111 protein-coding genes, 1 tRNA gene and 7 pseudogenes (1 of these 119 running past the window's edge) are annotated in these 112205 nt (G+C 58.5%); 55 read left to right on the forward strand and 64 right to left on the reverse strand.

Going from position 1 to position 112205, the window contains the following annotated elements; genetic code table 11:
* Positions 1 to 100: 100 nt before the first annotated feature.
* A complete protein-coding gene (gene queD / locus CFII64_RS29255; RefSeq protein ID WP_080290856.1) occupies positions 101 to 457 on the reverse strand; it encodes a 6-carboxytetrahydropterin synthase QueD in 357 nt (118 codons plus the stop codon).
* A 249-nt stretch (positions 458 to 706) separates the two neighbouring features.
* Here queD and CFII64_RS07510 point away from each other — a divergent pair, with 249 nt between their 5' ends.
* The 7 genes and pseudogenes from CFII64_RS07510 (at position 707) to CFII64_RS07535 (ending at position 6359) form a co-directional block, all read left to right on the forward strand.
* Positions 707 to 1015: a PepSY domain-containing protein gene (locus CFII64_RS07510; RefSeq protein ID WP_020290187.1), complete on the forward strand. Its 309-nt coding sequence runs from the start codon at positions 707 to 709 to the stop codon at positions 1013 to 1015.
* Complete coding sequence (locus tag CFII64_RS07515; protein ID WP_020290188.1) at positions 1016 to 1324, forward strand: PepSY domain-containing protein; 309 nt, start codon at positions 1016 to 1018, stop codon at positions 1322 to 1324. It abuts the gene before it with no gap.
* Positions 1324 to 1992 (forward strand): response regulator transcription factor, encoded by a 669-nt coding sequence (locus tag CFII64_RS07520; protein ID WP_020290189.1) that lies wholly within the window; start codon positions 1324 to 1326, stop codon positions 1990 to 1992. The genes CFII64_RS07515 and CFII64_RS07520 overlap by 1 nt, the downstream gene beginning before the upstream one ends.
* Positions 1989 to 3314 (forward strand): sensor histidine kinase, encoded by a 1326-nt coding sequence (locus CFII64_RS07525; RefSeq protein WP_020290190.1) that lies wholly within the window; start codon positions 1989 to 1991, stop codon positions 3312 to 3314. The genes CFII64_RS07520 and CFII64_RS07525 overlap by 4 nt, the downstream gene beginning before the upstream one ends.
* A 227-nt stretch (positions 3315 to 3541) precedes the next feature.
* Positions 3542 to 4273, forward strand: a pseudogene (locus tag CFII64_RS30475) (cache domain-containing protein); the annotation flags it as partial.
* A gap of 102 nt (positions 4274 to 4375) precedes the next feature.
* Entirely contained in the window at positions 4376 to 5131 is a 756-nt protein-coding gene (locus CFII64_RS30480) for a methyl-accepting chemotaxis protein (protein ID WP_371106425.1), read from the forward strand.
* A gap of 163 nt (positions 5132 to 5294) precedes the next feature.
* Positions 5295 to 6359 carry an AI-2E family transporter gene (locus CFII64_RS07535; protein WP_020290192.1) on the forward strand — a complete coding sequence of 355 codons (1065 nt, stop codon included), beginning with the start codon at positions 5295 to 5297 and terminating at the stop codon, positions 6357 to 6359.
* 58 nt (positions 6360 to 6417) lie between these two features.
* Here CFII64_RS07535 and nuoN read toward each other — a convergent pair whose 3' ends face one another.
* The 22 genes from nuoN to CFII64_RS07645 all read right to left on the reverse strand — a co-directional run bounded on the left by nuoN (position 6418) and on the right by CFII64_RS07645 (position 32590).
* On the reverse strand, positions 6418 to 7887 hold the full coding sequence (gene nuoN, locus CFII64_RS07540) for an NADH-quinone oxidoreductase subunit NuoN (RefSeq protein WP_020290193.1): 1470 nt from the start codon (positions 7885 to 7887) through the stop codon (positions 6418 to 6420).
* 7 nt (positions 7888 to 7894) lie between these two features.
* A complete protein-coding gene (gene nuoM, locus CFII64_RS07545) occupies positions 7895 to 9427 on the reverse strand; it encodes an NADH-quinone oxidoreductase subunit M (protein WP_020290194.1) in 1533 nt (510 codons plus the stop codon).
* 39 nt (positions 9428 to 9466) lie between these two features.
* Entirely contained in the window at positions 9467 to 11320 is a 1854-nt protein-coding gene (gene nuoL / locus CFII64_RS07550) for an NADH-quinone oxidoreductase subunit L (protein WP_020290195.1), read from the reverse strand.
* Positions 11317 to 11625, reverse strand: a complete 309-nt coding sequence (nuoK, locus tag CFII64_RS07555; RefSeq protein ID WP_020290196.1) for an NADH-quinone oxidoreductase subunit NuoK — start codon at positions 11623 to 11625, stop codon at positions 11317 to 11319. The genes nuoL and nuoK overlap by 4 nt, the downstream gene beginning before the upstream one ends.
* Entirely contained in the window at positions 11622 to 12131 is a 510-nt protein-coding gene (gene nuoJ, locus CFII64_RS07560) for an NADH-quinone oxidoreductase subunit J (protein ID WP_020290197.1), read from the reverse strand. The genes nuoK and nuoJ overlap by 4 nt, the downstream gene beginning before the upstream one ends.
* Before the next feature lie 9 nt (positions 12132 to 12140).
* Positions 12141 to 12689 carry an NADH-quinone oxidoreductase subunit NuoI gene (nuoI, locus tag CFII64_RS07565; protein ID WP_020290198.1) on the reverse strand — a complete coding sequence of 183 codons (549 nt, stop codon included), beginning with the start codon at positions 12687 to 12689 and terminating at the stop codon, positions 12141 to 12143.
* 11 nt (positions 12690 to 12700) lie between these two features.
* Positions 12701 to 13708 (reverse strand): NADH-quinone oxidoreductase subunit NuoH, encoded by a 1008-nt coding sequence (gene nuoH / locus CFII64_RS07570; RefSeq protein WP_020290199.1) that lies wholly within the window; start codon positions 13706 to 13708, stop codon positions 12701 to 12703.
* Complete coding sequence (gene nuoG / locus CFII64_RS07575) at positions 13705 to 16422, reverse strand: NADH-quinone oxidoreductase subunit NuoG (RefSeq protein ID WP_020290200.1); 2718 nt, start codon at positions 16420 to 16422, stop codon at positions 13705 to 13707. The genes nuoH and nuoG overlap by 4 nt, the downstream gene beginning before the upstream one ends.
* Before the next feature lie 135 nt (positions 16423 to 16557).
* Positions 16558 to 17916 (reverse strand): NADH-quinone oxidoreductase subunit NuoF, encoded by a 1359-nt coding sequence (nuoF, locus tag CFII64_RS07580; protein WP_020290201.1) that lies wholly within the window; start codon positions 17914 to 17916, stop codon positions 16558 to 16560.
* Positions 17913 to 18410 (reverse strand): NADH-quinone oxidoreductase subunit NuoE, encoded by a 498-nt coding sequence (gene nuoE, locus CFII64_RS07585; protein WP_020290202.1) that lies wholly within the window; start codon positions 18408 to 18410, stop codon positions 17913 to 17915. The genes nuoF and nuoE overlap by 4 nt, the downstream gene beginning before the upstream one ends.
* Before the next feature lie 2 nt (positions 18411 to 18412).
* Positions 18413 to 20194 carry an NADH-quinone oxidoreductase subunit C/D gene (nuoC, locus tag CFII64_RS07590; RefSeq protein ID WP_020290203.1) on the reverse strand — a complete coding sequence of 594 codons (1782 nt, stop codon included), beginning with the start codon at positions 20192 to 20194 and terminating at the stop codon, positions 18413 to 18415.
* Positions 20195 to 20268: 74 nt separating this feature from the next.
* Complete coding sequence (locus CFII64_RS07595) at positions 20269 to 20943, reverse strand: NADH-quinone oxidoreductase subunit B family protein (RefSeq protein ID WP_020290204.1); 675 nt, start codon at positions 20941 to 20943, stop codon at positions 20269 to 20271.
* A gap of 10 nt (positions 20944 to 20953) precedes the next feature.
* Positions 20954 to 21367 carry an NADH-quinone oxidoreductase subunit A gene (locus CFII64_RS07600; RefSeq protein WP_020290205.1) on the reverse strand — a complete coding sequence of 138 codons (414 nt, stop codon included), beginning with the start codon at positions 21365 to 21367 and terminating at the stop codon, positions 20954 to 20956.
* Positions 21368 to 22022: 655 nt separating this feature from the next.
* Positions 22023 to 23348 carry an isocitrate lyase gene (aceA, locus tag CFII64_RS07605; RefSeq protein ID WP_020290206.1) on the reverse strand — a complete coding sequence of 442 codons (1326 nt, stop codon included), beginning with the start codon at positions 23346 to 23348 and terminating at the stop codon, positions 22023 to 22025.
* A 553-nt stretch (positions 23349 to 23901) separates the two neighbouring features.
* The gene (locus CFII64_RS07610) at positions 23902 to 24642 is read right to left on the reverse strand and encodes a secretin N-terminal domain-containing protein (RefSeq protein WP_020290207.1); all 741 of its coding nucleotides are present in this window, start codon (positions 24640 to 24642) and stop codon (positions 23902 to 23904) included.
* A 161-nt stretch (positions 24643 to 24803) separates the two neighbouring features.
* Positions 24804 to 25229 carry a GNAT family N-acetyltransferase gene (locus tag CFII64_RS07615; protein WP_020290208.1) on the reverse strand — a complete coding sequence of 142 codons (426 nt, stop codon included), beginning with the start codon at positions 25227 to 25229 and terminating at the stop codon, positions 24804 to 24806.
* Positions 25222 to 26388, reverse strand: coding sequence for a cupin domain-containing protein (locus CFII64_RS07620; protein ID WP_020290209.1), 1167 nt, complete (start codon positions 26386 to 26388; stop codon positions 25222 to 25224). Before CFII64_RS07620 ends, CFII64_RS07615 begins: the two co-directional genes overlap by 8 nt.
* 84 nt (positions 26389 to 26472) lie before the next feature.
* A complete protein-coding gene (gene purB / locus CFII64_RS07625; protein ID WP_020290210.1) occupies positions 26473 to 27843 on the reverse strand; it encodes an adenylosuccinate lyase in 1371 nt (456 codons plus the stop codon).
* A 130-nt stretch (positions 27844 to 27973) separates the two neighbouring features.
* On the reverse strand, positions 27974 to 28594 hold the full coding sequence (hflD, locus tag CFII64_RS07630) for a high frequency lysogenization protein HflD (RefSeq protein WP_020290211.1): 621 nt from the start codon (positions 28592 to 28594) through the stop codon (positions 27974 to 27976).
* Positions 28594 to 29724 (reverse strand): tRNA 2-thiouridine(34) synthase MnmA, encoded by a 1131-nt coding sequence (gene mnmA, locus CFII64_RS07635; protein ID WP_020290212.1) that lies wholly within the window; start codon positions 29722 to 29724, stop codon positions 28594 to 28596. Before mnmA ends, hflD begins: the two co-directional genes overlap by 1 nt.
* 60 nt (positions 29725 to 29784) lie before the next feature.
* Complete coding sequence (locus CFII64_RS07640) at positions 29785 to 30231, reverse strand: NUDIX hydrolase (RefSeq protein WP_020290213.1); 447 nt, start codon at positions 30229 to 30231, stop codon at positions 29785 to 29787.
* 130 nt (positions 30232 to 30361) lie between these two features.
* Positions 30362 to 32590, reverse strand: coding sequence for an NADP-dependent isocitrate dehydrogenase (locus tag CFII64_RS07645; RefSeq protein ID WP_020290214.1), 2229 nt, complete (start codon positions 32588 to 32590; stop codon positions 30362 to 30364).
* Between the two features lie 486 nt (positions 32591 to 33076).
* Here CFII64_RS07645 and icd point away from each other — a divergent pair, with 486 nt between their 5' ends.
* Positions 33077 to 34333 carry an NADP-dependent isocitrate dehydrogenase gene (icd, locus tag CFII64_RS07650; protein ID WP_020290215.1) on the forward strand — a complete coding sequence of 419 codons (1257 nt, stop codon included), beginning with the start codon at positions 33077 to 33079 and terminating at the stop codon, positions 34331 to 34333.
* A gap of 95 nt (positions 34334 to 34428) precedes the next feature.
* Here icd and cspD read toward each other — a convergent pair whose 3' ends face one another.
* Positions 34429 to 34704: a cold shock domain-containing protein CspD gene (gene cspD, locus CFII64_RS07655; RefSeq protein ID WP_020290216.1), complete on the reverse strand. Its 276-nt coding sequence runs from the start codon at positions 34702 to 34704 to the stop codon at positions 34429 to 34431.
* A 222-nt stretch (positions 34705 to 34926) separates the two neighbouring features.
* On the opposite strand from cspD, the gene clpS reads away from it, so the two are divergent.
* Together clpS and clpA are read left to right on the forward strand one after the other, a co-directional pair.
* A complete protein-coding gene (gene clpS, locus CFII64_RS07660; RefSeq protein ID WP_020290217.1) occupies positions 34927 to 35289 on the forward strand; it encodes an ATP-dependent Clp protease adapter ClpS in 363 nt (120 codons plus the stop codon).
* Positions 35290 to 35319: 30 nt separating this feature from the next.
* Positions 35320 to 37590, forward strand: a complete 2271-nt coding sequence (gene clpA / locus CFII64_RS07665; protein WP_020290218.1) for an ATP-dependent Clp protease ATP-binding subunit ClpA — start codon at positions 35320 to 35322, stop codon at positions 37588 to 37590.
* 148 nt (positions 37591 to 37738) lie between these two features.
* Here clpA and infA read toward each other — a convergent pair whose 3' ends face one another.
* The 3 genes from infA to aat form a co-directional block, all read right to left on the reverse strand.
* Positions 37739 to 37957 carry a translation initiation factor IF-1 gene (gene infA, locus CFII64_RS07670; protein WP_002553999.1) on the reverse strand — a complete coding sequence of 73 codons (219 nt, stop codon included), beginning with the start codon at positions 37955 to 37957 and terminating at the stop codon, positions 37739 to 37741.
* 100 nt (positions 37958 to 38057) lie between these two features.
* Positions 38058 to 38765: an arginyltransferase gene (locus tag CFII64_RS07675; RefSeq protein ID WP_020290219.1), complete on the reverse strand. Its 708-nt coding sequence runs from the start codon at positions 38763 to 38765 to the stop codon at positions 38058 to 38060.
* A gap of 23 nt (positions 38766 to 38788) precedes the next feature.
* Entirely contained in the window at positions 38789 to 39502 is a 714-nt protein-coding gene (gene aat, locus CFII64_RS07680; protein ID WP_020290220.1) for a leucyl/phenylalanyl-tRNA--protein transferase, read from the reverse strand.
* A gap of 429 nt (positions 39503 to 39931) precedes the next feature.
* Here aat and CFII64_RS07685 point away from each other — a divergent pair, with 429 nt between their 5' ends.
* From CFII64_RS07685 to cysG, 6 genes are all read left to right on the forward strand, one after another.
* Positions 39932 to 42373 (forward strand): DNA translocase FtsK, encoded by a 2442-nt coding sequence (locus CFII64_RS07685; protein WP_177325405.1) that lies wholly within the window; start codon positions 39932 to 39934, stop codon positions 42371 to 42373.
* Between the two features lie 78 nt (positions 42374 to 42451).
* A complete protein-coding gene (lolA, locus tag CFII64_RS07690) occupies positions 42452 to 43075 on the forward strand; it encodes an outer membrane lipoprotein chaperone LolA (RefSeq protein ID WP_020290222.1) in 624 nt (207 codons plus the stop codon).
* A gap of 19 nt (positions 43076 to 43094) precedes the next feature.
* Complete coding sequence (locus tag CFII64_RS07695) at positions 43095 to 44417, forward strand: replication-associated recombination protein A (RefSeq protein WP_020290223.1); 1323 nt, start codon at positions 43095 to 43097, stop codon at positions 44415 to 44417.
* Positions 44418 to 44419: 2 nt separating this feature from the next.
* Complete coding sequence (gene crcB, locus CFII64_RS07700; RefSeq protein WP_020290224.1) at positions 44420 to 44794, forward strand: fluoride efflux transporter CrcB; 375 nt, start codon at positions 44420 to 44422, stop codon at positions 44792 to 44794.
* A gap of 16 nt (positions 44795 to 44810) precedes the next feature.
* Positions 44811 to 46091 (forward strand): serine--tRNA ligase, encoded by a 1281-nt coding sequence (gene serS / locus CFII64_RS07705; RefSeq protein ID WP_020290225.1) that lies wholly within the window; start codon positions 44811 to 44813, stop codon positions 46089 to 46091.
* Entirely contained in the window at positions 46092 to 47486 is a 1395-nt protein-coding gene (gene cysG / locus CFII64_RS07710) for a siroheme synthase CysG (protein WP_020290226.1), read from the forward strand. It abuts the gene before it with no gap.
* Between the two features lie 78 nt (positions 47487 to 47564).
* Here the strand turns inward: cysG and CFII64_RS07715 are convergent, their stop codons facing one another.
* From CFII64_RS07715 to CFII64_RS07745, 7 genes are all read right to left on the reverse strand, one after another.
* Positions 47565 to 48572: a glutathione S-transferase family protein gene (locus CFII64_RS07715; RefSeq protein ID WP_020290227.1), complete on the reverse strand. Its 1008-nt coding sequence runs from the start codon at positions 48570 to 48572 to the stop codon at positions 47565 to 47567.
* A 94-nt stretch (positions 48573 to 48666) separates the two neighbouring features.
* The gene (locus CFII64_RS07720; RefSeq protein ID WP_020290228.1) at positions 48667 to 49668 is read right to left on the reverse strand and encodes a glycosyl transferase family protein; all 1002 of its coding nucleotides are present in this window, start codon (positions 49666 to 49668) and stop codon (positions 48667 to 48669) included.
* A complete protein-coding gene (locus CFII64_RS07725; protein WP_020290229.1) occupies positions 49665 to 50000 on the reverse strand; it encodes a TusE/DsrC/DsvC family sulfur relay protein in 336 nt (111 codons plus the stop codon). Before CFII64_RS07725 ends, CFII64_RS07720 begins: the two co-directional genes overlap by 4 nt.
* Positions 49997 to 50296 (reverse strand): sulfurtransferase complex subunit TusB, encoded by a 300-nt coding sequence (tusB, locus tag CFII64_RS07730; RefSeq protein ID WP_020290230.1) that lies wholly within the window; start codon positions 50294 to 50296, stop codon positions 49997 to 49999. The genes CFII64_RS07725 and tusB overlap by 4 nt, the downstream gene beginning before the upstream one ends.
* A complete protein-coding gene (gene tusC, locus CFII64_RS07735; RefSeq protein ID WP_020290231.1) occupies positions 50296 to 50658 on the reverse strand; it encodes a sulfurtransferase complex subunit TusC in 363 nt (120 codons plus the stop codon). The genes tusB and tusC overlap by 1 nt, the downstream gene beginning before the upstream one ends.
* Position 50659: 1 nt before the next feature.
* Positions 50660 to 51052 carry a sulfurtransferase complex subunit TusD gene (gene tusD, locus CFII64_RS07740; RefSeq protein ID WP_020290232.1) on the reverse strand — a complete coding sequence of 131 codons (393 nt, stop codon included), beginning with the start codon at positions 51050 to 51052 and terminating at the stop codon, positions 50660 to 50662.
* A 102-nt stretch (positions 51053 to 51154) separates the two neighbouring features.
* Positions 51155 to 51826: a Bax inhibitor-1/YccA family protein gene (locus CFII64_RS07745; protein WP_020290233.1), complete on the reverse strand. Its 672-nt coding sequence runs from the start codon at positions 51824 to 51826 to the stop codon at positions 51155 to 51157.
* 122 nt (positions 51827 to 51948) lie between these two features.
* On the opposite strand from CFII64_RS07745, the gene CFII64_RS07750 reads away from it, so the two are divergent.
* Positions 51949 to 52036, forward strand: a tRNA-Ser gene (locus CFII64_RS07750).
* 129 nt (positions 52037 to 52165) lie between these two features.
* Here the strand turns inward: CFII64_RS07750 and CFII64_RS30215 are convergent.
* Positions 52166 to 52309, reverse strand: a pseudogene (locus CFII64_RS30215) (integrase); the annotation flags it as partial.
* Between the two features lie 76 nt (positions 52310 to 52385).
* Here CFII64_RS30215 and CFII64_RS07755 point away from each other — a divergent pair.
* From CFII64_RS07755 to CFII64_RS07765, 3 genes are read left to right on the forward strand one after another with little or no spacing between them, the layout of a single operon-like run.
* Positions 52386 to 52685, forward strand: coding sequence for a metal-sensing transcriptional repressor (locus CFII64_RS07755; RefSeq protein ID WP_020290234.1), 300 nt, complete (start codon positions 52386 to 52388; stop codon positions 52683 to 52685).
* A gap of 7 nt (positions 52686 to 52692) precedes the next feature.
* A complete protein-coding gene (locus CFII64_RS07760; protein ID WP_020290235.1) occupies positions 52693 to 53826 on the forward strand; it encodes a nickel/cobalt efflux protein RcnA in 1134 nt (377 codons plus the stop codon).
* Between the two features lie 12 nt (positions 53827 to 53838).
* Complete coding sequence (locus CFII64_RS07765; protein ID WP_020290236.1) at positions 53839 to 54276, forward strand: YqaA family protein; 438 nt, start codon at positions 53839 to 53841, stop codon at positions 54274 to 54276.
* Between the two features lie 138 nt (positions 54277 to 54414).
* Here CFII64_RS07765 and CFII64_RS07770 read toward each other — a convergent pair whose 3' ends face one another.
* From CFII64_RS07770 to CFII64_RS07795, 7 genes and pseudogenes are all read right to left on the reverse strand, one after another.
* Positions 54415 to 55491 carry an ArsO family NAD(P)H-dependent flavin-containing monooxygenase gene (locus CFII64_RS07770; protein WP_371106424.1) on the reverse strand — a complete coding sequence of 359 codons (1077 nt, stop codon included), beginning with the start codon at positions 55489 to 55491 and terminating at the stop codon, positions 54415 to 54417.
* Between the two features lie 33 nt (positions 55492 to 55524).
* Positions 55525 to 55644, reverse strand: a pseudogene (locus tag CFII64_RS30220) (arsenate reductase); the annotation flags it as partial.
* A 30-nt stretch (positions 55645 to 55674) separates the two neighbouring features.
* On the reverse strand, positions 55675 to 56388 hold the full coding sequence (gene arsH, locus CFII64_RS07775; protein WP_020290239.1) for an arsenical resistance protein ArsH: 714 nt from the start codon (positions 56386 to 56388) through the stop codon (positions 55675 to 55677).
* Between the two features lie 46 nt (positions 56389 to 56434).
* A complete protein-coding gene (locus CFII64_RS07780; protein WP_020290240.1) occupies positions 56435 to 56905 on the reverse strand; it encodes an arsenate reductase ArsC in 471 nt (156 codons plus the stop codon).
* Positions 56906 to 56923: 18 nt separating this feature from the next.
* Entirely contained in the window at positions 56924 to 58207 is a 1284-nt protein-coding gene (locus CFII64_RS07785; RefSeq protein ID WP_020290241.1) for an arsenic transporter, read from the reverse strand.
* A gap of 26 nt (positions 58208 to 58233) precedes the next feature.
* The gene (locus CFII64_RS07790) at positions 58234 to 58590 is read right to left on the reverse strand and encodes a metalloregulator ArsR/SmtB family transcription factor (protein WP_020290242.1); all 357 of its coding nucleotides are present in this window, start codon (positions 58588 to 58590) and stop codon (positions 58234 to 58236) included.
* The gene (locus tag CFII64_RS07795; RefSeq protein ID WP_020290243.1) at positions 58587 to 59009 is read right to left on the reverse strand and encodes an arsenate reductase ArsC; all 423 of its coding nucleotides are present in this window, start codon (positions 59007 to 59009) and stop codon (positions 58587 to 58589) included. The genes CFII64_RS07790 and CFII64_RS07795 overlap by 4 nt, the downstream gene beginning before the upstream one ends.
* A 324-nt stretch (positions 59010 to 59333) precedes the next feature.
* Here CFII64_RS07795 and CFII64_RS07800 point away from each other — a divergent pair, with 324 nt between their 5' ends.
* Both CFII64_RS07800 and CFII64_RS07805 read left to right on the forward strand, forming a co-directional pair.
* On the forward strand, positions 59334 to 59837 hold the full coding sequence (locus CFII64_RS07800) for a MarR family winged helix-turn-helix transcriptional regulator (RefSeq protein WP_020290244.1): 504 nt from the start codon (positions 59334 to 59336) through the stop codon (positions 59835 to 59837).
* A gap of 48 nt (positions 59838 to 59885) precedes the next feature.
* Positions 59886 to 60443, forward strand: coding sequence for an arsinothricin resistance N-acetyltransferase ArsN1 family A (locus CFII64_RS07805; RefSeq protein WP_020290245.1), 558 nt, complete (start codon positions 59886 to 59888; stop codon positions 60441 to 60443).
* Positions 60444 to 60535: 92 nt separating this feature from the next.
* Here CFII64_RS07805 and CFII64_RS29270 read toward each other — a convergent pair.
* From CFII64_RS29270 to CFII64_RS07850, 10 genes and pseudogenes are all read right to left on the reverse strand, one after another.
* Positions 60536 to 60685 (reverse strand): annotated as a pseudogene (locus tag CFII64_RS29270) (chromate resistance protein ChrB domain-containing protein); the annotation flags it as partial.
* 37 nt (positions 60686 to 60722) lie between these two features.
* Positions 60723 to 61661 carry a copper homeostasis membrane protein CopD gene (gene copD, locus CFII64_RS07810; protein ID WP_020290246.1) on the reverse strand — a complete coding sequence of 313 codons (939 nt, stop codon included), beginning with the start codon at positions 61659 to 61661 and terminating at the stop codon, positions 60723 to 60725.
* Positions 61662 to 61664: 3 nt separating this feature from the next.
* Positions 61665 to 62051: a copper homeostasis periplasmic binding protein CopC gene (gene copC / locus CFII64_RS07815; protein WP_020290247.1), complete on the reverse strand. Its 387-nt coding sequence runs from the start codon at positions 62049 to 62051 to the stop codon at positions 61665 to 61667.
* Positions 62052 to 62124: 73 nt separating this feature from the next.
* Complete coding sequence (locus CFII64_RS07820; protein WP_020290248.1) at positions 62125 to 63015, reverse strand: copper resistance protein B; 891 nt, start codon at positions 63013 to 63015, stop codon at positions 62125 to 62127.
* Between the two features lie 9 nt (positions 63016 to 63024).
* Positions 63025 to 64890, reverse strand: coding sequence for a copper resistance system multicopper oxidase (locus tag CFII64_RS07825; RefSeq protein WP_044901241.1), 1866 nt, complete (start codon positions 64888 to 64890; stop codon positions 63025 to 63027).
* Between the two features lie 233 nt (positions 64891 to 65123).
* The gene (locus CFII64_RS07830) at positions 65124 to 65564 is read right to left on the reverse strand and encodes a DUF411 domain-containing protein (protein WP_020290250.1); all 441 of its coding nucleotides are present in this window, start codon (positions 65562 to 65564) and stop codon (positions 65124 to 65126) included.
* A 25-nt stretch (positions 65565 to 65589) separates the two neighbouring features.
* On the reverse strand, positions 65590 to 65859 hold the full coding sequence (locus CFII64_RS07835) for a heavy-metal-associated domain-containing protein (RefSeq protein WP_020290251.1): 270 nt from the start codon (positions 65857 to 65859) through the stop codon (positions 65590 to 65592).
* Between the two features lie 278 nt (positions 65860 to 66137).
* Positions 66138 to 67136: an NADP-dependent oxidoreductase gene (locus tag CFII64_RS07840; RefSeq protein ID WP_020290252.1), complete on the reverse strand. Its 999-nt coding sequence runs from the start codon at positions 67134 to 67136 to the stop codon at positions 66138 to 66140.
* Between the two features lie 133 nt (positions 67137 to 67269).
* Positions 67270 to 68058, reverse strand: a complete 789-nt coding sequence (locus CFII64_RS07845; protein ID WP_020290253.1) for an SDR family oxidoreductase — start codon at positions 68056 to 68058, stop codon at positions 67270 to 67272.
* A 74-nt stretch (positions 68059 to 68132) separates the two neighbouring features.
* A complete protein-coding gene (locus CFII64_RS07850) occupies positions 68133 to 69233 on the reverse strand; it encodes an alkene reductase (protein ID WP_020290254.1) in 1101 nt (366 codons plus the stop codon).
* A gap of 166 nt (positions 69234 to 69399) precedes the next feature.
* Here CFII64_RS07850 and CFII64_RS07855 point away from each other — a divergent pair, with 166 nt between their 5' ends.
* On the forward strand, positions 69400 to 70008 hold the full coding sequence (locus CFII64_RS07855; protein WP_044901242.1) for a TetR/AcrR family transcriptional regulator: 609 nt from the start codon (positions 69400 to 69402) through the stop codon (positions 70006 to 70008).
* Positions 70009 to 70034: 26 nt separating this feature from the next.
* Here CFII64_RS07855 and CFII64_RS07860 read toward each other — a convergent pair whose 3' ends face one another.
* Complete coding sequence (locus tag CFII64_RS07860) at positions 70035 to 70643, reverse strand: LysE family translocator (protein ID WP_020290256.1); 609 nt, start codon at positions 70641 to 70643, stop codon at positions 70035 to 70037.
* 111 nt (positions 70644 to 70754) lie between these two features.
* On the opposite strand from CFII64_RS07860, the gene CFII64_RS07865 reads away from it, so the two are divergent.
* Positions 70755 to 71612, forward strand: coding sequence for a LysR family transcriptional regulator (locus CFII64_RS07865; RefSeq protein WP_020290257.1), 858 nt, complete (start codon positions 70755 to 70757; stop codon positions 71610 to 71612).
* Between the two features lie 114 nt (positions 71613 to 71726).
* On the opposite strand, the gene CFII64_RS30225 is transcribed toward CFII64_RS07865, so the two are convergent.
* The gene (locus tag CFII64_RS30225; protein ID WP_020290258.1) at positions 71727 to 71867 is read right to left on the reverse strand and encodes a hypothetical protein; all 141 of its coding nucleotides are present in this window, start codon (positions 71865 to 71867) and stop codon (positions 71727 to 71729) included.
* Here CFII64_RS30225 and CFII64_RS07870 point away from each other — a divergent pair.
* The 4 genes from CFII64_RS07870 to CFII64_RS07885 all read left to right on the forward strand — a co-directional run bounded on the left by CFII64_RS07870 (position 71866) and on the right by CFII64_RS07885 (position 76610).
* On the forward strand, positions 71866 to 72810 hold the full coding sequence (locus tag CFII64_RS07870) for a LacI family DNA-binding transcriptional regulator (protein WP_020290259.1): 945 nt from the start codon (positions 71866 to 71868) through the stop codon (positions 72808 to 72810). The two genes, CFII64_RS30225 and CFII64_RS07870, sit on opposite strands and share 2 nt — an antisense overlap.
* A 174-nt stretch (positions 72811 to 72984) precedes the next feature.
* A complete protein-coding gene (locus CFII64_RS07875) occupies positions 72985 to 74382 on the forward strand; it encodes an MFS transporter (RefSeq protein WP_052026594.1) in 1398 nt (465 codons plus the stop codon).
* Positions 74383 to 74419: 37 nt separating this feature from the next.
* The gene (locus CFII64_RS07880) at positions 74420 to 75580 is read left to right on the forward strand and encodes a mandelate racemase/muconate lactonizing enzyme family protein (protein WP_020290261.1); all 1161 of its coding nucleotides are present in this window, start codon (positions 74420 to 74422) and stop codon (positions 75578 to 75580) included.
* A gap of 76 nt (positions 75581 to 75656) precedes the next feature.
* Positions 75657 to 76610, forward strand: coding sequence for a 2-hydroxyacid dehydrogenase (locus CFII64_RS07885; protein ID WP_020290262.1), 954 nt, complete (start codon positions 75657 to 75659; stop codon positions 76608 to 76610).
* 452 nt (positions 76611 to 77062) lie between these two features.
* Here CFII64_RS07885 and yghU read toward each other — a convergent pair whose 3' ends face one another.
* The gene (gene yghU, locus CFII64_RS07890) at positions 77063 to 77902 is read right to left on the reverse strand and encodes a glutathione-dependent disulfide-bond oxidoreductase (RefSeq protein WP_020290263.1); all 840 of its coding nucleotides are present in this window, start codon (positions 77900 to 77902) and stop codon (positions 77063 to 77065) included.
* Positions 77903 to 77968: 66 nt separating this feature from the next.
* A pseudogene (locus CFII64_RS29275) lies at positions 77969 to 78100 on the reverse strand (SDR family oxidoreductase); the annotation flags it as partial.
* Between the two features lie 146 nt (positions 78101 to 78246).
* Between CFII64_RS29275 and CFII64_RS07895 the strand changes: the two are divergent.
* Positions 78247 to 78927, forward strand: a complete 681-nt coding sequence (locus tag CFII64_RS07895; protein ID WP_020290264.1) for a GntR family transcriptional regulator — start codon at positions 78247 to 78249, stop codon at positions 78925 to 78927.
* 51 nt (positions 78928 to 78978) lie between these two features.
* On the opposite strand, the gene CFII64_RS07900 is transcribed toward CFII64_RS07895, so the two are convergent.
* On the reverse strand, positions 78979 to 79305 hold the full coding sequence (locus CFII64_RS07900) for an NIPSNAP family protein (protein ID WP_020290265.1): 327 nt from the start codon (positions 79303 to 79305) through the stop codon (positions 78979 to 78981).
* Between the two features lie 176 nt (positions 79306 to 79481).
* On the opposite strand from CFII64_RS07900, the gene CFII64_RS07905 reads away from it, so the two are divergent.
* From CFII64_RS07905 to CFII64_RS07955, 12 genes and pseudogenes are all read left to right on the forward strand, one after another.
* Positions 79482 to 80372 carry an NAD(P)-dependent oxidoreductase gene (locus CFII64_RS07905; protein ID WP_020290266.1) on the forward strand — a complete coding sequence of 297 codons (891 nt, stop codon included), beginning with the start codon at positions 79482 to 79484 and terminating at the stop codon, positions 80370 to 80372.
* A 38-nt stretch (positions 80373 to 80410) separates the two neighbouring features.
* Positions 80411 to 81838: an aldehyde dehydrogenase family protein gene (locus CFII64_RS07910; protein WP_020290267.1), complete on the forward strand. Its 1428-nt coding sequence runs from the start codon at positions 80411 to 80413 to the stop codon at positions 81836 to 81838.
* Between the two features lie 89 nt (positions 81839 to 81927).
* Entirely contained in the window at positions 81928 to 82323 is a 396-nt protein-coding gene (locus CFII64_RS07915) for a carboxymuconolactone decarboxylase family protein (protein WP_020290268.1), read from the forward strand.
* Positions 82324 to 82373: 50 nt separating this feature from the next.
* Entirely contained in the window at positions 82374 to 83726 is a 1353-nt protein-coding gene (locus tag CFII64_RS07920) for an MFS transporter (protein WP_020290269.1), read from the forward strand.
* Between the two features lie 40 nt (positions 83727 to 83766).
* Positions 83767 to 84240: pseudogene (locus tag CFII64_RS30440) on the forward strand (NAD(P)-dependent oxidoreductase); the annotation flags it as partial.
* A 6-nt stretch (positions 84241 to 84246) separates the two neighbouring features.
* On the forward strand, positions 84247 to 84681 hold the full coding sequence (locus CFII64_RS30445; RefSeq protein ID WP_305366896.1) for an NAD-binding protein: 435 nt from the start codon (positions 84247 to 84249) through the stop codon (positions 84679 to 84681).
* The gene (locus tag CFII64_RS07930; RefSeq protein WP_020290271.1) at positions 84678 to 85067 is read left to right on the forward strand and encodes a cupin domain-containing protein; all 390 of its coding nucleotides are present in this window, start codon (positions 84678 to 84680) and stop codon (positions 85065 to 85067) included. Before CFII64_RS30445 ends, CFII64_RS07930 begins: the two co-directional genes overlap by 4 nt.
* 24 nt (positions 85068 to 85091) lie before the next feature.
* Positions 85092 to 85874, forward strand: coding sequence for a carboxymuconolactone decarboxylase family protein (locus tag CFII64_RS07935; RefSeq protein ID WP_020290272.1), 783 nt, complete (start codon positions 85092 to 85094; stop codon positions 85872 to 85874).
* Positions 85875 to 85895: 21 nt separating this feature from the next.
* Positions 85896 to 86744, forward strand: coding sequence for an N-acyl homoserine lactonase family protein (locus CFII64_RS07940; RefSeq protein ID WP_020290273.1), 849 nt, complete (start codon positions 85896 to 85898; stop codon positions 86742 to 86744).
* Positions 86741 to 87508: an SDR family NAD(P)-dependent oxidoreductase gene (locus CFII64_RS07945; RefSeq protein ID WP_020290274.1), complete on the forward strand. Its 768-nt coding sequence runs from the start codon at positions 86741 to 86743 to the stop codon at positions 87506 to 87508. The genes CFII64_RS07940 and CFII64_RS07945 overlap by 4 nt, the downstream gene beginning before the upstream one ends.
* A 47-nt stretch (positions 87509 to 87555) precedes the next feature.
* Entirely contained in the window at positions 87556 to 88917 is a 1362-nt protein-coding gene (locus tag CFII64_RS07950; protein WP_020290275.1) for an MmgE/PrpD family protein, read from the forward strand.
* 1 nt (position 88918) lies between these two features.
* Positions 88919 to 89800 (forward strand): NAD(P)-dependent oxidoreductase, encoded by an 882-nt coding sequence (locus CFII64_RS07955; RefSeq protein WP_020290276.1) that lies wholly within the window; start codon positions 88919 to 88921, stop codon positions 89798 to 89800.
* A gap of 13 nt (positions 89801 to 89813) precedes the next feature.
* On the opposite strand, the gene CFII64_RS07960 is transcribed toward CFII64_RS07955, so the two are convergent.
* A complete protein-coding gene (locus tag CFII64_RS07960) occupies positions 89814 to 90680 on the reverse strand; it encodes a LysR family transcriptional regulator (RefSeq protein WP_020290277.1) in 867 nt (288 codons plus the stop codon).
* Positions 90681 to 90782: 102 nt separating this feature from the next.
* Here CFII64_RS07960 and CFII64_RS07965 point away from each other — a divergent pair, with 102 nt between their 5' ends.
* The 9 genes from CFII64_RS07965 (at position 90783) to CFII64_RS08005 (ending at position 100732) form a co-directional block, all read left to right on the forward strand.
* Entirely contained in the window at positions 90783 to 91904 is a 1122-nt protein-coding gene (locus tag CFII64_RS07965) for a muconate cycloisomerase family protein (RefSeq protein WP_020290278.1), read from the forward strand.
* 65 nt (positions 91905 to 91969) lie between these two features.
* Positions 91970 to 92260 carry a muconolactone Delta-isomerase gene (gene catC / locus CFII64_RS07970; RefSeq protein WP_020290279.1) on the forward strand — a complete coding sequence of 97 codons (291 nt, stop codon included), beginning with the start codon at positions 91970 to 91972 and terminating at the stop codon, positions 92258 to 92260.
* 51 nt (positions 92261 to 92311) lie between these two features.
* Positions 92312 to 93217, forward strand: coding sequence for a catechol 1,2-dioxygenase (catA, locus tag CFII64_RS07975; protein WP_020290280.1), 906 nt, complete (start codon positions 92312 to 92314; stop codon positions 93215 to 93217).
* 94 nt (positions 93218 to 93311) lie between these two features.
* Positions 93312 to 94259, forward strand: a complete 948-nt coding sequence (locus tag CFII64_RS07980) for an AraC family transcriptional regulator (protein WP_020290281.1) — start codon at positions 93312 to 93314, stop codon at positions 94257 to 94259.
* 106 nt (positions 94260 to 94365) lie between these two features.
* The gene (locus CFII64_RS07985) at positions 94366 to 95742 is read left to right on the forward strand and encodes a Rieske 2Fe-2S domain-containing protein (protein ID WP_020290282.1); all 1377 of its coding nucleotides are present in this window, start codon (positions 94366 to 94368) and stop codon (positions 95740 to 95742) included.
* Positions 95739 to 96227 carry a benzoate 1,2-dioxygenase small subunit gene (gene benB, locus CFII64_RS07990; protein WP_020290283.1) on the forward strand — a complete coding sequence of 163 codons (489 nt, stop codon included), beginning with the start codon at positions 95739 to 95741 and terminating at the stop codon, positions 96225 to 96227. Before CFII64_RS07985 ends, benB begins: the two co-directional genes overlap by 4 nt.
* 10 nt (positions 96228 to 96237) lie before the next feature.
* Positions 96238 to 97260, forward strand: coding sequence for a benzoate 1,2-dioxygenase electron transfer component BenC (gene benC / locus CFII64_RS07995; RefSeq protein WP_020290284.1), 1023 nt, complete (start codon positions 96238 to 96240; stop codon positions 97258 to 97260).
* Positions 97261 to 97270: 10 nt separating this feature from the next.
* A complete protein-coding gene (locus tag CFII64_RS08000; RefSeq protein WP_020290285.1) occupies positions 97271 to 98032 on the forward strand; it encodes a 1,6-dihydroxycyclohexa-2,4-diene-1-carboxylate dehydrogenase in 762 nt (253 codons plus the stop codon).
* A gap of 123 nt (positions 98033 to 98155) precedes the next feature.
* Positions 98156 to 100732 carry an EAL domain-containing protein gene (locus CFII64_RS08005; protein WP_020290286.1) on the forward strand — a complete coding sequence of 859 codons (2577 nt, stop codon included), beginning with the start codon at positions 98156 to 98158 and terminating at the stop codon, positions 100730 to 100732.
* Positions 100733 to 100740: 8 nt separating this feature from the next.
* Here the strand turns inward: CFII64_RS08005 and pcaD are convergent, their stop codons facing one another.
* The gene (gene pcaD / locus CFII64_RS08010) at positions 100741 to 101529 is read right to left on the reverse strand and encodes a 3-oxoadipate enol-lactonase (protein ID WP_020290287.1); all 789 of its coding nucleotides are present in this window, start codon (positions 101527 to 101529) and stop codon (positions 100741 to 100743) included.
* A 390-nt stretch (positions 101530 to 101919) separates the two neighbouring features.
* On the opposite strand from pcaD, the gene CFII64_RS08015 reads away from it, so the two are divergent.
* Positions 101920 to 102354, forward strand: coding sequence for a GNAT family N-acetyltransferase (locus CFII64_RS08015; RefSeq protein ID WP_020290288.1), 435 nt, complete (start codon positions 101920 to 101922; stop codon positions 102352 to 102354).
* 336 nt (positions 102355 to 102690) lie between these two features.
* On the forward strand, positions 102691 to 104955 hold the full coding sequence (gene katG, locus CFII64_RS08020; RefSeq protein WP_020290289.1) for a catalase/peroxidase HPI: 2265 nt from the start codon (positions 102691 to 102693) through the stop codon (positions 104953 to 104955).
* A 116-nt stretch (positions 104956 to 105071) separates the two neighbouring features.
* Here katG and CFII64_RS08025 read toward each other — a convergent pair whose 3' ends face one another.
* The gene (locus CFII64_RS08025) at positions 105072 to 105338 is read right to left on the reverse strand and encodes a DUF2790 domain-containing protein (RefSeq protein ID WP_020290290.1); all 267 of its coding nucleotides are present in this window, start codon (positions 105336 to 105338) and stop codon (positions 105072 to 105074) included.
* A 187-nt stretch (positions 105339 to 105525) separates the two neighbouring features.
* Here CFII64_RS08025 and CFII64_RS08030 point away from each other — a divergent pair, with 187 nt between their 5' ends.
* Entirely contained in the window at positions 105526 to 106008 is a 483-nt protein-coding gene (locus CFII64_RS08030; RefSeq protein WP_020290291.1) for an OsmC family protein, read from the forward strand.
* A gap of 135 nt (positions 106009 to 106143) precedes the next feature.
* On the opposite strand, the gene CFII64_RS08035 is transcribed toward CFII64_RS08030, so the two are convergent.
* Complete coding sequence (locus CFII64_RS08035; protein ID WP_020290292.1) at positions 106144 to 107163, reverse strand: fatty acid desaturase; 1020 nt, start codon at positions 107161 to 107163, stop codon at positions 106144 to 106146.
* A gap of 397 nt (positions 107164 to 107560) precedes the next feature.
* Between CFII64_RS08035 and CFII64_RS30485 the strand changes: the two are divergent.
* Positions 107561 to 107684, forward strand: a pseudogene (locus CFII64_RS30485) (DUF2934 domain-containing protein); the annotation flags it as partial.
* 128 nt (positions 107685 to 107812) lie between these two features.
* Here CFII64_RS30485 and CFII64_RS08045 read toward each other — a convergent pair.
* Together CFII64_RS08045 and CFII64_RS08050 are read right to left on the reverse strand one after the other, a co-directional pair.
* Positions 107813 to 108100 carry a hypothetical protein gene (locus CFII64_RS08045; RefSeq protein WP_020290294.1) on the reverse strand — a complete coding sequence of 96 codons (288 nt, stop codon included), beginning with the start codon at positions 108098 to 108100 and terminating at the stop codon, positions 107813 to 107815.
* 211 nt (positions 108101 to 108311) lie between these two features.
* Positions 108312 to 110435, reverse strand: a complete 2124-nt coding sequence (locus CFII64_RS08050) for a TonB-dependent siderophore receptor (RefSeq protein ID WP_154232422.1) — start codon at positions 110433 to 110435, stop codon at positions 108312 to 108314.
* 205 nt (positions 110436 to 110640) lie between these two features.
* Between CFII64_RS08050 and CFII64_RS08055 the strand changes: the two genes are divergently transcribed.
* A complete protein-coding gene (locus tag CFII64_RS08055; protein ID WP_020290296.1) occupies positions 110641 to 111525 on the forward strand; it encodes a LysR family transcriptional regulator in 885 nt (294 codons plus the stop codon).
* Between the two features lie 139 nt (positions 111526 to 111664).
* Here the strand turns inward: CFII64_RS08055 and CFII64_RS08060 are convergent, their stop codons facing one another.
* Positions 111665 to 112205, reverse strand: the 3' portion of a protein-coding gene (locus CFII64_RS08060; RefSeq protein WP_020290297.1) for a glucose 1-dehydrogenase. Its footprint extends 317 nt past the window's final position; 541 of the gene's 858 nt are visible here — the last part of the coding sequence; its start codon lies off the right edge, out of view; its stop codon occupies positions 111665 to 111667.

The raw sequence follows: 112205 nt of genomic DNA on the forward strand, positions 1-112205 counted from the left end.
TACGCGTTCAGGGGTTTTGTTTGTCTGCTCGATTTGTGAATCATTAAATCGCAGACATAAAAAAAGCCACCTCATTGGGTGGCTTCTCACTAGCGCAGGATTAGTCTCCGCGATACTCACACCCGCTCGTGCATGTCTCGTGGATGCGAATGGCGGAGAGTTCCGGCAGCAGTGGCTTCAGCTCGTTCCAGATCCATTTCGCCAGGTTTTCGCTGGTTGGATTGTCGAGGCCTGGAATATCGTTCAGATAGTTGTGATCGAGGCGCTCGTAAAGAGGCTTGAAGATTGCTTTTATCTCGGAAAAGTCACGTATCCACCCGGTGTGTGGATCGACATCGCCAGCTAGATAGATTGCTACCCGGAACGAATGCCCGTGCAGGCGGCCGCACTTGTGGCCCTCGGGAACGTGGGGGAGACGATGGGCAGACTCGAAGGTAAACTCTTTGAAAATTTCCACAATCAATCAACTCTTAAAATGGTGATCGCCGTAGCGATACTTGCAGGCGACGAGTTTATCAGCAATGGCTTGACGGATGCGTTTAAAACCGCATCCAGTCTCCGGTTCGAGATACCAATGAGCCCGCGTTCTGCATCAATGGTGGTCTGAAATTTGTGCTGATGGCCTCTGGCCAGACAGATTCAGGTTCAATTAAGTTGACGGGGGTATCCTCTGAGTCTGGAAAATATGTCTCAGTGGAGATCAATAATGAAGACATCGTTAACCCTTTTCACTGCCGCTTTGTTCATCTGTTCTGCCGGTTTGGCCTCCGCCCGGGATATTGGTCAGGAGGAGGCGGCAAAGCTGCGCACCGCCGGCATTATTCAATCAACGGAACAGTTGGAGGCCGCAGCGCTGGCTACGCACCCCGGCGCCACCATTACTGATAGTGAGTTGGACGAGGAGTACGGTAAACACGTTTATCAGGTCGACTTGCGTGATGCGCAAGGTATTGAGTGGGACGTGGAGCTAGATGCCACCAATGGCACCATACTCAAGGACCATCAGGACAAGTAGATGACAGTTGAAAAGCGTCTCGTAGTCGTCTGTGGCCTGATGCTGGTGTACGCCGCTGCCCAAGCTAGAGATCTTGATCAGGACGAAGCACTGACCTTGCGCCAGGCAGGTGTCATTCTGCCCCTCGAACAATTCGTCGATTTAGCCTTGGGGCGTTACCCCGGCGCCAGGCTGCTCGAAGCCGAGCTTGAAGAGAAACATGGCGTCTATGTGTATGAGTTTGAGGTGTTGACCAGGGAAGGCGTTGTCCGTGAACTGAAGTTCGACGCGCGTGACAGCCGACTGTTGAAAGACGAGGAAGATGACTGATGCGCTTGTTACTGGTGGAAGACCACGTCCCATTGGCTGATGAGCTACTTGCCGGCCTGGGCAAGCAAGGGTACGCCGTGGACTGGCTGGCTGATGGACGCGATGCAGTGCATCAGGGTCTGAGTGAGCCGTACGATTTGATCGTGCTGGATCTGGGGCTTCCCGGCCTTCCGGGTTTGCAGGTGCTTGAGCAGTGGCGCGCTTCAGGCCTCGTCATTCCGGTGTTGATTCTGACCGCCAGGGGATCATGGTCTGAGCGTATCGAAGGACTGAAGGCCGGGGCAGACGATTATCTGACCAAGCCATTTCATCCCGAAGAGTTGCAGCTGCGCATCCAGGCGCTGTTGCGGCGCTCCCATGGCCTTGCCAATCAACCTCGTCTGGAATCGGCGGGTCTTCATCTTGATGAGGGACGGCAAAGCGTCAGCACTGATGGCGTAGATATCCAGCTGACTTCCGCAGAGTTCCGACTGCTGCGCTACTTCATGCTTCACCCCGAACAGATCCTGTCCAAAAGCCATTTGGCTGAACATTTGTATGACGGCGAAAACGAGCGTGATTCCAATGTCATCGAAGTGCATGTCAATCACCTGCGTCGCAAGCTTGGCAAGGCTGTCATAGAAACCCGCCGGGGCCAGGGTTATCTATTCGGTGGAGCGCCTGTTTGAAGTCTATTCAAGGGCGTCTCAGTCTTGGCCTGATCAGCGTCATGGTGGTCGTATGCTCGATCCTGGCGCAAACCAGCCTGTGGCTGTTTGAAGTCGGTTTGCAGCGTTATCTGGAAGCCGGGTTGCGCAATGAGAGCGAAAACCTGCTGGTTGCGCTGGTGCGTGGACCCACCGGCTTGCAACTTGATGAACATCGCTTGTCCCCGGCGTATCAGCGACCTTACTCGGGTCATTACTTTCGCCTGGACTTCGAACAAGGGCACTGGCGGTCCAGGTCGCTGTGGGATCTTGAATTGCCCAAGCTCGACGGCGTCGGGCTGCATGCCAATCTGGAGTTGGGCGCGACCGGCCAATCCCTGCTGTTGCTCAACACCGAATATCGCAAGTTCGGGCAGTCTATTTCGATCACCGTCGCACAGGATTACACCCCCGTCAGAGCAAGTTTTCAGCGTGTACAGCAATTTGGCCTAGGGCTCGGCCTTGCAGCGCTGCTGGTCATTCTAGTGCTACAGCGTATTACCGTGCGTCGCGCATTAAGGCCATTGGAGAACGTTCGAAAGCAGATATTCCAGTTGCAGCAGGGCAAGCGATCGCAGCTTGATAGCGAGGTGCCGCTTGAGCTGGAGCCGCTGGTTGCGCAGATCAATCATTTGCTCGCTCACACCGAGGACAGTCTCAAGCGCTCCCGTAATGCCTTGGGTAACCTCGGGCATGCGCTTAAGACTCCGCTGGCTGTGCTTGTCAGTCTGGCATCGAATTCCCAGCTTGATGCTTACCCCGCGTTGCGCAATACCTTGCGCGAACAGCTGGAGCACATTGAGCAGCGGTTGGTTCGCGAGCTCAATCGGGCACGCTTGTCCGGAGATGCGCTGCCCGGCGCGCGTTTCGACTGCGATGCAGAGCTGGGCGGGCTATTGGCGACATTGCGCATGATTCACGGCGATCATCTGGAGCTGTCGACCCAAGTGGCCGATGGCCTATTTCTGCCTTGGGATCGTGAAGACATTCTGGAACTGCTCGGTAACCTGATGGATAACGCTTGCAAGTGGGCTGACAGCGAGGTGCTGCTGACCATTGCCGAGCAAGAGCAGGGTTTTTGTTTGTTGGTTGAAGATGATGGTCCAGGGATTCCTGAATCCAGACGCGAGGAAGTGTTCAGCCGCGGCGCCCGGCTGGATGAGCAAATCACCGGGCATGGATTGGGCCTGGGCATTGTGCGAGACATTATCCACGCCTGGGGTGGCGAGCTCCGGTTGCTGGAAAGTCCGCTTGGCGGATTACAGGTGCGTATCGATCTGCCGCCGGGCCCAGCCTTGCTCTGAGGCTATACGAAACTCCTGCGTCGATAACCGTTTGGTCCTACAAACAATTCGGAGGATTCTCAACTTTTCGGGCGAATGGCCGTTAAACAGGTTAACTGCAGCTTACCCAATAAAAACAAACTGATTTCTGGAGCTCTATGCGTATTAGCCTGAAAGCCAAAGTACTTTCGCTGGCGGTGCTGCCGGTGCTGATATTTGCGCTGGTGATCAGCGTCGCGACCGTCGTCATGCTCCGCGAACAGGCTAAGCGCGAGGTCAGTGAGACGCGGGAGCGCTTGCTTGCCGAAGCCAAGTCGACCCTGCAAAGTTATGTCGCGGTCGCCATGACCACTATCAAGCCGATCTACGATGCTGCTGCGCCGGGTGACGATGCTGCGCGCGCGCAGGTCATCAAGTTGCTCTCCAATATCACCTATGGCAAAGACGGCTACTTCTTCGGTTACGATTCGCAATCGGTGCGCCTGTTCAAGGCCAGTAGTCCGGACGGCATTGGCAAGAGCTTCAAGGACGCCCGCGATCCCAACGGCGTTTTTGTCAACAACGAACTGGTTGCCGTCGCCAAAGCCGGTACGCATTACCTCCTTTATTCATCACCGCTGCCGGGCAAGACCGAGTTGTTGCCGAAGCTGGGTTATACCGAATATCTACCGAAATGGGACATGGCGGTCGGGTCATCGGTAAATCTGGATGGCATCGACGCTCAAGTCGCGGTGGTCGAGAAAAGTGTCGAAGCACGTCTGCAGGAGATGTTGCTGAGCATTATTGGCATCGCAATGTTGGTTCTGGTCATCATCACCGCGGTAGGGACCGTTCTGGCCGGTACGTTATTGCGCCCGCTTCGCTTGATGAAAGCCAATCTTGATGACATCGCAGCGGGGGAGGGTGACCTGACTCGCCGCCTGACGATTACCAGCCAGGATGAGCTCGGCGACCTTGCCGGGTCTTTTAACCGCTTCGTCGACAAGATCCATGGTCTGGTGCAGCAGATCGCGGGTATGACGACACAATTGAACGGGCTTGTCAGTCAGGTTTCCAGCCAGGCGCAGCGGTCCGAACAGGCAATGGAACGCCAGCGACACGAAACGGATCAGGTCGCCACTGCGATCAATGAAATGTCTGCCGCAGCCCAGGAAGTGGCCAAGAGTGCGCAGGGCGCATCGGTCGCCGCGCAGCAGACCGATGAGCAAGGTCAATCTGCCAAGCGAGTGGTGGACGGCAGCATCAAGCAGATTCATGCGTTGGTGGAAGATATCCGAAATAGCGGTACGTCTCTGGACAGCCTGCAGCAGGATGTTTCGTCAATTGTCAGCGTACTCGGCGTGATTCGCTCTATCGCTGAACAGACCAACCTGCTGGCTCTCAACGCCGCTATTGAAGCCGCGCGGGCCGGGGAAGCAGGACGTGGGTTTGCGGTGGTGGCTGATGAGGTGCGCGCCCTGGCCAGTCGCACTCAGCAAAGCACCCAGGAAATTCAGGGGATGATTGATCGACTGCAAAAGGGCACTCAGACCGCAGTCGATGCCATGCGCCGCTCTAGTGAGGCTGGCGATGGCACTTCCGTGCAGGCGAATCAGGCTGGCGCCTCTCTGGATACGATCGGCCAGTTGATCGGCACCATCAATTCGATGAACGCGCAAATTGCCAGTGCAGCCGAAGAGCAGACCGCCGTGGCCGAAGAGATCAATCGCAGCGTGCACCAGATCGCTTCGGCAGTGGACGTCGTGGCCGATGAGACCCGCCAGAGCGCTGAAACCTCTCGCAATCTGGATGACCTTGGCCGTCGCCTGGGCGCGCTGGTAAACCAGTTCCGCGTCTGATCCCGCCGGGACGCGTCCTGTCCTGATTCGCTCCTCTCCAGGCTTGGTTTCCACCGTCCTCCGGCAATCAGTTCGCTGATTGCCAGGATGATGGCACTTGCCCGTGGATTGGCGGACTAAGCACTAGGCCCGTCGATTCGCGGGCCTCTGACATGGACAGGACATGAACGAAACCACGTTGCAATACAAAACCTTATTGATGCTGCTGGTGCTGGTCACCATCGCCTTCGTGTGGATCCTGCTGCCGTTTTACGGAGCGGTATTCTGGGCTGTGATCCTCGGCATCATCTTTGCTCCCCTGCAACGTCGGTTGCTGCTGCGATTGAACTGGCAGCGCAACCTGACGTCCTTGTGCACGCTGTTGATTTGCCTGGTGATAGCCATTCTGCCAGTCATTGTCATCAGTGCGTTGCTGGTGCAAGAGGGCGCCACGTTGTACAAAAACGTGGAAAGCGGGGAGCTGGATATCGCCAGCTATCTGGCTGAATTCAAGGAACTGCTGCCGCCGTACTTGCAGCACTGGCTTGATCGCCTCGGCATGGGCGATCTTAATGGTCTGCGTGACAAGATTGCCAAAGGCGCTATGCAAGGCAGCCAGTACCTTGCCACTCAGGCCTTCAGCTTCGGGCAGGGCACGTTTGATTTCGTGGTGAGCTTTTTCATCATGCTGTATCTGCTGTTCTTCTTTCTGCGCGACGGCCAGGATCTGGTCCGCAAGATTCGCATCGCCGTGCCACTGGCAGAGCCACAGAAGCGCCGCTTGCAACTGAAGTTCACTCGGGTGGTTCGCGCCACGGTCAAAGGCAACGTCGTGGTGGCGATCACTCAGGGCGCTTTGGGCGGGTTTATCTTCTGGAGTCTCGATATCCCCAGCGCATTGCTGTGGGCGGTCATCATGGCGTTCCTGTCGCTGTTGCCAGCGGTCGGGGCGGGAATCGTCTGGGCGCCAGTTGCGGCGTATTTCCTGCTCAGCGGCATGATCTGGCAGGGCGTGGTGCTCTCGCTATTCGGGGTCTTCGTGATTGGTCTGGTCGATAACGTCCTGCGCCCGATTCTGGTGGGCAAGGACACTAAAATGCCGGACTACCTGATCCTGATCTCGACCCTGGGTGGCATGGCCGTATTCGGCCTGAACGGCTTCGTTATCGGTCCGATGGTCGCTGCGCTATTCATGTCGACCTGGGGGCTGTTCGTCGGGGCCAAGAAAACCGTACGCTTGCCGGGCTAGCTTTGCGTTGACCAAAAAAAACCTGCTCACGGGAGCAGGTTTTTTTATGCCTGGTGGATCAGCTCGGGACTTGCAGGCCCGAGTGCAATACCAGGTCAAGCAGGGGTTGTGGGTAAACCCCGAGCGCGAACGCCAGGATAGCGATGGCCAGCAGCATTACGCCGCCAGTGCGTTGTGCCCAGTTGAACTGCGCATCGTGCCGCGGCAGTTTGGAGTCAACCAGATACAGGGTCACCATCACGCGCAGGTAGTAGAACACGCCAATGGCGCTACCAATGATCAACGAGCCGGTCAGCCACCACAGGTGCGCTTCAACACCGGTGGCAATGATGTAGAACTTGCCGATGAAGCCCGCCGTCAGCGGAATGCCCGCCAGGGACAGCATCATCAAGGTCATCACGGCAGTCAGGTACGGACGGCGCCAGAACAGGCCGCGGTACTCGAACATCGCGTCGGCATCACGACCGCTGTAAGGCGAGGACATCATGGTGATGACGCCGAAGCTGCCCAGAGTAGTGATGACGTAGGTCACCAGGTAAACACCAATCGCTTCAACCGCCATGCCTTTGCTGGCAACCAGTGCGATCATCAGATAGCCAAAGTGCGCGATGGACGAATAACCCAGCAGACGCTTGAGGTTGGTCTGAGTCAGTGCCAGCAGGTTGCCCACGAGGATCGACGCAACGGCGATTACCGCCAGTACGTCATGCAGCACACCGCTGCTGGCCGCCGGGGAAATCTGGAATAAACGCACCAGTACCGCAAACACTGCGACTTTACTGGCAGTTGCCAGGAAGGCCGCTACCGGGGCAGGGGCGCCCTCGTAGACATCCGGCGTCCACAGGTGGAAAGGCACCAGCGACAGTTTGAACGCCAGACCGACCAGCATCATGCCCAGGCCCAGGCTTGCGAGCGGGCTCGGCAGGCCTGTGGCTTCCAGCGCCTTGCCAATCCCGTCGAAGCTCAGGGTGCCGGCTTCGGCGTACAGCAGCGCCATGCCGAACAGCAGGAACGCTGAGCCTGCGGCTGACAGGACCATGTACTTGATGCCGCCTTCCAGCGAGCGCTTGTTGAAGAAGGCATAGGCCACCAGCCCGTACACCGGCACCGACAGCAATTCCAGACCGATGAACAAGCCAGCCAGATGCTGCGCGCTGACCAGAACCATGCCACCGGCAGCGGCCATCAGGATGAGCAGGTAAAGCTCTTCGCGATTGCCGGGGTAGCCGACCTTTCCATCGCCGAGGTAGGCGTGGGCCATGGTCACGCAGGCCAGGGTCGACGCCAGGATCAGCGCCATGTACAGGCAGGCGAAACTGTCGATGTGCAGCAGCGGCGTGACGACCAGCGGGGCAACTTTCAGTGCCGGGTAGATCGATAGCAGTGCCAGGTTCAGGCCTGCAACGGACAGCAGGAATGTTTGCGAGTGATTGCGACGCCACGCGATTGCCAGCATCACCACGACAATCGTGGCGCTGGTAATCAGCAGCGGCGCAAGCGCAATAAAGTGTTGAATCGTCAGGTCCATAGCGCTCTTACCGGGCCGAAGCGAGTTGAGTGAAGGCGGTGCCGAGCCATTGCTGCACGCCATGCATGGTCGCTGCCGAAGTATCGAGGAACGGCTGCGGGTAAACCCCGAGCACCACCAGCAATACGGCAAGTCCCAGCACCATGATCAGTTCCCGTGCGTCCATCCCTTTGAGAACCTCGTCCGATTTCGACGGGCCAAAGTAGGCGCGGTGGATCATGATCAGCGAGTAGACGGAGCCAAACACCAGACCGGAAGTGGCGATTGCCGTGATCCATGGTGAGGCGACAAAGTTGCCCAGCAGGATCAGGAATTCACCGACGAAGTTACCGGTTCCCGGCAGACCCAGAGAGGCAGCCGCGAAGAACAGGCTGATCGCCGGCAGATAAGCGATGCGCGACCACAAACCGCCCATTTCACGCATATCCCGGGTGTGCATACGCTCGTACAACTGACCGCTGAGGATAAACAGCGCCGCTGCCGACAAGCCGTGGGCAATCATCTGTATCAGGACACCTTGCAGTGCCTGCTGGCTGCCGGAGTAGATACCGATCAGGACGAAGCCCATGTGCGACACGCTGGAAAACGCGATCAGACGCTTGATGTCGGTCTGGGCGAAGGCCAGGAAGGCACCGTAGAAAATGCCGATCAGACCCAGCACCATCGCGATGGGCGCGAACTCGGCCGATGCGTTGGGGAACAACGGCAGGGCGAAGCGCAACAGACCGTAAGCGGCGGTTTTCAGCAGGATACCGGCCAGATCGACCGAACCCGCTGTGGGTGCCTGGGCGTGAGCGTCCGGCAGCCAGGAGTGGAAAGGCACGACCGGCAGCTTCACCGCGAAGGCGATAAAGAAGCCCAGCATCAGGATGTATTCGGTGCCCGGTGCCAGTTGGGTCTTCAGCAGCGTGGCGTAATCGAAGGTGATCACACCGGTCTGGTTGAAGTTGACCAGCACCAGACCGAGGATCGCCACCAACATGATCAGGCCGCTGGCCTGAGTGAAGATGAAGAACTTGGTCGCAGCGTAGATTCTGGTCTTCTTGCCGTCCGATGAGCTATGACCCCAGAGCGCGATGAGGAAATACATCGGCACCAGCATCATTTCCCAGAAGAAGAAGAACATGAACAGGTCGATGGCGAGGAACACACCAATGACGCCGCCCAGGATCCACATCAGGTTCAGGTGGAAGAACCCGACCTTGCGCTGGATCTCGTTCCACGAGCACAGCACCGACAGAATGCCGAGCAGGCCGGTGAGCAGGATCATCAGCAGCGACAGGCCGTCCAGCGCCAGGTGCACGCTGATACCGAAGCGCGAGATCCACAGGTGCTTGAATTCAAGCGCCCAGGTTGGGTCGACGCCGGGAGCCGGTGCGTAACTGAAGTTGCCAGTACTCCACAACCAGAGGCCCAGGGCCAGTTCGAGGGACATGGTCAGCAGCGCAATCCAGCGCGGCAGGGTGGAGCTGTATTGCTCACCCAGCCAGCACAGCAGGCCGCCGATAAAGGGGATCAGGATTAGCCAAGGCAGAATCATGACGGGCTCAATTCCTTTCGCAAATTCGCAAGGTTCATGTCAGACCGCAACCACAACGACGGCGCCGAGTACCAATACGGCACCTACGGCGATCGAAGCAGCGTACCAACGCAGTTGGCCGGTTTCGGTGCGGCTCATGACGTCATGACCCCCCTTGACCAGACGTGGGATCAAACCAATGGTGCGATCCAGCGGATCGCCACGCAGCACATGGCTGATAGCCAGATAAGGTTTGACGAACAACTTGTCGTAAACCCAATCAAAGCCCCATGCCGCGAACCACCAGGCCGAGAGGAAACGACCCGGACCGCTGTTGGCGATGGCAGTAACCAGACGGCGCTTGCCGAGGAACAGCAAGGCAGCCAGCAGGATACCGGCCAGGGCGATGGCACCCGAAGCGATTTCCAGACTGTGCTTGGCGTCGCCGCCGGCATGGCCGACGCTTTGCGGCAATACATCAGCCAGTGGCGGAGTGATCATGGCACCGATGAAGGTCGACAGAATGATCAGCACCGACAATGGCAGCCAGTGAGCGATACCGTGACCTGCGTGGGCTTCGGTCTTGGCTTCACCATGGAAGGCGATGAAGATCAGGCGGAAGGTGTACAGCGAAGTCATGAACGCGCCGACCAGACCTGCATACAGCAGCGCATGGTTACCGCTGGCGAAGGCTTCCCAGAGAATTTCGTCCTTGGAGTAGAAGCCGGCGGTCAACAGTGGCAGGGCGGACAGCGCCGCGCCACCGACGATGAAGCTGGTGTAGGCCAGTGGCAGTTTCTTCCACAGGCCGCCCATCTTGAAGATGTTCTGCTCGTGGTGGCAGGCAACGATGACCGCACCGGACGCAAGGAACAGCAGCGCCTTGAAGAAAGCGTGCGTCATCAGGTGGAAGATCGCGCCTTCCCAGGCACCAACGCCCAGCGCCAGGAACATATAGCCGATCTGGCTCATGGTCGAATAGGCGAGGATACGTTTGATGTCGGTCTGCACCAGTGCCGCAAAACCCGCCAGTACCAGGGTTACGCCGCCGACAATGCCGACCAGATGCAGGATGTCCGGGGCCAGCGCGAACAGGCCGTGGGTACGGGCAATCAGGTAGACGCCTGCGGTGACCATGGTTGCGGCGTGGATCAGTGCCGAAACCGGAGTAGGACCGGCCATCGCATCCGCCAGCCAGGTTTGCAGCGGCAGTTGTGCGGATTTACCGACTGCACCGCCGAGCAACATCAGCGTCGCCAGGACAATCCAGAAGTCGCCGACCTTGAAGTGCTCCGGCGCCCGCACCAGCAACTCTTGCACGTTGAGGGTGCCCAGTTGCTGGAACAGGATGAACAGGCCGATGGCCATGAACACATCGCCGATCCGGGTCACGATAAAGGCTTTGAGTGCGGCGTTACCGTTGTTGCGGTTGCTGTAGTAGAAACCGATCAACAGATAACTGCACAGGCCCACGCCTTCCCAGCCGAAGTACAGGAACAACAGGTTATCGCCCAGAATCAGGAACAGCATGCTGGCGATGAACAGGTTGGTGTACGCGAAGAAGCGTGAGTAGCCCGCTTCACCACGCATGTACCACGATGCAAACAGGTGGATCAGGAAGCCGACACCGACCACGACGCCCAGCATCGTGACGGAAAGACCGTCCAGATACAGCGCGAAGTTCGGTTCGAAGCCATCCACAGCCATCCAGCGCCACAGCACCTGGGTGTAGTGACCACCATCAGGCGGCGCAACATTGAACTGGAAGATGACCCAGGCCGAAACAATGGCCGACAGCCCGATGGAGCCGACGCCGATCAGCGCCGCGAGATTTTCCGAGATGCGTCCGCGAGAGAACGACAGCAGCAGAAAACCGATCAGGGGGAATACGAAAGTCAGAAAGAGAAGGTTCATCCGCGCATCTCGCTGGCAGCGTCGATATCGAGAGTGTGGAAGCGGCGATACAGCTGCATCAGGATCGCCAGGCCAATACTGGCCTCGGCGGCGGCCAGGCTGATCACCAGGATGAACATGATCTGTCCATCCGGCTGCGCCCAGCGGCTACCGGCAACGACGAACGCCAGAGCGGCCGCGTTCATCATGATCTCCAGGCTCATCAGCACGAAGAGTATGTTGCGGCGCACCATCAGGCCGACCAGACCGAGGCAGAACAGGATACCGGCGACAGCCAGGCCGTGTTCCAGAGGGATTGCATTCATTGGCTTGGCTCCTTCGCCTCGTTACGGCCCAGATGGAACGCCGTGACCGCTGCAGCGAGCAGCAGCATCGAGGCAAGTTCCACCACCAGCAGATACGGTCCAAACAGACTGATACCGACCGCTTTGGCGTCGACAGTGGTGTGGCCGATGCTGGCGCCGGTTGAATTGCTGAACAGCACGTACAGCAGTTCAGCCAGCAACAGCGCGCCGAGGATGACCGGGCCGATCCAGATGCCGGGCTTGAGCCAGGTGCGTTCCTGCTGAACAGAAGCCGGACCCAGGTTGAGCATCATCACCACGAAGACGAAGAGCACCATGATCGCGCCTGCATAAGCGATGACTTCCAGTACGCCGGCAAAAGGTGCGCCGAGGCTGAAAAATGTCATCGCCACGGCGATCAGCGAAATGATGAGGTAGAGCAGGGCGTGCACCGGGTTGGTGTTAGTGATCACTCTTAAAGTGGCCACCACAGCGACACCCGATGCGAAATAGAAAGCGAATTCCATCTTTCTTCCTTAAGGCAGCAAGCTCTTGACGTTGATCGGTTCGGCTTCATTCTGCGCAGAGCCTTTAGGCTTGCCAGCGATGGCCATGCCGGCGACGCGATAGAAGTTGTAGTCGGGGTTCTTGCCGGGGCCGGAGATCAGCAGATCTTCCTTTTCGTAGACCAGATCCTGACGCTTGAACTCGGCCATTTCGAAATCCGGTGTCAGCTGGATTGCGGTGGTCGGGCAGGCTTCTTCGCACAGGCCGCAGAAAATGCAACGCGAGAAGTTGATGCGGAAGAACTCCGGATACCAGCGGCCGTCATCCGTCTCGGCTTTCTGCAGCGAGATACAGCCGACCGGGCAGGCGACCGCGCACAGGTTGCACGCTACGCAACGCTCTTCGCCGTCGGGATCACGGGTCAGGACGATGCGACCACGGTAACGCGGCGGCAGGTATACCTGCTCTTCCGGGTACTGCAACGTGTCACGCTTGCGGAATGCATGTGAGAACACCATCACCAGGCTGCGAAGCTGGGTGTAGGTGCCATGCACGATATTGAACAAATACTTGAGCATGGTTTATATCCTCACTGAGCCACGCCAGCGGGCGTGTTCAGCAACACGACCGCGGCGGTCACCAGCAGATTGATCAGGGTCAGCGGCAGGCAGAATTTCCAGCTGAAATCCATCACCTGGTCATAACGCGGGCGCGGAATCGAGGCGCGCAGCAGGATGAACAGCATGATGAAGAACGCGGTCTTCAGGGCGAACCAGACAAACGACAGCGACGGCAGAATGTCGAACGGACCATGCCACCCGCCGAAGAACAGGGTCACCAGCAACGCCGAGATCAGCACGATCCCGATGTATTCGCCAACGAAGAACATCCCCCACTTCATACCGGCATATTCGATGTGATAACCATCGGCCAGTTCCTGCTCGGCTTCCGGTTGGTCGAATGGGTGACGGTGAGTCACTGCCACGCCTGCGATGAAGAACGTACAGAAGCCAAAGAACTGCGGAATGATGAACCACAGGTTCTGCGCCTGATATTCAACAATATCGCGCATGTTGAACGAGCCGACCTGAACCACGATGCCCATCAATGCCAGGCCCATGAACACTTCATAGGACACGGTTTGTGCCGAGGCACGCAGCGCACCGAGCAGGGCGAACTTGTTGTTGCTCGACCAGCCGGCGAACAGCACCGCATACACTGACAGACCGGCCATGGCGAAGAAGAACAGCAAACCGATGTTCAGGTCCGCTACGCCCCAGGTCGGCGTGATCGGGATGATGGCAAAGGCGATCAGCAAAGCGCTCATGGCCACCACCGGCGCCAGGGTGAAGATCACCTTGTCGGCGAACGGCGGCGTCCAGTCTTCCTTGAAGAACATCTTGATCATGTCGGCGGCAATCTGGAAGGCGCCGAACGGGCCAACCCGGTTCGGGCCGTAACGATCCTGCCAGAGGGCGAGCAAACGACGCTCGACCCAGCTGAGCAATGCGCCGCAGACCACCACGGCCAGCAGGATGACAATCGCCTTGACTACCGAGATGATCGCGTCGACCACTTCAGGTGTGAACCAGGTCATAGCGCTGCCTCCTGCAGACCATCAACGGTTTTGCCGAACACGGCAGGCGGAATGCCGGCCAGACCGGCTGGCAATGCGACAAGCCCGGCACCCAGCTCTTCGTTGATGCGCAGCGGCAGACGCAAGGTCTGGCCAGCGACGGTCAAGCTCAGCAAGGCGCCGTCATTGACGCCCAGGCGATCAGCTTCGGATTTGGCGAGCGCCACGTAAGCCTGCGGAATGCGTTCCTGCACTGGCGCGGCCAGGGACGAAGTTTCGTCGCTGCCGAACAGGTGATAGAACGGCACCACTTGCCAGGTGCCACGCGCCGGGGAAAATGCGCCCGGTACGCTGGCGAACCAGGTCAGAGCGTCGCCGGTGCTTTCGATCAAGCGAGTGCCTGGATCGCCTGCACGCAAATGCCCACCGACTTCGTCCTGGAACTTGTTCCAGGCTTGCGGCGAGTTCCAGCCCGGAGACCATGCGAATGGCACTTGCTGACGAGGCTCGACCGAACCCGAGTAGCCTTCCATGGAGAACGCGAACGCCGTGTCCTTGTCCTGGGAAGTACGCGGCTCATGCACGCTGATGTCGGCGCGCATTGCAGTCCGGCCGCTGTAGCGCAGCGGTTCGCGCGCCAGTTTCAGGCCTTTGATGCGGAACGAAGCGGACGGCGCAGCGTTGACGATCCCGGCCAGTTGCGGCGTGCTTGCAGCACAGGCAGCGGTGACGTGATCGAGTTGAGTCCAGTCCACCGGCTTGTTCAGCAGGGTCGAGCGCAGCGCATGCAGCCAGCGCCAGCCTTCGTGAACCAGAATGCTGGCATCCAGATAAGTCGGATCAAAGACCTGGAAGAAGCGCTGGGCGCGGCCTTCCTGGCTGATCAGCGTGCCGTCGCCTTCCGCAAAGCTCGCGGCTGGCAGGATCAGGTGAGCACGTTCGCTGGTCGCGGTTTTCTGGTGGTCCGCAACGATCACCACTTTGGCGGCATTCAATGCGGCATCGACCGTAGCCGCATCAACGCGACGGTACAGGTCGTTTTCCAGAACCACGATGGCGTCGGCTTTGCCGGAAATTACGGCTTGCAGCGCGGCGTCGACGGAATCACCGCCGAACATCGCCAGACCCATGCTGTTGGCTTCCGGCACGATCAGGCTGATGGAGCCTTGCTTGTCGCGCAGTTTCAGTGCCTTGGCGATGTTGGCTGCGGCTTCGATCAATGCGGTCGAACCCAGCGAACTGCCGGAAATGATCAGTGGACGCTTGGCGGCCAGCAGTGCATCGGCAATACGCTGCGCCAATGCCAGTGCTTCGCTGTCCAGGCCTTCAACGGCCGGGGCGCTGGCATCCAGTGCGTGGGCGACGGCGAAACCGATGCGGGCCAGATCGTCCGGGGCTGCATGAACGCATTCTTCAGCGATGTCATCCAGCTTGGTTTCAGCCAGGCTGGCGATGAACAACGGGTTCAGCTCGTGCTGGCCGATGTTTTTCACGGCGGCGTCGAGCCACGGCTGGACTTTCATCGCCGCAGCCATGTCTTCAGCCTTGCCTTTCACAGCCTGACGCAAGCCCAGAGCCATGCGCGCAGCGGTTTGGGTCAGGTCTTCGCCGAGCACGAAAATCGCGTCGTGGTCTTCGATATCCCGCATCGTTGGAACGGGCAGCGGGCTGTCGTTGAGCACCTTGAGGATCAGGCGCAGACGCTCCAGTTCACCGGCTTCGATACCGGAATAGAAATGCTCGGCGCCGACCAGTTCACGCAGGGCGAAGTTGCTTTCCAGGCTGGCACGCGGTGAGCCGATGCCGACAATGTTGCGACCGCGCAGCAGATCGGCGGCCTTGTCCAGGGCGCCATCCAGGCTCAGCTTGACCTGGCCGTCAGCCAGCAGCGGCTGGCGAGGGCGGTCTTCGCGGTTCACGTAGCCGTAGCCGAAACGACCACGGTCACACAGGAAATACTGGTTTACCGAGCCATTGAAGCGGTTTTCGATGCGGCGGATCTCGCCGTAACGCTCACCCGGGCTGATGTTGCAGCCACTTGAGCAGCCGTGGCAGATGCTCGGCGAAAACTGCATGTCCCACTTGCGGTTGTAGCGCTCGGAGTGAGTTTTGTCGGTAAATACACCGGTCGGGCAGACCTCGGTGAGGTTGCCGGAAAACTCGCTTTCCAGGGTGCCGTCTTCAACGCGACCGAAGTACACGTTGTCGTGGGCGCCGAATACGCCGAGGTCAGTGCCGCCCGCGTAGTCTTTATAGAAGCGCACGCAGCGGTAGCAGGCAATGCAACGGTTCATCTCGTGAGCAACGAACGGGCCCAGGTCCTGATTCTGGTGAGTGCGTTTGCTGAAGCGATAACGGCGCTCGTTGTGGCCGGTCATCACGGTCATGTCTTGCAAATGACAGTGACCACCTTCTTCGCAGACCGGGCAGTCGTGCGGGTGGTTGGTCATCAGCCATTCGACGACACTGGCGCGGAAGGCCTTGGATTCATCGTCTTCGATGGAAATCCAGGTGTTGTCGGTGGCGGGTGTCATGCAGGACATGACGATGCGACCACGGGTGTCGTTCTCGTCGGTGTACTGCTTGACCGCACACTGGCGACAAGCGCCAACGCTGCCAAGGGCGGGATGCCAGCAGAAATAAGGGATGTCGAGGCCCAGGGACAGACAAGCCTGTAACAGGTTGTCTGCACCGTCGACTTCGAGCGCTTTGCCGTCTACGTGGATAGTGGCCATGGTTCAAAGTTCTTCGTTGGCCCGCTGTCAACGGGCGTGGCTAATGGAATCTCGGTGCTATCCAACTCAAACAGCCAGTCATGGCGCAGTCGGATAAGGACGGCAGCCTTGTGGGCCGCCGACCGGTCTGTCTTGTTATGCGCCAACCAGAGTCGGGCTGATGACCTGGGTCAGGCTGCCCGACTCTGCTGGCGCTATACCTGCCTCGAATTCAGGCCTGAAGTATTTGATCGCGCTGCCCAGAGGTTCCACCGCGCCCGGTGCGTGGGCGCAGAAGGTCTTGCCAGGGCCGAGGAAGTTCACCAGGCCCAGCAGGGTTTCGATATCCCCCGGCTGACCGTGACCTTTCTCGATGGCGCGCAGAATCTTCACGCTCCACGGCAAGCCATCGCGGCAAGGTGTGCAGAAACCGCACGACTCCTGGGCGAAGAACTCTTCCATGTTGCGCAGCAGCGAAACCATGTTGACCTTGTCGTCGACCGCCATGGCCAGGCCGGTGCCCATCCGGGTGCCGACCTTGGCGATGCCGCCGGCGTACATTTGCGCGTCCAGGTGTTCGGGCAGCAGGAAGCCGGTGCCGGCGCCGCCTGGCTGCCAGCACTTGAGCTTGAAGCCGTCACGCATGCCGCCCGCGTAGTCTTCGAACAGCTCGCGTGCCTGCACGCCGAAAGGCAGTTCCCACAAGCCGGGGTTTTTCACCTTGCCGGAGAAACCCATCAGTTTGGTGCCGTGGTCTTCACTGCCTTCGCGGGCCAGGGATTTGTACCAGTCGTTGCCGTTGCCAACGATGGCCGGCACGTTGCACAGGGTTTCGACGTTGTTCACACAGGTCGGCTTGCCCCACACGCCAACAGCGGCGGGGAAGGGCGGCTTGGAGCGCGGGTTGGCGCGACGGCCTTCCAGGGAGTTGATCAGCGCGGTTTCTTCACCGCAGATGTAACGCCCGGCGCCGGTGTGGACGAACAGTTCGAAGTCAAAGCCGGTGCCGAGAATGTTCTTGCCCAGCAGGCCTGCGGCCTTGGCTTCGGCCACGGCGCGATTCAAATGCTTGGCGGCGGTGACGTATTCGCCACGCAGGAAGATGTAGCCGCGATAGGCTTTCAAGGCCCGCGCACTGATCAGCATGCCTTCCACCAACAGGTGCGGCAGCTGTTCCATCAACATCCGGTCTTTCCAGGTGTTGGGTTCCATTTCATCCGCGTTGCACAACAGGTAGCGGATGTTCATGGATTCGTCTTTGGGCATCAGGCCCCACTTCACCCCCGTGGGGAAGCCTGCGCCGCCGCGACCCTTGAGGCCGGAGTCCTTCACGGACTGCACGATTTCATCAGGCGACTGCTCGGCAAATGCCTTGCGGGCCGCTGCATAACCGTCTTTGGCCTGATATTCGTCGAGCCAGACCGGCTCGCCGTCATCGCGCAGGCGCCAGGTCAGTGGATGGGTTTCTGCCGTGCGCGCAATCAGATTGGCGGGGCCGAAGGAAGTGATGGTCATGGGTAACCCTCCAACATCTTGGCAACGCCCGAAGGCTGCACGTCACCGAACGTGTCATCGTCGACCATCACGGCCGGAGCCTTGTCGCAGTTGCCCAGGCAGCAGACCGGCAACAGGGTGAAGCGCCCGTCGGCAGTGGTCTGGCCCGGCGCAATGCCCAGGGAGTTCTGGATTTCTTCGACCACTGATTCGTGACCGGCAATGAAGCAGACCATGCTGTTGCAGACGCGGATGATGTGGCGGCCAACCGGCTGGCGGAAGATCTGGCTATAAAACGTCGCCACGCCTTCGACGTCACTGGCGGGAATGCCCAGCAGGTCGCCGATGGCATAAATCGCACCGTCAGGCACCCAGCCGCGTTCCTTCTGCACGATTTTCAAGGCTTCGATAGACGCCGCACGCGGGTCTTCGTAGTGATGCAGCTCATGCTCGATGGCCGAGCGCTCGGTTTCGCTGAGGGCGAAACGGTCTGTCTGGATAAGCGGGCTATTCATGCTTAGCGGTCCACGTCGGCCATAACGAAATCGATACTACCCAGGTACGCGATCAAGTCCGCGACCATGCTGCCTTTGATCACTGAAGGGATCTGTTGCAGATGCGGGAAGCTTGGAGTGCGGATCCGGGTACGGTAGCTCATGGTGCCGCCGTCGCTCGTCAGGTAATAGCTGTTGATGCCCTTGGTCGCTTCGATCATCTGGAAGGATTCGTTGGCTGGCATGACCGGGCCCCACGAAACTTGCAGGAAGTGCGTGATCAAGGTTTCGATGTGTTGCAGCGTGCGCTCTTTGGGCGGCGGCGTGGTCAGCGGGTGATCCGCCTTGTACGGGCCTTCCGGCATGTTGCGCATGCACTGCTCGATGATCTTGATGCTCTGGCGCATTTCTTCGACGCGCACGATGCAGCGGTCATAGGCATCGCCATTGACGGCCAGCGGCACTTCGAATTCGAAGTTCTCGTAACCCGAATAAGGCCGCGCCTTGCGGATGTCGAAATCGCAACCGGTGGAGCGCAGGCCGGCGCCCGTGACGCCCCATTCCAGCGCTTCCTTGGTGTTGTACGCCGCGACGCCGATGGTTCGGCCGCGCAGGATGCTGTTGTCCAGAGCTGCCTTTTGATATTCGTCCAGACGCTTGGGCATCCACTCGACGAAATCCTTGACCAGTTTCTCCCAGCCGCGTGGCAGGTCGTGTGCGACGCCACCGATGCGATACCAGGCCGGGTGCAGACGGAAACCGGTGATGGCTTCGATCACGGTGTAGGCTTTTTGCCGGTCGGTGAAGGTGAAGAACACCGGCGTCATGGCGCCCACGTCCTGGATGTAAGTCCCCAGGAACAGCAGGTGGCTGGTGATCCGGAAGAACTCGGCCATCATGATACGGATGACGTCGACTTTCTCCGGCACCTTGATGCCAGCCAGTTTTTCTACCGAGAGCACATACGGCAGGTTGTTCATCACGCCGCCGAGGTAGTCGATCCGGTCGGTGTACGGGATGAAGCTATGCCAGGACTGACGCTCGCCCATCTTCTCGGCACCACGGTGGTGGTAACCGATGTCGGGGACGCAATCGACGATCTCTTCACCGTCCAGTTGCAGGATGATGCGGAACGCACCGTGGGCCGAAGGGTGGTTCGGGCCCAGGTTGAGGAACATGTAGTCTTCGTTGGTGCCGGAACGCTTCATGCCCCAGTCTTCCGGACGGAAACGCGCGGCTTCCTCTTCCAGTTGCTGCTTGGCAAGGGTCAGGCTGAACGGGTCGAATTCGGTGGCACGGGCCGGGAAGTCCTTGCGCAGCGGGTGACCTTCCCAGGTCGGCGGCATCATGATCCGGGTCAGGTGCGGGTGACCGGGGAAGTCGATACCGAACATGTCCCAGACTTCGCGCTCGTACCAGTTGGCGTTTGGCCAGATGCCCGTCACCGTCGGCACGCTCAGGTCGCTCTCGGACAAGGCAACCTTGATCATCACGTCGCTGTTACGCTCGATCGACAGCAAGTGGTAGAAAACGCTGAAGTCGGCACCTGGCAAGCCTTGACGCTTGGTGCGCAGGCGTTCGTCCATGCCATGCAGGTCGTACAGCATGACGTAGGGTTTGGGCAGCTGACGCAGGAACGTCAGCACTTCGATCAACCGCGCGCGCTCGACCCACAGCACAGGCATGCCAGTGCGGGTCGGCTGGGCGCTGAACGCTTCGGCGCCAAAACGGTTGTTCAGTTCAATGACGACATCTTGGTCGTCAGCCTTGTAAGGCGGGATGTACAGAGCACTGCCTGTAGTCATGATTTTTTTATCGCTTTCGGTCAACGTAAAGAATGAAGCCAGGTTCTCGTCTCTTTATAAGGAACAGAACTGGATCAGACTTCGTCGGGGCTGCGCAGATTGGTCACTGCGATTCGCTGTTCGCGGCGCTGTTCCTTTTGCGACGGCATCTCGGCGCGATACACGCCTTGTTCACCGACGACCCAGGACAGAGGGCGACGCTCCTGGCCGATGGATTCCTGCAACAGCATCAAGCCTTGCAGAAATGCTTCGGGGCGGGGCGGGCAGCCAGGCACATAGACATCCACGGGCAGGAACTTGTCCACGCCCTGAACCACGGAATAAATGTCATACATGCCACCGGAGTTAGCACACGAACCCATGGAAATGACCCATTTAGGTTCGAGCATTTGCTCGTAGAGGCGCTGAATGATCGGCGCCATCTTGATGAAGCAGGTCCCGGCAATAACCATGAAATCCGCCTGACGCGGCGATGCCCGGATAACCTCGGCGCCGAAGCGGGCGATGTCGTGGGGCGCCGTGAAGGCGGTGGTCATTTCCACATAGCAGCACGACAGGCCGAAGTTGTACGGCCACAAGGAGTTTTTACGCCCCCAGTTGACCGCACCGTTCAGCACGTCTTCCAGCTTGCCCATGTAGATGTTTTTGTGGACTTGGTCTTCTAACGGATCGGAAACAGTTTCCCGCTTGCCGATTGGATACTCTTCATTGGGAGCATCCGGGTCGATCCTGGTGAGATTATATTGCATCGCCAAAGCCTCATTGTTTCAGCTTCGCTTGCCGAATACGGCGACCTTCAGGAGCCCAATCCAGCGCTCCAACCCGCCATAGGTAGACAAGACCTGCCAACAGAATTGCTATGAAAACGAGTGCTTCGACGAATCCGGTCCAGCCGCTTTCGCGGACGGACACAGACCAGGCAAAGAGAAAGAGGGCTTCAATGTCGAAGATCACGAATAGCATCGCGACCAGATAGAATTTTGCCGAAAGGCGCAAGCGGGCGCTGCCAGTGGGCAGCATGCCGGACTCGAACGGTTCGTTTTTGCTACGGCCCCAGGCTTTGCTGCCCAGAAGGCTGGAGACACCAAGCATGAAGGCGCAGAGGCCGACAACACCTAAAAGGAAAATGGCGAAGCCCCAGTTGTGGGCAATCAATCCTGTCGGTTCGTGCATGCTGGATTTCCTTGACAGAGATCAAAGGTCTCTGGGCTTGAATAGAGTATAGGCAGTGACTATATGTCGCAGCGACATCGATCGCGGTGATTTTATGGGTAAACAGTTAGCAAGTAAATTTTCTACATCAAATTAATTTGGCGAATTAATCACTTGCGCACAGGGGTATCGGCTTGGGGGCAGGCGGGGCGGGCATTGGCAGGGTTTTGGTTAATAATGTTTCCTGTAAAATGTAAGGAACAAAGATTGATTGCTAAATGATAATAAGTATCATTTGATGTCGATTGCCGGTTTTCAATAGAATACGCAGAACAATGAGTCTTTATTACAACAGCAAGTTGCAACTAGTAATGGACTGTCAGTCAGAGGGTGTTCGTTGGAGCGAGGCTTGCCCGCGAAGGCGTCGGATTTGCCGACATCATTTTGCCTGACGCCACTGCGGTGTTTGCGTCAACGTCTTCCCGGACAAGTCCGGTCCTACCTGATTTGTGCAAGCGGTAGGAGGGGACTTGTCCCCGATGGCGTCGGATCGGCGAGCATCATTCGTGGCGGGCAAGCCTCCAACGCAAGAAAGTGATCGGGTGGGCGGTTGGCTTCGGCATTACGCATAAAAAAACCGCCCCGGAGGGCGGTTTTTCATATCAGGTGCAGCCAATCAGTGGAACTGTTCTTCTTCGGTGGAGCCGGTCAGCGCCGTTACCGATGAAGCGCCACCTTGAATGACCGTGGTCATGTCGTCGAAGTAGCCAGTGCCGACTTCCTGCTGATGCTGCACGAAGGTGTAGCCTTTGGCGGCGTCCGCGAATTCCTGCTCTTGCAGTTTCACGTAGGCAGTCATGTCGTTGCGGGCGTAGTCGTGCGCCAGGTTGAACATGCTGTGCCACATATTGTGGATGCCGGCCAGGGTGATGAACTGGTGTTTGTAGCCCATTGCCGACAGCTCGCGCTGAAACTTCGCAATGGTCGCGTCGTCCAGGTTCTTCTTCCAGTTGAAGGATGGCGAGCAGTTGTAAGACAGCAGTTGGTCCGGGTATTCCTTTTTGATCGCTTCGGCGAAGCGACGAGCTTCGTCCAGATCCGGTTTGGCGGTTTCACACCAGATCAGGTCGGCGTACGGCGCATAGGCCAGGCCGCGGGAAATCGCCTGGTCCAGGCCGGCACGGACTTTATAGAAGCCTTCTGGCGTGCGGGTGCCGGTCACGAACTCTTTGTCGTACGGGTCGCAGTCCGAGGTCAGCAAGTCAGCGGCGTTCGCGTCGGTACGGGCCAGGATAATGGTCGGTACGCCAGCGACGTCCGCTGCCAGGCGCGCAGCCGTCAGCTTTTGCACGGCTTCTTGAGTCGGCACCAATACCTTGCCGCCCATGTGCCCGCATTTCTTCACCGAGGCCAGCTGATCTTCGAAGTGAACACCGGCAGCGCCAGCTTCGATCATGCTTTTCATCAGTTCGTAAGCGTTCAGCACGCCGCCAAAACCGGCTTCAGCATCGGCAACGATTGGCGCGAAGTAGTCGATATAGCCTTCGTCGCCCGGGTTTTTACCGGCTTTCCACTGGATCTGGTCGGCACGGCGGAACGAATTGTTGATGCGCTTGACCACGGTAGGCACCGAGTCCACCGGGTACAGCGACTGATCCGGGTACATCGATTCTGCCGAGTTGTTGTCAGCGGCCACTTGCCAGCCGGACAGGTAAATCGCCTGAATGCCGGCTTTGACCTGCTGCACAGCCTGGCCGCCGGTCAGGGCACCCATGCAGTTGACGAAGTCTTTGTCAGGGCGGAACGAAGGCTTGGCACCCTGGGTGACCAGATTCCAGAGCTTTTCCGCGCCCAGCTTGGCGAATGTGTGTTCAGGTTGAACCGAGCCACGCAGGCGGACGACATCAGCGGCGGAATAAGTACGGGTCACGTTTTTCCAGCGCGGATTTTCAGCCCAGTCTTTTTCGAGAGCTGCTATTTGTTGTTCGCGTGTCAGTGCCATGGAGATAAACCTCGTCGCAAAAGTATCGCATCGGTTTTGGGTGGAAAATTCCTTGCTCCGCCAAAACGCCCCGGTTATCGAAGGCACATGGATGGCTGCTCGCTAATCAGAGAAGTGGCTGATCGAGCCTGGTTTGCGTGGTTGCGACGGGTGAACGATGAGCTCAGGTCGGGAAGAGCGGGCATATGGCCTGACCCATGTCTGCAGTTCGGCTCGTGGATGCCTTGATGCAGTCACTTGACGGGTTGAGCTATCGACCGATTACGCTTCCGTCCCTCAGGACAACTTCGTTCCAGTAGCAACCTCGTCAAACTGCCTTGTGGGCGGTACAGACACGAATCGGCTCAGTTGGGTAGGTTAGAGCGCGATCCGAAGGCTCTTTGCAGGGCCTCTGATTAGCGGGAGCGGGGCAATCATGCCTCGTCGTTTTTAGTCCGTCAAACGTTTTGTAGTGCTTTTTTATGCCCACTACATCTTTGGTCTAATACGACTAATCAGTCAGTTTCGGGCCCTTCGGTGCTGATTTTTCTGCGACCGCTGACAGGTAGCGGCTTCAGTCGAGGGTTTCGACCTTGACGCGCAGGGTCATGTCTTCCCGGCCTTGGGTGGAATAGCGGTTCGCCAGACCTTGCTGATCGGCGACCGACTGGTCGCTGGCACCGGCGAGGGTGATCCATTCGCCCAGGCGTCCACTGACCTGGCTGTCGGTGCTTTGTACCTTGATGACGTCCGGTCGCTCCTGGCTCAGGCGATCACGGTTGGTGGTGATGCTCAGGTGCACCCTGTCGCCGGTGACGCTGGCGGTCACGTAGAAGCCTTGGGTGACGTTGCGGTACTCGGTGTTGCTCTGTGCATAGCCATAGGAATCGGACTGGGAGGTGGTCAGTGGCACACTCTGCCCGATCTGGATCAGTGCAGGCGCACCTTCAGTGGTCTGCACTTGCTGGACGCCACCTTCACGACTGGCGGTGCCGTAATTGATGATGCGCGACTGATTGGCGCCTTGAGTGTTGCGTGCTGCGCTGTCGCTGGTGTCGACGCTGATCAGCAGGCGCTTGGGTGCGGTGTCGAGTTGGGTGATCAATGCCCGCAGCTCGTCGATCTTGCGCGGCTCGGCATTGATGATCAGTTGGTTGTTGTAAGCGCTGACTTTGCCGTCCTGGCCGAGGAACGATTTCGCCACCGGCAGCAGTTCATCGCTGGTGCGAAAATTGAGCGGGACGACTTCGGTAGCGGCCATGACGCACACGCTACATGTGATGAGTATTGAGGTGAGCAGGCTGCGCATGAACATGTCCCTATCTCCACTGATACGTCTGGAAAGACTTGAGTTTGCCACTTTGTCGGCCTGAGAGGGGGCAAGTTGAATCGTGCATGGCAAAACGCCCCGCAACCTCATCCCGGCCTGGTCAGGCTGAAATGAGGTGCGGGGCGCTTATTTGCCGTATCGGGAGATCAGCGGATATCGCGGACCATGTCGACGTGGGGAAGGCCAGCTTCCAGAAACTCTGCGCTGACAACAGTAAAGCCATGGCGCTGATAAAACGCTGTGGCATGCACCTGAGCGCTGAGCTTCTGTGGTTTGAGGCCGCGTCGCTCGGCATCGTCGATGACCGCGTTGAGCAGCGCATCGCCGACTTTCAGGCCGCGCCAGTCCTTGAGAACCGACAGTCTGCCGATCTCACCGTCCGGCAGCAGCCGTGCGGTGCCAATCGGGAAATCACCTTCATAGGCCAGGAAATGAATCGCGCCGGCATCTTCGGCGTCCCATTCCAGCTCTGCAGGCACGGACTGTTCCGCGATAAACACCGCTTCGCGAATTCTGCGAATCTCAATGTTGTCCTTTTGCCAGTCGGCGACTCGGACGTGGATTTTATTCATCGGCAAATCCCAGGCTTCCTTGTTTGACCAGCTCACAGAGCAGGTTTCGTCCATGTTCATCGCTCAGCCACGGAGCAAGATTTTCGCTGTGCAACGCATCGGCGGCACAGATCATTTTCAGCAGCTCACGCAGGTGGCCGGGCAACAGGCGGCTCTGGCCGCTGGCGAACAGTAGCAGGTCTTCGTCAACTTCGGACCATGCCAGGCGTGCGCTTGGGTTGCGGATGAGAACTGCACCCTGTTCCAGACTGCCGAGCAAGTCTTCTTCCTCAAGCTCGGGACCCACCACCAGTTCCGGGTAGCGTGGCTCGGTCATGAACTGGCCGAACCAGGTGAGCAGCAGGCGCTCGTCGCTCATGTGTTCGGCCAGCAAGGCTTTCAGGCGATCCAGCGCGTCATGTTGAATCTGGTGCGGGTCACTGATCGGTTGGGCGTCGGCGTCGGTGTAGCGGTCTTCGTCAGGGATGAACTGGCTGAGGAAGTCGGTGAAGTGGGTGAGCACTTCGGCTGCGCTGGGTGCGCGAAAGCCGACCGAGTAGGTCAGGCATTCATCGACCGCAACACCGCAGTGAGCCAGGCGCGGTGGGAGGTAGAGCATGTCGCCGGGTTCCAGGGTCCACTCTTCGGTGCTCTGGAAGTCAGCGAGGATGCGCAGGTCTGCATGTTGCAGCAGCGCGCTCTCGGAATCGCACATCTGGCCGATCTGCCAGTGGCGTTTGCCGTGGCCTTGCAGCAAAAATACATCGTAGTTATCGAAGTGCGGGCCAACGCTGCCACCCGGTGCGGCATAGCTGATCATCACATCGTCGATACGCCAGCTCGGCAGGAAACGGAAATTTTCCAGCAGCTCGCTGACTTCCGGGACGAACTGGTCCACTGCCTGTACCAGCAGGGTCCATTCACGTTCCGGGAGTTTGCTGAATTCGTCTTCGGCGAAAGGGCCGCGACGCAGTTCCCACGGGCGTTCGCCGTTTTCAATGACCAGGCGCGACTCGACTTCTTCTTCCAGGGCAAGGCCGGCCAGTTCGTCAGGATCGAGCGGGCTTTCGAAGCCCGGTATCGCCTGTCGGATCAGCAGGGGTTTTTTCTGCCAGTAGTCACGCAGGAAGACGCGAGCGCTGATGCCGCCCAACAATTGAAGAGGAATATCAGGATTCATGTGTAACCTATTGAAAAAACGTGTTTTATAGACAGGAATAAAAACGCCCGGCACTGCCGGGCGTGTGCAACTGTTAAACGTGGGTCAAATGCGCTTGGCTTGAGCCACGGCGTTGCCGATGTAATTGGCCGGGGTCAGCTTTTTCAGCTCGGCTTTGGCTTCGGCTGGCATATCCAGGCCGTCAATGAACGTCTGCAGCACTTCAGGGCCGATGCCCTTGCCGCGGGTCAGTTCCTTGAGTTTTTCGTACGGGTTTTCGATGTCGTAGCGGCGCATCACGGTCTGGATCGGCTCGGCCAGCACTTCCCAGCAAGCATCCAGGTCGGCGGCGATCTTCTGCTCGTTGAGCTCCAGCTTGCTGATGCCCTTGAGGCTGGCTTCGTAGGCAATGACGCTGTGAGCGAAGCCCACGCCCAGATTGCGCAGCACTGTCGAGTCAGTCAGGTCACGCTGCCAGCGGGAGATCGGCAGTTTGCTGGCCAGATGCTGGAACAGCGCGTTGGCGATGCCCAGGTTGCCTTCGGAGTTTTCGAAGTCGATCGGGTTGACCTTGTGCGGCATGGTCGACGAACCGATTTCACCGGCGATGGTGCGCTGCTTGAAATAGCCCAGGGAAATGTAACCCCAGATATCGCGGTCGAAGTCGATCAGGATCGTGTTGAAGCGGGCAATCGCGTCGAACAGCTCGGCGATGTAGTCATGCGGCTCGATCTGGGTGGTGTAGGGGTTGAAGCCCAGGCCCAGTTCGTCTTCGATGAAGGCGCGCGCGTTGGCTTCCCAGTCAATGGCCGGGTAGGCCGAGATGTGCGCGTTGTAGTTGCCGACCGCGCCGTTGATCTTGCCCAGCAGTGGTACTGCTGCGATCTGGCTGATCTGACGCTCCAGACGGTAAACGACGTTCGCCAGCTCTTTGCCCAGGGTCGTCGGCGAAGCCGGTTGACCGTGAGTGCGCGACAGCATTGGCACGTCAGCGAAACGGATGGCCAGTTCGCGAATGGACTCGGCGATCTGGCGCATCAACGGCAGCATGACGTTGTCACGGCCTTCGCGCAGCATCAGGGCGTGGGACAGGTTGTTGATGTCCTCGCTGGTGCAGGCGAAGTGGATGAACTCACTGATCTTGTTCAGTTCAGGCAGCTTGGCAGCCTGTTCCTTGAGCAGGTATTCCACGGCTTTGACGTCGTGGTTGGTGGTGCGCTCGATCTCTTTCACACGCTCGGCGTGGGTGATCGAGAAGTCTTCAGCCAGGGTGTTGAGAATCGCGTTGGCTTCGGCGGAAAACGCCGGGACTTCGGTAATTTCGGGGTGTGCGGCCAGGCGCTGGAGCCAGCGCACTTCAACCATGACGCGAAAACGGATCAAACCGTATTCGCTGAAAATTGGGCGCAAAGCCTGAGTTTTGCCGGCGTAGCGGCCGTCTACAGGGGAAACCGCAGTGAGCGAAGAAAGCTGCATGGGGTGTTCTCGGACAGTCGGGCAACGAAATGGGGCGCGTATCATACATGAAAAACGGGCCAGATCCGTGCGGTCTGACCAGCGTATGGTGCGCGGCGTTTGTAAATACAGGTTACTGATGCCCGGCGAATCAGCCGTGCATCAGTGGGTACAATTCTTTCAATAGCTTGCGCCGGCTCACGACCAACTGCCAGCGGTGACCGCCAACTTGTCGCCACAGACGGGCCGAGCGTATACCGGTCAGTAACAGGGCGCGGATCTTCGACGCGTTGTTCGGTTGTTGCAGGTTGCGCATGTCGCCGTGGACCTGGATCCGCTGGCGCAGGGTGCTCAGCGTGTCCTGATACAGCGCGCCGCAGGCGGAAACCACGTTTTCATGGGCAACGCCAAAATGCTCGGCCTGGGATTGAATCTGCGGCAGGCGCTTGCCGATGATTTCCAGCATGTCGTCACGCTTGGCCAGCTGGCGCTCAAGGCCCAACATCGACAAGGCGTAGCGCAGCGGTTCGCGTTGCAGCGTCGCCGGATCACGCTCCAGGGCGCTGGCCAGTGCGCGATAGCCTTCGCGCAGGTTCAGATCGTCGCCGCCATATACGTCCAGCGTGTCCTTGGGGTCCAGCACCAGCAGGCTGCCGAGCATGCAGGTCATCGCCGCCTCGCTGGATTGCCCGGTCTTGGCGATGCGGTCCACCAGCACGGCGGCCTGAAAGACACCGCCCAGGGCGGTGAGTTGTTCCTGAATCGGGGTCATCAACGCTTGTCCTTGCTGTGCCAGGGTTCGGCGATTTCAATCACGCCGCCACCCATGCAGATTTCGCCGTCGTAGAACACCACGGACTGGCCGGGTGTCACGGCACGTTGAGGCTCGTCGAAACTGGCTCGATAGCCATCAGCGGTCTGTTCCAGCGTGCACTGCTGATCGCCCTGGCGATAACGCACTTTGGCCGTCAGCCTGCGCGGCGTGCTCAGGTCGACCGGGTTGACCCAGTAGATCTGCGAGGCGATCAGTGCCTGGGAGAACAGCCATGGATGGTCGTTGCCCTGGCCGACGATCAACTCGTTGTTTTCCAGATCCTTGACCAGCACGTACCACGGGTCATCGCTGGCGTCTTTCAAACCACCGATGCCCAGACCCTGGCGCTGGCCGATGGTGTGGTACATCAAGCCGCTGTGGCGGCCGATGACTTCACCTTCGGTAGTCTTGATCTCGCCGGGTTGGGCGGGCAGGTATTGACGCAGGAAATCCGTGAAGCGACGTTCGCCGATAAAGCAGATGCCGGTGGAGTCTTTCTTCTTGGCGGTGGCCAGGCCGTGTTTTTCGGCGATGGCGCGTACCGCGGGTTTTTCCAGCTCACCGACCGGAAACAAGGTCCTGGCGATCTGCTCGCCGCCCACGGCATGCAGGAAGTAGCTCTGGTCTTTGTTCGCGTCCAGACCCTTGAGCAGTTCAGTGCGGCCGTCGATGTCGCGGCGGCGCACGTAGTGGCCGGTGGCAATCAGGTCGGCGCCGAGCATCAGGGCGTAGTCGAGAAACGCCTTGAACTTGATTTCGCGGTTGCAGAGGATGTCCGGGTTCGGCGTCCGGCCGGCCTTGTATTCGGCCAGGAAATGCTCGAACACGTTGTCCCAGTACTCTGCGGCGAAGTTGGCGGTGTGCAGCTTGATGCCAATCTTGTCGCAGACGGCCTGGGCGTCTGCCAGGTCTTCGCGAGCGGTGCAGTAGTCCGTTCCATCGTCTTCTTCCCAGTTCTTCATGAACAAGCCTTCCACCTGATAACCCTGCTCCATGAGCAGAACGGCGGAAACGGAAGAATCTACGCCGCCGGACATGCCGACGATGACGCGCTTCGTTGCTGAATCGGAAAGGGCTGGATCACGCATAGGGATTCAATGTGTGGCTTCGAAAAGGACGCGATTCTAACAGGCTGAGCTCGCCGAGTCTCACACGCTGTCGCGCAGCAGGCTCAGACTGAAGTGCTCGCCGCTCAGGTAATCGTCTACGCAGCGCATCACCAGCTCGCTGCGCCAGCGATCCTGTTCAGCCTGCAATTGATCACGGGTCAGCCACAGTGGGCCGATGATGCCATCGTCCAGCTGATAGTCGGGATGATGCCGCAGGGGCTTGGCGGCGAAGCAAATACGTTGATACGTCACGCCGTTGCTGGGCGCGGTGTACAGGTATATCCCGATGACGCTGGTGAGTTCGACGTCCCAGCCGGTTTCTTCCAGGGTTTCGCGCACTGCGGCGTTTTGCAGGGTTTCATTCGGGTCCAGATGGCCGGCGGGCTGGTTGAGTACGGCTTTACCGGCTTTGAGCTCTTCGACGATCAGGAAGCGGCCCTGATCTTCGACAATGGTTGCGACGGTAACGTGGGCTTGCCATTGCATGGTCAGTTTCCCTGTGCAAACGGTGGTCGCGACAGTGCTGAGGTTATGCCTGTCGCAGATACAGAAACCCCGGCGCGAGGCCGGGGTTCCTTTAACAGCAGGCGTTTTTAGACGCCTGACCGATGCAGCCTTAAACCAGCGAAGCGATCGCTGCGTTCAAGGTTGCACTTGGACGCATGATCTTGCTGGTCAGTTCGGCGTTCGGGTAGTAGTAACCGCCGATGTCCGCAGGCTTGCCTTGAACGGCATTGAGCTCGGCAACGATTTTTTCTTCGTTGTCGGCCAGGGTTTTCGCCAGCGGGGTGAACTGCGCTTTCAGAGCCGCGTCGTCGTTCTGGGCCGCGAGTGCCTGAGCCCAGAAAAGCGCCAGGTAGAAGTGGCTGCCGCGGTTGTCGATGTTGCCGACTTTGCGCGAAGGCGACTTGTTGCGGTCCAGGAACTCACCGGTAGCCTGATCCAGAGTCTTGGACAGAACCAGCGCTTTGGGATTGTTATAGGTGCTGCCCAGGTGTTCCAGGGAAGCAGCCAGAGCCAGGAACTCACCCAGCGAATCCCAGCGCAGGAAGTTTTCTTCAACCAGTTGCTGAACGTGTTTCGGAGCAGAGCCGCCCGCGCCGGTTTCGAACAGGCCGCCACCGCTCATCAGCGGGACGATCGACAGCATCTTGGCGCTGGTGCCCAGTTCCATGATCGGGAACAGGTCGGTCAGGTAGTCGCGCAGCACGTTACCGGTCACCGAAATGGTGTCCTTGCCGGCGCGCGTGCGCTCCAGGGTGAAGTTCATCGCATCGACAGGCGACATGATGCGGATGTCCAGACCCGAAGTATCGTGGTCACGCAGGTACTTCTGGACTTTTTCGATCATCACGCCGTCGTGGGCGCGGACCGGATCGAGCCAGAACACCGCCGGGGTGTTGCTGGCGCGAGCGCGGTTGACGGCCAGTTTGACCCAATCCTGGATCGGCGCGTCCTTGGCCTGGCACATGCGCCAGATATCGCCCGCTTCAACCTTTTGTTCCATCAGCAATTTGCCGTCGCTGTCGGTGACGCGCACAACGCCATCGGCCTGGATGTGGAAGGTCTTGTCGTGGGAGCCGTACTCTTCGGCTTTCTGCGCCATCAGGCCCACGTTAGGCACGCTGCCCATGGTGGTTGGATCGAAGGCGCCGTGTTTCTTGCAGTCTTCGATGGTGGCCTGATAGATGGTTGCGTAGCAGCGGTCCGGGATCACTGCCTTGGTGTCGTGCAGTTCGCCGTCGGCGCCCCACATTTTGCCGGAGTCACGGATCATGGCCGGCATCGATGCGTCGACGATCACGTCGCTCGGCACGTGCAGGTTGGTGATGCCTTTGTCGGAGTTGACCATCGCCAGCGGTGCGCGCACGGCGTAGACGGCTTCGATGTCTGCCTTGATTTCGGCTTGTTTCTCGGCTGGCAGCACAGTGATGCGGTCGTACAGATCGCCAATGCCGTTGTTCAGGCTGAAGCCGACTTGCTTGAGAATGTCAGCGTGCTTGGTCAGTGCGTCTTTGTAGTACTCAGCGACGATCTGGCCAAACATGATCGGGTCGGAGACCTTCATCATGGTGGCTTTCAAGTGCACGGAGAACAGTACGCCCTTGGCCTTGGCGTCTTCGATTTCGGCGGCGATGAAGTTGCGCAGGGCGTTTTTGCTCATGGTGGAGCAATCGATGATTTCGCCTGCTTTCACAGCAGTCTTTTCTTTCAGAACGGTGGTCGTGCCGTCTTGGGCGATCAGCTCGATCTTGACGCTGCCGGCGGCTTCAATCAGGGCGGCTTTTTCGCTGCCGTAGAAATCGCCTTCGCTCATGTAAGCGACGTGAGATTTGGACTCGGGGCTCCACGCGCCCATTTTGTGCGGGTGTTTGCGGGCGTAGTTCTTGACCGACAGCGGGGCGCGACGATCAGAGTTGCCTTCGCGCAGAACCGGGTTCACGGCGCTGCCTTTGGTCTTGTCGTAGCGGGCGCGAACGTCTTTTTCAGCGTCGGTGCTCGGTGCTTCCGGGTAGTCGGGAATAGCAAAGCCCTGCTCCTGCAGTTCTTTGATAGTCACTTTGAGTTGCGGGACCGAGGCACTGATGTTGGGCAGCTTGATGATGTTGGCTTCTGGCGTGGTGGCCAGGTTGCCCAGTTCGGCAAGATGATCCGCTACTTGCTGATCGGCGCGCAGCGATTCCGGGAAGCTGGAAAGAACGCGGGCTGCCAGAGAGATGTCTCGCGTTTCAACGTCGATATCAGAGGAGGCGGTGAACGCTTCGATGATAGGGAGCAGCGAGTAGGTGGCGAGGGCAGGGGCTTCGTCGGTGAAGGTGTAGATGATCTTCGAGCGGTTGGACATTTCGTATGAACTCTCTTTGCTGAGCATGCACAAAATCTCGATGCGCGCAGGGTATGCACTCTTGCTCACAGTCGCTTCATGAGCCTAAGTCGAGGTTTATTCGCGATTGATGATGGTGGGTGCATCAGTCGAGCGTCGAGCGGTGAGCTGTTATGGCAGCCCAGCGCCTATAAAGGCTGAACGTCAGGTTTCAGACTGGTCAACCCCTATGACCCGGTAGTCACGCCGGGAGTATATCAAACCCTTGGTCTTAAGCATTAATGCTATGCGTGCTAACGAATGAGCGATATAGGCCGTTGGTCGAGGGTCGAGGCTGCAACCCCCTCTGTATTCTTGCCCGGCAACGGCTCGCAACGCTTTGCCTGCCGGGCGGCGCGGTCGGTAGTTTGCGGGCAGAGCCACCACTGACTACGCTCAATCGCAGCCAGGATGTCTCAACAGTCCCGCACCCCCACCGCACTACAAGCCATAGGGAGTACAACAACAATGGGCTACCAGAAGATTCAGGTTCCAGCCGTCGGCGAAAAGATCACCGTCAATGCGGATCACTCCTTGAACGTGCCTGATAACCCGATCATTCCCTTCATCGAAGGTGACGGCATCGGCGTTGATATCAGCCCGGTCATGATCAAGGTGGTCGACGCGGCCGTCGAAAAAGCCTACGGCGGCCAGCGCAAGATCTCCTGGATGGAAGTCTATGCGGGCGAAAAGGCGACCCAGGTTTACGATCAGGACACCTGGCTGCCCCAGGAAACCCTGGATGCAGTCAAGGATTACGTCGTTTCCATCAAGGGACCGCTGACGACCCCGGTCGGTGGCGGCATTCGTTCCTTGAACGTCGCCCTGCGCCAGCAGCTGGACTTGTATGTCTGCCTGCGCCCGGTGCGCTGGTTCGAAGGTGTGCCCAGCCCGGTCAAGAAGCCCGGCGACGTCGACATGACGATCTTTCGGGAAAACTCCGAAGATATCTATGCCGGGATCGAGTGGAAAGCCGGCTCGCCCGAGGCAATCAAGGTCATCAAGTTCCTCAAGGAGGAAATGGGCGTCACCAAGATTCGTTTCGATCAGGACTGCGGGATCGGCGTCAAGCCGGTTTCAAAGGAGGGGACGCAGCGCCTGGCACGCAAGGCCTTGCAGTATGTGGTGGACAACGACCGTGAGTCGCTGACCATTGTGCATAAAGGCAACATCATGAAATTCACTGAGGGCGCCTTCAAGGAGTGGGCCTACGAGATTGCGGCCCAGGAATTCGGCGCCACGCTGCTCGATGGCGGTCCGTGGATGCAGTTCAAGAACCCGAGGACCGGCAGAAATGTCATCGTCAAGGACGCCATCGCCGATGCAATGCTCCAGCAGATTCTGCTGCGCCCCGCCGAATATGACGTGATTGCGACGCTGAACCTCAACGGCGACTATCTTTCTGATGCTTTGGCAGCCGAAGTGGGCGGGATCGGCATCGCGCCGGGGGCCAACCTTTCCGACACGGTCGCGATGTTCGAGGCTACGCACGGCACGGCACCCAAATATGCGGGCAAGGATCAGGTCAATCCGGGTTCGTTGATTTTGTCCGCCGAGATGATGCTGCGTCACATGGGTTGGGTCGAAGCGGCAGACCTGATCATCAAAGGCACAAACGGCGCGATTTCCGCGAAAACTGTTACCTATGATTTCGAGCGCCTGATGGACGGTGCGACGCTGTTGTCGTCTTCGGCCTTCGGCGATGCGCTGATATCTCACATGTGAATCTGAAGGCTGCGAGGTAAGCCAAATCGGCCGGTTCAAGTCTCTGAACCGGCCGATTTGTCATTTGGCGTAGATGGGTCGCACGCCGGGAGTCGTCAGGCAGTAACTTTATCGGTCTTGCTTGCGTGACTTGGGGTTTCAGCGGGTGCCGAAGCGTTATCGCTTACGACAGCTGCCTGAATCTCCACAGCATGCAAGCCCTTGGGCCCCTGAATGATCTCAAAATTGACCGCCTGGCCAGCCTTGAGGGTTTTGTAGCCGTCCATCTTGATGGCCGAGTAATGGGCGAACAGATCTTCGTCTTTGCCGTCGGCAAGGATGAAGCCATAGCCTTTTGCATTATTGAACCACTTGACCTTACCGCTGAGCATAGTCACATCCCTCTGCAAAGGACTCCGTTGGGAGTATCATCCACCTCATCCGCCGGACCTAAAAAAATTTTGGTTGACTGCGCGGACCCTTTTTACCCAATGTGGGTTCTATTGTTTGTAACACCGTTTAGCCGATAGTCAAGGTCATGCGGCGGTCCGTTTGAAAACCGGTCAGACTGAGGCTAATTATTTTCAATCCGCCTTCTACGAACTCTTCTTTCCATGCATGCAATCAGCAAGATTCGACTAACATTCAATCAGGACAGTCCAGGTTCCCGTGAGGATGATGCGGCTGGCATCGCAGTTCAGGACGCCAAGCCGACGCTACAGGCGCCGCCGATGTACAAGGTGGTTTTATTTAACGACGATTACACCCCGATGGATTTCGTTGTTGAAGTGCTCGAGGTGTTTTTTAACCTGAATCGTGAGCTGGCGACCAAGGTCATGCTGGCCGTCCATACAGAGGGACGGGCAGTATGTGGATTGTTTACCCGCGACATCGCCGAGACCAAGGCAACGCAGGTGAACCAATACGCCAGGGAAAGCCAGCATCCGCTGCTCTGTGAGATCGAGAAGGACGGTTAAACGCCGACCACTTGGGTATGAGGTGAAGCTATGTTAAACCGTGAGCTCGAAGTCACCCTCAATCTGGCCTTCAAGGAGGCTCGCTCCAAGCGTCATGAATTCATGACCGTCGAGCACCTCCTGCTGGCTCTATTGGATAATGAGGCTGCCGCCACTGTTCTGCGTGCCTGCGGCGCAAACCTCGATAAGCTCAAGCATGATCTGCAGGAGTTCATCGACTCCACTACGCCGTTGATCCCGGTCCACGACGAAGATCGCGAAACCCAGCCAACCCTGGGCTTCCAGCGTGTGCTGCAGCGTGCGGTGTTCCACGTACAGAGTTCCGGCAAGCGTGAAGTCACCGGCGCCAACGTGCTGGTTGCAATTTTCAGTGAGCAGGAAAGCCAGGCAGTGTTTCTGCTCAAGCAGCAGAGCGTTGCACGCATCGATGTTGTCAACTACATCGCGCATGGCATTTCTAAAGTGCCTGGGCACGGCGATCACTCTGAAGGTGAGCAAGATATGCAGGACGACGAGGGCGGTGAGTCTTCTTCTTCAGGCAATCCTCTGGATGCCTATGCCAGCAACCTCAACGAACTGGCGCGCCAGGGTCGTATCGACCCGCTGGTCGGTCGTGAACTTGAGGTCGAGCGCGTTGCGCAAATCCTCGCCAGACGCCGGAAAAACAACCCGCTGCTGGTGGGCGAGGCGGGCGTAGGCAAGACTGCAATCGCCGAAGGCCTGGCCAAGCGTATTGTCGACAATCAGGTGCCTGACCTGCTCGCCAATAGCGTCGTCTACTCCCTTGATCTTGGCGCATTGCTGGCCGGGACCAAGTACCGTGGCGATTTTGAGAAACGCTTCAAGGCGCTGCTCAATGAGCTGAAAAAACGTCCGCATGCCATTCTGTTCATCGATGAAATCCACACCATCATCGGTGCCGGTGCTGCATCCGGCGGCGTGATGGATGCTTCGAACCTGCTCAAGCCGCTGCTTTCCTCGGGCGATATCCGTTGCATCGGCTCCACGACCTTCCAGGAATTTCGTGGCATCTTCGAGAAGGATCGCGCCCTGGCGCGCCGCTTCCAGAAGGTTGACGTCTCCGAGCCGTCGGTGGAAGACACCATCGGCATTCTTCGGGGCCTCAAAGGGCGTTTCGAGCAGCACCACAATATCGAGTACAGCGACGAAGCACTGCGTGCGGCTGCCGAGCTGGCCTCGCGCTACATCAATGACCGGCACATGCCGGACAAGGCGATCGACGTCATCGACGAGGCGGGTGCCTACCAGCGTCTGCAACCTGTCGAGAAGCGTGTGAAACGCATTGAAGTGGCGCAAGTTGAAGACATCGTCGCGAAAATTGCACGTATTCCGCCTAAACACGTCAACAGCTCCGACAAGGAGCTGCTGCGTAACCTTGAACGCGATCTCAAGCTGACGGTGTTTGGTCAGGATGCCGCTATCGATTCGCTGTCGACTGCGATCAAATTGTCTCGTGCGGGCTTGAAGTCGCCGGACAAACCGGTCGGTTCCTTCCTGTTCGCCGGTCCAACCGGTGTCGGCAAGACCGAAGCGGCACGTCAGTTGGCCAAGGCGTTGGGTATCGAGTTGGTGCGCTTCGATATGTCCGAGTACATGGAGCGTCACACCGTATCGCGTCTGATCGGTGCGCCTCCAGGCTATGTCGGCTTTGATCAGGGCGGTTTGCTCACTGAAGCGATCACCAAGCAGCCCCATTGCGTGTTGCTGCTCGATGAAATCGAAAAGGCCCACCCGGAAGTCTTCAACCTGCTGTTGCAGGTGATGGATCACGGGACCTTGACCGATAACAACGGGCGCAAGGCTGACTTCCGCAACGTGATCGTGATCATGACCACCAACGCTGGCGCGGAAACGGCAGCGCGTGCATCCATCGGCTTTACCCATCAGGACCACTCGTCTGATGCGATGGAAGTGATCAAGAAGAGCTTCACGCCTGAATTCCGCAACCGTCTGGACACCATCATTCAATTTGGTCGCCTCAGTCACGAGGTTATCAAGAGTGTGGTGGACAAGTTCCTTACCGAGCTTCAGGCGCAACTGGAAGACAAGCGAGTGCTGCTCGAAGTCACCGACGAGGCACGCAGCTGGTTGGCGGCAGGTGGTTACGACGCCCAGATGGGCGCTCGACCAATGGCGCGTTTGATTCAGGACAAGATCAAGCGTCCGCTGGCTGAAGAGATCCTGTTCGGCGAATTGGCTGAGCACGGCGGCGTTGTGCATATCGACGTCAAGGATGGCGAGATGACCTTCGACTTCGAGACCACGGCCGAAATGGCCTAAGCCCCGAAGGCAGCTCCAAAAAAACCCCGCGTCTCGCAAGAGTCGCGGGGTTTTTTGTGGGGGCGCTCTGACGAAACTTTCTTCGCTCGACAAAATTCAGACGAACAAAAACGCCCGGCAGATGCCGGGCGTTTTTGACAAGACTTGCTTAACGGGCGCGGTAAGTAATGCGCCCTTTGCTCAAGTCGTAGGGCGTCAGTTCAACACGCACCTTGTCGCCGGTAAGAATACGGATGTAGTTCTTGCGCATCTTGCCGGATATATGCGCGGTTACGACGTGCCCATTTTCCAACTCCACACGAAACATGGTGTTGGGCAGGGTGTCGACGACAGTGCCTTCCATTTCGAAGCTGTCTTCTTTCGACATGCAGTAAAGCCCTCGGTATCCAATGAGTGGCCCGGTGCAAGTGGCGCCAGGCAAAAGCGGCGTGCATTGTGCCCGAAAAATGATGTTTAAGCCAAGGGCTTCAGTAAAGAGTGACCCATCTCTGATTTGTCAGCAGCTCAATGGGCCGATATTGCGTCTTGTAATTCATCTTTTGGCAGTTCTTTATCCAGTACCCCAGATAGACCGCATGGAGCTTCATGCGCGACGCCTCGGCAATCTGCCACAGAATCGCGTATCGCCCCAGACTGCGGCGCTCTTCGGTCGGTTCGTAGAAGGTGTAAACCGCTGAAAGGCCATTGGGCAGCAGGTCGGTAACCGCCACTGCAACCAGGCGTTTTTCCACACGAAATTCATAGAATCGGCAGAAGGGCAGGTCGCGAACCAAAAAAGTCGAAAACTGGTCGCGACTTGGCGGAAACATGTCGCCATCAGCATGCCTTTGTTCGATATAGCGCTGATAAAGATCGAAATATTCTTCGGTGAAATGGGGCTTGGTGCTGGTGACCTGGATATCAGCGTTGCGTTTGAAAATGCGCTTCTGCTGCCGATTCGGTACGAACAGGTCGACGGGAATTCTGGCAGGCACGCACGCGCTGCAATTCTGACAGTGAGGTCGATACAGGTGATCGCCACTGCGGCGGAAGCCCATGTCCGAGAGGTCAGCATAGACCTTGACGTCCATCGGCTGGCTGGGGTCCAGGAACAGCGTGGTCGCCTGTTCCTCAGGCAAATAGCTGCAGGAATGGGGTTGAGTGGCATAAAACTTAAGCCGGGCCAGCTCTGTCATGATCGCCCCCCTGATAAAAACCTTTAGTTAGAGTGTATGTCAGGCTGCTGAACTCGCCTAGGCAGCCAGTCGGCGTTATTTGGCTGGTCCAGATGGCGACGCAGATATTCAGCGAACGCCTGGCGCGGGATGGGGCGAGCGCCAAAGCTGTGCATATGGTCGGTTGGCATCTGACAGTCGATCAATACGAAACCCCACTCGCTCAAACGCTTGACCAGAGTGGCAAAACCCACTTTCGAGGCGTTGTCGGCATGGCTGAACATCGATTCGCCGAAGAACAGCTGTCCCATGGCCAGGCCATACAAGCCGCCCACCAACGTACCGTCTTCCCAGACTTCCACGCTGTGAGCATGACCGCGCTCGTGCAATTCCAGATAAGCGGTCTGCATCGGGCCGGTGATCCAGGTGCCATCGGCATAGCTGCGCGGCCCTGCGCAGGCGCGTATCACTGCAGCAAAGTCCTGATCGAAGGTCACCTGAAAACGTCCCTGCCGGATGAGCTTGCCCAGGCTGCGTGATACATGCAGCTCTTCGGGAAATATCACCGTGCGCGGATCCGGCGACCACCAAAGGATCGGCTGGCCTTCCTGGAACCACGGGAAGCAGCCATGGCGATAGGCTTGAATCAGTCGGACCGCCGATAGATCACCGCCTGCGGCGAGCAAACCGTCCGGCTCACGCATGGCTTTTTCCAGTGGCGGAAATACCAGGCTGTTGCGCTGCAGCCAGGTCAGCATGAGGTCAGGGCTGCGCGAGAGGGGAGGGCGATAAGCGCCATGCTGCAACTCTGGGTGACATGCGTGGTCATAAGCGGTCGTCCTTTTGAGGTCGGTCTCCTGACCGTATGATGGCTTTTTGGGTGATAAGTCACCCTGAATTCGTATGGCCCGGAACGTTTCGCGAAGCCGAGCAAGGTACGTCTCATAAGTCTTTGTCAGCAAAGACAATGCGTGCTCAAATTGACCGTTCCCGGTGAGGCTTGAAGATATGCTACACCCAAGCCAGACTAGCGTGGCATCGACGGTGCAAACCCGTACAATGCCAACCTTGTTTCGTGTCTTTCGAGTCATCGTCCGGTCCGCGCCTGGCAGCGCGCCGTCTACACCCGTTTTCAGGATTGACGATCCTTATTTCGTGAATACAGTACGTTCGACGTCAACCATCAGATGTTCGCGCTCCAGCGCAGGAATAAAAGCGTTTTGAAGAAATCCACCGCAGCACCCAGCCCCGTTCCGCTTTGGCGGCAGCAATTGCACTACCGGCTCAAGGAAGGTGCGCTGATCGCTTTCGGCGCCCTGTGCCTGTATTTGATGATGGCACTGCTGACCTACGACCAGAACGACCCCGGCTGGAGCCATACCAGCAGCGCGGTACAAGTGCAGAACGCGGCCGGGCGTGCCGGCGCGTTCTGCGCTGACATCCTGTTCATGGTACTGGGCTACTTTGCCTACATATTCCCGTTGTTGCTGGCGATCAAGACGTATCAGATCTTCCGTCATCGTCACGAACCCTGGCAGTGGAGCGGCTGGCTATTTTCCTGGCGCCTGATCGGCCTGGTGTTCCTGGTTCTGGCCGGTGCCGCGCTGGCGCATATTCATTTCCACTTTACGGCCGGTTTCCCCGGTTCAGCGGGCGGCGTTCTGGGCGAGATCCTGGGCGACATGGCCAAGAAAGCCTTGAACATCCAGGGCAGCACCTTGTTGTTCATTGCCCTGTTCCTGTTCGGCCTGACGGTGTTTACCGATCTGTCCTGGTTCAAGGTCATGGACGTGACCGGCAAGATCACTCTGGATCTGCTGGAACTGTTTCAGGGCGCGGCCAGCCGCTGGTGGACGGCGCGCAACGAGCGCAAGCAGATGGTCGCGCAACTGCGGGAAGCCGATAGCCGGGACTACGACAAGGTGGCGCCGGTTGCCGGTGAGCGGCGTGAGCCGGTCAAGCCCAAAGAACGACCGGTCGAGCCGCCCCGTGAACAAGTCTTCACCAAGCCGGTGGCCGAGCGGGAAAAACACCTTGCTACGGTCATCCCGCCAGCACCTGCCAAGGCCCCTGAGCCAAGCAAGCGCGTGCAGAAGGAAAAGCAGGCGTCGTTGTTTGTCGACAGCGCGGTGGAAGGCACCTTGCCGCCGATCTCGATTCTTGATCCGGCAGAAAAGAAACAGCTCAATTACTCGCCAGAGTCACTGGCCGCAGTCGGCAATCTGCTGGAAATCAAGCTCAAGGAGTTTGGCGTCGAGGTTACCGTCGACTCGATCCATCCTGGCCCGGTCATTACCCGTTACGAAATTCAACCCGCTGCGGGTGTGAAAGTCAGCCGTATTTCCAACCTGGCCAAGGACCTGGCGCGTTCCCTCGCGGTCACCAGCGTGCGGGTCGTGGAAGTGATTCCTGGCAAGACCACGGTCGGTATCGAGATTCCCAATGAGGACCGGCAGATCGTGCGCTTCTCCGAAGTGCTGGCGACTCCCGAGTATGACGATGCCAAATCGCCGGTAACCCTGGCGTTGGGGCACGACATCGGCGGCAAGCCGGTGATCACCGATCTGGCGAAAATGCCACACTTGCTGGTCGCGGGTACCACCGGTTCCGGTAAATCGGTCGGTGTGAACGCGATGATTCTGTCGATCCTGTTCAAGTCCGGCCCGGAAGACGCCAAGCTGATCATGATCGACCCGAAAATGCTTGAGCTGTCGATCTACGAAGGCATCCCGCACTTGCTCTGCCCGGTGGTGACCGACATGAAGGACGCCGCCAACGCCTTGCGCTGGAGCGTTGCCGAGATGGAACGTCGCTACAAGCTGATGGCGAAGATGGGCGTGCGTAACCTGTCGGGCTTCAATCAGAAGGTCAGGGAAGCGCAGGAAGCCGGGACGCCACTGGTCGATCCGCTGTACAAGCGCGAAAGCATTCATGACGAAGCGCCGCTGCTGACCAAGTTGCCGACCATCGTGGTGGTGGTCGACGAATTTGCCGACATGATGATGATCGTCGGCAAAAAGGTCGAAGAACTGATCGCACGTATTGCCCAAAAAGCCCGTGCGGCGGGGATTCACTTGATTCTCGCAACGCAGCGACCGTCGGTTGATGTGATCACCGGCCTGATCAAGGCCAACATTCCGACGCGAATGGCGTTCCAGGTGTCGAGCAAGATCGACTCGCGGACCATCATCGACCAGGGCGGCGCCGAGCAATTGCTGGGTCACGGGGACATGCTTTACATGCCGCCGGGCACGAGCCTGCCAATCCGTGTGCACGGCGCATTCGTTTCCGACGATGAGGTTCACCGCGTCGTCGAAGCGTGGAAACTGCGCGGGACGCCGGACTACAACGAAGATATTCTGGCAGGTGTTGAAGAGCCCGGCAGCGGCTTCGATGGCGGCAGCAGCGAAGGTTCCGACGACAGTGAAAGTGATGCGCTCTACGACGAAGCGGTCAAGTTCGTCCTCGAAAGTCGTCGCGCCTCGATTTCTGCGGTCCAGCGCAAGCTGAAGATCGGCTACAACCGCGCCGCGCGCATGATCGAAGCCATGGAGATGGCTGGCGTCGTCACTTCCATGAACACCAACGGGTCTCGCGAAGTCATCGCACCGGCGCCGATGCGTGACTGACAGCAAGACTTTGAACAACCTGTCCGCCGATGCATTGGATGCGTCGGCGGGATTTCACCGAACTCAATGAGGAATCCCATGCGTCTTATCCGCATGTTGTTGGTAACTGCACTGACCTTTTCCGCGATCCCGGCCCATGCCGACAGCAAGGATGTCGCGCGGCTGACCCAGTTGCTGGAAAAATCCCAGACCCTTACCGCACGCTTCTCCCAGCTGACCCTGGATGGCAGCGGCACTCAGTTGCAGGAAACGGCCGGTCAGATGGCCTTGCAGCGTCCAGGCCTGTTCAACTGGCACACCGATGCGCCACAGGAACAGCTGATGGTTTCGGATGGCAAGAAGGTTTCGCTGTGGGACCCCGATCTTGAGCAAGTCACGATCAAGACCCTGGACCAGCGCCTGACCCAGACTCCAGCCTTGTTGCTGTCCGGCGATGTTTCGAAGATCAGCGAAAGCTTTGAAGTCTCCTCCAAGGAAGCGGGCGGCGTGATCGACTTCGTGCTCAAGCCCAAGACCAAGGACACGCTGTTCGACAGCCTGCGCCTGTCGTTTCGCAACGGCATCATCAACGACATGCAGTTGATCGACAGCGTGGGTCAGCGCACCAATATCCTGTTCACGGGCGTGAAGGCCAACGAGCCGATCGCGGCGAGCAAATTCCAGTTCCAGATTCCGAAAGGCGCTGATGTCATTCAGGAATAAGAGGTTTTAAACGTCGCCCATGGACCTGTTTCGAAGTGATCCGATAGCTCAGCCGCTGGCCGCACGCTTGCGTGCGACCAACCTGGACGAATACGTCGGCCAGGAGCATCTGCTTGCCCACGGCAAGCCGCTGCGCGAAGCGTTGGAGCAGGGCGCGCTGCACTCGATGATTTTCTGGGGGCCGCCCGGCGTTGGCAAAACCACGTTGGCGCGGCTGCTGGCCAAGGTTTCCGATGCGCATTTTGAAACCGTTTCGGCAGTGCTGGCGGGTGTGAAGGAAATTCGCCTGGCCGTTGAAGTGGCCAAGCAGCAGGCCGGGCAATACGGCCGACGTACAATCCTGTTTGTCGACGAAGTGCATCGCTTCAACAAGTCTCAGCAGGACGCGTTTCTGCCGTATGTCGAAGACGGCACACTGATCTTCATTGGCGCCACCACGGAAAACCCTTCGTTCGAACTGAACAATGCCTTGCTGTCTCGGGCCCGGGTCTACGTGCTCAAGAGTCTCGACGAGTCGGCGCTGCGCAAGCTGGTGCAGCGCGCGCTCACCGAGGATCGCGGGCTGGGCCAGCACCGCCTGAGCCTCAGCGATGAAGGCTTTGCGATGTTGATGGCTGCCGCTGATGGCGATGGTCGACGCATGCTCAATCTGCTGGAGAACGCGTCCGACCTGGCTGAAGATGGCTCGGAAATCGGCCTCGATTTGCTGCAAAGCCTGCTGGGTGACAGCCGACGTCGCTTCGACAAGGGTGGCGAAGCGTTCTACGACCAGATTTCAGCGCTGCATAAATCTATTCGTGGCTCCAATCCTGATGCGGCGCTGTACTGGTTCGCGCGCATGATCGATGGTGGCTGCGATCCGCTGTATCTGGCGCGCCGTGTGGTGCGCATGGCCAGCGAAGACATCGGCAATGCCGATCCGCGCGCGCTGCCGCTGTGCATGTCCGCCTGGGATGTGCAGGAGCGGCTGGGCAGTCCGGAAGGCGAACTGGCCGTTGCGCAGGCGATTGTGTACCTGGCCTGTGCGCCGAAAAGCAATGCGGTGTACATGGCCTTCAAGACGGCGATGCGCGAAGCGACTGAGCACGGTTCTCTTGAAGTCCCGCTGCACTTGCGCAACGCGCCAACCAAACTCATGAAACAACTGGGCTACGGCGAAGAATACCGCTATGCCCACGACGAACCGGATGCCTACGCTGCCGGCGAAGACTACTTTCCTGACGAGCTCGAACCGCGTCAGTATTACCAGCCAGTGCCTCGTGGCCTTGAGCTGAAAATCGGCGAAAAACTGCGTCATCTGGCTGCGCTGGACGCAGCAAGCCCCCGGCAACGGAGAAAGTAGTTGTGATCAGAACCATTCTTGCGGTGTCGGTTGCCGGGATCGCTGGTACATTATTGCGCTTCGCTGCTGGCACTTGGGTCAGCGCGAACTGGCCACGGCATTTCTATACGGCGACGCTGGCGGTCAACATCGTCGGTTGCCTGATCATTGGCGTGCTTTACGGGCTGTTCCTGTTGCGTCCGGAAGTACCGATCGAGATTCGCGCCGGACTGATTGTCGGCTTTGTGGGTGGTCTTACGACCTTTTCATCCTTTTCACTGGATACGCTGCGCCTGCTGGAAAGCGGGCAAATGCCTCTGGCCCTGGGCTATGCAGGGATCAGCGTGTTCGGCGGGCTGCTCGCGACGTGGGTTGGCCTGTCCCTGACCAGACTTTGATAGACGAGAGAACGATATGCTCGATTCCAAACTGTTACGTACTCAACTTCAGGACGTAGCGGATCGCCTGGCTTCCCGTGGCTTTACACTGGATGTCGCCCGTATCGAAGCGCTTGAAACCCAGCGCAAGACGGTACAGACCCGCACCGAGCAACTGCAGGCCGAGCGTAATGCCCGTTCCAAATCCATTGGTCAGGCCAAGCAGCGCGGCGAAGACATTGCGCCGCTGATGGCTGACGTCGAGCGCATGGCTGAAGAACTGAGCACCGGCAAAGTGGAGCTGGACGCGATCCAGGCTGAGCTGGATGCCATGCTGCTGAGCATGCCGAACCTGCCTCATGAATCGGTACCGGTTGGCAAGGACGAAGACGACAACGTCGAAGTCCGCACCTGGGGCACGCCGACCGCATTCGACTTCGCCGTTCAGGACCACGTTGCGCTGGGCGAGAAATACGGCTGGCTGGATTTTGAAACGGCCGCCAAGCTTTCCGGTGCCCGTTTCGCCTTGCTGCGCGGACCTATCGCACGTCTGCATCGCGCGCTGGCGCAGTTCATGATCAATCTGCACGTCTACGAACACGGTTACGAAGAAGCCTACACGCCCTACCTGGTTCAGGCGCCAGCGTTGCAAGGCACTGGCCAGTTGCCAAAATTCGAAGAAGATCTGTTCAAGATCTCCCGCGAAGGCGAGGCGGATCTGTACCTTATTCCGACGGCGGAAGTGTCGCTGACCAACATCGTTTCCGGCGAAATCCTCGACGCCAAGCAACTGCCATTGAAGTTCGTCGCCCATACGCCATGCTTCCGCAGTGAAGCGGGCGCGTCGGGCCGTGATACTCGCGGCATGATTCGACAGCACCAGTTCGACAAGGTCGAAATGGTTCAGATCGTCGCGCCGGATCAGTCCCAGGCAGCGCTTGAATCGCTGACCGGCAACGCTGAACGCGTCCTGCAACTGCTTGAGCTGCCTTATCGCGTGCTGGCGTTGTGCACCGGTGACATGGGTTTCAGCGCCGTGAAAACCTACGATCTGGAAGTCTGGATCCCGAGCCAGGACAAGTTCCGCGAAATTTCGTCGTGCTCCAACTGCGGTGATTTCCAGGCGCGCCGTATGCAGGCTCGCTGGCGCAATCCGGAAACCGGCAAACCGGAACTGGTTCATACGCTGAACGGTTCGGGTCTGGCCGTTGGCCGTACCCTGGTCGCTGTGCTGGAAAACTACCAGCAGGCTGACGGTTCGATCCGCGTGCCTGAAGTGCTCAAGCCTTACATGGGCGGTATTGAGGTCATCGGCTAAATGGAATTCCTGCCGCTGTTCCATAACCTGCGTGGCAGCCAAGTGCTGGTCGTGGGCGGTGGCGAGATTGCCTTGCGCAAATCCCGCTTGATCGCCGACGCCGGCGCGCGACTGCGGGTGGTTGCGCCTGAAATCGAACCGCAACTGGCGGAGTTGGTGAAGGGCAATGGCGGTCAGCTGATTCTTCGCGGCTACCGCGAAAGCGATCTGGATGGCTGCGTTTTGATCATCGCCGCCACCGATGACGAGCCGCTCAATGCAAAGGTTTCCGACGATGCCAAGCTGCGGTGCGTGCCGGTGAACGTGGTCGATGCGCCTGCCCTGTGCAGCGTGATCTTCCCGGCCATCGTGGATCGGTCGCCCTTGGTCATCGCCGTCTCCAGCGGCGGTGATGCTCCAGTACTGGCACGGTTGATTCGCGCCAAGCTGGAAACCTGGATTCCTTCGACTTATGGTCAGTTGGCCGGTCTGGCAGCGCGGTTTCGCAGTCAGGTCAAGCATTTGTATCCGGACGTCACCCAGCGTCGTGCTTTCTGGGAAGAAGTTTTCCAGGGCCCGATTGCTGATCGACAACTGGCCGGGCAGGGTGCCGAGGCAGAACGTCTGCTTATGGCCAAGGTCGCGGGCGAGCCGCCACATGCGCCGGGCGAGGTCTATCTGGTTGGCGCCGGGCCGGGTGATCCGGACCTGCTGACGTTCCGCGCCTTGCGCCTCATGCAGCAAGCCGACGTGGTGCTTTATGACCGACTCGTAGCGCCGGCAATTCTGGACCTGTGCCGTCGCGATGCTGAACGTGTCTATGTCGGCAAGCAACGCGCCGATCATGCTTTGCCGCAAGATCAGATCAACCGACAGTTGGTGGATCTGGCCAGGCAGGGCAAACGCGTATTGCGTTTGAAGGGCGGGGACCCGTTCATCTTCGGTCGTGGTGGCGAGGAAATCGAGGAGCTGGCAGCCCACGGCATTCCGTTCCAGGTCGTGCCGGGTATCACAGCCGCCAGCGGCTGTGCGGCTTACGCCGGGATTCCGCTGACCCATCGGGATCACGCCCAATCGGTTCGTTTTGTGACGGGTCATCTGAAAGATGGCACTACGGATCTGCCGTGGACCGATCTTGTTTCGCCTGGGCAGACGCTGGTGTTCTACATGGGCTTGATCGGTCTGCCGATTATCTGTGAGGAGTTGATCAAGCATGGCCGTTCGGCTGACACGCCTGCCGCGCTGATCCAGCAAGGCACCACGGTCAATCAGCGAGTGTTCACGGGAACACTGGCGAATTTGCCGCAATTGGTGGCCGAGCATGAAGTCCATGCGCCGACCCTGGTGATTGTGGGCGAAGTGGTCAAGTTGCGTGAGAAACTGGCCTGGTTTGAAGGGGCTCAGGCCAGCGTTTGATCCGCTAGAAACGCGCACAAAAACGCCGGGCTGTTCGAGGCCTCTGATTCCAGAGTCCTCAAGCAGTCCGGCGTTTGTTTATTGCCCGGCTTTTAGCCAGATATCGCGACCGATAAGACGTGTCCGGTCGTGGGCTACGCTCAAATCCTGCTGCGGGCCTTTGGGCACGATGCCCGTCGGATTAATGGTGCTGTGACTGGCGTAATAGTGATGCTTGATGTGCTCGAAATCGACCGTTTCAGCCACGCCCGGCCACTGATACAGTTCTAAAAGCCAATTGCGCAGGTTCGGGTAGTCGGCAATACGGCGCTCGTTGCATTTGAAGTGACCGTGATACACCGGGTCGAAGCGCACGATGGTGGTGAACAGGCGGATATCGGCTTCGGTCAGGTATTCACCGGTGAGGTAACGTTTTTCGTCCAGCAGCTTTTCGAGGGCATCAAGCTCTGCGAACACGTCGTCGAACGCTTCTTCGTAAGCACCTTGCGACGTCGCAAACCCCGCACGATAAACACCGTTATTCACGGCAGGATAGATGCGCTCGTTCAGCTCATTGATCGGTTGCTGCAAAGCGTCGGGATACAGATCCAGACGATTGCCGGTCAGCCCGTCGAACGCCGAGTTGAACATGCGGATGATTTCAGCCGACTCGTTGCTGACGATACGTTGCAGCTTTTTGTCCCACAGCAGCGGCACGGTGACACGGCCAGTGTAGTCCGCAGTATCGGCCAGGTAGCGCTGATACAGGAAATTGTGGTTGTCGAGCGGGTCGCCGCTGGAGCCTTTTTCAACGTCGAAGGTCCAGCCGTTTTCGCGCATCAACCAGCTGACCACCGACACATCAATCAGGCTTTCCAGCCCTTTGAGTTTGCGATAGATCAGCGTGCGGTGAGCCCATGGACAGGCCAGCGAGACGTAGAGGTGATAGCGACCGGCTTCGGCCTTGAAGCCGCCTTCGCCGGAAGGGCCGGGCCTGCCGTCCGCAGTGATCCAGTTACGGCGTTGTGCTTGCTCACGCTGAAACGCCCCGTCTTTACTGCTTTCGTACCACTGGTCGTGCCAGCGTCCTTCTACGAGAAGGCCCATATCTGACTCCAAATTCGTTGATTACGTACTTTGGAGGACAGTCTAGGCCGATTCGTTCGAACAAAAAGCGCAAAGGGTAGGGCGTAACGATCAGTTAAATCGATGTATCCCGATTCGCCCAATACTGTTCCGCGCGTTCGAAGGCTTCATCTCGGGTCAAGCCAAGACCGCGCAAGGCCAGCGCGATGGTGGAAATCAGCGCGAGTTGCGGATAGCTGTCCTGTACTTCACCTTTCCACAAAGCAACCAGTTGCTGCGGATCCAGTGTTGCCGGCTTCACATGGCGACGATCCGAGAGAGCAGGCCATTCTTCGTCCCAGGACTGTCCATCGGTGGTGCCATAAAGATGGCTAATGGTGTCAGGATTGATTTCAACTTCGCCGCCGTCACCTTTGACCACGATGGCGTGATCGCCCAGCAAGCCGCTGGCGTCGCGATGAACGCTCTGATAACCCGGGTGAAAAATGCTCTGCAAACCACAGCGCGCGCCCAGTGGATTGAGGATTCGTGCCAGGGAGTGAATGGGCGAGCGCAGGCCGAGCGTGTTGCGCAGATCGATCATGCGCTGCAATTGTGGCGCCCAGTCTGCGAGCGGGATGAACGCCAGATTGTGTTGTTCAAGCGCGGAGCCGACTTCCAGCCAGTTTCGAGCCAGTGGAATGCCCAGCAATCCCAGCAACTGTTCGCTATATAGACGTCCGGCGGTATGCGCGCCGCCACCATGCATCAGCACCTTTACGCCGTTCTGCGCCAGGCATTTGGCCGCCAGCAGATACCACGGCAGATGCCGCTTCTTGCCAGCATAGGTTGGCCAGTCAATGTCCACGGGTAACGGCGGCGCATTCAGCCGTTCGCGCACAGCCTCGGTGAAACCCGCCAGCTCTTCTGCGCTTTCTTCCTTGTGGCGCAACAACATCAGAAAGGCACCCAGTTGCGTGTCTTCGACTTTTTCGTCGAGCACCATGCCCATGGCCTCGCGAGCTTCCTCGCGCGTCATGTTGCGGGCCCCGCGCTTGCCTTTGCCAAGGATGCGCACGAAGGGCGCAAATGGATGCTCGGCGGGGGTTTCAAGTGTTAGCGGCGCGTATTCAGTCATATGCAATTGGTCGGCTTTGGCAGGCCCGCCAGCTTGGCGGCGAGTTTGGCAGGAGTGCCGTTGAACAGGCGATTGAGGTGCATGCTGTTGCCTTTTTCGGGGCCAAGCTTCAACGCGGTGTATTTGATCAGTGGACGGGTCGCGGGGGATAGCTGGAATTCGGCATAGAAGTCGCGCAGCGTCTGGAGGATCTCCACATGCTCAGGGCTCAACTCGATACCTTCCTGAGTAGACAAGGCATCAGCGACCGGCAGCGACCAGTCGTCGAGATTGGCGAGAAAGCCATCCTTGTCCAGGGCGATAGTGCGTCCTTCGACCGTCAGATGTTTCATAGCCACGTGTTAACCCTGTCGTAGCGGATCGAAAGCTCGACAAATTGCGCATAATCCACACGCTTTACCCAGCTCGGAACCGTCATGTTGCGCGCCTGAATATCTTCTTCAAGGGCATACAGCTCAAAGGTGTTGACCCGGTCTTCCAGCGCCTGCAGCGGTGCGGTCGCCTGCGTCAGCGCGTAGGTGGCGTCGCCGCACAGCAACAGCGCATCGTTGCTGCCAAGCAGGCGCAAACAGCTGGTCAAGCGGCTGTCGGCGAATGGAGAATGAGATAACACATGCAAGGTGGCCATCAGATTGTAATCACATGGTCGTAGCGGTCGATGAGTTCGGAAATGTCCTGCTCCTGGGGAAGCTGTCGAACAGCAATGTTCAAGTTGCCGGGAAACATCCCACGCTCGGCCAGGCTTTTCCCACAGGCAAAAACATCTTCGATGCCAAACATCTCCAGCGCCTTGAGATTCGCCGTGAGGTCTTTCTGCTGCACGGCTGCGGCGTCTTGCGTTTGAACCAGCTGAAGCACGCCGTCATCCATAAACAGCAGCCCGATCGGCAAATCGTATGCGCCGCCTGCCAGCACGACGTCCAATGCTTCACGAGCGCTCAGCCCAGACCAGGGCGCCTGACGGCTGATCACCAGTAATGACCTGGTCATCTCAAGGCCCTCCAAAACAGATAAGGCGATCGGCTGACTGCGCGGCGTCGTGCAACTGCCCGAGCCCGGAAAGCTCCCAAGGGGCAGTGAGATTGGCAGAAGCGCGCTGATAGCGTTGCGCTTCTTCTTCGTTCAAGATCCCGCGACGCAGAGCGGCGGCAATGCAGACGACACCATCGAGCTGATTCTCGCTTACGAATTCGCGCCATTGCGCAGCGATGTCCTGTTCGTCCTGAGGCGCGACGACGTTGGCTGATGCGCTGTAGACGCCATCCTGATAAAAAAACAGTCGCACGATTTCATGTCCACCCGCCAGCGCAGCCCGGGCAAACAAAAGTGCCCGGCGAGAAGAGGGCGCGTGTGCGGCGGAAAAAAGGGCAATGGCGAACTTCATGGGATGCTCGTTCAGAGAAACTCCGGCAATGATAAAGAATTCCCAGGCGCTAGACAGCAAAAAGCCCGCAATGCGGGCTTTTTGTTGACGCTTGGCCATCTATCAGTCGTCGCGGCTCATGATGCCGAAGATCTGCAGCAGGCTGATGAACAGGTTGTAGATCGATACATACAGGCTGACGGTCGCCATGATGTAGTTGCGCTCGCCACCATGAATGATCGCGCTGGTCTGGAACAGGATGCAGACGGAGGAGAACAGCACAAAACCTGCGCTGATCGCCAGTTGCAGCCCGCTGATCTGGAAGAAGAAGCTCGCCAGAGTTGCACCCAGCAGCACGAAGAAACCGGCGGTGATGAAGCCGCCAAGGAAACTCATGTCCTTGCGGGAGATCAGCACGTATGCCGACAAGCCACCAAACACCAGTGCTGTCATGGCAAACGCGGAGCTGACAATTTCAGCGCCGCCAGCCATGCCCAGATAGCGATTGAGGATCGGGCCCAGCAGGAAACCCATGAAACCGGTCAAGGCGAAGGTCGAAACCAGACCCCATGCCGAATCACGCAGCTTGTTGGTGAGGAAGAACAGGCCGTAAAAGCCGATCAGCACCACAAAAATGTTGGGATAACCCACGCGCATCTGCTGGGCGACAAAAGCCATGACGCCGCTGAATGCAAGGGTCAGGGCCAGAAGGCCGTATGTGTTGCGCAGGACGCGGCTAACCTCTAGCTGATCGGCCTGCACGCCGTTATTAACTGCGTAATCCTGTTCGCGCATGGCGAAACTCCTGGTGGTTGAAATGTTGAGTTGCAAAGATCATAACAGAGAGCCTGCAAACGGCTACCCAGAGAGTTTGACAGCGTGTTTCATTCGGGTATTATGGCGCCCGCAATGCAAGTGGAGATATGGCCGAGTGGTTTAAGGCAGCAGTCTTGAAAACTGCCGACTGTAACAGGTCCTAGAGTTCGAATCTCTATGTCTCCGCCACTTTTGAAACGCTAAAGCCCTGAAAATTCGGGGCTTTTTCGTATCTGGGGTTTGGGAAATTACCGAGCGGGAATCACGATCGTTTCCGCATCTTTTGAATCGTTTCCGCAACTCTGGGTAAAAAAGGTTTCATCTGGTCGGCTTCACAACCTCCCCCACGCGACGGTAAACCGTCTCCGTAATCCGCTTGTCGCTGTGTCCCAAAAGTCGGCTGGCGTCCCCAAGGTCTTCAATTTCGCTCGTCGTTTTCGGTCGGATATCCCGGAACTGTGGTCGCGATACGTTTGATCTTATCCCCCTGGGGGGGATAGGATGCGGACGTAATTCATTGAGGCCTGAGGCTCAGATCATGAGTGAGCAAGAGCACGAACACAGCCATCCCCACACCCACCAAAGTCATGAGGCTATCATCAAGCGCCTCAAGCGGGCGGATGGCCATTTACGCGGCATCATCGCCATGATCGAAGAGGGTCGTCAGTGCGTGGACATCGCTCAGCAACTGCACGCCGTTGAAAAAGCAGTGTGTCAGGCCAAGCGCACGCTCATTCAGGACCACATTGATCATTGCCTGGAGGACACCGTCTCGGCGTTGAACAATGGCGAGCGGGCACCACTGGAAGCCTTCAAGCAAATCACCAAGTATCTCTAGGTCTGACATGCCCAACTTCGCTGAACTGTTGCAACAAGGCGGGGCTCACGCCTGGCTGTATTTCCCGAGCGCTATCTTGCTTGGCGCCTTACATGGCCTGGAACCGGGCCATTCAAAAACCATGATGGCGGCGTTCATCGTGGCCATCCGCGGTTCGGTAAAACAGGCCGTTTTGTTGGGGTTGGCGGCGACGCTGTCTCACACTGCCGTAGTGTGGCTAGTCGCGATCGGCGGCATGTACCTGGGCAAAGGCCTGGACGCTCAAACCACTGAGCCGTATTTCCAGCTTGCATCCTCGGCACTGATCATCGTGATTGCGCTCTGGATGCTGTGGCGTACCTGGCGCGGTGAGCAGATGTTCAAATTCGAGCAGGGTGATGATCACCACCACGAACATGACCATGGACATCATGACGAAAACCATCAAATCGATACTGGCCATGGTCGTGTCGAATTGTCGATCTCTGAACAAGGCACGCCACCGCAATGGCGTTTGAAGACCTTGACCGGCCATGCCTGGGCAGCCTCAGACGTTCGCCTGATGACGACCCGTCCTGACGGCAGCACTCAGTCGTTCGCTTTCGTCGAGCGCGAGGGCTTCCTGGCGTCGGCAGTTGATATCCCGGAACCGCATGAGTTCAGCGCTCGTTTAAGCCTTGGGTATGCCGGTCATTTCCATGATTATGACTTGGAATATCAGGAGCGTAATCAGGGGCACGCACATTTTGATCTGGAAGGTCTGGAGTTGTCGATTGACGGCTATCAGGATGCACACGAACGTGCACATGCCAACGATATTCGTAAGCGCTTTACTAACCGACAAGTCACCACAGGCCAGATTGTTGTGTTTGGTTTGACGGGCGGTTTGATCCCTTGCCCTGCCGCCATCACTGTATTGTTGCTTTGCCTTCAGGTCAAAGAGGTTGCATTGGGAGGCGTGCTCGTCCTGTGCTTCAGCATCGGTTTGGCAATCACGCTAGTGACTGTAGGAGCTGCTGCTGCCATTGGTGCCAAACAGGCGTCCAATCGCTGGCCTTGGTTGGGCACCGTGGCTCGTCGTGCTCCGTACCTGTCCAGCGTGTTGATCATCGGTGTTGGCCTGTACGTAGGTTTCCATGGCTGGATCGGCCTGACCGCATAAGGCGACTTCCGAGTGTTTGAACTCACCAGTTACGTGGGTCTATTCCTGGCAGCATTTGGTGCCGCTACGTTGTTGCCAATGCAGTCTGAAGCCGTGCTGGTGGGGATGTTGCTTTCCGACCGGTACGTCGCGTCTACGCTCATCGCGGTCGCCACGTTCGGCAACGTTCTCGGCTCTACGCTGAATTGGTTATTGGGTCGCTCTGTTGAGCGATTGCGTCACAGGCGCTGGTTTCCGGTGAGCGAGAGCAAGCTCGAAAAGGCCCAACAATTTTATCTGCGATTCGGGCGCTGGTCGTTATTACTGTGCTGGGTGCCCCTCATTGGTGACCCACTGACGGTCGTTGCGGGAGTCATGCGTGAGCCGTTCTGGAGTTTCCTGCTCATTGTCACCCTAGCCAAGGGCGTGCGTTATCTTGTGCTGGGCGCTGTCACACTGGGATGGGCATGACGACGGCTCATACGCAGGAGCAAGCGCGACCTGGGCTCGCACCAAATCCAGCCGAGAGCAAATGGGGGGGCAGGTGCTGTTTTCTTCACTCCGGGCACTGGTCAATATTGTCATCATGTCGATGCTCATCTTGCTACTTCATGCTGAGACCATTGAAGAAATATAGCCTTGAACCTGCTTGACCACATCCCGAGCGGTTCGGGTTACGCCTATCAAGGTAGCGGAAGCGAGGCCCGTCCAATCGCCATATCCCACTAGCCACAGATTGGGTAATCCTACGCTCCGGTTTTCGGTTACTGCGATTTTGTTGTCCAGACCTACGATCCCCAGGCTCGTCAGATGGTCGAGCGCCGGAGAAAAGCCCGTACACCAGATGACGGCATCCACCCTGGTTTCGTTGCCCGATGGCCATATCACGCCTGTTGGGGTGAAACTTGTGAATGGTCGTACCGAACTCAATACCCCACGCTCCCGAGCTTCTTTTACGGTCGGCACCATAACGATGTCTCCCAATCCGCCTTCGGACTGAGGGAGCTCAAGGCCCTCTTGTTGGGCCTTCAACCGAGCGGTGGCTCGTTCGAACAATGCACGACCATCAACCTCGTCCGGAAGAAATCTGGGCGCTTCTTGAGTCACCCAAGTTGCCTGAGCCACTTTTGAAACCTCCGCGTAAATCTGGGCGCCCGAGTTGCCGCCGCCGACGACGAGTACAGTCTTACCCTCGAACGCACTCGGCCCGGCGTAATGCGCAGAATGGATCTGCTCACCCTCGAACAACTCGTGCCCTGGATAGGCTGGAATAACCGGTCGGCTCCAAGTGCCAGTTGCACTGATGACCGCTTTGGCGTCCCAATAACTATCCCCAGAGATGACACGCAACCCGCTTTCGATGTTCTCGACGCGGGTTACTCGCGTGGAGCGAATGATGGGGAAGTCATATCGGCGCTCGTATTGGGTCAGATAGTCGACGACGTCATCCCGTCCTGGAGTACCGTCGGATACGGCGGGCATCGGCCAGCCAGCAATTGAACTCCATGCAGACGGCGAGAAGAGCCGGAGCGAATCCCATCCGTGTTGCCATGCGCCTCCCGGTGCTGACTCGGCATCGAGCAATACGTAGGACAGTCCCGTACGCTTTAAAAAATAGGCGACGGTCAGCGCGGACTGGCCGCCGCCAATGACCACAACATCAAGTATCGGATTTTGATTCAACACCAACCCCTCCAGACCTATCTGCTTCGTATCGGTTCAAACCCTGTGACCACCATTCTCATCAATGACGACTTGCCCGTCTTCTTTGAGGAAGCTGCCGCGCTGCGCTTGAGGGAGGAGGTCAAGAATGACCTCTGACGGACGACACAAGCGTGATCTGGCTCATGCAGTTTCCTCACACTAGCGTTAAATGGAGCGCTGGTTGACACGCCTGGACAGTTCTTCGGCGGACTCTTTGCGTTCGGAGTAACGATCAACCAGGTAATCCTGCCGATCCCGCAGTAGCAGCGTGAACTTCATGAGTTCTTCCATCACGTCCACCAGACGGTCGTAGTACGAGGATGGCTTCATCCGGCCCGCCTCGTCGAACTCAGTGAACGCCTTGGCCACCGAAGATTGGTTTGGGATAGTGAACATCCGCATCCACCGACCCAGTACCCGCAGTTGATTGACGACGTTGAATGATTGCGAGCCGCCGCAGACCTGCATTACAGCAAGGGTCTTTCCTTGGGTAGGCCGTACAGCGCCCAGCGCTAACGGAACCCAGTCGATCTGAGCCTTGAAAACCGCACTCATGGAGCCGTGCCGCTCAGGGGAACACCAGACTTGTCCTTCCGACCATTGCATCAACTCGCGCAGCTCCGCGACCTTGGGGTGGGTGTCGGGTGCGTCATCCGGCAGCGGCAGGCCTGATGGGTTGAAGATCTTTGTTTCAGCGCCAAACTGCTCCAGCAGGCGTGCGGCCTCTCGGGTTACCAATCGGCTGAAAGAGCGCTCTCGCGTCGATCCGTATAACAGAAGGATTCGAGGTTTATGGAGTGAAGGCGTGCGAGGCTTCAGTTGCTCCAGGGAGGGAATGTCAATCAGATCGGTGTGGACGTTCGGCAATGTATCTTGCATAAAAACTCCTGCGGATGCGCCTGGCTGGCACAGCCTCTATTGCTCTTCAAAGCGAACCGATACGGTTCAGTTCAGCTTTGAGCGGGTCACGGCTCATGGTATTCAGCGGCAGCGCAAGAAACGCACTCACGCGTTCGCGGATTTTGGCGAGGGTGGTTTCAAACGCCGCGCTGATGTCGCCTTCCGATCCAGAGGCTTCGGACGGGTCGGCCAAGCCCCAATGCGCTTTCAAGGCTGGGCCAAAGAAGATGGGGCATGCTTCACCCGCAGCCCGATCACAGACGGTAATAACGATGTCTGGCGGCGAGCCTTCAAAAGCATCCGACGCCTTGCTGCTCAAGCCAGCAATGGAGATGCCTGCTGCTTCCAGCGTCTGCAAGGCTCGCTGATTCACTCGACCACTGGGAAAGCTTCCCGAGCTCACTGCTTCTATGCCTTCGGGCGCTAAATGATTGAACAGCGCCTCGGAGAGGATGCTGCGGCAGCTGTTATGGGTACACATGAACAGGACTTTCATAAAGATTCCTCTCAGACTTTAGAAACTGAGCCGCAACGCCAGGGCGCAGAGCGTGACAATCATGATGGGTAAGGTCAGCACAATGCCGGTCTTGAAGTAATAACCCCAGGTGATGGTTATGTTCTTTTTGGCCAGGACGTGCAGCCAAAGCAATGTGGCGAGGCTGCCGATGGGCGTGATCTTAGGGCCTAGGTCACAACCAATAATGTTGGCGTACACCATTGCTTGTTGAACCACGCCTTCGGCATCGGCAGCGTGTATGGACAAAGCGCCGATAAGCACTGTTGGCATGTTGTTCATGATCGAGGACAGCAAGGCTGTGAGCAGCCCGGTACCAAGTGATGCGCCCCAAATTCCGTAGCCCGAGAAGAAGTTTAGGATCTGTGAAATGTGGTCGGTGAGACCGGCATTTTTGAGCCCGTAGACGACCAGATACATGCCCAAGGAAAAAATCACCACTTGCCATGGCGCGCCTTTGAGCACTTTGCCTGTATCGATGGCATGCCCACGGGCAGCGATCACGTAGAGAATGAACGCACAGACCGCAGCAATGACACTGATCGGAACGCCTAGCGGCTCAATCACGAAGAAGCCGATGAGCAAAAGCGCCAGCACCCACCAGCCCGCTACAAAAGTTGCCCGGTCGCGAATTGCTTCAGAAGGTTGATGCAGTTGTGCAAGCCCGTAGGTCGCGGGCAGTTCCTTTCGAAAGAACCAGAACAGCATCACCAGTGTCGCGGCAACGCTAACAACGTTCACCGGCACCATAACGGAGGCATATTCGGTAAAGCCGATGTCGAAGTAATCGGCGGAAACGATGTTCACCAGGTTGGAAACCACTAGCGGCAGGCTCGCGGTATCTGCGATGAATCCTGCTGCCATAACAAACGCCAAAGTGGCTGCGGGAGAAAATCGTAGAGCGAGCAGCATTGCGATCACGATCGGCGTGAGGATCAGCGCAGCACCGTCATTGGCAAAGAGCGCCGATACAGCGGCACCCAGCAATATGATGAATGCAAAGAGTTTTCTAGTGCTGCCTGCGCCCCAGCGTGCGACATGCAGTGCGGTCCATTCAAAAAAACCAGCCTCATCCAGCAGCAAGCTGATGATGATCACGGCAATGAAGGTGGCAGTGGCATTCCAGACGATGTGCCACACCTCAGGAATGTCTCCCAAGGTGACCACGCCAGAGAGTAGAGCTAAAACAGCGCCCAGGCTCGCGCTCCAACCCACACCCAAGCCTTTGGGCTGCCAGATGACCAGTACGATGGTGAAAATAAAAATTGATAGAGCAAGAAGCATTTCAAACACTCGATAAAGCGCGCGTATCAGTCGCACACGGCTTGTTTGATAGGGCGGCCATTCATGTCACACAGGCGCGTGGCCTCGTCTTGCAGCCATTGCTGGTTCGCATCAATGACGTCTTTCAAAACGGCGGTCACCCAGTCAGGCAGCTCAGGATGGAGTCGGTAGTAAACCCACTGTCCCTGGCGGCGATCCATCAGCAAGCCTGCTGAGCGAAGCAGTGCGAGATGGCGGGAAATTTTGGGCTGACTCTGGTCAAGGGCTGCGGTCAGTTCGCAGACGCACAGTTCACCCTCTCTAACAATCAGCAACGTGATTTTGGTACGAGTGTCATCGGCCAGACATTTGAACAGCGCCGTGGGAGTCATGGCTTCAGTCATACATCCTCCAGATGCTTTGTCTTCACCAACACAAAAAGTTTGATGCGCTCATGAATGTCGTGAAGGGAATGCCTAAATGCACCGAGATCTTCACTTGTGACCGGATCGGGAAAATCCCAGGCGATGACCTCACCGGCTCCGGGCATCGCCTGGCATTCCTGTGCGGACTTGTCACACAGCGTAATGACGTAATCGAACCGATCACCCTGAAACTCGTCGATGGATTTACTGCGCAGTCCGGACGCGTCCACATCGACGGATTCAAGTGCGGCGACGGTACGCGGATCAACCCTGAAAGGCTTGGAGCCTGCACTGAACGCTGCGAAACGCGGATCGGTATGACGTAACAGAGCCTCCGCGAGCTGGGATCGAGCAGAGTTGGCAACGCAGACCAAAAGGACTTTGATGGGTTGGGTCATGGCAGCGTCCCATATATATGGAGAACCGAATATACGTACTTGCATATATCTAGTAAAGCGTATGTTCTCGATATTGCTATTTTCCTTGCGTAGCTGCGCGACTCGCACTCAGACCGTCGGATGACTTTTCGCGAGGAGGCGAAAGCTGACCACCACGCAAACCAGCAGCAAGCAGCACAGCTGGCTCACATGGTTTAGCTAATTTTTGTTGGTGGTAACAACAAAATGGTGCGACGGATTTCCTATAGTCAACCAGCGCAGCTATGTTGACGGTTCGGCATCACCACGATTACTGTTGCAGCTAACAACAAAATTGTGACGATTATGCCGAAGCGGAAAAAAGACCAGCTGACTCAGGATGCCGAGGATTTGTACGAGGCGTTGAACCAACTCGTCCGTGTTTACCAGTTTCGTGATCGAGAGCGCATCTGCTGCTACGACGTTTCGGTCACTCAATGCTACGCGGTCGAAACGCTGGTCAAGCGAGGAGCCCTGCGGCTCCAGCTCTTGGCTGAAGAAATGTTTTTGGACAAAAGTACGGCAAGCCGTGTAATCGATGCCCTGGAACGCAAGGGCTACGTGTCACGCGTTGAAGATGACGAAGACCGTCGCGCCGTGAAAATCCAGGTCACGGATGCTGGCAGGGGGCTTTACGAAAAAATCAGGGGCGACCTCATTGCCGAGGAGCGAGCAATGATTGAAAACCTTTCAGCCGAAGCCAGGCAAGGTGCATTAACCCTGCTCAGACAGATCACACGAACTACCCAAAAGCGATGCGGCCTCACGAATGACGCTTGTTCAGATGCCAGGCAATTGAATCAAAACTGAGTTTTTTTGATCTGAATGTTGTTACTACCAACAAAATGGAAATTCATCATGCGCATCCGTCGTGCTGAGCCCTATGACGCAACCTCGATAGCCACCATTTACAACCAAGGGATTGAGGAACGAAGTTCTACGTTCGAAACTACCCCGCGTAACCCCGATGACATGCTTGAGCGCCTCCAAACTCATGATCGTTATCCTGTGCTGGTGATGCTTGATGAGCACGATCAAGGTGTCGGATGGGCGAGCCTCAGCGGTTATCGTGATCGCGCCTGCTATGAAGGCATCGCTGACTTTTCTATTTACATGAGCCGTGAAGTCCGCGGCCAGGGAATGGGTAAACGCCTGCTCCAGGCGTTGCTCAAAGAAGCGGAGGCACGCGGATTCTGGAAAATCCTTTCCCGCATATTCACTTCCAACCACGCCAGCCTCGCCTTGTGCGAAGCGTCCGGCTTCCGCCAAGTGGGAGTTTACGAGAAACATGCCTGTCTTGACGGCCGTTGGATCGACTGCGCAATTGTCGAAAGACTCTTTCCTTCGAATCAAACACCGGGCCTTACACCCATCGCTTTAACGAGGACGGAGTCAGGTGGGTTGAGCGGTTGTTGAGGTTTGATGTCGCGCTGAAACCAGGTTCATTTGGGCTTCCCACAGCATAACGACCACTATCGATCACTGGTTAAGTCCATGCAATTACGCGCCATTGCAGCAGTACGGTTCAGACCAGGTTCTTGCAGCTCAAAACTTGCCTGGAGGGTTTCGAAGGTCACGCGATTGCTGGCATGGCTGAAGGTCGCCTCGTCGAAATCAAAAGCCAGCGCATCGGCTGGACAGTCTGCTGGACTGTCCAGGGGTGTTGGATGCTCGTACCTGCCTTAGCGTTACGACCTACTCAGCGGACATTTCCATCTCTGGGCTGAGGGTGCCGAGCCAGGCAACGAGACCCATAATGAACACCACCATCGTCAACTCTAGAATCACGCTGCGCCGCAACGCGTTAACGGCAACACCGTGAGTGCCTGTCTGGATGGATCGTTCGAGCAGCGGGCTCAGGTGAAAACGGTTTACGCCCGCAAACATGAGCATCCCGACAAACAAAAAAATCTTTAACGACAGTAGGGCACCATAAGTAGTGGTGGTCAAAGTCTCGAACGTCTGCCCCACAACCATCAGGTAATTGCTTATGCCGGTCACGGTCAGGGTTAAGACGATGAGTGCTCCGGCAGATTCGAATCCAGTCAGGGTACGACTCAGTACCTGGATTTTCGCAACACCTGCAAGCTTGTTTGATCGCAACAAAATCACGAATGCAGTGAGCGCGCCCACCCAGCTCCCGGCACCCAGAAGATGAACAATATCGCTTGTGAAATGCAGATACCGTCGAGAGCCTTCATCCATCGCACCGTGCCCTGTCCAGGCCAATGTGCCAAGAGCCACAGCGCCGCAGATGGTGACTACCCACAGGCTTAGGGTAGGGGCTCGTCTATTGAGTAAGGCCGCGATACCCGCGAGCGTCAGCGAGGCTATCCGAACCATCCATGTGAGCCCCACGTCAGTCCCCATCAGCATCATTTGAAAAATGTGATGATGAAGCTCCATGAAGCTAGATACGCCGCTCATCATCTTTGCCATTTGCAGCATTGCGGCAAACGATAGTAAGACGCCGAGAATGGCACTGCCGACCAGAAGCGACTCAAAATTCAAAACGACTCCACAGCTCCGTTCTTTTCCTTTGAGACTGTAGATACCAAACAACGCTAAGCCAAAAAGCAACATCAAGTCGATGTACAGCGCAAAGCGGAGGATTATGTTGATTAAGTCATCCATGGATCATTTGACTTTGAAGGTCACAGAGCCTGTGATCGGATGGGTATCGGAGGAAACCGCTCTCCATTCAACTTTGTAGGTGCCTGGTGTGAGTGATGTTGTGGGACTGATCACCATCATTTTCGGATCGGCGCCGCCAGAAACACTCGCTTTGACGCCCATAGGGGAGTGTGTAGACATACCCGGCATCTCAGTCATGATCAATTTTGCGCCGGAAAACTGGGTAGTCAGTTTCTCCGAGAAGTTCAGTTCAATTTTTTCTGGGGCCTGAACAGTGGAGCCCTCTGCCGGAGTGGAGGACAGCAGTTTGGGATGCGCCTGTGCGACTGCGCTCAACAACAGACCTGCGCTAAATGCTGCGGCAACGCTGAAGGTTTTAAGAGATAACATGCAAGGCTCCTGACGGACTAAGCCGTGGGGTGTTGTTTATTGTTGGAATAGTTTTGGGTGGTGTGACACGGGATCAGAACCACATTCGCACCCCTGCAACGAAACGTGCTTCGCTTCGTTCTTCATCTTCTTCACGGGCGTAATCTGCAGTTTTTCCGTAGGAACGGTTCCAGGTCACGCCTATATAAGGTGCGAATTCGGGGCGAATTTCGTAGCGCATCCTCAGGCCAAACTCGGTGTCCGAAAGCCCGGAGCCGGTGGCACGTTGAAGGTCGTTTTTGCCATAAAGGTTCATTTCAACAGTGGGCTGCAGAATCAAACGGTTGGTTAATAAAATGTCGTAGTCACCCTTGAGTCGCAGCGCCGTCTGGCCGCCTTCGCCCAAGTAGGCGGTGGCTTGCGTTTCCAGGTTATAGAGCGCCATGCCCTGCAGGCCCAGTGCCGCCCACGTCTGAGGCGTGCCGGGTTTGAAGTCTTGCCGCACGCCACTGACAATGTCCCACCAAGGACTGATGGCATGACCCCAGAGTGCCTGGAGTTCAGCGCTTTCGGTCACGCCATTGGTTCTCTCGCCTTCGGTGCGAAGCAAGAGACGATCAGTATCGCCTCCGATCCAGCCGTTAGCCTCCCAGCTCAGGGTGCTTCCAGCGTCAGCGTCCTGCCATTCGAGTTGATCAATTAGGAAAAACGAGTTGATTGCGTCGTCGCGCATCTGGTGGCCGGCATGACTTTCAAACACCGCCGCGCGATCCGCGTTGGTAAGTGCAGGGATGGGTGTACGGCTTTCTTGAGACGCTGCGGGCTTCATGCCTTGCAATTGACCGTCATCCATACCCTGCATGTGAGAGTGATCCATGCCTTGCGTCGGCCCGGTCTGCGCATAAACAAGCGAAAACGGCGTAACCCCCACTCCGAGGATGGCCAGACTGACGAAAACCGATTTAGCGGATTGTTCGAAGTTCATGTCTGGCTCCTACTCTTGCACACGGACTTCGCGGAACATGCCCATTTCCATGTGGTACATCAGGTGGCAGTGGTACGCCCATCGCCCTAGAGCATCGGCGGTCACGCGGTAACTGCGTTTAGTGCCTGGCGGCATGTCGATGGTGTGTTTACGAACCATGAAATCACCGTTTTCTTCCTCTAGATCACTCCACATGCCATGCAGGTGAATGGGGTGCATCATCATGGTGTCGTTCACTAGAACCACTCGAATGCGCTCTCCATACTTGAGGCGAAGCGGTTCGGCATCCGCGAATTTCACGCCGTCAAAAGACCACGAGAACTTTTCCATGTGTCCGGTCAGGTGAAGTGTGATGGTGCGGCTTGGTTCCCGGCCATCGGGATCCTGGAAGGTGCTCTTTAGGTCTGCGTAGGTCAGTACCCGGCGACCGTTGTTTCTCAGCCCCATGCCTGGATCGTTAAGTTTCGGCGAGGGGCTCATGGCCTGCATGTCGACCAGTGGGTTATTTGCTTCTGAGGCCGGGTGGGGCTCCATCGAGTTCATGCCGTTCATGCCCTGCATCGAGTGGGCAGACACGCCTGCCGAGGCTGACGTCTGGCCGTTATCCATGCTCTGCATCGATCCACCGTCCATGCCCGTCATACCTTGCGTGTTGTTATCGTTGCCAGCCGCCATTTGGCTGTGATCCATACCCTCCATGCCTTGCATCGAGTTCTGGGCCATGCCATCCATATCGCCATGATCCATGCCGGCCATATCACCCATACCCATGTCGCTCATCGTGATCAACGGACGTTGATCGAGGGACGGCACAGGGGCCGAGAGCCCTTCATGCACAGCCAGCGTACCTCTCGCGAAACCTGTGCGATCCATTGACTGGGCGAACAGTGTGTACGCGTTTTCAGTGGGTTCAACGATCACATCGAAAGTTTCGGCCACGGCAATACGGAACTCATCAACGCTGACGGGCTTCACGTACTGCCCGTCTGCCGCGACGACAGTCATCTTCAAACCGGGAATGCGCACGTCAAAGTAGCTCATCGCCGAACCATTGATGAACCTTAGGCGCAGCCGTTCGCCGGGCCTGAAAATACCTGTCCAGTTGCTGTCGGGAGCCAGCCCGTTGAGCAAATACGTGTAGGTGGCGCCACTAACGTCGGCAAGATCCGTGGGGTTCATCTTCATTTCAGCCCACATTTTTCGATCCGCGACCGTGGCAGACCAACCGGCCTTGCTGACGTCATCAATGAAATCGCCGACGGTGCGCTTGTGCTGGTTATAGTAACTGGACTGTTTCTTGAGCTTTTTCATGACCCGCTCGGGGTTTTCATCAGTCCAGTCGGACAGCATCACCACATAGTCGCGGTCGTAGCTGAAGGGTTCGGGGTCTTTTGCATCAATGACCAGAGGCCCATAGACACCGACCTGCTCTTGAAAACCGGAATGACTGTGATACCAGTATGTGCCGTTCTGTTTAACCTTGAACGAGTACACGTACAGGCCATCTGGCTCAATTCCGTGGAAGCTCAGGCCTGGAACACCGTCCATATTCACGGGCAGAATGATGCCGTGCCAATGGATCGAGGTATTTTCCTTAAGCCGGTTCCTGACCCGCAGCGTAACCGTGTCGCCTTCGCGCCAGCGTAGCAAAGGCCCTGGGAGACTGCCGTTGATTGTCATCGCAGTGCACGGAGTGCCCGTGAAGTTCACTCCCATCTCACCGATTGAAAGATCGAAGTCAGAACCTGCGATTACATTCAGCTGGCCCTGACTGGAAATCGCCCACACCGGGCTGCGCCATAGCCCAAAGCCTGCGAGTAGCCCGCCTGCCGCCAGTGCTTTCACGAAAGTGCGTCTTGATGTTCGGGAATGCATTGAGGTGTCCTAAGTCAGAATCCAGGGCAGAACGGATCCGCCTCCACGATGAGGCCACGGCTCGCTTCAGAGAGTCAGTGCCAGCCGTCATTTGTAAGCAAGATGTCACATCATCGGACGGCGTGTGATTACAATTGCGTCAGGTTGGCAACGGCAATCTGCCTGCGCTGCGAGTAGCTTGCACCCATGGATTCGTCTCGTGGCAGGCGCACCTGATTAGTCTGGCGCAGCCGTCAATTGCCAGAATATTCAGCGACTACTTGATCGGTGCCCGTCAGGGTCTGACCTATCACCTGATACGGCTGTTTGGTTTGGCCGTAATCCATTCCAGGCGAGCCAGCGGGCATGCCCGGCACCGAGACTCCGACGAGGTCGGGGTGACTCTTCAGGTCGAGAATCTGTGCTACCGGTACATGGCCTTCGACAAACTTCCCGTCAATCATCGCGGTATGACAGGAGGCCAGGCGCGGAGCGACGCCGAGGCGCTGTTTGACTTTGCTCATGTTGGGCTCGACATGCTCGCGCACGCTGAAGCCATTAACTTCAAGATACTTTATCCAGTCCTTGCAGCAGCCGCAGTCAGGATCGCGGTAAACATCGATGACTTCAGCAGCTTGTGCCGCTCCGGTCATGAGTAGTGTCGTGAGCACAGCGATACGGATATTGGTAATCATGGGAGTTCTCCAGTTTGAATTACGCTTACCGACAGCAGCAGCCGCCGTTCCCGCCACAACCCGAGGTTGTCTTACTCGCTGTGCGTTCCACTGTCGCCAGCTGTGCTGGATAGCCCGCGTCCTGCAGGGCTGCAAGCAGCGCAGGGCTGTGCGAATCGCCGCTGACTTTCACCCGGCCGGCTTGTAGATCCACTGTTACGTCACTGACGCCTTCAAGTGGGCGCAGCGCTTCGGTGACATGTTTGATACATGAACCACAGCTCATGCCTTGGACTTGCAGTTCAACTGTTTTCATTGGTGACTCCTCACAACCAGGTTGATCATGGAAAGACTGACGCGTAAGGCTTGTCTGCGACTTTGGTTTATCCTCAACCTTGCCGCGATGGTAAGGTCAAGCGGTCGTTTTCACTCAATCAATGGAAGCCTGGTGCAGACGTGAGGCGTTGAATACCACCGACGCCGAGCTCACGCTAATCGCCAGTGCGGCAATCAGTGGTGACAGAAGGTGACCGGTTGGAGGGAAGAACAAGACGGCGGCCAGTGGGACGTTTTGTCGACTATCACGGTGTCTTGTCAGACCAGCTTGATCACTACTTTGCCTTTTGATCTTCCTTGTTCGACATAGCTCAACGCTTTGGCTGTCGCCTCGAAAGGGAAGGTTTGGTCGATCACTGGCTTTATGATTCCGGACTCGATGAGCGCCGTTATTTCATCCAGCTGAGCACCGTTGTGGCGCATAAAGACAAATGCATAGCTGACATGTTTTTTGCGCGCCTTCCTGCGGATGCTGCTGCTCAACACACGCATGATCAGGCCAAATACCCAGGACAGCCTTTGCTCTTCAGCGAACTGTGGCGTCGGCGGCCCGGAGATCGAAATGAGCTGGCCTCCAGGCTTGAGAATGCTGAGGGATTTTTCCAGCTCATCCGCGCCCAGGCTGTTCAATACGATGTCGTAGTCCTGCAGGACGCTTTCGACCTTTTCCTTCTTGTAGTCGATGACTATGTCCGCTCCCAGCGCCTTGACCCATTCAACGTTGTTGGTGCTGGTGGTTGTCGCGACAAAGGCGCCCAGATGCTTGGCGAGCTGGATCGCAATGCTGCCGACTCCACCGGAGCCGGCCTGGATAAAGACCTTCTGGCCTTTTTTCAGCTTGGCGGTTTCCACCAGCACCTGCCAGGCCGTGAGCGCAACCAGCGGGAGCGAGGCGGCCTCTTCCATGCTGATGTTGTTGGGTTTGAGCGCAAGTGCGTCTTCGGGCACCGCGATCAGCTCGGCGAATGTGCCGATGCGCTGCTCAGGAGGGCGTGCATAAACTTCATCACCCGGCTTGAAGCGCCGCACTGCAGAGCCCACGCCGACGACTATCCCGGCCAGGTCATTTCCCAGTATCAGCGGGAACGAATACGGCAGGATCAGTTTGAATTCGCCGCTACTGATCTTTGAGTCGAGCACGTTGACGCTGGCCGCATGCACTTGAACAAGAACGTCATGGGCACCCACGTCAGGGGCGGGCACCTCGGTCAGGCGTCCATTGTTTTTACCGTAGCGGTCGATGGTAAATGCCTTCATGTTGATTCAACTCTCATGGCAATGGCGCGCGGCATTGGTGAATCCTGTGGGCGATTCTGGTTGAGGTTTCGAATCATGAAGTGTCATGTAGGTTGGGCAGGTGCTCTTGCACGAGCACCTGCTTCACGATGTTTTACTTTGTGGCTGTGTAGCGCTCGGCGACTTCGGCTTGCCGAATCTGCGATAGCAAACCCTGGCGTGCAGCCTGCAAGGCATCCCAACGGTCGGCATCCTGCAGTGGCGGGATAGTCACAGGCTCGCGCCGATCAAAGCCGACCAGCGCCGCATCGACCAGATCACCCACTTCCATGACGTCAGTCAGGGTATTGATGTCGATACCCGCTCGCTCCCAGATTTCGGTACGAGTGGCTGCCGGCAAGACGGCTTGTACGTAGACGCCTCTGGGCGTCAGCTCCAGGCTCATGCCCTGTGACAGAAACAGCACGAAGGCCTTGGTCGCACCGTAGACCGTCATGCCGAACTCAGGCGCCAGGCCAACAACCGAACCTATGTTGATGATCGCGCCGTCCCCGGCTTCTGCCAGGCGTGGGGCGATGGCGCTGGCAAGTCTGACCAGTGCGGTGGTGTTGAGCGTAACCAGCTGAGCAACGCTGTCAGGTGACTGTTCGATAAAGCTGCCCGATTGTGCTGCGCCCGCATTGTTTACCAGGATGCCAATATCGGAATCATTGCGCAGGCGGGTTTCCACCGCCGTCAGGTCGGCGCTTTGGGTCAGGTCGGCCTGGAGCACATCAACGGATACATGGTGTTTTTCACGCAGTTGCGCTGCGAGGGCGTCCAGCCGGGTTTTGTCGCGGGCTACCAGGACGAGGCTGTGTCCGCGTTGCGCAAAGCGCTCTGCATAGGTGGCGCCGATGCCAGTGGAGGCGCCGGTAATCAGGACGGTAGTAGGCTTGGTCATGGCAAGATTCTCTGCTGTAGATGTCGATTGGCGATTCACGTGTGGCGCCTGCAAGGGGAGCAACAGTGATTCTGTCAGTGGTTTTGGTGGGCGCTCTCGGTAAGCGTCGGGTAGTCGATGTAGCCGGCTGCACCGCCGCCGTACAAGGTGGCTGGGTCGAATGCGGACAGGGCGGCGTCGGTCTTGAGTCGCTCTACCAAATCAGGGTTGCCAATAAACGGACGTCCGAAGGCAATGAGATCGGCCTTGTCTTCGAGCAGCGTTGAAGTGGCCAGATTCAGGTCGTAGCCATTGTTGGCGATGTAGGTCTGTTTGAAGCGTTGACGCAGGGAGCCGAAGTCAAAGGGCGCCACGTCTCGCGGCCCGCCGGTTGCGCCTTCGACCACGTGCAGGTAAACCAGGCCCAAGACGTCGAGTTGATCGACGAGGTAGTCGAATTGAGCTTGCGGGTCGGTACTGGAAACATCATTGGCGGGGGAGACGGGAGAGATCCGAATACCTGTTCGCTGCGCACCGATTTCGCTGACTACAGCCGCTGCGACTTCCAGTAGCAAACGAGCACGATTTTCAACCGAGCCGCCGTAGGCATCGGTGCGCACATTCGCTCCGTCCTTGAGGAACTGGTCAAGCAGGTAGCCGTTCGCGCCATGGATTTCTACGCCATCAAAACCGGCAGCCATCGCGTTTGCTGCGGCCTGGCGGAAGTCCTTGACGATTCCAGCGAGCTCGCCGATTTCGAGGGCTCGAGGTTGCGAAACATCCACGAAGCTGTTGTTGACGAAAACCTTCGTCGCCGCGCGAAGGGCAGAGGGGGCTACCGGAGCTGCGCCATTTTCCTGGAGGTCAACATGGGACACGCGTCCGACGTGCCACAACTGCAGGAAAATACGTCCGCCCCGCGCATGGACGGCTTCGGTGACAGTGCGCCATGCCTCTATCTGCGCCTGGGTATAAATCCCTGGCGTATCTTGATAGCCCTGTCCTTGCTGTGAGATCTGGGTAGCCTCGGAAATCAGCAGGCCGGCGGAAGCTCGCTGGCCGTAATAGGTGGCAGCGAATTGGCTCGGAACAAAGCCTGCTCCAGCGCGGTTTCGCGTCAGTGGCGCCATTACGATTCTGTTGGAAAGCGTCAGCGAGCCGAGGTTGTAGGGCTCAAACAAAGTCTTGTCGTTCATATCGATTCCATAATCGTTAATCAAACACGCGATCCGCGCCGTGTGGGTGGAGATTCGCCAGCAGGTATTTATGATGTCGATCATGCTCAAAGCTGTCAATGATTTTGATTATGACCGACATCATAGTATAGTCAGGCTGTTGATTTATCAGGCACAGGGGCGCGAAATGAAGATCACCAAGACCCAATCACTCGCCAACCGGGCTCATATTGTGGCAACGGCTTCAGAGCTGTTTCGTGAGCGTGGCTACGATGGTGTGGGTGTGGCGGAGTTAATGGCCACTGCCGGTTTTACCCAGGGCGGCTTTTACAAACACTTCGGTTCCAAAGCGGATTTGATGGCCGAGGCCGCGGAAAAAAGCTTGTCGCAATCACTCGCCAGCTCTTGCGACCTCGACGTTGCGGGCTTCATCAATGTGTATGTGTCGAGAGATCACCGGGACGGCAGGGGAGGCGGTTGCACCATGGCGGCGCTGTGTGGTGATGCTGCGCGTCAGTCGGATGAGTTGAAGGCGACGTTTGTCAGCGGAATTGAAAAAACGCTGGCTGCACTCGAGGAAAAGTACCAGGCGGGTCTGGATGCGCCACAGCAAGACACACGAGCAAAAATGATTGACCTGCTCGCCCATGCACTAGGTGCGGTTATGCTGTCGAGGGCCTGTCCGGATGACTCGCCTCTGGCAGATGAAATACTCGAGGTTTGCCATGCCGAACTGATGAGGTCGTTGCCATCGGGTGAGCAAAAAACCGCAGGTGAAGTGCAAGACGGGGTTTGATTCCCCGCGCGCAAGCAGCATTGCCGTCAGGTATGGATAGGCAGGGCCAGCCCGAACAGTACAAAAAATCCACCGCAGACTTTATTGAATCGGCGTCCGGTTCGAGCCAGCCAGGGTCTGACCCGGTGCGCTGCGCTGGCCACCAGATACTCAACGACGAACTCCACGACTGCATAGGTCAGCGCGATAGTGATTGTCTGCGCGATGATGCTTCGCTGCGGATCCAGGAACGGTGGAATAAACGCAGTGAAGAGCAACAGTGCCTTGGGGTTTGAAATGGCCGATACCAGCCCTTGGCGGAACAGCGACCAAGGTCGGAAACTGGTAGTGCCGGTCGGATCAAGGCTGACGGGCGCAGACCGCCACAGCCCGAAGCCCAGCCAGATCAGATAGAGCCCGCCAGCAATCTTCAATGCTGTGAACCAGCTGGCCGACGCCTGGATCAGCGCACCCAATCCCAAGGCGCAGAGCGAAAGCACGATGGCAAAGCCAAGCACGCCGCCCGTGATGGTGAATAGCGTCTTGCGGCTCCCGTGAAGGGCGCCATGGGTCAGCACCAATAATGCATTGGGCCCTGGAACCACCGCGATGCCGCAGCAGGTAAACAGATAGAGCAACCAGGTCTCGAATGGCATGGCAGATCCAGAATGGGTTGATTCATGCCAGTACTCTGCGGGTGAACAACCGTCATGAAAAGCGCATAATTCACGACTTTGTCATTCGATTAACGAATAGAGGTGACTGCGATGCCTGCCAGCGATTTGCAGATCGATTGGCTCAAGTGCTTTGTGGCAGTGGTGGATGCGGGTTCGCTGTCCGGCGCAGCCCATGAGGTCAACAGATCGCAGTCGGCCGTCAGTATGCAGATGAAAAAACTGGAGGCCGCGCTTGGACGGCAGTTGTTGAATCGTGGCCCTCGGCACTTGCGACTGACTGCTGACGGTCAGACGCTGTTGACCTACGCCCGTCGCATGCTCGCCCTTCATGCCGAGACTCAGGCGGCTTTTCACGGTGAAGAGTTGACCGGCCGAATTCGCCTTGGCGTCGCCGAGGACTACGCGGCCAGGTATCTCACGCCGGTTCTCAAGCGTTTTTCGCCGCGCTACGCAGGCGTGGAAATAGAGCTGACCTGTGAACAGTCCACCACGCTTATCCCGCGTGTGCGCAGCGGCGATCTTGACCTGGCGCTGGTCTCCAGAGACTCGCCTCAAAGCGGCACATTTCTCTTCAAAGAGCCCATGGTTTGGGTGGGTTCGCCACAGTTCGAACTGTGGAGGCGAGACCCGGTGCCTATCGCCGTCTACGAAAGTGCAAGCCTGGCTCGGCATTATGCGGTGAATTCACTGACCCAACAGGGGCGCCAATTCAAAGTGGTATACAACAGCTCCAGCCTTGCTGGCCAAGTGGCCGCCGTTGAGGGTGGGCTCGCTATCACCGCGATCACGCAATGCACCGTGCAGGCATCGCTTCAGGTCCTGGGCAGCGAGCAAGGTCTGGGCAACATCGAACCTATGGACGTTTCGATTCTGCGTAGCCGAGCCTCTCGCGGCTCTAAAGCGGTCAATAGCCTTCATGCTTTCATCATCAGCGCGCTCAGAGGTTGAAGATGATGCACGTGGGGGCAACCCTGAAAATCTATGAGCCAACACCAAGTATCGTGAATGTTCTGCGCAGCTTTGATAGATTCACTGCGCTAACAGCCTGCTCGCACAGCAGTTTCAGGTATCAAGCTTCAGATTCGGAATGTTCATGGCGAAGAAACCCGCAGCATCCCCCATTGATCTGTCATCGACGGCAACCCGGAAAGGCTCCAGCCTGACATTGATTGATGTGGCCAAGGTTGCAGGTGTCTCACCCATGACCGTCTCCAGAGCCTTGCATCGACCAGAACTGGTGACCGAAGAAACCCGGGAAAAGGTCCGCGAGGCGGTACGCAAGACCGGGTATGTGTCGAACATGCTGGCTGGCGGCCTGGCCAGTAATAAAAGCCGTCTGGTGGCGATTTTCCTGCCGACCATTGCCAACTCGATTTTTGCCGACACTGTGCAATCGCTGATGGATCGGCTGACCGAAGCGGGCTATCAGACCCTGCTGGGCCTCACCGGCTATTCCGCCGAACAGGAAGAAAAGCTCCTGGAAGCGGTCCTCGGTCGGCGTCCGGATGGCATCGTTCTGACCGGCACACTCCACACCGAATCCAGCCGCCTGCGCCTTGCTCAGGCAGGTATTCCCGTGGTCGAAGCCTGGGACTTGAGTGAAGATCCGCTGGACATGCTGGTGGGTTTCTCTCATGAAAAAGTCGGGGAGCAGACCGCGCGACATCTGGTTGCCAAGGGCTACAAACGGTTTTCAGTGGTGACCATCAGTGACCCCCGTGGCTTGCGCCGTTGCAATAGCCTGATTGCCGAGCTCAAACGCTTGGGGATGGACGAAGTGCCGATGGAGGTTCTGGCGCCGCCGGCGACGCTCGAAGTCGGGCGGGAAGGGCTTCGGCGTTTGCTGGAACAGCCCGTGCAACCGGATATCGTCGTGTGCAGCTCCGACACCGTGGCCCAGGGTGTGCTGGCCGAAGCCGCCAGTCGCGGGATGCAGGTGCCTTCGGATCTCGCGGTGATGGGCTTCGGTGATTTGAGCAGTGCGGCGCAGGTGTACCCGGCGCTGTCCACAGTCAGCGTTGATGGCAGAAGAATCGGCCTGCAAGTCGCCCAGGCGCTGCTTGAGCGCTTCGCCTATCCCGCAGGCAGTCACGACCCGGTGCGCATTGACACCGGCTTCACCCTGATCGATCGCGCCAGTACCTGAGCAAAAACCGGTGAATGTTGATTCTCTGACAGTTGAATGATTGCGCAATCAGTGTAATATCGGCGTCGGGGTCAACTGTCTTCTCTGGCAGCGCCTTTTTTTAAGCCTTTGAATGATTGCGCAATCATTGCCCGATCATCAGGGTCTCAGGAGATTGAAAACCACGCTGTACCAATGCCGAATTTCACAATAAGGAAAATAAGAGTGAGCGATCCTGCGCAATCGATAGCCAAGACAAACGTCCGCTATCTCATCCTGGTGATGATCTTCATCGTCACCGTTTTCAACTATGTTGATCGGGCAACGCTGTCCATCGCCGCGCCCAGTATGCGCACCGACCTGGGCTTCGATGCCCTGACCATGGGCATTGCGTTCTCGGCATTCGGTTGGGCCTATACCTCGATGCAACTGCCCGGTGGCATCATCCTCGACCGGTTCGGTTCACGTCTGGTACTTGGGCTGAGCCTGATCATCTGGTCGGTGTTCACCTTCCTGCAAGGTTACGTTGACCTGTTCAGTTCCGCGTTTCTGGCGCTGTTTGTCTTGCGCTTCATGATGGGCGTTGCCGAAGCACCGGCATTTCCGGCCAACAATCGCCTGACGGTCATGTGGTTCCCGCGTCACGAAAGGGGGCTGGCGACGGCGGTATTTCAGTCCGCGCAATATTTCGCACTGGCCGCCTTCACGCCGTTGATGGTCTGGCTGGTGAGCACCTGGGGATGGCAGCACGTGTTCTGGGTCACGGGCGGCGCGGGCATCTTTATCGGTTTACTGTGGTTCCGGATGGTTCAGGAACCGCGCAAGGACAAGCGCGCCAACCAGGCGGAAATCGACTACATCGAAGCGGGTGGCGGTTTGCCAACCATCGGCGACGTGAAGACCCCGTTCAGCTGGAAAAGCCTGAAGGCCATCGGTGGCAACCGCATGATGGTAGGCATCTATCTGGGCCAGTTCTGCCTGACCTCCATCACCTGGTTTTTCCTGACCTGGTTCCCGACGTACCTGATCGAAGCCAAGGGCATGACCATGCTGAAGGTCGGCCTGGTCGCTGCCATTCCGCCTATCGCCGGTTGCCTGGGCGGCATGATCGGCGGCGTCTGGTCGGACTGGATGCTGCGCAAGAACTTCAGCCTGACTGCGGCGCGCAAGACGCCAATCATCTGTGGGCTGTTGCTCTCCAGCAGCATCATGGTCGCCAACTACACGCAGTCGATCACGCTGGTGATTCTGGTGATGTCGGTGGCGTTCTTCGCCAAGGGCGTCGGCAATCTGGGCTGGTGCATCGTCGGCGACGTCTCTCCGGCACGCGCCATGGGCCTGAGCGGTGCGATGTTCAACTTCTGCGGCAACCTCGCCAGCATTGTGACCCCCATCGCCATCGGCGTGATGATCAATCAGTTGGGCTCGTTCGATGTCGCGCTGATGTACGTCGCCGGAATGGGCCTGCTGGGTGCGTTTTCCTACCTGTTCATCGTCGGGCCACTCAAGCGCCTGGAGCTTGATGACCTCGAAGATCCGGCTCGGCCCGTCGACGCCGCTATGAACGCCGAACTGACCAGGCCGCGTACCTGACTTCTGTTTACAACCTCACGATTGAAGGAGAGCGCACATGCTCGTACAACAACAATCCATCAAGTCCGCTGACGACGACCGTATCGCCTGGGTTCGGGTCTCATCGGTCATCCTGCCGCTGGCCAACCCGATCAGCGATGCCAAGGTGCTGACCGGCCGGCAGAAGCCGATGACCGAAATCGTCATCCTGTTCGCTGAAATTGAAACCGTTGACGGTCATAGTGGCCTTGGCTTCAGCTACTCCAAACGTGCCGGCGGGCCGGGACAATTCGCCCACGCCAAGGAAGTAGCCCCGGCGCTGATCGGCGAAAACCCCAGTGACATCGCCAAACTGTGGACCAAGCTGTGCTGGGCCGGCGCATCGGTGGGCCGCAGCGGTATGTCGACCCAGGCGATCGGCGCGTTCGATGTGGCGCTGTGGGACCTGAAAGCCAAGCGCGCCAACCTGTCGCTGGCTCGCCTGCTGGGCGCGCAGCGCGATTCGGTGCGCTGCTACAACACCTCTGGCGGCTTCCTGCACACGCCGCTGGATCAGTTGATGAAGAACACCGACCTGTCGCGGGAAAAGGGCATTGGCGGCATCAAGCTGAAAGTCGGCCAGCCGGACTGCGCCATCGATATCAAGCGCGTCAGCACGGTTCGCAGACACCTGGGTGATGACTTCCCGCTGATGGTCGATGCCAACCAGCAATGGGATCGCCCAACGGCCCAGCGCATGTGCCGTCGGTTTGAAGAGTTCAACCTGATCTGGATCGAAGAACCCCTGGACTGCTACGACGCGGAAGGCCATGCCGCGCTGGCGCAGCAATTCGACACGCCGATTGCCACCGGTGAAATGCTCACCAGCGTTGCCGAACACGCCGAGTTCATCAAGCTGCGCGGCGCTGACTTCCTGATGCCCGACGCGCCACGTGTCGGCGGTATCACGCCTTACCTGAAAGTCGCGGCAATGGCCGAGCAAGCAGGTTTGATGCTTGCACCGCACTTCGCCATGGAACTGCACGTTCATCTCGCGGCGGCCTATCCGACCGAGCCTTGGGTCGAGCATTTCGAATGGCTGGAGCCGCTGTTCAACGAGCGTCTGGAAACCCGCGACGGCCGAATGCTTGTGCCAACACGGCCTGGTCTGGGGCTTACGCTCAGCGGGCAGGTCAAGCCGTGGACAGCTCAGGAAGCCGAAGTCGGCACTCGTCCCTGAACTGAACCGCGCTGTGGCTTGCAGCGCTCCGGTGTGCGAGGCTCTGAGCAGAGCCTCTATAAAAGGATGAACAACGATGATCGACAGCAAAGGCGATGTTTTAGTCTGGGGTCCCATGCATGCATCCTTGATGCAGGCGCTGGAAGCCAACGTCAATGTGCACAAGCGCTGGGAGATAGCCGACTTCGACAGTTGGGCGGTTTCCCACGCCCAAGCCATACGTGTCGTTGTGACCAGCGGTGTGTACGGTGCCGATAACGCGACGCTGGACAAACTGCCCAATCTCGAAGCAATCACCAGCTTTGGCGTTGGCTATGACGCGGTCGACACCACTTACCTCGCCGGTCGCGGCATCCAGTTGAGCAATACGCCCGACGTGCTCAACAACAGCGTGGCTGAAACCGCACTTGCGTTGATGCTCTGCGTGTCACGGCGCATCAGTGAAGCCGAGCGCTTCGTGCGTGCGGGCAAATGGCAGCAGACGAAATTCCCCTTGGGCAACGACCTGCATGGCAAAACCTGCGGGATCGTCGGGTTGGGCAAAATCGGCAAAACCATCGCCAAACTGGTCAGTGCATTCGATATGCACGTCGCCTATTTCCGGCCAAGCGGGCCTTATGCCGATGTTTCCTACACTCATTACGCTGATCTTCAGGAACTCGCAGCGGCTGCGGATTACCTGGTCGTCATTGTTCCCGGTGGGGCGGACACGCGACACCTGATCAATCGTGACGTCATGCGCGCACTCGGCCCGTCGTCATTTCTGATCAACGTGGCCCGGGGCACCGTCGTTGACGAGGCTGCGTTGGTGGCTGCGTTGCTTGAATCCGAAATCGGTGGCGCCGGGCTGGATGTGTTCGATGACGAACCTAATGTCCCGGCCGAATTGATCGCTATGGATAACGTTGTGCTGCTGCCACACATTGGCAGCGGCACTCACGAGACTCGCCAGGCTATGGCGGATCTGGTCTACGCGAATCTTGCTGCGTGGTTTGAGCAAGGAAAACTGGTGACGCCAGTGAGTCTGTAGGAGCCAACTTGTTGGCGAGGTGTTAGTGAAGTCTGCCCGTACGCTTTTGATTTTCGCTTTTTCGTGCTGCGATCTGGCAGACGCCGCCAAACGCGCGTCGGGAGGCTGAGCGCAGGTGTCGTGGGGTGGGGCGACCGGCATGGATGCCGGTCGAGCGCCGTTGCGCCAGGGATGGCGCGTCGGCGCGTACCCACCCCACGGCACCGGAGCGAAGGAACCCCTGCGAAGCAGGGGCCGGACGTCAGCGCACAATGGTTTCGTCCTTTGCCGAAACAAAGGACTCGACCGTCAGGGCGAAACCTCAATAAGCCGCACCGCAAATGCTGTTGGTGCTACCCGATTCGAAACGCAGCGCCAGAAAAAATCAGGTAGAACCGCTGCGCGCTGATGACATACAAGGAGCGAACTTGTTGGCGAGGCGTATCGCCTGGCCGCTTCGCTGGCAAACTCGCTCAGTCCAAATCACTGCCCTGATGCCGTTCCGGCACCTGTGTTGCCTCATCGCCCCAGGTCCGGTTGACCCGCATCCCGCGAATCACTGCAGGTCGCTTGGCGATTTCTTGCGCCCAGCGCTGCACATGGGTGTATTCGTGGGCGGCAAGAAATTCCGCAGCCGAATACACGTTGCCGAGCACCACCTGGCCATACCACGACCAGACCGCGATATCGGCGATGGTATAGCTGTCGCCGGCCAGATACGGGCTTTCAGCCAGTCGGCGATTGAGCACATCCAGCTGCCGTTTGGCCTCCATGGTGAAGCGGTTGATCGGGTACTCAAGCTTCTCCGGTGCATACAGGTAGAAATGCCCGAAGCCGCCGCCCAGGTAGGGCGCTGCACCCATCTGCCAGAACAGCCAGTTCAGGGTTTCGGTACGCCCGGCCAGGTCGGTGGGCAGCAGTGCGCCGAATTTTTCCGCCAGGTACAGCAGGATCGAACCGGACTCGAAAACCCGGATCGCCGGGTCGACGCTGCGGTCCAGCAGCGCCGGGATTTTCGAGTTGGGGTTGATGTCCACAAAACCGCTGGAGAATTGATCGCCCTCGTTGATGCGAATCAGCCAGGCGTCGTACTCGGCGCTGGAGTGCCCAAGCGCCAGTAACTCCTCCAGCAGGATCGTCACCTTCACGCCATTGGGCGTGGCCAGCGAATACAGCTGCAATGGCTGCTTGCCAACCGGCAATACCTTGTCGTGGGTCGGCCCGGCAATCGGGCGGTTGATATTGGCGAACTGGCCACCAGACGGCGCATCATCTTTCCAGACTGTAGGGGGAACATAGGCAGCTTTGCTCATGAGACGGACCTCGTAATGTGCTAGTTCTGATGCGGCGGATCGCGGATTGGCGGCTTTCGCCTGACCTTAGCCAGCGTTGACACTCATCCCGTCATCGGCCATGACCACTGATCCAACCATATAGGACGCCCGACTGGAAGCCAGAAATGCCACCACTTCAGCAATTTCTTCGGGTTGAGCGGCGCGTTTGATCGGCGATGACGGGATTTTATTTCGCCTAAAACCGCTGTAATACAATACGATTGTGTATAACGCAGCCGATCACGAGGATGGGGTGCGCTCGATCCAGGCGATGGCCCGCGCGGCGTCGCAGCAATGAATGTGAAGGTCTCAGGGAATCCACCATGAAAGTACAACGCCAGGCGTCATCTTTGCGGCATCAGGTACAGGATGCACTGCGCAACGAAATCATTTCCGGCCGGTTCAAACCCGGTGATCGGCTGGTGGAGCAGCAGCTCTACACGGCCCTGGATGTGAGCCGCACGTCATTGCGCGAAGCGCTGCGGCAACTGGAAGCGGAAGGTCTGGTGGAGCAGGTTCCCCATCGCGGGGCGTACGTGGCCTCAGTGGATGCCAACGACGCGATTCAGATCTACGACGTGCGCGGTGCGCTGGAAGTGCTCGCCGTGCGTAATTTCGTGCGCTACGCCACTGACGAAGACGTGACCGAGCTGGCGGACGTTTTCGACGAGTTTGTCGAGCAATCCCACACCGAATCCCTCGACGGCGCAGCGCTGCTGGACATCAAACGGCGCTTTTATCATGTGCTGCTGGATATCGAGCAGAGCAATGTGGTCGGCAGCATGCTGGAACAGTTGAACAACCGCGTCAGCCTGCTGCGGGCCTTGTCCCTCGGTCGTCAGGGACGAATGGTGCATACCTTGGCGGAGCTCAAGGAAATCGTGCGCATGATTCAGCTGCGCGATGAGCCCGGCGCATGCGCGGCGGCGTTGCTGCACGTGGAAAACGCCTCGAAGAACGTGCTGGAATTGCTGGCGCTGAATGGCGTTCACTCGGTGCAGTAGCTTTTGTATATACGAGCCGATTGGCCGGCCCCTACAGCACCCACCCAGCACTCAGCGCAACGCTGAATACGCGGTCGGCGTGAGGAACTGGTTTTCGATGCGCTGCACGATGATCGCCTGGGCTTCGCTTTCGGCGCGTTTGGCGATCCATTCAGCGTCACTCTGGAACGCATTCCACTTGGTTTCCCGGTCGGCAAGGCTGTCCCATTTCAGCACATAGGTCAGGGTCTGATTGCTGTCGCCGCTCAGCGACGTCCAGAAACCCACTTGCTCGATTCCATACTTTTCGAAAAAACCCAGAGTGATTTTGCTGAAGCGTTCATGCAGGGCCGGCAGGCGGCCCGGTGCGCAATGGTAGATACGTAGTTCAACGATCATTTTCTGCTCCTTTGGTAAGCGCCGATCAGGAAATAGGCAAAGTAGCCTATTGACCGATTGTATGACAGTCATATAGTTTTGTCGCAACTGCTGGCGCGCACCGAGCAGAAAAAACTTCAGGTGCCGCCGTGAACCCGTTTTGAAGAACCCGTTTCCAAAAACAATAGGGCGCGAACATGACTCAACCAAAACGCATCGGTTTCATCGGCCTCGGCATGATGGGGCTGCCGATGACCACCTGCCTGAGCAAGGCCGGGTTTCAGCTGTTTCTTGCCGATGCCGATGCGGGGCGGCTGCAGGAAATTCAGACTGCTCTTGGCGCATCCGCACTGGATGCCGACAACGCCAAATCCCTCGATGTGCTGATCACCATGCTGCCCAATTCGAACATCGTCGAAAGCGTATTGCTGGGCGTCGACGGGCAATCGGGCTGGGCCGCATCACTGACGGCCGACACGGTGGTCATCGATATGAGTTCCTCTGAACCAGCGCGCTCCCGGGATCTTGGGCAGAAGCTTGCCGGCATCGGCCTCGCTTATCTGGACGCTCCGGTTTCCGGCGGCGTGAAGCGCGCAGTCGATGGCTCGCTGGCGATTCTGGTCGGCGGCGATCCAACGGTAATGCAGCGCTGTCAGTCGGTACTCGACGCGATGGGCAAGAACATCCTGCACATTGGCGCAGCGGGCTCCGGCCATGCGGCCAAGGCGCTGAACAATTTCGTCTCCGCCGCTGGCTTGATGGCCACGGTTGAGGCATTGCATGTGGCCAAGCGTTTCGGCATCGATCCCGGCGTGATGGTCGACGTGCTCAACGCCTCCAGCGGCGGCAGCAACACCTCGTTGAACAAGGCCAGACAATTCATGCTCAGCGGCAGCTTCGCTTCCGGCTTCTCGATGCAGTTGATGAACAAGGACCTGAAGATCGCCAAGGGCCTGTCGGATGCGCTGGACTACCCGCTGTTGTTCGGCCAGCGCGCGATCAAGGTCTGGGACGAGGTGGCGCAAGACGCAACGCCCACCACCGACCACACCGAGATGTACCGGATGCTGGCCAAGGAAGGCGAGTAATCGCGTTATTTGCGCAGATCGTCAACGGAGCAAAGCCTATGTCTCATGCAGCCGAATTTTACATCAATGGACAATGGGTGAAGCCTGCGGCTCCCGATTGGTTCGACGTCATTGATCCGGCAACGGAAACCGTCGTCGACCGTCTTGCCTTGGGCAATTCCACGGACGTTGATCGTGCCGTCGCCGCAGCGCGCCGGGCTTTGCCCGCGTACGCGCAAACCAGCGTTACCCAGCGCATCGATTTACTGCGCCGCATCGTCTCGATTTATGAGCGTCGTCAGGAGGAATTTGCCCAGGCCATGCGTCTGGAAATGGGCTCGCCCATCAGCGCCTCGCGCAATTTCCAGGTGCCACGTGGCTGGTTGCACCTGAACCAGTTGATTGAAGTGCTGCAACGTTTTGAATTCGAGCAGCGCCAGGGCAGCACGGTATTGCGCTACGAGCCGGTGGGCGTGTGCGGGCTGATTACGCCGTGGAACTGGCCGATCAACCAGATCGTGGTGAAAGTCGGCCCCGCGCTGGCGGCTGGTTGCACCATGGTGCTCAAGCCCAGTGAATATTCACCACTGAGCAGCCTGCTGTTCGCCGAGGTATTGGACGAGGCGGGCGTGCCAGCGGGTGTGTTCAATCTGGTCAATGGCGACGGGCCGGGTGTCGGCGCCGCGCTGTCGGCGCACCCGGATGTCGACATGCTGTCGTTCACCGGCTCGACGCGCGCTGGCGTGCTGGTGGCGAAATCGGCGGCGGACACCGTCAAGCGCGTTGCCCAGGAGCTGGGCGGCAAGTCGGCGAATATCCTGCTCGATGACGTCGATCTGCAAAACGCCGTAACCCGCGGCGTTGCGGCCTGCTTCACCAACAGCGGCCAGTCATGCTCGATTCCGACCCGCCTGTTGATCCCCCGTAACCTGATGGACGATGCAATCCAGATCGCGAAACGAGCTGCCGAAGCGTTCAAGGTTGGCGCAACCACCGACGACGCCACCCAGCTTGGGCCGCTGGTCAATCATGCGCAATGGCGGCGGGTTCAGGCGCTGATCCAGGCCGGTATCGACGAGGGCGCGCAACTGGTGACGGGTGGCGTGGGCAAGCCTGAAGGCCTGTCCAAGGGCTATTTCGTCAAGCCCACGGTGTTCGCCAACGTGACGCCGCAGATGTCCATTGCCCAGGAAGAAATCTTCGGCCCGGTGCTGTCGATGATCGCCTATGACGATGAGGCGCAAGCGATTCAGATCGCCAATGACACGCCTTACGGGCTGGCGGCGTACGTGCAATCGGCTGATCAGGACCGGGCACGTAACGTCGCTCGCGCCTTGCAGGCTGGCAGCGTTCACCTGAATTACCCGCCTGCGGATTTCGCCGCGCCGTTCGGTGGTTACAAACGCTCCGGCAACGGCCGGGAGTGGGGCGAGTTCGGTTTGCGCGAGTATCTGGAAGTGAAATCCCTGGTGGGTTACGGCGACTGAAATCCTGGTTGAGCCAAAGCGCTGAGCTAAAAAATTTGCCTGCGAAGACTGTATGACAATCTGTCGATAGTACGAAATTGGAGATAACGATGGACGACAACGAACGCTTTAACCAAGGCTTCAACAACCGCAAGGAAGTCCTCGGTGATCTGCATGTGGAGAAATCCTGGGCCGCAGCGGATGACTTCAATCGGCCGATCCAGAAGCTGGTCACCGAGGTGTGCTGGGGCGAAATCTGGGGCGACGAAACCTTGCCGTTCAAGACCCGCAGCATCGTCAATCTGGCAATGCTCACCGCCATGAGCCAGCACCACGAACTGGGCGTTCACGTGCGCGGCGCCTTGCGTAACGGGGTGACCAAGGACGAAATCCGCGCGGTGCTGATGCAGGCCTCGATTTACTGCGGCGTGCCGCTGGGCCTGGCGGCGTTCCGTGTCGCATCAGCGGCGATCAAGGCCTACGAGGCGGAAATCGCCGACGCCTGATCCGCTTCAAAACCTCCCTTGCCGTTCAACAATAATTATAAGGAAACGTCATGAGTACCCATGCCCCCGCCCAAGCACAGGCCAGGCCGCTGGCCGAGACCGATCAGTCGATCGAGAAGAAAAGAAGGAACGCGATCAAAGGCGCGTTCTTCTCCGAATACATCGATATGTTCGACATCTATTTGCCGGTCGTCGTGCTGTCCCCTGTGTTGTTCTTCTTCCAGCCTGCCCAGTTGTCGCCGGGCATGGCCGCGATTCTCGCCTCACTGGTGTTCATCACCACGCTGCTTGGGCGGCCCATTGGTGCACTGTTGTTCGGCATGATCGCCGACCGCACCGGGCGGCGCATGGCGTCGATTTATTCGGTGTCGGGCTTCGGCATCGTGACTTTCCTGATTGCCTTGCTGCCGGGTTACGAGACCATCGGCATAGCCTCGTACTGGGCCTTGGTGCTGCTGCGTTTTGTCGACGGTATTTTCCTCGGCGGTGGTTACACCGGGGCCATGCCGCTGGCTATCGAGTATTCGAAAAAGCATCAGCGTGGCTTCGTTGGCGGCTTGATCATCGCCGGTTTTCCGCTGGCCTACGTCAGCATCAATCTGGTGGCAATGTTGATGTTCATGCTGTTCCCGCTGGCCGGTCCCGATTCGCCGTACGTGCAATGGGGCTGGCGGATTCCGTTTGTGATCGGCGCTGTGCTGGCCGGCGTGCTGGCGCTGTATTACATCTATGCGGTCTCGGAATCCGAAATCTGGGAAGAAGACGCCGAGAAAAAACCTCGGGAAAAACTGCCGCTGACTGATCTGCTCAAAGGCAAAAGTGGCCGCAATCTGCTGCAAGTGCTGCTGATGATGACCGGCTTCTGGCTGACGCAGAACATCATCACTATTTTCCTGCCCACCGGATTGTTGGTGAATATCCTGCATCTTTCGGGGATGCAAGTGACCGGCACGCTGCTGATTTGCTACTCGGTACTGTTCTTCAGCTACATCGCTTCGGGGATGATCGGCCAGAAAATCGGCCGCCGACGCTTCTTCCTGATCCTCGGGCCGATCATCGCCACGGTCGGCGCGGGCGTCATGTATGTGCTGGCCAACGTGCCGGGATTGTCGCTGCCGGTGATCATGACCCTGGTGTGCCTGCTGTCGGTAGTGGTCACTGCGCCGTGGGGCGTGATCGTCACTTACATCAACGAGCGTTTTGTCACCGACGTACGCGCCACCGGTTTTGGCGTCGGCTTCAGCCTGTCGGTGATCATCCCGTCGTTTTACGCCTTCTACATGGCGTGGCTGGGCCAGATCATTCCTTTCACCATGACCCCCGCAGTCCTGCTGTGCGTGGGCGGTGTCATCGCCACGATTGGTGCGTACATGGGCCCGGAAACCAAGGACGTCGACTTCTGACGCGTGCCTGACCTGACAGAACAATAACCAACGGGAGAACGTTGTGGACAACAAAACCATTGGCTTCATCGGCCTGGGCAACATGGGCGGTCGCATGACCCGCTGTCTGGTGGATGCAGGCCTTGCGGTACTGGGTTATGACACGGATCGCCAGCGTGTCGAAAGCGCTGGGGCACAGGTTGCCGAGTCCATCGGCCAGGTCGCTGCACAAGTGGACGTGGTGTTGCTGTCGCTGCCGGACAGCAAGGTGGTCGAGGCCGTCGTCGAAGGGCCTGAAGGGTTGCTGCGCCATTGCCACGAAGGCCAGATCGTGGTCGATTTGAGTACCGCTGCCGCCAGTTCAACCGTGCGTTTGCACGCTCTGTTTGCCGAACGCGGCGTGCAGTACATCGACGCCGGGATCTCCGGCGGCGCGGCTGCGGCGCAAAAGGGCGCGCTGACCTTGATGGTCGGTGGCGATGCCGCCAGCGTCGCGGCCCTGGACTGGGTATTTGCGCCCATCGCCAGCAAGGTGTTTTTGATGGGCGAAAGCGGCGCCGGACACACCACCAAGTTACTCAACAACTTCCTCAACGCAGTGAGTCTTGCCGCCACCGCCGAAGTGATGGTCGCCGGCAAAAAAGCCGGTCTGGACCTGCACCAGCTACTCGACGTGCTCAACAGCAGCAGCGGGGTCAATTTCGCCACGCAGAAGCGCTTCCCGTACATCGTCGACGGCAATTATCTGGAAGGCGGCCTGACCGGCAAATTGATGAGCAAGGACGTGGTGCTCTACCTCGACCGGGTGCGTGAGCTGGGCGTTGCTTCGCTCAATGCCTCCGGGCCTTTGGCGAGCTTCGGCCTGCAGGTCGCGCTGGGTTACGGCGACCAGATCAGCAACAAAGTCGTGGATGCCATCGGCGATATGTCCGGCGGCGTCCGGCTTCACCAAACCTGGAAAGAGGACAAGGCATGAAGGTTATTCACGGCAGCATCGAAGGGGCAATTTCCGAGCAGCGCGGGGCGACGTTTACCGGCGTGGTCTGGGCTGATCCGGTGATGCCGACCACCGACGGCGTGACCATCAACAACGTCTCGTTCAATCCCGGTGCGCGTACGTTCTGGCATTTTCACGAGTTCGGTCAGGTGATTTACGTTACCGCCGGCAGCGGCTGGATCTGTCTGGAAGGCAACGATCCCCAGGTGATTCGTCAGGGTGACACGGTGTGGATCGGCCCGGGCGAACGGCATTGGCACGGCGCCAATACCGAGAACTTCATGGTCCACACCGCGACCTCCATCGGCAAAACGGTGTGGCAGGAAGCGGTTGCCGACCGCGATTACCTGCGCGCCGCGCGCTGATCCTGCAACAGAGGAGACCCGCACATGGCATTCACCGAAAAACAACAACAGGCCAGGGATGCGTTCGAGCGTAGCGGCGGCAGCTGGAATCCGGCGTGGGAGAGCATCCTGCGTCTGGACCCTGGTTTTCTCGAAGCCTATGCCGGATTCGCCGCCGTGCCGTGGCAAAAGAACCATCTGGAACACAAGGTCAAGGCGTTCATCGGCATTGCGGCCAGCGCCGCCGCGACCCACTTGTTCCAACCGGGCATTCACGAGCATTTGCGGGTCGCTATCGCCCATGGCGCAAGTCGCGAGGAGCTGATGGAAGTGCTGGAGTTGATCAGCACGGTCGGCATTCACGCCTCGAATGTCGGGGTGCCGGTGCTGCTCGAAGTGCTGGAGGAAGAGGGCCTGCGTAATGGGCCTGAACCACTGGATGCCCGGCGCGAGGCGCTGAAATCCAGCTTTGTCGAGAATCGCGGCTATTGGCATTCGTGCTGGGAAGGTTTACTCGAACTCGACCCGGAGCTGTTCGAAGCCTACGTCGAGTTCTCCTCGGTGCCGTGGCGCACCGGCGTGCTGTCGCCGATGGTCAAGGAATTGATGTATTGCGCGTTCGATGCCGCCGCCACGCACCTGTATGTGCCGGGCCTCAAGCTGCATATGCGCAACGCCTTGCGTTACGGCGCGAGCAAGGAACAGATCATGGAAATGCTGGAGATCGTCAGCGTGATCGGCATTCACGGGGCGCTGGTCGCCGCGCCGATGCTGGAACACGCCTGGGGCGAAGCCGCCCAGCCGGCCAATCCGAACCCGGACCTTTAGCCCTAATCAATCGGAGTCGACATGAACAATAACAATCCGACGACCGCAGCAAAGCCGAACTGGAACCATCCCGAAGTGATCGTGGTGCGTTACGGCACCCGGCAGACCAGCAAGAGCGAGTGCTACTACAACTTCCGCGCCTATCGTGAGCCGGACGAAGAAATCACCATGGATTACTTTTTCTGGATCTTCCGCAACGACGAGCAAGTCATCGTCATCGACACCGGTTTCAGCCCGGAGGCAGCGCTGGCACGCAAGCGCCAACCGGTGGTCAAGCCGGCCGATGCGTTGGCGAGGCTGGGCATTGATCCCGCTGAAGTGAAGCTGCTGGTGCTGACTCACGCGCACTATGATCACGCCGGTAATCTTGGTCTGTATCCCAATGCGCAGATCGTCATGTCCCGACGCGAGTTCGAGTTCTGGGGCACCGACATGGGCAAGCGCCCGCAATACGCGCATCACATTGATCCGCTGGACATCCAGCGCATTCAGGCCTTGGCGGATGCGGGGCGCATCACCTTGCTGGATGAGCCGCGCAACACGTTGATTCCCGGTATCGAATTGCACGAACTCGGCGGCCACACGCCGGGGCAACTGGCGGTGGTCATCGAAATGCCCGAAGGGCCGGTGATCCTGGCGTCCGACGCCATTCACTATTACGACGAGATGGAACAGGATCGCCCGTTCGCGGTGCTCGACAGCCTGGCGGACATGTATCAGGGCTACGTGCAGATCCGCGAATGGTTGCAGCGTCCCGGCGCGGTGATGATTCCCGGCCATGATCCGGACGTGATGAACCGCTTCGCCGCTGTCGATCCTGCCGATCCGACGTTCGCCGTGCGTATCGATGCCAGCGGAGCGGGCATATGAAGGGCAAGCGGGCGCTGGTCACCGGCTCGTCAAACGGACTTGGCCTGGCCATGGCCCAAGGCCTTGCGGCAGCGGGTTGTGATGTGGTGTTGCACGGGCTTGATTCGTCGGTCGACATGCACGCGACTTGCGCGGATCTGGCGCAGCAGTACGGCGTGGCGATCAGTTATGTGCAGGCCGATCTGTCGCAAGCCTCGGGTGTCGAGGCAATGCTCGATGCGGCGGGCGCGGTTGACGTGCTGATCAATAACGCCGTCGTGCGGCATTTTTCGCCCATCGAAGACTTCCCGCTCGAGCGCTGGGAGCAGGCGCTGGCGGTCAATCTGACCGCAGCCTTTCGCGCCGTACAGCTGAGTTTGCCCGGGATGCGCGCGCGGGGCTGGGGGCGGATTTTCAATATGTCCTCGGCCTATGGTTCGCGGGCGATTGCCAACCGTATCGATTACGTCACCACCAAGACCGCGCTGCTGGGCTTTACCCGCGCGGTTGCCATGGAAACGTTGGGGCAGGGCATCACGTGTAACGCGGTATGCCCTGGCTCGGTGCTGACGCCGAATATCGAAGGGCGGTTGACCGATCTGATGGCGCGCAAGCAGCTGGACCGGGAAACCGCGACACGGGAGTTTCTGCTCGGCAAGCAGGGCACCGGTCGCTTTGTCGACGCGGCGCATGTGGCGGACTTGATCGTATTTTTGTGCAGTGATTCCGGGGCTTCGATCACTGGCGCGACCTTGCCGGTGGACGATGGCTGGTTGGCGGGATGAGGTCGACTCCTTTCTCCAGCACCATCACCCAGAACAACGGAGGCACCATGCAGGTTCCTGCTGTCACCCGCCCGCTGTGCGAATTCATTGCGCGTTCAACGTGGGCCGACATCCCGCCCGACGTTCGCCATGAAGCCAAACGCGCGCTGGTCAATTATTTCGCAGTGGCGCTGGCCGGCTGCAACGATCCAGACGTCAGCAAGGCAGTGACGTTGTTTCAGCGCTTCAGCGCGGGTGCCGATGCGCAGCTGATTGGCCGCGCGCAGTTGCTGGATATCCTCAATGCCACGTCGCTCAACGCCATGAGCGCCAATGTCTTCGACTTCGACGACACGCACATTCCCACCATCATTCACCCGACCGCACCGGTCGCAGCGGCGCTGTTCGCCTTGGCTGAAACCCGAACTTTTACTGGCGAGCAACTGTTGCTGGCGTTGGTTCTCGGCGTGGAAGTGGAATGTCGGCTGGGTTTGGCGATTTCCCCCGAACACTATCGGCGTGGCTGGCATATCACCTCGACCTGTGGCGTGTTCGGGGCTGCCGCCGCTGTCGGCAAACTGCTGGACCTGAACGTCCAACAACTGGGCTGGGCCTTGGGCAATGCCAGCGCGCAAGCCTCCGGGCTGGTGGAAACACTGGGCAGCGCGGCGAAAAGTATCGGTGTCGGCAATGCCGCACGCAACGGCCTGCTCTCGGCATTGCTGGCCCAGGACGGTTTCAACGGGCCTGAATTACCCCTCGAAGGCGAGCGCGGTTTTCTCAAGGTCATGGGCGAAAATCCCGATTTTGCGGGGATAACCCAAGGCCTGGGAGAGCGTTGGGCGTTGCGCGCCAACACCTATAAACCCTATCCGTGCGGCGTGGTATTGAACCCGGTGATCGAAGCCTGCCTGGAACTGTCCCGCGAGCGCAACTGGGCGTTATCGGACCTCACCCGCATCGAACTGACCGGCCATCCTTTGCTGCGCCAGCGAACCGATCGGCCAACGATCAAGACAGGACGCGAATCACAGGTCAGTGCGCAACACGCCGTTGCTGTCGCGCTGGCCAGCGGGCGCGCGGGGCTTGCCGAATTCAGCGACGCGGCAGTGGCGGACAGCAACCTGCGGGCCCTGTATCCGCTGCTGCACTTTATCGACGATGACGGTTACGCCGTCGAGTCGGCACGGGTGCGGCTGTTTTTCCGCTCCGGCGAAATCCTCAGCCATCGCATCGACGTGGCGTCGGGCAGCCTGGGCGCGCCACTCGACGATAAAACTCTGGAACACAAACTGCGCGAACTGGCCCGTTACGGCGGCTCAACCTGCGCGCCACAACCGCTGATCGATGCGCTGTGGTCTCTGCAACATGCCAGCGATGCCAGCGCGGTAATGCGCCTGGCGCGCGGCTCACTTCATTCGGGAAATTGATATGACAGAGCAACCACTGGGTTTCATTGGCGTCGGCATCATGGGACGGCCCATGGCCCGACGTCTGCTGGAAAAAGGCCATTCGCTGGTGATCTTTGATAAAGACCCGGCAGCCCTGGCCGAGCTTTCCGGCCTGGGCGCGCGGGTTGCCGACAGCGCCCGGGAAGTGGCCGACAGCGCCAGAATCGTCTTCACCAGCCTGCCCAGCCCGGCGATTTTCAAGGCCGTGGCTCTGGGGCCGGACGGCATTGTCGAAGGCAAGGCGGTGCGCATTCTGGTCGACCTTTCCACCGTGGGTTCCCGGGCCGAACAGGAAGTTGCTGCCGGTTTGCTCAAGCACGACATTCAAACCGTCGATGCGCCCATCAGTGGTGGTGCAGCCGGGGCGAGCAAAGGCACCCTGGCGATGATGGTCGCGGGCAAGCCTGAAGCTGTCGCCCAGGTGCGTGAGCTGTTCGACGTGTTCGGCAAAGTCTTCATCGTCGGCGAGCAACCCGGCCAAGGCCAGTTGCTGAAATTGCTCAACAACATGCTCTCGACCACCGCATTCGCGATTACCTCGGAGGCGTTCGTCGCGGGCGTCAAGGGCGGGCTCGACCCGCACGTGATGATGGACGTGATCAATGCCGGGAGCGGCAAGAACGGCGCGACGCTGGACAAGTTTCCCAAACACGTCCTGCCCGGCACCTTCGATTTCGGCTTCCCGATTTCCAGCGTGTGCAAGGACATTGGCCTGGCCATCGAGGAGTGTCAGGCGCTGGGTGTGCCGATGTGGCTGGGCCATTCGGCGCGGCAACTGTGGAACGTAGCCGCGCAGCAGGATGGCGGGGAACGCGACCTGACCGAATTGGTGCGTACTGTTGAAGGCTGGTCAAAGGATTGATCGCCCGCGTGGGTTATTTCTTGCTCAGCAACGCCAGGCATTGCTGGAGCACCGGCGAGACGTCGCCGGCGCGATAACTGACCACGATGGGCGACGTCGCGCTGCTGTCCAGCAGCGACGTGTAGCCAATGTCGTCACGATGTAGACGCTGTACCGAGGCGGGAACCAGGGTGATGCCGATGCCTGCCGCGACCAGACCGATAGCGGTCTGCATTTCATTGACGGTTTGCGCGACGCGGATGCGCAAGCCTTGTCCGGCAAATATCCCCAGCACATGATCGGCATAACTCGGCCTCGGACTGCCTGGGTACAGCACAAAAGGTTCGGCCGCCAGTTGCTTGAGGGTTGCCGGGCCGGCCAGCAGCGGATGCCCGGCCGGTAACGCCGCGACCAGCGGGTCTTCCCGAAGAATCTGCTGGGTAATCGCCGGGTCATCAAACAACAACCGGCCGAAACCAACGTCGATGCGTCCACTTTTCAGGGCTTCGAGTTGCTGCAAGGTAATCAGCTCGGACAGACCCAGCTCGATGTCGCCCAGTGCGCGCAGGCGGCGGATCAGATCCGGCAACGCGCCATACAGCGTCGACGGCGCAAAACCGATGCCCAGCCAGCGTTTCTCGCCCGCCGCCACGCGTCGGGTATCGTCGCTGATGCGCGCCAGTTGCTCCAGCAACTGACTGGAATGCTCATGAAAGAATCGGCCAGCATCGGTCAGTCGCAGCGGTCTTGAGCGTTCCAGCAGCGCCACGCCCAACTCGTCTTCCAGTTGCTGGATCTGTCTACTCAGGGGCGGCTGGGCAATGTTCAGCTGTTCGGCGGCACGGGTGAAATTCAGGGTCTGGGCGAGCACCCTGAAATAGCGTAAATGACGAAGCTCCACGATACCTCCAGGGTATTAAGCGAGACCTAATCAATATTGGACGCTGTTGTTCGCCAGCGTCAATCTCTGCGCAAGACAAATAAAACGTAGATGGACACGCCCATGACTGCCATTACCATCGAACGCTTCGATACCCAGATCGTCGACTTGCCCACCATACGCCCGCACAAGCTGGCGATGCACACCATGCACGGCCAGACGCTGGTCATCCTGCGCATCTTTTGCAGCGACGGGATCGTCGGCATCGGCGAAGCCACCACCATCGGTGGCCTGGCCTACGCCGGGGAAAGCCCGGAAAGCATCAAGGTCAATCTGGACACGTGGTTTGCGCCGCTGCTCATCGGCCAGGATGCCAGCAACCTCAACGCTGCGATGCAAAGGGTCGATCACGCCATTCGTGGCAATACCTTCGCCCGCTCGGCAGTGGAAACGGCGCTGCTCGATGCGCTCGGCAAGCGCCTTGGCCTGCCGGTTGCCGAAGTGCTTGGCGGCCGCGTGCGCGACGGGGTCGAGGTCGCCTGGACCCTGGCCAGTGGCGACACCAACCGGGATATCGAAGAAGCCGAGCGCATGCTCGATATCCGCCGTCACCGCCACTTCAAGCTGAAGATCGGCGCGGGCGAACCGGCGCGCGACATCGCGCACGTCGCGGCGATCAAGCGCGCCTTGGGTGATCGCGCCAGTGTTCGCGTCGATATCAATCAGGCGTGGAGCGAGGCCGTCGCCGTGCGTGCCTGTCGGTTATTGGCCGACGCTGGCGTGGAGCTGATTGAGCAACCGCTGTCCCGGCATGATCGCGCCGGGATGGTGCGGTTGAGCGCCCACAGCCCGATTCCGTTGATGGCCGATGAAGCCATCGAGTCGGTGCAGGACAGCTTTGCCCTCGCGCAAATGGGCGCCGCCTCGATTTTCGCTCTGAAGATTGCCAAGACCGGTGGCCCGCTTGCGGTGTTGCGTACGGCGGCCATCGCCCAGTCGGCGGGCATCAGCCTGTACGGCGGCACCATGCTCGAAGGCAGCGTCGGCACGCTGGCCGCCGCCCATGCCTTCGCCACGCTGGACAGGCTCGAATGGCACACCGAACTGTTCGGGCCGCTATTGCTGACCGAAGACATTCTGGTCGAGCCACCGGTCTATCGGGATTTCCAGCTGCTGATCCCGCGCACGCCGGGCCTCGGGCTGGAACTGGATGCCGAACGCCTGGCGCGCTTTGCCCGCCATTGATTCGCGATGACGTTGCAGCAATTTTTGCAAAAGAAATCCGCCCCACACACGAGGACACCCACGCCATGCTTTTTCACGTGCGCATGACCGTTAAACTGCCTGTCGACATGCCTGCCGAGCAGTCCGCCCGGCTCAAGGCCGACGAAAAGGAACTTGCCCAGCGTCTGCAACAAGAAGGTACCTGGCGTCACCTTTGGCGCATCGCCGGGCTCTATGCCAATGTCAGCGTATTCGACGTGGCGGATGCCCAGGCGCTGCATGACACGCTGATGCAACTGCCGCTTTATCCGTACATGGACATCGACGTCATGGCGCTGTGTCGGCATCCGTCTTCGATTCATGCCGACGACCGCTGAGTTCGCTTCAGCCACCGCTACATCACAAGAACAATGATGAGGACAACTGCCATGACTATTCGTATTTCCCAAACCGCACCGGTTCAGCAATTTCTCGAAGGTGCTGCCGGTTTCGACCAGCCGGCAGGCAGCCAACGCATGAAGAATGTGGTCCATCGGGTATTGAACGACACCGTCAAAATCATCGAAGACCTGCAGATTACCCCCGAAGAGTTCTGGAAAGCCGTCAACTATCTCAACGAGCTTGGCAGCCGTCAGGAAGCCGGTTTGCTGGTGGCCGGTCTCGGTCTTGAGCACTACCTGGATTTGCTGATGGACGCCGAAGACGCGCAGGCCGGCCATGTCGGCGGCACGCCGCGCACCATCGAGGGGCCACTGTACGTCGCGGGCGCGCCACTGTGCGAGCACCATGCCCGGCTCGATGACGGTCAGGACCCAGGCACCGTTTTGTTCATGCGCGGCCAGGTGCGCGGCACCGATGGCGCGCCCTTGGCCAACGCCATCGTCGATGTCTGGCACGCCAATACCGGCGGCACCTATTCGTACTTCGATCCTGCGCAATCGGAATTCAACCTGCGTCGCCGCATCCAGACCGATGCTCAGGGTCGCTACGCATTCCAGAGCATCGTGCCTTCGGGTTACGGCTGCCCGCCGGATGGGCCGACGCAACACTTGCTCGACCAACTGGGCCGTCATGGCCAGCGGCCCGCGCATATCCACTTCTTTATCTCGGCCCCCGGGCATCGCCATCTGACGACGCAGATCAATCTCGCCGGGGATCAATACCTGCACGACGATTTCGCCTACGCCACCCGCGATGAACTGATCGCCGAGATCCGTTTCAGCGACGATGCAAACGGTCGGCACGCCGATATCGACTTCGACTTTGAATTGCAGCCAGCGGCACAAAGCCGCGAAGAAGAGCGGCATGAACGGGTGAGGGCACTGGAAGCCTGAAGCTTCCGTGTTGAAAACGCTCTCGCAGGGCAATTCACAGCCTGCGGGGGCGTTCGTCGTCATGCCCGCCTGATAAAAACAAGAGAAACCAGCCATGAACCAATTGTTGAGTGCATGCAGCCAGATATACGACCACGCCGATGCCTACGCCGTGTCGGAATACGTCAATCAGCATGTCGGCAGCCACCGTATTCGTTTGCTGCCCAAAGGCCGCCCTCAGGCCAGTATTAGCCATCGGACCTTTTCCAGCCTTGACCTGTGCCGCATCAGCTACGGCGCGCCGGTGCGCGTGACCTCGCCAGCGCTGGAAACGGTTTATCACTTGCAGATTCTGTTGCACGGCCACTGCCGTTCCAGGACCCGTGGCGAAGAGCTGATCTATCGGCCGGGCGAGATTCTGTTGATCAATCCCGATGATCCGGTGGACCTGACCTATTCAGCCGATTGCGAAAAATTCATCGTCAAGCTGCCGGTGCGCCTGATCGAAAACGCCTGCCTTGAACAGCGCTGGACGCTGCCACACCGAGGCGTCCGTTTCGCTGCCGACCGCCAACACTTGAAGACCATGGGCGGTTTTATCCAGTTGCTGGGATTGATCTGCCATGAAGCCGAAAATGCTGCCGGCGCTGAAGTGCAGGGGCTGTATGAGCGGATCGTCGCCAGCAAACTGCTGGAGCTTTTGAGCAGCAACGTTTTGCGGGTCATCGCCAAACCTGAAGAAAACGGCGGCTTTGAAGCGGTGCGGCAATTTATCGAGGAACATTTGACCGAAGACATCAGCATTGAGCAATTGATGACGGTGGCCCGGGTCAGCGAACGTACGCTGTACACCTTGTTCGAGCGTCAGGTGGGGTTGGCGCCCCGTGAATTTGTGCGCCAGCGCAGGCTGGAGCGGGTGCATGCGGTGCTGCAACGGGCGACGGCGCGCAGCGTCACCGAGGTCGCGCTGGATCATGGTTTTCTGCATCTGGGCAGGTTCTCCAGCGCTTATCGCACCCGTTTCGGCGAGTTGCCCTCGCAGACCTGGCGTCGGCAGCGGTGAACGTTCGCGCCGGGCGGATAGCGATTCGCAGCCACTGGATATTGAGGGGAGGGGCAAGCACATAAGGTGAAGGTGCCTGATACAAGAACAACCGAGGGCCTTCCCCATGATCAGCACGCTCGACCGACTCGCCCGTCAACTCAGCGAATCCGTTCAGGATGACCCCACTACCGGGATCTTCCGTTGCCGCCGCGACATTTTCACCGACACCGAATTATTCGCCCTGGAGATGAAACACATCTTCGAAAGCGGCTGGGTTTACCTGGCCCACGAAAGCCAGGTGCAGGAAATCAACGACTACTTCACCACCTACATTGGCCGCCAGCCGGTTGTCGTCACCCGCGACAAACAAGGCGTGCTGCACGGCCTGGTCAACGCCTGCGCCCACCGTGGCGCCATGCTTTGCCGTCGCAAACAAGGCAACAAAGGTTCATTCACTTGCCCGTTTCACGGCTGGACCTTCAGCAACGCCGGCAAACTGCTCAAAGTCAAAGACGCCAAGACCGGCGCCTACCCGGAGAGTTTCGACTGCGACGGCTCCCACGATCTGCAACGCCTGGCCCGCTTCGAAAACTACCGGGGTTTTCTGTTCGGCAGTCTCGGCGACGCCGTGCCTGAACTCAGCGATTACCTGGGCGAAACCCGGGTCATCATTGACCAGATGGTCGACCAGGCACCGCAAGGCCTGGAAGTGCTGCGCGGCAGTTCGTCCTACGTGTATGACGGCAACTGGAAGCTGCAAATCGAGAACGGCGCCGACGGTTATCACGTCAGTTCCGTGCACTGGAATTACTCGGCAACCATGGGCCGCCGCAACTATGAGGCCGAAGGCACGCGTACCGTCGACGCCAATGGCTGGTCGAAAAGCCTCGGCGGCGTATACGCCTTCGAGCATGGGCACATTCTGCTCTGGACCCGTTTGCTCAATCCCGAAGTGCGTCCCGTGCATGCCCACCGCGAGGAACTGGCCGATCGTCTCGGTCAGGCGCGTGCCGACTTTATCGTCGATCAGACTCGCAACCTCTGCCTGTACCCCAATGTGTACCTGATGGACCAGTTCTCGACGCAGATCCGCGTGGTGCGCCCCATCTCGGTGGACAAGACCGAAGTGACGATTTACTGCATGGCGCCCAAGGGCGAAAGTGCCCAGGAACGCGCGACGCGGATTCGCCAATACGAAGATTTCTTCAACGTCAGTGGCATGGGTACGCCGGACGACCTGGAAGAGTTTCGGGCCTGCCAGAGCGGTTATCAGGGCACCACGAGCCTGTGGAATGACCTGAGTCGCGGTGCCACGCAGTGGATTGACGGTGCGGACGAAAATGCCCGGGAGATGGGCATCAACCCGCAACTCAGCGGCGTGAAAACCGAAGACGAAGGCTTGTTTGTGCGCCAGCATGCCCATTGGGCCGCGACCCTGCAGAGAGCCATCAAGGTTGAGCAACAAGGCGTGATCGCCACGGACAAGGAGGTGCGCTCATGAGCCTTTCCCGTGATCGTCTGCTCGATTTCCTGTACCGCGAAGCCCGCCTGCTCGATGACCGGCAGTGGGACCAGTGGCTGGAATGCTACTCGCCAAACGTGGAGTTCTGGATGCCGGCCTGGGATGACCAGGACAGCCTGACCGAAGATCCGCAACGGGAGATTTCGCTGATTTACTACCCGAGTCGCGACGGCCTTGAAGACCGCGTGTTCCGGATCAAGACCGAACGCTCCAGCGCCAGCATGCCCGAACCGCGCACCGCGCATTTCGTGGCGAATCTGGAGGTGCTGGCCGATGACGGCGAGACCGTCGAACTGCGTTTCAACTGGCAAACCCTCAGCCATCGCTACAAGACCACGGATACGTACTTTGGCACCTCGTTCTATCGCCTCGATGTCCGGCCTGAACAGCCGTTGATCACGCGCAAGAAAGTGGTGCTCAAGAACGACTACATCCACCAGGTCATCGATATCTACCACATCTGAGGGCACGCTCATGACGTACTCCATAGCCTTGAACTTCGAGGACGGGGTGACCCGTTTCATCGACTGCAAGATCGGCGAAAAGGTGCTTGATGCCGCCTATCGCCAGCGCATCAACTTGCCCATGGACTGCTCCGACGGGGTGTGCGGGACCTGCAAATGCCGCTGTGAAACCGGCGACTATGAATTGGGCGATGACTACATTGAAGACGCCTTGAGCGAGGACGAAGTCGAGCAGCGGCAGGTGCTGACCTGTCAGATGGTGCCGCAATCGGATTGCGTCATTGCCGTGCCCGTGTCGTCCAGCACCTGCAAGACCGGCACCGCGCAGTTCACCGCCAGCGTTGCCAGTATCGTCAGCCACGCCGATGCCGCGCTGGAAGTCAGCTTCGAACTGGATCAGGTGCCGGTTTTCCTGCCCGGCCAATACGTCAATATTGGCGTGCCTGGCAGCCATCAGACGCGCTCGTATTCATTCAGCAGCAAACCCGGAGAGCGCCACGTGAGCTTCCTGATCAAACAGGTGCCAGGCGGGTTGATGAGCGAATGGCTGGGGCGTGCTCAGGTTGGCGACACGGTTGCCATGACCGGTCCATTGGGCAGTTTCTATCTGCGCGCGGTCACCCGGCCCTTGTTGTTGCTGGCCGGTGGGACAGGGCTGGCGCCGTTCCTGTCGATGCTTGAAGTGCTCGCCGAACGTAATGAAACCCGCCAGATAACGCTGATCTACGGCGTGACCCGGGATCAGGACCTGGTGATGGTCCAGGCCCTGCAAGCGTTCAGCGCACGCCTGGCCAACTTCAGTCTGGTCACCTGCGTGGCCGACCCGCAAACCGGCCATCCGCAGCAGGGTTACGTCACTGAGCACATGGCGCCGCACATGCTCAACGACGGTGACGTCGATGTTTACCTGTGCGGCCCGCCGCCGATGGTCGATGCGGTGCGCAAGCACTTCACGGCGGCTGGCGTGACCCCGGCCAGCTTCTACTACGAGAAGTTCACGCCCAACGCGATTGTTACCGGCGACGCTGCCTGAGGAGAACACCATGAACCCACGTTTTAACGATAAGGTCGCGCTGGTCACCGGCGCGGCTCAGGGCATCGGTCTGCGTGTCGCCGAGCGTTTGCTGGAGGAGGGCGCGTGGCTGGTGGCGGTGGATCGCTCGGAGCTGGTGCATGAATTGCAGCACTATCGCGCGCTGACCCTGACCGCAGACCTGGAGCATCACGCTGAATGCGCAAGGGTGATGGCTGCCGCGAAAAAACGTTTTGGCCGCATCGACATCCTGGTCAATAACGTCGGCGGGACGATCTGGGCCAAGCCTTTCGAGCACTATGCTGCGGACGAGATCGAAGCCGAAGTGCGCCGTTCGCTGTTCCCGACGTTGTGGTGTTGCCACACCGTATTGCCTTACATGCTTGAGCAGGGCAGCGGCGCCATCGTCAATGTGTCATCCATCGCCACGCGCAGCGTCAATCGGGTTCCCTACGGCGCGGCGAAGGGCGGCGTCAACGCGCTGACCGCGTGCCTGGCCCTGGAAACTGCCGGCAGCGGCGTGCGGGTCAACGCCACCGCGCCCGGCGGCACCGAAGCACCGCCAAGACGCATCCCGCGTAACGACCAGCCGCAGAGCGAACAGGAAAGTGTCTGGTACCAGCAAATCGTCGATCAGACGCTCAACAGCAGCTTGATGAAACGCTACGGCACCATCGATGAACAAGCCGCAGCCATTCTGTTTCTGGCTTCCGACGAGGCTTCGTACATCACCGGGGTAACCCTTCCAGTGGGCGGCGGGGATCTGGGCTGATATCGGGACGACGGTATTTGTCTGTGCTGGAAAAACCGGCTATCTGGCAAGGCTCAACGATAAACGAAGTCGGCCGATACGCTGTTATCGACTCTTCGTTTTACGTCATGCGCCTGGAGTTACATGCCCAAATCCGCCCCGCAACCTGTTGCCCATCCGCTGCAGAACCGCTCCAGCGTAGCGCTGGCGCGGGCTTCGTTGTTCAAATTTGCCGGGCTGCTGGCGGCGGTGATCTTGCTGGCCAGCGGTCTGCTCGTTTACGTGGCGCACAATCTCGACACCATTGAAGAAGCAGAAAGTGCCTTCTACACCCGCAAGGCTGTGCAATCACTGGAAAAGTCCTTGCTCTTGACCGTCAAGGACTACGCTTTCTGGGGTGACGCCTACAAGCATTTGCACACCCGGGTTGATACCGACTGGGCGTTCGTGCGGCAAAACGTGGGTCCGACCCTTTATGAGGACTTCGGCTTTCAGGGATTGTTCGTGGTCGATGCCGCCAATCGAACCGCTTACTCAGTCATCAATGGCGTTATGCAGACCATGGATATCGCGCAGTGGCTGGCGCAACCCATTGACGCGATTCTCGATCGCGCTCGTGCCGGCGCGGAGAATGAAACCCCGCTTACGACCTTCATCAATGTGGGCGGGGTGCCTGCTCTGGTAGCGGCCGCCGCGATTACGCCGGGTACGGATCCGACCGTGGTGTCGGACGATGGACTGCCATCGGTGCTGATTTTCGTGGAAATGCTCGACAGCAGCAGGCTTGCAGCGATCGGCAACGACTATGGGGTTGACGGGCTGCACATCTCAACCTCTGACGAAACCCATGAGACTTCAATTTTACCCTTGGGTGAGAAGGGTTCGGCAGGTGCATTACATTGGCAACCACCCAAACCTGGCCAGCAACTGCTGGGGCTTGTGCTGCCCGTGATCGGTATCGCCGCGTTGCTGGTCTGGCTGATGACGTGGGCGATTTTGCGGCGTACGACCGTTGCCGCACGAGCCCTGGATGCAAGCTTTGCCTCGCTGCAAGCCAGTCAACAGGCGCTGGCCACCAGCGAAGCGCGCTTTCGTGATGTGGTCGAAGCCAGTTCTGACTGGATATGGGAAATCGATGCTGACTGGCGCTTCACTTACCTGTCCGAACGTTTTGAAATCGTCACCGGCCTGTCCAGGCAGGACTGGATTGGCGCAGCCATTGACGATTTGCTGCACACCGAACTTGGCGCTTTATCGCAGTGCCTGAGCATTCCCAATCGCAGGCCCTGCATCAGCCTCCAGTGCAATTACCTGGATATCAGGGGGCATGCAAGAATCACTCGTTTGTCTGCTCGTGAACTGCCCGGTAATGGTTTTCGTGGCACTGCAACGGATGTCACAGAGGAAGTCGAAGCCCGGCGGCGCATCGAGTTCCTGTCTCAACATGATGCACTGACCGGGTTGCCGAACAGGATACGGCTACAGGAGTTTCTGGACGGAAAACTCAAGGCAATGCCAACCCAGGAGCAACCGCTGGTGATGCTCAGTCTGGACCTTGACCGATTCAAACCGGTCAACGACCTGCTTGGCCACGCCGCCGGTGATCGGGTGCTCAACGAGGTTTCGCGGCGTCTGGCAGAGTGCCTTCGCGGTGGCGATCTGGTTGCGCGGATCGGCGGTGACGAGTTCGTGCTGATCCTCACCGATATCAGTTCCCAGGAAGGCGTCGAAGCCTTGTGCCGACGGTTGATCGACTCCATCGAACAGCCTATAGACATCGATGAACAGGATATTTTCATCAGCGCCAGCATTGGCATCGCCATGGCCCCCAACGATGCGTCCCTGGCAGCCGAACTGCTGCGCTACGCGGATATGGCCTTGTACGAGGCGAAGGCCGGTGGCCGCAACACCTGGCGCTTTTTTGCCGATGACATGAATGCCCGGATTATCGAGCGTCGGCGGCTGGAAAACGATCTGCGCTATGCCATCAGAAACGGCGAACTTCGCCTGCACTTCCAGCCGCGCTACCGCATTGCCGATGGCCGGATGGTGGGGGCCGAGGCGCTGGTGCGCTGGCAGCACCCGCAGCGCGGTCTGATACCGCCAGACACATTTATCCCTATCGCCGAGGAAACCGGGCTGATTCTGCCGTTGAGCAACTGGGTGCTGACTACCGCTTGCCAGTCCGCAGCCGACTGGCCCGAAGAACTATTCGTATCAGTAAACCTGTCGCCGACAGAGTTTCAGCGCGGCAATCTGGTCGAGCGGATTCAGCAAACGCTGGCCGACACCGGGATCGATCCGTCCCGGGTCGAACTGGAAGTCACCGAAAGCGTCATGCTCGACGACGCCCCGGGTGCGCTGGAGGTCATGCATGCCCTTAAACGGCTTGGCGTGCGGCTGTCCATGGACGATTTCGGCACGGGATATTCCTCGCTGAGCTATCTGCGCTCGTTCCCGTTCGATGGCCTCAAGATCGACCGCAGCTTCCTCAATCGCCTGGGCGCCAGCGCAGATGACCAGTCCATTATCCGGGCCATCGTCGGCCTGGGGCGTGCATTGTCCCTGACGGTAACGGCCGAAGGCATTGAAACAGCCGAGCATCTTGAACTGCTCAAAGCCGTTTGCTGCGATGAAGGTCAGGGTTATTTCCTGAACCGGCCGATGGATGCTCAATCTTTCGATGCGCTGCTGGGAACAATGGAAATTGCGGGCACATGATCCGAGGGTTAACTCAGGAGGAAATCCAGAACCGCGGCGGTAAAGGCTTGATCCGCTTCCACGTTCGACAGGTGTGCCGCATTTAATACCACCCCTTTAGTGCCTTTGATTGCGTTCACCAGAAAATCTCCATCCGCCACGGTAGTCACCGGGTCCTGGTCGCCGCTGATCACCAACACCGGCAAGCGTACCGTCGCGAACTGCTCGCGAAAATCTGCGTCACGTACCGCTGCGCAGTTGGCGGCGTAACCCGTCGGCGAAGTGTTGGCGAGCATCTCGACCAGGCGGTTTACTTGCTCAGGCCGGGTTTCGGCGAAGCGCGGTGTGAACCAGCGGGAAAGGGTCGCGTCACGCAGGGCGTGCATGGCTGCGGGGCCATCGCGAAGGACTGCTTCAATGCGTGGATTCCATACTTCGGGGCTGGCGATTTTCGCAGCGGTGTTGCACAGCACCACCCGTTTGAGCCGCTGCGGCGCATTGAGCATCAGCCATTGCCCGATCAGGCCACCCATCGACAAGCCGCAGAAATCAACGTGTTGGATACCCAGCGCATCCAGCAACCCGAGCACGTCGCGGCCGTTTTGTTCGATGGTGTAAGGGCCGGTGCTGACCAGCGACTGGCCATGGCCCCGCGTGTCATACCGCAATACCCGGAAGTGCTCGCTCAGAGCCGGGATTTGCGCGTCCCACATGCCCAAGTGGGTGCCGAGGGAATTGGAGAGCAGCAAGACCGGTGCGGATTGCGGACCGTCCAGCTGGTAGTAGAGATCGCCGTCAGGCAGAGAGATTGTCGGCATTGAGGTTCCTTGGGGCTCGCAATCAGGCGAGCGGGGCATGGTTTTGCGACCCAAGATCGCACTCCTTCTGACCAAGGGTCCAATATTCAATGGGTCTGGGTTGATACCTGGCAGGTATCGGAGGACGGGTTGAGGGTCGGATTCGGTGCTCCACAAACCCGCGTTGGCGCAGGCAATGAAGGTGGGGCAGGTGGATTGAAGTGGGCGGGGCAGGCGTCTCGGGGACAAGTCCCCTCCTACCGGGTTTGCACAGATTCGGTAGGACCGGACTTGTCCGGGAAGAACGATACCGCGCAGTGTCTGGTTCACCGAGGCCACTGTTTCGCGGGCAAGCTTCGCTCCAACGAGTGCTAATCTGCCAGCCTCACATCCATCGACAGGCTCAACCCAATGTTCACTATCCGCGTCATGACCATCGCCGATTACGATGCGGTCATCGACCTCATGAGCAAGACTCCAGGCATCTCGTTACGTGATGCCGATTCTCGTGAGGCGACCGCGCGTTACCTGCTACGCAATCCGCAAATGAGTTTCGTCGCCGAAGTCGGCGAGGCGCTGGGCGGCTGCGTGATGTGCGGACATGACGGTCGACGGGGTTATCTGCAGCACCTGGTGGTGCTTCCTGAATATCGCCGGCAAGGGATTGCCAAATCACTGGTTCAGCGTGGCCTGTCGAGTCTTGAGGCGCAGGGCATCCTTAAATGTCACCTTGATGTGTTCAAAACCAACGCAGCTGCTGCGCAGTATTGGCAAGGCCAGGGCTGGCAGCTGCGAACCGACATCGACCGATACTCGTTTACTCGCCGGGGGCATGACAACGCTTGAACAGCGGTTGAATACGCGGCCAGCTAACAGAGTCTGACTATCAACAATTAATGCTGCGTCTATTAGAAACCTTCACAGGACGCGACTAGGCTTGATCTACCGTTGGCGCAGGCCATCGGTTGACCTGATAGCAGGAGAGAGGCATGAGTCAGACGCCTGCTCTGCCACCGTGGACCGCCCCCTAGGCAAGTTGATTGCCGTTATCAAGAATTATCGTGTGGACACAACGGTAGATAAGCCAGCAGCTGGTCCCGTGCCATTGATTCTATTCATCTTTACCCCGTCGCTCAGACCGGCCCGGGCAATGGGATGAACACGACCTAAGGTAGCTCGCACATGGCAAATGAATCGAAATGTCCGTTCAGTCAAGCGGCTGGCAGCGGCACCACCAATCGCGACTGGTGGCCGAATCAGCTGAACCTGAAAATTCTCCACCAGCACTCGTCCTTGTCCGATCCCATGGGCGAGAACTTCAACTATGCCGAGGCGTTCAAGAGCCTCGACCTGGCAGCGGTCAAGCAGGACCTGCAAGCGCTGATGACCGAGTCCCAGGACTGGTGGCCAGCGGACTTTGGTCATTATGGGCCGCTGTTCATTCGCATGGCCTGGCACAGCGCGGGTACCTACAGGACCGGTGACGGTCGCGGCGGTGCCGGTGCCGGACAACAGCGTTTTGCGCCACTCAACAGTTGGCCGGATAACGTCAGTCTCGACAAGGCACGCCGGCTGATCTGGCCGGTCAAGCAAAAGTATGGACGCAAGATTTCCTGGGCCGACCTGATCGTGCTCACCGGCAACGTCGCGCTGGAATCCATGGGCTTCAAGACCTTCGGTTTCTCGGGCGGGCGTCCGGACGTCTGGGAGCCTGATGAGGACATCTATTGGGGTTCTGAAAAAACCTGGCTGGGCGGGGACACCCGTTACGGCAAGGAAGCGCAGCCGCCGGGCGAAGGCGTGCTGGTGGCCGAAGCGGACAAACACGGTAGCGAAGAAAGTCGCACCGACAATCAGGGCCGCAATCTGGAAAATCCCCTCGCTGCCGTGCAAATGGGCCTGATCTACGTTAACCCTGAAGGGCCGGAAGGCAACCCGGATCCTGTGGCATCGGCAAAAGATATCCGCGAAACATTCGGTCGCATGGCAATGAACGACGAAGAAACCGTCGCGCTGATCGCGGGCGGTCACGCCTTTGGCAAGACTCACGGCGCCGGGCCTGCGGACAATGTCGGTGCTGAACCGGAAGCCGCTGGCCTGGAACAGCAGGGCCTGGGCTGGAAGAACAGTTTTGGTACGGGCAAAGGTCCCGACACTATTACCAGCGGTCTTGAAGTGACCTGGACTTCAATGCCGACCCAATGGAGCAACCAATACCTGGAAAACCTGTTCGGTTTTGAATGGGAGCTGACCAAGAGCCCGGCGGGCGCCAATCAATGGCGACCCAAGGATGGCGCGGGTGCCGATACCGTGCCGGATGCCCATGACCCGTCCAAGCGCCGCGCACCGTCGATGTTGACCTCGGACCTGGCCCTGCGCTTCGATCCGGTCTACGAAAAAATCTCCCGGCGCTTCCTTGAGAACCCCGACCAGTTGACCGACGCGTTCGCCCGCGCCTGGTTCAAGCTGACCCACCGCGACATGGGGCCGCTGTCGCGCTACCTCGGCCCGGAAATGCCCGCTGAAGAGTTGCTCTGGCAAGACCCGATTCCAGCCGTAGACCATGCGCTGGTCAATGAGGCCGACATTGCCGCGCTTAAAAGCAAGCTACAAGCCAGCGGTTTGTCGGTTGCGCAGCTGGTCTCCACTGCCTGGGCCGCTGCTTCCACCTTCCGTGGTTCGGACAAACGTGGGGGTGCCAATGGTGGGCGCTTGCGTCTGGCACCGCAGAAGTTCTGGCAGGCCAACCAGCCTGAGCAACTGACGAGCGTGCTGGAAACCCTGGAAGGCATTCAGGCCGAATTCAATCAGGCGCAGTTTGGTGGCAAAAAGATTTCGCTGGCGGACCTGATCGTCCTGGGCGGCAATGCAGGCATCGAACAAGCGGCCAAAAATGCCGGACAAACCCTGAGCGTGCCGTTTGCGCCGGGGCGCATGGATGCTTCTCAGGAGCAGACAGATGTGGAGTCGTTCGGCTTTCTCGAACCTGCGGCCGATGGCTTCCGTAACTACGCCAAAGGTCGCTTCAGCCTTTCGGCCGAGGCATTGCTGATCGACAAGGCGCAACTGCTGACCCTCACCGCACCGGAAATGACGGTGTTGCTCGGTGGCTTGCGCGTGTTGAACACCAATTACAAACAAAGCCCACAGGGCGTTTTCACCCATCGCCCCGAAGCGTTGACCAATGATTTCTTCATTAACCTGCTGGACATGGGCACAGAGTGGAAGCCTGTTTCCGATGCCGCGGATGAGTTTGAAGGGCGCGATCGCAAAACCGGCGAGGTGAAATGGACGGGCACTCGGGTAGATCTGGTCTTCGGTTCCCACGCGCAGCTGCGGGCGCTGGCTGAAGTCTATGCCAGCTCGGACGCACAGGATAAGTTCGTCAAAGACTTCGTGGCCGCCTGGACCAAAGTGATGAATCTGGATCGTTTTGATCTGCGATGAGCTGAAGGGGCAATAAATGAATCAGGCAGCTTCGTGGAGGCGAGGCTGCCTGACTATCAAGTTGGACGAGGCAGCGACAAGCTGGATTCGCTGCTGCGTCTGTGCCCGAATCACGATCAGCTGTCCTGGTCGCTGTAAGCTTCGGTGGTGTATTCGAGGTTGTGAATGACACCCTTGTGATCGGTGTACACCATGCGCGACTCAACAGTACCGCGGATCGGGTTAACGTTTTCAGCCGTTGTGGTGCTGATGACTTTGTTGATGTCCAGGGGTTCAGAGTAGGTGTATTGCTCAACCTCAGCGGCGGCAACGTTCGTGATATCGTCGTTGGCCGAGGCGAACGCGCTGACCAGCATGAGTGCGGCGAACAGTGGAGTTTTCATGGTGTGTATTCCTTAGGTGAGAAGTGGTTGGAAGCAACGTTTCGTTTCGTTTGCTTCTGGCACCGATTCTGTTCGCCTTCGGGATTTTGCAGAAATAGTAATGAGCAATACCCGGCATCAGTCGCGCTGATACATATTGAGTGCCCGCTTAAGCAGACTTATCGAAAAACTTTTCCGAGAGGGATCAATGGCAGATAAAACGCACGCGTACGAAGTCCAGGTCACCTGGGCCGGCAACGAGGGAACAGGAACGTCGTCTTATCGGGGCTACAGCCGGGCGCACGTAATCACGGCTAACGGAAAAGTACCCATTGAGGGCTCATCCGATCCCGCTTTTCGAGGAGACCCCACACGCTGGAACCCGGAAGAATTGCTCTTGGCATCCTTGGCGGCGTGCCACAAGCTTTGGTACCTTGGCCTTTGCGCTGAGGCCGGGATCGTTGTGGTGGCCTACGAGGACAACGCTCAAGGAACCATGGTCGAGCAGAGCGACGGCGCGGGTCAGTTCACCTCCGTGGTCTTGCGTCCGAAGGTGATTCTGGCGCCTGGGTCTGAAATTGCAAAAGCTCAGACTCTGCACAAAAACGCTCATGAGAAATGCTTCATTGCTCGTTCGGTAAACTTCCCGGTCAGCCACGCCCCCGAACTATCAATAAGCCCAGACGCCTGATTCCCGTCGCCCTTGTCTGCCTTGCGCGCGTTCGACATGCTTGACGACTATCGACGGCGCGACGCCGTCTGTTCGTCCTGCGGGAGAAGTTGCTTGAACAGTCACATCGGTGCGCTACATCGCAGGCGGGCATTTTTATGCGATTGGCGAAGTGCTCAGTGTCGAGCCGCGTGCCGAGAGTGACTGACGTTTGGGCGTGACATCAGTTGTCGCGCTTGTATGCCAGGGATGTTGCGGGCTGTCGATGGGGTGCAAGCCGTGGCGCTGGAACAGTTCGCCATAGCCGTTGACCAGAAACTGGCCACTGCGGCGCAACCAGTCCTCGCGGCGCTCGGCATACACCTTGGGCAACAAATACCAGGGCAGGCCGGGCAGATCGTGATGGACCAGATGCAAATTCAGGTTCAGGAACAGCCAGCGCCACGGCCAGCCCGCCTCGTTGATCACCGAACGTTGTTCCGGTGCCTGGGCGGGGCGATGTTCGTAGTAGGAACGCACCATGGATAACCCCAAGGCGAGCACGCTGGACAGCAGGTAACCGAGTATCGGCAGCTCGCCATGCAGCTTGACGAACGCCAGCACCGCGACCACGCACGCGCCATGGCTGAGCCACATCAGCCAGGCTTGCAGCACGCCGCGTCGCAACCTTGACGTTTCTTCGATGATCAAACCGCCCAGCGCCAGCGCCGGCCCCACGAGCAAACGCCCGTACAGGGTTTTATTCAGCCAGTGCAACGTGCGCCACAAGGTGCCGCTGCGCTGCCAGGCCTGCGTGTCGAAATAACGGCTTTCCGGGTCGATCTGTGGCCGGGTCAATTCCTCGTCGCGGTGGTGCAGCAGATGGCTGTCGCGATACAGCGTGTAGGGATACCAGATCGCCAGCGGCGCATAGCCCAACGCCTTATTCAGCCAGCGCCAGGGGGAAGGGTGGCCATGCAGTAACTCGTGCTGCAGCGACATCCAGAAGGTGATGACCGGAATCAACAGCAGCAGCGTCAGCGTCTGGCCTAATAGCGGCGCGTAATGAATCAGGCTGAACCACGCCGAGTAAGTGCCCAGCAACAGCAGCCAGGTGGGCCAGTCGCTGCGGGCAGTCCAGGAGGCTTGCAGCTCAAGGACGTGAGCGCGGTGTGCGGCGTCGAGGTAATTAGACATAGGGCAAGTGACCAGATTGTCGGCATTCGGGATGACGTGGCGGCCAGTGGTCTGGTAGACGCACCCTATCAAGCTTTGTTATGCATGAATAATCACTTATCCGCAGCTGTATATAGCTATTTCGACTTAATAAGTCTGGCTTGGCGAGTGGGTTGAACGGTGTCGTTAGCTAAACCGGACTGAACTCGAAGGAAAAGGCAGGGGTCTACCGTTTCCACTTATCGTTTGGGACAGCCCAGATGTCCGAACCATCGACCGGCAACTCCGGCCCGTTTTTTACGTCAGGGGGATCGAGCCTGTGACGCGTATTGTTTCGCTCGTGAACTGGCGTAAGGTTGGCCGCAGTGCTCACGCCAAGGCCGGCGATGTCACGCGATCTTATTGGAGAACACAGCACATGAACGTCGACGAAGAAACCGTACGTCAGTTGGCGACAATGATCTGGGAAACCGAGGGAAGACCCGAGGGCCATCACGAGCGCCACTGGCAGATGGCGACCAAGTTAGCCGAATCAGTGGCGATGACGCCTTCGCGCAGTGTCGACAGGGCCGCAGTCGAGGCGTTGCTGCCCGATCCGGATCAGTCAGAATCCGATCAGTCTGAAAAGCCGGGCCCCGAGCGAAGCTGAGGCCGCGACGGCAACGTTTGATCAGTGAACGGCAGTGGACGCGGTCACGGCAGGCATCATCGCGGCGGGTGCGAAAGCCTGTTCCATTTTGGCGATGCCCTTGACCCAGAAGCGCCGATGAGGCGTCTGGTCGGGGGCCAGCAGAGGCTGGGAAGACCATTGATGCTGGCGCTTGGACTCCTCGCGGTAGGCCTTCCATTCCATCGCATCAGCAGTCTCTTTCGCCGCTCGTTCATCGTCGAACCAGCCATGAATGTAGACTTCACCTTGGTCGCGACCGTGCTCAACCAGCAAAAAAATAGTGTTCATTGAATGCCTGTCTGTCATCAGAAGCTGCGCGGGCGATTCCTGCGCTCTATAACCTGTATCGGCAGGTGCGGACAGACTTTAGCGCGCGGGACCGGAAAACCGCAAAAAGGTTCACCGTCGTAGCGAATCTCTTTTGACGGGCAAGGCGGATGAGGAAGGGGACCTGTCGCAAGCATCCTGCAGCAGATGCTTGCGACTGACGCATCGCGGGCTAGAACGTTACGCTGGCCGAAAGCCGTGCCGTGCGCGGCTCACCGACATTGACTTGCAGCTCGCCGCTTCCGGTATTTGACGGGTAGTAGTGCTTGTCGAACAGGTTGTCGACGTTGAACTGCAAGCGTGTCTTGTAGCCCTGGGTAGGCAGGTCCCAACGCAGGAACGCGTCGGCGACGGTGTAGCTGTCCATCCAGAAACTGTTGTCGTTGTCACCCGGACGCTTGCCCACGTAACGCGCGCCGCTGCCGGCGTGCCACTGCCCCGTGGTTTCCGGGAAGGCGAGATGGTGAGTCAGGTACAGGCTGGCGGTGTGCATGGGGGCGTTATTAAGGCGATTACCTTCGTCGTCCGGATCGTCAAGAATCTCGGTGTGGGTGTAAGCGTAGGTGCCGATGACGTCCCAGCGCGGCGCGATTTTTCCGGTAACGTCCAGTTCCAGCCCACGGGATCCCACCTTGCCTGCCGCTTCAGCGACGCTCACGCCATTGATTGTCGAGGTGGTCACGACGTTTTTCTTGACGATGTCGAACAGCGCCAGGTTGATGTTCAGGGCTTGTGAGGGGTTGTACTTGGCACCGATTTCATAGCTGCGACCTTCCTCTGGATCAAAGGTATTGCCGACGTCGTCCACCGTGTCGTTGGGAACGAAAGAGCGGCTGTAGTTGCCATACAGCGACAGCGCTTCAGTGGGCTGATAGACCAGTCCGGCGAACGGAATGAACGTGTCGCCGTTGTCGTCGCGGTTGAGCTGGTAAGACCTGCCCAGGCCCTGATCGCCGTATTGATCGTAATGCTGCTGGCGACCGCCAAGCACCAGAATCCACTGCTGGTTCAAGTGCCAGTTATCCTTGAAATACACCGACGTGGACGTCAGCTCGTTTCGCGTATTGCTCTGCGCCGCACTGACCACACTGGGTTCGGCCAGCCTGCCGTACTGCGGATCGTAGATGTTGATGTTCTGGGTGACCGTGTTGCGGTAGGTCTTGCCGCGATATTTGTCCGAAGCTTCGTTATCGATGCCCACGAGCAGGTCATGCCGTTGCCCGAACAGCTGCTGTTCGCCGATGAAGTCCAGGGCGCTGTAACGGCTTTCGTAGTCGTAATGGCCACCATTGGCCTGGCGAGTCAGCGTGCCATTGTTGAGTCTGGTCGGCTGGGCGATCGAGAGACTGTAGCGGTCGTTGTTCCAGCCGTAGGTCGCCCGGGTTTTCCAGGTGTCACTGAGCTGATATTCGAACCGCGCCGTGGCGGTCTCGCTGATGCCGACGGTTTTCGCCCAGCTCTCGTCCAGGCGCTTGCTGTAGCTGCCCGCTGCCGGACTGCCATTTCTGAACACCGTACCGCGGTCGAACGGGCTGGAATAGTCGTTGTATTCATAAGCCAGGGTCATGCTCGCGCGATCACCAACCCAGCTCAACGATGGGGCGACCAGCGTGTTTTCGTGGGTGCCATAGTTGCGCCAGTAATCTTCATTACCGCGCTCGGCCACCAACCGGTAGGCCAGCCCGGTATCCCCCAGCGGCCCCGTCGTATCCAGGCCGAAAGTCCCGCCGCCTTCGCTGAAGGCCGAGCCGGAGAGGGTGGTTTGCCGGGTGAACTGCGGCTGCTTGCTGATGACGTTGATCATGCCGCCCGGTTCCGCCGCGCCGTAGAGCAGCGCTGCCGGACCTTTGAGCACTTCGATGTGGTCAGTGGTGGCGCCGACGTTATGGCCCACGACCGAGCGAATGCCGTCGCGCAGAATCGACCCGTCGTCGTTTGAACCGAAGCCGCGCTTGATCACGGCATCCTTGCTATTGCCCAGGGTGTTGGTTTCCGATACGCCGCTGACGAACTTCATCGCGTCATTCAGCGATTTGATCTGATAGTCATCCAGTGTCTGTTGAGTCACTGAATTCACGGTCTGTGCTTCATCCTTGACCGGCACTTCGGATTTGCTCGCGGTGCTGGTGGTCGCCCGGGTGTACCCGGCGTTTTGCGATTCACCTGTGGCCTGAATGTCAGTGGCGCCCAATTCGGTGACCGAATCGTCCGCGTTGGATAGCGTGGGCAGCAGAACACAACCTAAGGCAAGCATGGCGCAGTGATAAGAACGCGGTCGGGTGAGCACTGAATTCATTCCGTAAAAGATGTAAATGAGAATGTTTATTATTACCTTGTTGCCCAGGGTAAGCCAAGACATATCTGCCAGTTCCCGGACTGTATCCACTTGCATACATTGCCTGCGCAGCGCTCAAGAGGCCGCTTGAGTGAATATTCACATTGGCAACTTCGGAAACATTTAATTAAAGTCGCGCCTCATTGTTTCCATTTCAGGGACGGTCATGGATCGTATTGAATGCATGCGCACCTTCGTCACCACTGTTGGCGAAAACGGCTTCGCTGCTGCGGCTCGAGCGCTGGCGGTGCCCAGGTCCAAAGTCAGCAAACAGATTCAGGCGCTGGAAGAAGCCATTGGCGTCCAGTTGCTGCAACGCACCACGCGCAGCCTGCATCTGACTGAAGCCGGCGCGGAATACTACGAAGCGTGTCGTGAGGTGCTGGCTTCGGTGGATGAGGCGGAGCAGCGCGCCCGCACGGGGCTTGGTGAAATACGCGGCGTATTGCGCGTCAATGCGCCGATGTCCTTCGGCTTGCGTCGGCTCGGGCCATTGATCCCCAAGTTTTACGAACTGCACCCCAGAGTGGAGATGCAGCTGGTGTTCAGCGATCAGCAGGTTGATCCGGTCAAGGGTGGCTTCGATGTCACGATCCGAATTGCCAGCCTGGCCGATTCTTCATTGGTGGCGCGGCATCTGGCGCCTGCGCCCCGGGTTCTGGTGGCGGCTCCGGCTTATCTGGCTCGCCAGGGTACGCCGCAAGTCCCACGGGATCTGGCGGCGCATCAATGCCTGAATTACGGCTACCTGCAAAGTGGCGTCAGCCTGCAACTGAGCAACGGCAAGGAAACCCAGAAAGTCCATGTCACCGGCCCGCTGCACGCCAACAATGGCGACCTGTTGGCGCAAGCCGCTGAAGCCGGAATGGGCATCGCCTTGCTGCCGACCTTCATCGTTGAACAATCGCTGGCTGAAGGGCGGCTGGTAGCGGTGATGTGCGACTGGCAGGCGCCGCCGATTTCCATCAACGCGGTGTATCCGTCGGCGCGCCGGGTGCCGATGAAAACCCGCGCATTCCTGGATTTCTTGACCCGGGAGTTGAAGGATTGATGGGCGAAATCTGTTGGAGCGAGGCTTGCCCGCGAATCAGACGGTGCGATAGAACAGATCCACCGCGTCATCGTTCTTCGCGTGCAAGTCGGACGCCTCTCGCTCCCTCCAACGGCCGCAGCCATCACGTGGCATCAGATTAAAGAATCGGCGTCCCACCCGTGACCCCAATCCGCGCCCCGGAAATATAGCTGCCGTCATCCGACGCGAGCAGCACATACAACGGCGCCAGTTCCGCCGGTTGGCCAGGTCGGCCCAGCGGCGTTTGCGAGCCGAAGTTCTTGATGTCGTCTTCGGTCATGGTCGCGACAATCAGCGGCGTCCAGATTGGGCCGGGCGCAACGCTGTTGACCCGGATATTTCGCTCGCCCAGCAGCTGCGCCATGCCGGCACTGAAGTTGGCGATGGCGCCTTTGGTGGTGGCATACGGCACCAGCGTCGGCTTGGGTTTGTCCGAATTGACCGAACTGGTATTGATGATCGAACTGCCCTCCGGCATGTGCTTGAGCGCCGCCTTGGTGATCCGGAAAATCGCCGTGATGTTGATGTCGAAGGTGCGCACCCATTCTTCATCGGCGACTTCTTCGAGGGTTTCATGGCTCATCTGGAAGGCGGCGTTGTTGACCAGCACGTCGATGCGGCCGAAGCGTTCGATGGTCTTGTCCACTACCGCCTGGCAT

The organism is Pseudomonas sp. CFII64 (genome assembly GCF_000416235.1).
Lineage (GTDB): Bacteria > Pseudomonadota > Gammaproteobacteria > Pseudomonadales > Pseudomonadaceae > Aquipseudomonas.

Excerpts from the sequence above, each read along its gene's own strand:
- CFII64_RS07510 (WP_020290187.1), top strand. The coding sequence starts at position 707 with ATGAAGACATCGTTAACCCTTTTCACTGCCGCTTTGTTCATCTGTTCT.
- CFII64_RS07515 (WP_020290188.1), top strand. The coding sequence starts at position 1,016 with ATGACAGTTGAAAAGCGTCTCGTAGTCGTCTGTGGCCTGATGCTGGTG.
- CFII64_RS07520 (WP_020290189.1), top strand. The coding sequence starts at position 1,324 with ATGCGCTTGTTACTGGTGGAAGACCACGTCCCATTGGCTGATGAGCTA.
- CFII64_RS30480 (WP_371106425.1), top strand. The coding sequence starts at position 4,376 with ATGGAACGCCAGCGACACGAAACGGATCAGGTCGCCACTGCGATCAAT.
- CFII64_RS07535 (WP_020290192.1), top strand. The coding sequence starts at position 5,295 with ATGAACGAAACCACGTTGCAATACAAAACCTTATTGATGCTGCTGGTG.
- nuoN (WP_020290193.1), bottom strand. The coding sequence starts at position 7,887 with ATGGACCTGACGATTCAACACTTTATTGCGCTTGCGCCGCTGCTGATT.
- nuoM (WP_020290194.1), bottom strand. The coding sequence starts at position 9,427 with ATGATTCTGCCTTGGCTAATCCTGATCCCCTTTATCGGCGGCCTGCTG.
- nuoL (WP_020290195.1), bottom strand. The coding sequence starts at position 11,320 with ATGAACCTTCTCTTTCTGACTTTCGTATTCCCCCTGATCGGTTTTCTG.
- nuoK (WP_020290196.1), bottom strand. The coding sequence starts at position 11,625 with ATGAATGCAATCCCTCTGGAACACGGCCTGGCTGTCGCCGGTATCCTG.
- nuoJ (WP_020290197.1), bottom strand. The coding sequence starts at position 12,131 with ATGGAATTCGCTTTCTATTTCGCATCGGGTGTCGCTGTGGTGGCCACT.
- nuoI (WP_020290198.1), bottom strand. The coding sequence starts at position 12,689 with ATGCTCAAGTATTTGTTCAATATCGTGCATGGCACCTACACCCAGCTT.
- nuoH (WP_020290199.1), bottom strand. The coding sequence starts at position 13,708 with ATGACCTGGTTCACACCTGAAGTGGTCGACGCGATCATCTCGGTAGTC.
- nuoG (WP_020290200.1), bottom strand. The coding sequence starts at position 16,422 with ATGGCCACTATCCACGTAGACGGCAAAGCGCTCGAAGTCGACGGTGCA.
- nuoF (WP_020290201.1), bottom strand. The coding sequence starts at position 17,916 with ATGACCATCACTTCCTTCGGCCCCGCCAATCTGATTGCGCGCACGGCA.
- nuoE (WP_020290202.1), bottom strand. The coding sequence starts at position 18,410 with ATGAATAGCCCGCTTATCCAGACAGACCGTTTCGCCCTCAGCGAAACC.
- nuoC (WP_020290203.1), bottom strand. The coding sequence starts at position 20,194 with ATGACTACAGGCAGTGCTCTGTACATCCCGCCTTACAAGGCTGACGAC.
- CFII64_RS07595 (WP_020290204.1), bottom strand. The coding sequence starts at position 20,943 with ATGCAATATAATCTCACCAGGATCGACCCGGATGCTCCCAATGAAGAG.
- CFII64_RS07600 (WP_020290205.1), bottom strand. The coding sequence starts at position 21,367 with ATGCACGAACCGACAGGATTGATTGCCCACAACTGGGGCTTCGCCATT.
- aceA (WP_020290206.1), bottom strand. The coding sequence starts at position 23,348 with ATGGCACTGACACGCGAACAACAAATAGCAGCTCTCGAAAAAGACTGG.
- CFII64_RS07610 (WP_020290207.1), bottom strand. The coding sequence starts at position 24,642 with ATGTTCATGCGCAGCCTGCTCACCTCAATACTCATCACATGTAGCGTG.
- CFII64_RS07615 (WP_020290208.1), bottom strand. The coding sequence starts at position 25,229 with ATGAATAAAATCCACGTCCGAGTCGCCGACTGGCAAAAGGACAACATT.
- CFII64_RS07620 (WP_020290209.1), bottom strand. The coding sequence starts at position 26,388 with ATGAATCCTGATATTCCTCTTCAATTGTTGGGCGGCATCAGCGCTCGC.
- purB (WP_020290210.1), bottom strand. The coding sequence starts at position 27,843 with ATGCAGCTTTCTTCGCTCACTGCGGTTTCCCCTGTAGACGGCCGCTAC.
- hflD (WP_020290211.1), bottom strand. The coding sequence starts at position 28,594 with ATGACCCCGATTCAGGAACAACTCACCGCCCTGGGCGGTGTCTTTCAG.
- mnmA (WP_020290212.1), bottom strand. The coding sequence starts at position 29,724 with ATGCGTGATCCAGCCCTTTCCGATTCAGCAACGAAGCGCGTCATCGTC.
- CFII64_RS07640 (WP_020290213.1), bottom strand. The coding sequence starts at position 30,231 with ATGCAATGGCAAGCCCACGTTACCGTCGCAACCATTGTCGAAGATCAG.
- CFII64_RS07645 (WP_020290214.1), bottom strand. The coding sequence starts at position 32,590 with ATGTCCAACCGCTCGAAGATCATCTACACCTTCACCGACGAAGCCCCT.
- icd (WP_020290215.1), top strand. The coding sequence starts at position 33,077 with ATGGGCTACCAGAAGATTCAGGTTCCAGCCGTCGGCGAAAAGATCACC.
- cspD (WP_020290216.1), bottom strand. The coding sequence starts at position 34,704 with ATGCTCAGCGGTAAGGTCAAGTGGTTCAATAATGCAAAAGGCTATGGC.
- clpS (WP_020290217.1), top strand. The coding sequence starts at position 34,927 with ATGCATGCAATCAGCAAGATTCGACTAACATTCAATCAGGACAGTCCA.
- clpA (WP_020290218.1), top strand. The coding sequence starts at position 35,320 with ATGTTAAACCGTGAGCTCGAAGTCACCCTCAATCTGGCCTTCAAGGAG.
- infA (WP_002553999.1), bottom strand. The coding sequence starts at position 37,957 with ATGTCGAAAGAAGACAGCTTCGAAATGGAAGGCACTGTCGTCGACACC.
- CFII64_RS07675 (WP_020290219.1), bottom strand. The coding sequence starts at position 38,765 with ATGACAGAGCTGGCCCGGCTTAAGTTTTATGCCACTCAACCCCATTCC.
- aat (WP_020290220.1), bottom strand. The coding sequence starts at position 39,502 with ATGCTGACCTGGCTGCAGCGCAACAGCCTGGTATTTCCGCCACTGGAA.
- CFII64_RS07685 (WP_177325405.1), top strand. The coding sequence starts at position 39,932 with ATGTTCGCGCTCCAGCGCAGGAATAAAAGCGTTTTGAAGAAATCCACC.
- lolA (WP_020290222.1), top strand. The coding sequence starts at position 42,452 with ATGCGTCTTATCCGCATGTTGTTGGTAACTGCACTGACCTTTTCCGCG.
- CFII64_RS07695 (WP_020290223.1), top strand. The coding sequence starts at position 43,095 with ATGGACCTGTTTCGAAGTGATCCGATAGCTCAGCCGCTGGCCGCACGC.
- serS (WP_020290225.1), top strand. The coding sequence starts at position 44,811 with ATGCTCGATTCCAAACTGTTACGTACTCAACTTCAGGACGTAGCGGAT.
- cysG (WP_020290226.1), top strand. The coding sequence starts at position 46,092 with ATGGAATTCCTGCCGCTGTTCCATAACCTGCGTGGCAGCCAAGTGCTG.
- CFII64_RS07715 (WP_020290227.1), bottom strand. The coding sequence starts at position 48,572 with ATGGGCCTTCTCGTAGAAGGACGCTGGCACGACCAGTGGTACGAAAGC.
- CFII64_RS07720 (WP_020290228.1), bottom strand. The coding sequence starts at position 49,668 with ATGACTGAATACGCGCCGCTAACACTTGAAACCCCCGCCGAGCATCCA.
- CFII64_RS07725 (WP_020290229.1), bottom strand. The coding sequence starts at position 50,000 with ATGAAACATCTGACGGTCGAAGGACGCACTATCGCCCTGGACAAGGAT.
- tusB (WP_020290230.1), bottom strand. The coding sequence starts at position 50,296 with ATGGCCACCTTGCATGTGTTATCTCATTCTCCATTCGCCGACAGCCGC.
- tusC (WP_020290231.1), bottom strand. The coding sequence starts at position 50,658 with ATGACCAGGTCATTACTGGTGATCAGCCGTCAGGCGCCCTGGTCTGGG.
- tusD (WP_020290232.1), bottom strand. The coding sequence starts at position 51,052 with ATGAAGTTCGCCATTGCCCTTTTTTCCGCCGCACACGCGCCCTCTTCT.
- CFII64_RS07745 (WP_020290233.1), bottom strand. The coding sequence starts at position 51,826 with ATGCGCGAACAGGATTACGCAGTTAATAACGGCGTGCAGGCCGATCAG.
- CFII64_RS07755 (WP_020290234.1), top strand. The coding sequence starts at position 52,386 with ATGAGTGAGCAAGAGCACGAACACAGCCATCCCCACACCCACCAAAGT.
- CFII64_RS07760 (WP_020290235.1), top strand. The coding sequence starts at position 52,693 with ATGCCCAACTTCGCTGAACTGTTGCAACAAGGCGGGGCTCACGCCTGG.
- arsH (WP_020290239.1), bottom strand. The coding sequence starts at position 56,388 with ATGCAAGATACATTGCCGAACGTCCACACCGATCTGATTGACATTCCC.
- CFII64_RS07780 (WP_020290240.1), bottom strand. The coding sequence starts at position 56,905 with ATGAAAGTCCTGTTCATGTGTACCCATAACAGCTGCCGCAGCATCCTC.
- CFII64_RS07785 (WP_020290241.1), bottom strand. The coding sequence starts at position 58,207 with ATGCTTCTTGCTCTATCAATTTTTATTTTCACCATCGTACTGGTCATC.
- CFII64_RS07790 (WP_020290242.1), bottom strand. The coding sequence starts at position 58,590 with ATGACTGAAGCCATGACTCCCACGGCGCTGTTCAAATGTCTGGCCGAT.
- CFII64_RS07795 (WP_020290243.1), bottom strand. The coding sequence starts at position 59,009 with ATGACCCAACCCATCAAAGTCCTTTTGGTCTGCGTTGCCAACTCTGCT.
- CFII64_RS07800 (WP_020290244.1), top strand. The coding sequence starts at position 59,334 with ATGCCGAAGCGGAAAAAAGACCAGCTGACTCAGGATGCCGAGGATTTG.
- CFII64_RS07805 (WP_020290245.1), top strand. The coding sequence starts at position 59,886 with ATGCGCATCCGTCGTGCTGAGCCCTATGACGCAACCTCGATAGCCACC.
- copD (WP_020290246.1), bottom strand. The coding sequence starts at position 61,661 with ATGGATGACTTAATCAACATAATCCTCCGCTTTGCGCTGTACATCGAC.
- copC (WP_020290247.1), bottom strand. The coding sequence starts at position 62,051 with ATGTTATCTCTTAAAACCTTCAGCGTTGCCGCAGCATTTAGCGCAGGT.
- CFII64_RS07820 (WP_020290248.1), bottom strand. The coding sequence starts at position 63,015 with ATGAACTTCGAACAATCCGCTAAATCGGTTTTCGTCAGTCTGGCCATC.
- CFII64_RS07825 (WP_044901241.1), bottom strand. The coding sequence starts at position 64,890 with ATGCATTCCCGAACATCAAGACGCACTTTCGTGAAAGCACTGGCGGCA.
- CFII64_RS07830 (WP_020290250.1), bottom strand. The coding sequence starts at position 65,564 with ATGATTACCAATATCCGTATCGCTGTGCTCACGACACTACTCATGACC.
- CFII64_RS07835 (WP_020290251.1), bottom strand. The coding sequence starts at position 65,859 with ATGAAAACAGTTGAACTGCAAGTCCAAGGCATGAGCTGTGGTTCATGT.
- CFII64_RS07840 (WP_020290252.1), bottom strand. The coding sequence starts at position 67,136 with ATGAAGGCATTTACCATCGACCGCTACGGTAAAAACAATGGACGCCTG.
- CFII64_RS07845 (WP_020290253.1), bottom strand. The coding sequence starts at position 68,058 with ATGACCAAGCCTACTACCGTCCTGATTACCGGCGCCTCCACTGGCATC.
- CFII64_RS07850 (WP_020290254.1), bottom strand. The coding sequence starts at position 69,233 with ATGAACGACAAGACTTTGTTTGAGCCCTACAACCTCGGCTCGCTGACG.
- CFII64_RS07855 (WP_044901242.1), top strand. The coding sequence starts at position 69,400 with ATGAAGATCACCAAGACCCAATCACTCGCCAACCGGGCTCATATTGTG.
- CFII64_RS07860 (WP_020290256.1), bottom strand. The coding sequence starts at position 70,643 with ATGCCATTCGAGACCTGGTTGCTCTATCTGTTTACCTGCTGCGGCATC.
- CFII64_RS07865 (WP_020290257.1), top strand. The coding sequence starts at position 70,755 with ATGCCTGCCAGCGATTTGCAGATCGATTGGCTCAAGTGCTTTGTGGCA.
- CFII64_RS07870 (WP_020290259.1), top strand. The coding sequence starts at position 71,866 with ATGACCGTCTCCAGAGCCTTGCATCGACCAGAACTGGTGACCGAAGAA.
- CFII64_RS30225 (WP_020290258.1), bottom strand. The coding sequence starts at position 71,867 with ATGGGTGAGACACCTGCAACCTTGGCCACATCAATCAATGTCAGGCTG.
- CFII64_RS07875 (WP_052026594.1), top strand. The coding sequence starts at position 72,985 with ATGCCGAATTTCACAATAAGGAAAATAAGAGTGAGCGATCCTGCGCAA.
- CFII64_RS07880 (WP_020290261.1), top strand. The coding sequence starts at position 74,420 with ATGCTCGTACAACAACAATCCATCAAGTCCGCTGACGACGACCGTATC.
- CFII64_RS07885 (WP_020290262.1), top strand. The coding sequence starts at position 75,657 with ATGATCGACAGCAAAGGCGATGTTTTAGTCTGGGGTCCCATGCATGCA.
- yghU (WP_020290263.1), bottom strand. The coding sequence starts at position 77,902 with ATGAGCAAAGCTGCCTATGTTCCCCCTACAGTCTGGAAAGATGATGCG.
- CFII64_RS07895 (WP_020290264.1), top strand. The coding sequence starts at position 78,247 with ATGAAAGTACAACGCCAGGCGTCATCTTTGCGGCATCAGGTACAGGAT.
- CFII64_RS07900 (WP_020290265.1), bottom strand. The coding sequence starts at position 79,305 with ATGATCGTTGAACTACGTATCTACCATTGCGCACCGGGCCGCCTGCCG.
- CFII64_RS07905 (WP_020290266.1), top strand. The coding sequence starts at position 79,482 with ATGACTCAACCAAAACGCATCGGTTTCATCGGCCTCGGCATGATGGGG.
- CFII64_RS07910 (WP_020290267.1), top strand. The coding sequence starts at position 80,411 with ATGTCTCATGCAGCCGAATTTTACATCAATGGACAATGGGTGAAGCCT.
- CFII64_RS07915 (WP_020290268.1), top strand. The coding sequence starts at position 81,928 with ATGGACGACAACGAACGCTTTAACCAAGGCTTCAACAACCGCAAGGAA.
- CFII64_RS07920 (WP_020290269.1), top strand. The coding sequence starts at position 82,374 with ATGAGTACCCATGCCCCCGCCCAAGCACAGGCCAGGCCGCTGGCCGAG.
- CFII64_RS30445 (WP_305366896.1), top strand. The coding sequence starts at position 84,247 with ATGGGCGAAAGCGGCGCCGGACACACCACCAAGTTACTCAACAACTTC.
- CFII64_RS07930 (WP_020290271.1), top strand. The coding sequence starts at position 84,678 with ATGAAGGTTATTCACGGCAGCATCGAAGGGGCAATTTCCGAGCAGCGC.
- CFII64_RS07935 (WP_020290272.1), top strand. The coding sequence starts at position 85,092 with ATGGCATTCACCGAAAAACAACAACAGGCCAGGGATGCGTTCGAGCGT.
- CFII64_RS07940 (WP_020290273.1), top strand. The coding sequence starts at position 85,896 with ATGAACAATAACAATCCGACGACCGCAGCAAAGCCGAACTGGAACCAT.
- CFII64_RS07945 (WP_020290274.1), top strand. The coding sequence starts at position 86,741 with ATGAAGGGCAAGCGGGCGCTGGTCACCGGCTCGTCAAACGGACTTGGC.
- CFII64_RS07950 (WP_020290275.1), top strand. The coding sequence starts at position 87,556 with ATGCAGGTTCCTGCTGTCACCCGCCCGCTGTGCGAATTCATTGCGCGT.
- CFII64_RS07955 (WP_020290276.1), top strand. The coding sequence starts at position 88,919 with ATGACAGAGCAACCACTGGGTTTCATTGGCGTCGGCATCATGGGACGG.
- CFII64_RS07965 (WP_020290278.1), top strand. The coding sequence starts at position 90,783 with ATGACTGCCATTACCATCGAACGCTTCGATACCCAGATCGTCGACTTG.
- catC (WP_020290279.1), top strand. The coding sequence starts at position 91,970 with ATGCTTTTTCACGTGCGCATGACCGTTAAACTGCCTGTCGACATGCCT.
- catA (WP_020290280.1), top strand. The coding sequence starts at position 92,312 with ATGACTATTCGTATTTCCCAAACCGCACCGGTTCAGCAATTTCTCGAA.
- CFII64_RS07980 (WP_020290281.1), top strand. The coding sequence starts at position 93,312 with ATGAACCAATTGTTGAGTGCATGCAGCCAGATATACGACCACGCCGAT.
- CFII64_RS07985 (WP_020290282.1), top strand. The coding sequence starts at position 94,366 with ATGATCAGCACGCTCGACCGACTCGCCCGTCAACTCAGCGAATCCGTT.
- benB (WP_020290283.1), top strand. The coding sequence starts at position 95,739 with ATGAGCCTTTCCCGTGATCGTCTGCTCGATTTCCTGTACCGCGAAGCC.
- benC (WP_020290284.1), top strand. The coding sequence starts at position 96,238 with ATGACGTACTCCATAGCCTTGAACTTCGAGGACGGGGTGACCCGTTTC.
- CFII64_RS08000 (WP_020290285.1), top strand. The coding sequence starts at position 97,271 with ATGAACCCACGTTTTAACGATAAGGTCGCGCTGGTCACCGGCGCGGCT.
- CFII64_RS08005 (WP_020290286.1), top strand. The coding sequence starts at position 98,156 with ATGCCCAAATCCGCCCCGCAACCTGTTGCCCATCCGCTGCAGAACCGC.
- pcaD (WP_020290287.1), bottom strand. The coding sequence starts at position 101,529 with ATGCCGACAATCTCTCTGCCTGACGGCGATCTCTACTACCAGCTGGAC.
- CFII64_RS08015 (WP_020290288.1), top strand. The coding sequence starts at position 101,920 with ATGTTCACTATCCGCGTCATGACCATCGCCGATTACGATGCGGTCATC.
- katG (WP_020290289.1), top strand. The coding sequence starts at position 102,691 with ATGGCAAATGAATCGAAATGTCCGTTCAGTCAAGCGGCTGGCAGCGGC.
- CFII64_RS08025 (WP_020290290.1), bottom strand. The coding sequence starts at position 105,338 with ATGAAAACTCCACTGTTCGCCGCACTCATGCTGGTCAGCGCGTTCGCC.
- CFII64_RS08030 (WP_020290291.1), top strand. The coding sequence starts at position 105,526 with ATGGCAGATAAAACGCACGCGTACGAAGTCCAGGTCACCTGGGCCGGC.
- CFII64_RS08035 (WP_020290292.1), bottom strand. The coding sequence starts at position 107,163 with ATGTCTAATTACCTCGACGCCGCACACCGCGCTCACGTCCTTGAGCTG.
- CFII64_RS08045 (WP_020290294.1), bottom strand. The coding sequence starts at position 108,100 with ATGAACACTATTTTTTTGCTGGTTGAGCACGGTCGCGACCAAGGTGAA.
- CFII64_RS08050 (WP_154232422.1), bottom strand. The coding sequence starts at position 110,435 with ATGAATTCAGTGCTCACCCGACCGCGTTCTTATCACTGCGCCATGCTT.
- CFII64_RS08055 (WP_020290296.1), top strand. The coding sequence starts at position 110,641 with ATGGATCGTATTGAATGCATGCGCACCTTCGTCACCACTGTTGGCGAA.